Source organism: Kitasatospora sp. NPDC096128 (assembly GCF_040303105.1).
In the GTDB taxonomy this organism is placed as follows: Bacteria; Actinomycetota; Actinomycetes; order Streptomycetales; family Streptomycetaceae; genus Kitasatospora.
In genome coordinates, this window is record NZ_JBEOSP010000010.1 from 1 (window position 1) to 96,808 (window position 96,808).

Consider the following 96,808-nt stretch of genomic DNA (forward strand, 5'->3'; position numbering starts at 1 on the left):
GGAGGACCCGCTCGCACCGGACCACGTCCAACTCGCCGTCCGGCAGCGGCAGGGCGAGGGCATCGCCGTCGAGGAAGCGGGCCGGACTGCCGGCCTCGGCGGCGCGCCGCTCCGCGACGGCGCGCAGGCCGGGGTTCGGTTCGAGGCCGGTAGCGGTGCCGTCCGGGCCGACCGCTGCCGCGAGCACTTGGGTCTCCGAACCGGTGCCGGAGCCGATGTCCAGCGCCCGCTCGCCGGGGCGCGCGGCCAGGTGCGCGTGCGCCCACTCCCGCAGCCGCCGCACGCCGGGGTTCGCCGCCTGGACGTCCAGCACGGTGACCAGCCAGTCGGTGATCGCCGGATCGGCGTTGGGCGCGTGGAAGGCCGAGCTGGGGTGCGGGTCGGTCATGGCCGTCAGTGTAGGAGCGGCCGGGCTCGGTAGAGGGGAAGCCGCCCGGCGGGTCCGACCGGGCGGCGCGGGTTTCAGTGGGGGTCAGGCCACCGGTTGGCGGTCGTGGGTGGGAGGCGGGGCGGGAGTGACGTCGTCCGGGCGGTGGGGCATCCGCAGGACGGCGACCGCGCCGAGGCCGACGACGGCGATGGCGAGGATCAGGAGGGAGAGGAGGGCGAGGCCGATCAGGAGTCGCACGGGGTGTCGTCCTCGGTCGTGTCGTGGTCGTGAGAGCGGAGGAGGGCGAGGAGGTTGAGCACGGTACTGGCCGGGGCGTTGCCGAAGCGGACGAGGACACGGCCGTCCACGACGCTGTCGGCGCCGGCGGAGGGCCAGAGAAGGCCAAACTTGCGGCCGCGCTCGGCGAGTTCGGCGAGCAGATAGGTGACTTCGAGTTCGGTGTACGTGCGCATCAGCGGGTCGGCCGGCTCGATCGGGGCGCTCACGCGGCGGCGTCCAGCTCGAACCAGACGGATTTCCCGGTCTTGCGGGACTCCGTGCCGAAACGGTGGGTGAGCGAGCGCACGAGGTGCAGACCCCGGCCGGAGAGGGCGAACGGGTCGGAGCCGTTGCGCGGGGCGGGCAGGACGGGGCTCCCGTCGCTGACCGAGACGCGGAGGATGTCGTTCAGGAGGACGACCACCACGATGGGCGCCGCACTGCCGCCGTGGCGCCAGGCGTTGACGAAGAGTTCAAGGAGCGCGAGCTCGGCGTCGGCGACCAGGTCGGGCTTCCGCCCGGCGCGCGAGGCGGCCTCGCGCAACTCCTCGCGCGGGGCCGACCAGTCAGGGGGGAGTTCGAGGGAGAACACGAAGATACCTCCGTGGGGCGAAGTGGATCATTCATCGCCGCATACCGGCAGGTACGCCTCAGGCAACGGCGAGATCACAGGCCGCCGCATACACACTGCATGCGGCTGGCTACGCTCAGCATGGGGTCTATGTGACACACGACGCAACTCCTTCGCCAGAACTTGCATATATGCAAATCGAACCTGAATTCGGCGGTCAGCACTACCAGTTGTTGGTAGCGCTGGTGCCCTTCACGCAGGCAGACTGGTCAACTGACAGCTCAGGAGGGGACAACATGGCAGTCTCGACCGTGCGCCGGCGGAGGCTCGGCGGCATGCTGCGGAAGCTCCGTGAGGAACGGAAGCTCACCGCAGAGGTGGTCGCAGAGGCCACCGGCATGAGCCAGCCCAAACTCACTCGGATCGAGACAGCTCACACCGCAGCCAAGATCGAGGACGTCAACAAACTCCTCGACTACTACGGATGCGACGACGAGGACTTCCGGGCCGGACTGATCGCCATCACCAAAGACGGCAGCAAGCGAGGATGGTGGCTGAGCTACCGAGATGTCCTCCACGCAACCGCCACGGATCTGATCCTGCTGGAATCGGATGCTTCGACGCTGCGGACCTACGAGCCAGCCTTCATTCCTGGACTCTTCCAAACTCCCGAGTACGCCAGGGTCGTCATCGACCGGCTTCGAACCGAGTCCGGCGGAACAGTCGAAGACATGGTTCAGGTCCGGATGGCACGGCAGTCGATCCTTACCCGACCAAATCCGGTCCAGGTCTGGGCTGTCATCCATGAGACGGCACTGTGCTCGAACGCCAACCGCCCCGACATCATGTCGGCCCAGCTGGACAAGCTGATCTCGTTGAGCCGCCTACCCAACGTCAACATCCAGGTCATGCCGGCAGGAGCAGCTGTTCACCCCGGAATGGCAGGTGCCTTCGCCCTGCTCGGCTTTCCCCAACGTGCGGACCTGGACGTCGTCCTCGCAGAAGGCTTGATCAGCAGCCTGTGGGTTGAGCACCCAACCGACGTGGAGATCTACCGAGCGAAGTTTCAGGAGATCACGGCTGAGGCCCTGCCAGTCGACTCATCGCTCGATTTCATCACCGCACAGAGAGACAAAGTCAAGTGACCTACTACTACCCCGACGCTTCCGCCACTGGGCTCGCCTTCCGGAAGTCAAGCTACAGCGGGGGTAACGACAACTGCGTTGAGTTCGCGCTTCTTCCCAAGTCGGTAGCGATCCGCGACAGCAAGGACCCTTCCGGCCCTGCCCTGGCCTTCGACCGAGCGGCGCACGAGGCCTTCATCACGGCCGTCTCCGCCGGGGAGTTCGACCTCGGTCTCCTCTGAGCGCCCACGAGAGCGGTGCCTCGCCCCCTACCCGGGCGAGGCACCGCCCCTCACTCCCCCTCCCCGACCTCAACGATCAGCAGGGTTCCCCGACTGCCCGCGCGCACGGCGTGCCGGGTGCCCGCCGGAATCAGGCACAGTTCGCCGGCGCCGACCGTCAGCTCCTCACCGCCCAACTCCAGCTCCAAGGCGCCGTCGGCGACCACCAGCACCTCCGCCGTCGCGTGCACCTCCTCCTCCAGCTCCCGGCCGTCCATCCGCAGCACCTTCACCGCTGCCGTCCCGACCTCGCCCAGCACCACCGACCGCCAGGCATCCGGCAGTTGGGCCGCCCGTTCGCTCACATCCACCAAGCTCATGACCAGGGACGCTACCGGCGCCGGCCCGCAATTTGGTTGACCGTTCGGCAAAACCTGCCAGGATCGCCGGGGTGAACGCTCGCGCGCTGTACGAGGCGCTCCTCGACACCGACGGCCCCTACCCGGACGTCATCGACCCCTGGCTCGACCAGGCCGCCACCGCCGACTACCGCGCCCGCCTCCACCTCACCGCCACCCCTGACACCCGCTGGTGGACCGAGGACAAGGACCTCCTCCAGGAGCTCTACGCCCTCAGCCGGGTCAGCGACCACCTCCTCCTCGACCCCCGACTCCCGCCCTACCTCCGCCTCTTCACCGCCCTCGGCATGACGCCCGTCGCCGAACAGCCCGCCTTCGACCCGTTCCTGCACGAGATCACCGAGGTCGAGCAGGCCGAGGACCCGGACTCCCCCATCGAGATCCTCGACGTCCGCCACCCCGGCCTGATGCTCGGCGAGCTGCTGTTCAGCCGCGCCGGAGTCCGGGTCCGGGCCGGCGCCGCACACGCGGAACGCGGGGTGGCCGACCGCTGGCCGCTCTTCTGGACGCACCGCCGTGCCCACCGCCCCACCCGTGACCTCTCCCAGGGCTGGGGCAACAACTCCCAGTGGCGCACCGACTTCCGCGTCGACTACCGCACCGCCGACGGTGACCTGCTCAACGTCGCCGAGGACGCCCCGATCGACGGCAACCCCGACCTCGACCCGAACGCCTACGGCAACCTCGGGCCGGACGAGCGGCTGCTCACCCCCGCCGAGCGCCGCGAACTCCTCCGCAACCGCACCTTCCTGCGCACCCCCGCGACCCCCGCCGCCTCGCCCGCCTGGGCGGGTGAGCTGTGGCCCTTCGAGTGGCGACTGCCGGACGGGATCGATGAGTCCGGATGAGTGCTGGATCACTGCACATGATCACACCGGTCTGATGGGCTACCGCACATGGAAGAACTCATACGCCTCGCCGACGTCGAGCAAGCCGCAGCCGGCGACGGGCACCTGCTGTGGGCAGCCCAGGGGCGGCACGACGGCCGGCTGGGCCCGGGTGTACGGGCCTGGCGACACGGAACGGCCCTTGCGGTGGCGAGCCCCGACCTCTCCGCCCGGGACCGGCTGGCGGTCAAGGGCAGTGCCGATGACGCCGCACACCTGGTACGGCACGTGCTGGCCGAGGTCGGACCGACCTACCGCCCCGTCGGCCAGGCGTCGTTGATCGAAGCGCTGGCCGGCGCGATCCCCGGCCTGTCACTGTTCCCCGAGTTCTACTGGATGGAGACCTCGGCCGTCCCCGACCCGCCCTCCGTCGGGGTGGAATGGCTGGACGACGTACGGGTGAAGGAGGCGGCCTCGCTGTTCGACCGCTTCTTCCCCGACTCCTTCGCCCAGCCGGACGACGGCGGCACCCACCGCTGGGCCGGCGTCGTCGACTCCCTCACCAGCGGCACCCCGCCGGAGCCCCTGGCCGTCGCGGCCGACGTCTGGTCGGCGGCCGGTTGCGGCTTCCTGGCCGGCGTGTGCACCCACCCCGACGCCCGCGGGCGCGGGCTGGCCGGGGCCGTCTGCGGCTTCGTCCTCGGGGAGCTGGTCCACCGGCACGGACGTGCTGCCCTCATGGTGCACGGTGGGAATCAGTCGGCCATCGCCGTCTACGAGCGCCTGGGCATGAGCAAGCACCCCCTGGCGGGAGCCCAGGTCGTCGTCACCCCGTCGTAGCAGCCCGTCAGGCCTGCCGGCCGTGGTCGGCGAGCAGCTCGCCGACCACGTGCCGGGCGGTGCGCACCATCCTGGGGTTGGTGTCGCGGTAGTAGTCCAGCTCCATCAGCGCCACGGACAGCGCCCAGCCCCTCCCCCGCTCCCAGGCCGCGTCATCGGCGCCGACGGCCGTCCGGAAGAAGTCACGGGCCGAGGTCGGGAGCACGTACCAGGCGGGGAGCAGGTCCACGGCCGGGTCGCCGAGGCCCGCACAGCCGAAGTCGATGACGGCGCCGAGCCGGCCGTGCCCGTCGACCAGCAGGTTGCCGGGCTGGAGGTCGGCGTGGATCCAGACCGGCGGACCGGGGTGCTCCGCTGCCGCAAGTCCCTTCTCCCAGAGGGCGGTTACCGCCGGAGTGTCCACCACATCCGCCAACGCCGCGATCGCCCGCCGGACCGCCCCGTCCCGCGCCGCCAACGTCTCGCTGCGGTAGGAAGCCGGGGCACCCGCCGGGTCGACCCGGCGCATCGCGGCCACGAACACGGCCAAGTCGGCTGCCAGCAGGCCGGGTTGGCCGACCTCCCCGGCCACCGGGTTGGCCCCGTCCAGCCAGCGCAGCACCGACCACCCCCACGGGCAGCCGTCGAGCGGCTCGCCCAGGGCCAACGGAACCGGCACGGCGACGGGGAGTCCGGGGGCCAGGCGGCGCAGCCAGGTGTACTCCTTGCCGATGTCCTCGGCCGCCCCCGGGATGCGTGGGATCCGCACCACCAGCTCGGCACCCAGCCGGTACATCGCGTTGCTGGTCCCGGCCGAGTCCACCAGCTCCACCGGCAGGGCGGCCCATTGCGGGAACTGCGCGGCCACCATCCGGCGGACCAGCGCCTCGTCGAGGTCCAGTTCGTCTGCGTGCATCTTGTCGGGCATGGCGTCCGACCCTGCCAGCGGGCGCCGGGCCCGGCAAGCGAATTACCAGGGCACGACCCGCCCCAGATGGTCCACGAGGTGCAGACCGCCCTTGCCCCGGTGCCGCTCTCCTCCACGCGGCCCTCGCCGTCCGTCACCGCGCTGAGGCGCCCTGGAGCCGGGGTACTGCGCGACCGACCTCAACGGACACAGCGGCCACGCCACCGCCGAGGGGGGCGGCCGCCGGATCGCCCGCCAGCTCGACGAGGCCCGGCCGGGCCGGCCGGCCGGTACTTCCACTGCTTCCACGCCGAGGCCGGCGACTACCCCCGGTAGGCCGCGATCAGGGCCGGCAGCTCACGCATGTCCCTGAACACCACCGTGCCCGGCCCGGCCAGCCGCTCCGCCGCCGTGACGCCGCCCGCGTAGCCGAGCGCCCGCATGCCGGCGGCGCGGGCGGCCTGCACGCCGGGCCCGCTGTCCTCGACCACCACACAGGCGGCCGGATCGACGCCCATGCTCCGCGCGGCGTGCAGGAACAGGTCGGGCGCGGGCTTGCCGCGCCCGACCTCGGTGGCGCTGAAGATCCGACCCTCGAACCGCCCGTAGAGCCCGGTCCGGCCCAGCGTGTGCCGCATCTTCTCGTGAGTGCCGCTGGACGCCACGCACATCGCCGGCCCGAGCGCCCCCAGGGCGTCCAGCGCCTCCGGCAGCCCGTCCACCGGCGTCAGCCCGGCGTCCACGGCCTCGGCGTGCAGCTCGCGGAAGCGCTTGTCGAACAGCGTCGCGGCCTCCTCCCCGAACCGCTCCGCGACCATCGCGTGGTTGGCCGCCTCGGAGCGCCCGACGAACCGCTCGACCACCTCGGCCCCGGTGAGCGGCCAGCCGAGCTCGGCCGTCAGCTGCGCCACCACCCGGACGGCGATCACCTCGCTGTCCACCAGGACGCCGTCGCAGTCGAATATCACCAGGTCTATCGGTCCGATCATCCGCTCAGCATAGAGGCGGGCCGGAACGGTCAGGAGAGGCATGCCCCGACCCGGGAACGCTGTCCGGCAGATGTACAGGATTCAAGCACGGACAGCTCGCCACCGCGGCCTTGGCGGTCTTCAACAGGATGTCGAGGACCGCCCGGTGACTCCTGTCCGGCACCGGGACCGTGAAGCGCGTCCTGGAACACCTTGCGCTCGAAATCCGGATCGCTCACTCGTCCCCACCTCAAACCCTGTGGCCGCGGACCGACTCATGTGAGTCGGCGCGCGGCGGATCGCCACGCCGACGAATCCCCTCCCGTTCGACGTCGGTCGGCAGCCCAACCATCGGCGCGCGTGGCGCAAGGAAGTCGAGTGAAATCTGAGGGACCGCCAGGGCCCGGCGGCCGATGCCGCCGGGCCCTTCCCTCAGCCCGGGGTCAGCTGGTCTGGATGGAGGTGTCGTCGATCACGAAGCTGGTCTGCAGCGAGGAGTCCTCGGTGCCGGTGAACTTCAGGGTGACGCTCTGGCCCGCGTAGGCGGAGAGGTCGAAGGTGCGCTGCTGGTAGCCGGCCGCGGCGTCCACGTTGGAGTAGGTCTTCAGCGTGGTGCCGTTCACCGACACGGTCAGCTTGTCGTACGCCGTGGTGCCGGTCTCGGCGGTGTCGATGTGCAGCCAGAAGCTCAGCGTCGCCTTGCAGCCCGCCGGGATGGAGACCGTCTGGGACAGCGTGTCGGTGTGGGTGCTGCCGTAGCCGTCCAGGTAGGCCTTCCAGCTGCCGCTGTGGGCCGGCTCGGAGGAACCGTTGTCGATCACACCGCTGGTGGCCGTCCACGGCGCCGCCGTGCCGGTCTCGAAGCCCTGGTTGCCCAGCAGCTGGGCCGGGGTGCAGGAGCCGCCGCCACCGCCGGTGACCGTCCAGGCGAAGCTGGTGGTGCCGGACTTGCCGGCCGAGTCCTTCACCGTGACGGTCACGTTGGAGCTGCCGATGGTGGAGACGGTGCCGGAGATCAGGCCGGTGGAGGAGTTGATCGACAGGCCGGCCGGCAGCCCGGTGGCCGAGTAGGACAGCGGGGCCGTCCCGCCCGAGGCGTTGACCTGGAGGCTGACCGCGCCGCCCAGGGTGGTGGACTGGTCACCGGGGCTGCTCACCGAGACGCCGGCGCCGGCCGGCTTGGTGAGCAGGCAGCCGGGCACGGTGAGGTCGATGGCCCGGGCGGAGTTGAGGCAGGTGGTGAACCAGTAGGTCTCCTCGCCGTAGCTCTGGCCCTTGAAGGCCTTGGTGGAGCCGTCGGCGGCGACCTCGCAGGGGTTGTCGAGGGTGCACATGTCGCCGTTGTCGTTGCCGGTGTTGTTGATGCCGACGATCCGCCCGCTCGCGGAGTCGATGATCGGCGAGCCGGAGGTGCCGTGGGTGGTGTTGCAGCCGGAGCTGTAGCGCAGCGAGTCGTGCCAGGTCCACTGGTCCTCGCGCAGGGTGGGCACGAACCCGTTGACGGAGCAGTTCCAGACCTGCTTCCAGTACGAGGACGGGATGTACATCGAGGAGCCGTCGACCGGGTGGGCGTCGTTGACGGTCAGGGCGGTGACGCCGTACCGGGAGCTGATCGAGCCGTAGGTGTCGGTGAGTTCGTAGAGGGCGACGTCGGTGCCGGTCATCGTCGCGTAGATCACCTGGTCGGCCTGGACGGTGCCGAGGCTGTTGCCCGCGCCGTCCAGCAGGGTGCCGCTGCGGCTGGCGCTGACGTTCTGGATGACCTGGCCGTACGGGGGCATGCTCGGCAGGCAGTGGCCGTTGGTGAGCATCATGGCCCGGTCGCCCGCCACCGAGGCGGGGAACCGGACCAGCGAGGCCGAGCAGTCGTCCAGGGCGATGGTCGCCGTCAGGTCGGCGGCCTGGACGGCGTGGGCGGGGGCGGCGGCGAAGACCAGCCCGCCCGCTACGACGGCGCCGGTACCGGCCAGCGCGACAAGTCTCTTGAACATGGCTCTCCTTGTGGGGGATCGCGGGTTGCCCGACTGGTCGCCGAGGCCCACGCCCGCACGAAAGTGCCATGGCCACCTCAAGGGGTCAACCGTTCCTGCACAACTCGCCACCCCAGGGGCCGGGTTGTGCCACCGAATGGCAACAACCCGTCCTGGTATGCCCGTTACAAGCGGAATGGCCGAACGCTACGGCTGCGGGGCGGAGTTCACATTCTGGCCCTCGACCTTGGCGTTGCCCTGGCCGTCCTTCGCGTGGACGGTGACCTTCCAGATCGTCCCGCCGCCGTCCGGCGTGAACTCGTGCTTGTCCTGGAACTTGACGAAGTCGCAGTTCTGCGTGAACTGCCGCGCGTCGGGGTCCCAGTCCACCCCGGTGGTGTAGTAGAAGTCGTAGGAGCCGTCCGCGATGCCGGTGACGGTGGCCTGCTGCCCCTTGGCGGCGTACACCGAGGCCACCGCCTTGCCGTCCGCGGCGAGCGTGAAGACCGCGTCCACCGTGAAGTTGTTGGTGACCTCCAGGGTGCCCGTGCCGCCCTTGCCGCCGTCGCGGACCAGGGTGCCGTTCTCCAGGGTCCGCGGCTGGGCCGGCAGCGCCGGCAGCTGCGGAACGGTGGCGGTGGCCGGGAAGCCCGCTTCCTTCAGCTTGCCGAGGGCCGCCGTGACGCCCGCCATCCCCTGCCCCGCGCCGAGCCGGCCCTGGCCCACGGCGAGCGCGCAGAGCTTCTTGCCCTGGACGTCCACGCGGACCGCCGACGCGTCGGTGGCGAGCGCGGTCAGCGCGTTCACCAGGTCGGTGCGCCCCGCCGTCGCCCCGGCGGGCACGGCGGCGGAGTTCAGGTCGCGGACGGCGCGGCCGGTGCTGGACTCGACGGCGCCCAGCGCCCGGTCGAGCTCGCCCATGTCCTTGGCCGCGGACACCTTGCCCAGCCCCGTGCCGACCGGCCCCAGGGCCTGGTCGAGCGACGTGCCGAACGGCGTCGCCGCGGCGGACGGCGTCGCACTCGGCGCGGCCGCACCGCCCCCGCCGCCACCACCACCCGAGCACGCCGCGAGCAACAGCACCGCGCCGACGACCAGACCGGATCTACCCGCGGACCCCGAGAACGTCACAACCCCACCCCACCACTGCCGGACGCGCACCGTCCGCGCGCACACGGGGCGACATGGTGCCGATCATCAACCGTCCTGGTCAAACCGTTTCGGGCGGCCACCCCAGGGCGCCGTCCGGCGCTACAGCTGCGGGAAGGAGTTCGGGTCCACGTCGTTGGTCTTGGCGTTGCCGTCGGCCACCGGCTGCAGGGTGATCGACCAGGACGTCGAGGTGCTGCCGGTCTCGAACGGGAAGTTGTCCTCGAACTTGGTGAACGCACAGCTCTGGGTGAAGGCCTTGGTCGCGGAGTCCCAGTCCGCCCCCTCGGAGACGTAGACGTCGTACGTCCCGTCCTCCACGCCCTCGATGTCGGCCTTCTGCCCCTTGGCCACGAACACCGCGTGCACCGTCTTGCCGTTCAGCGCCAGCGAGACGACAGCGTCCTTCTTCGTACCGTTGTCGACCTTGAACACGCCGTCGCCGCGCAGCTTGCCCTTGCTGACCATCGTGCCGTTGTCCAGCGAGCGGGACTGCTGCTTGGGCAGCTGGGGTGCGGCGAAGGCGGTCGAGTAGCCGGCCGCCGTCAGCTTGCCGAGGGCCGCGGACACCTCCGCCAGCCCCTGCGAGGCGCCCAGTTCGGCCCCGGCCGAACTCAGGGCGCAGACGCCGTGGGACTTGATGTCACTGCGGACCGTCGTCGCGTCCTTGGCCAGCAGCCTCAGCGCGGCCACCAGCGCGGTCTGGTCCGTGGCGACCGCGGCCGGCTGGTTCGCCCGGCCCAGGGTGGTGGCGGCCGTCTGCGCACTGCTGGAGACGGCGGTGAGCGCGGTGCCGAACTCGTTGAGGTCCTTGGCCCCCGCCGCCTGGGCGAGCGCGGTGCCGACCGGGTCGATGCTCGCGCTGAGCACCGGGCCGTACGGCGTCGGCGTGGGCGTCGGCGTGACCTTGGGCGCGCTCACGCCCCCTCCCGTACCGGTGGACGAGGCGTCGGTCGAACCGCCCCCGCCGCCCGAACAGGCCGCGAGCAGCAGCACCGAACAGACGGCCAGACCGGCCTTGCCGATGGACTTCATGACCCCACCCCCAATGTCACCCGGCGCACACGATGCGCGTACACCGCGCGACATGGTCCCGGGCACGAACCACCCCGGTCAACCCGTTTCGGGCGAGCACCCCGAACGGGCCGTCCCCGCCCGCCCGTCGGGGTCGATGCCGGGGTCAACTACGATCGGCTCGTGCTCAGCCTCACCGGACTCCCCCTCCAGCTCATCACCTCGGTCATCGCGATCCTGGTCTTCGCCGCCACCATGTGGTTCTGGCCGAAGTTCGGCGGCAAGGGCTGGAAGTCCTGGCTGGGCCGGATCGGCGCCTTCCTGGCCACCCAGCTCTCGGTGCTGGCCGCCATGGGCCTGATCGCCAACAGCTACTTCGGCTTCTACAGCTCCTGGACCGACCTGCTCGGCACCAGCGGCGGCCTCGGCACGGTGGTCGACCACCAGCCGAACGCCTCCGGGGTCTCCGTCACCGGCGAGCAGAAGTTCTACTCGTCCCAGGGCTCGGAGCCGGACCGCTCCGGGCTGATCCAGAAGGTCGACGTCAAAGGGGCCGGCACCGGCCTGAGCACCGAGGCGTACGTCTACCTGCCGCCGCAGTACTTCCAGCCGGGCTTCGCCAAGCAGCGCTTCCCGATGGCCGTGGTGCTGACCGGCTACCCGGGCACCCCGGAGAAGCTGATCTCGCTGATGCAGTACCCGGCGTCCACCCTCGACGCCATCGAGCAGAAGAAGCTGCCGCCGACCATCCTGGTGATGACCCGCCCCACCCTCGTCGACAACCGCGACACCGAGTGCGTCGACGTGCCGAACGGCCCCCAGGTCGAGACCTTCTTCACCAGCGACCTGCCCAAGGCCCTCGCCACCACCTACCGGATCGGCACCGACCCCGCCAACCGGGCCGTGATCGGCAACTCCACCGGCGGCTACTGCGCGCTCAAGTTCGCCCTGCGCAAGCCCGACTCCTACCCGGCCGCGGTCGCACTCTCCGGCTACTACAGCGCCGCCCACGACCCGACCACCGGCGACCTGTTCGGCGGCGACGACAAGCTCAAGCAGGAGAACGACCTGCTGTGGCGGCTCAAGAACCAGCCGGCCGCCCCGGTCTCGCTGCTGCTGACCACCGCGAACGACGAGAACAACTACGACGAGACCAAGGCCATGGTCGCCGCCTTCAAGGCCCCTACCAGGATGTCCACGATCACCCTGGACACCGCCGGCCACAACTTCCACACCTGGACCCGGGAGATCCCCCCGGCCCTGGAGTGGCTGGGCAAGCACATCACCATGCCGGCCGCGGCCTGAGCCACCGCCCACCGCTCGATGCCCAGGACCGGATGAGGAGCGCCTGAACCCGTTGCCGCACGGGTGGGACCGGGCAGATCACACCCGTCTCACAGCCGCGTCTCACGGTTCTCTCAGCCACGCCACGCACGGTATGGCGCATGACCACGAGCAGCTACTCCTCTCCGGCCGGCGATCCGTGGCCCGAGGCCGCGAACTACCCGCCACCGGAGGCGCCGCGGCCGGACCCGGCGCCGCTCTTCCCCGAGCAGCCCCTGCCGCCCGTCGGGCCGAAGGGCCCGGCCTCCTGGTCCGGACGGCTGCGCACCCTCCCGGCCCGCGCCTGGCGCGGGCGCGCGGACGACCCGCGCTGGGTGCGCCCGGCCCTGCTGGCGCTGCTGGCCGCGACCGTCGTCCTCTACCTGTGGGGCCTGGGCGCCTCCGGCTGGGCCAACGCCTTCTACTCGGCGGCCGTCCAGGCCGGCAGCCAGAGCTGGAAGGCCTTCTTCTTCGGCTCCTCCGACGCCGGCAACTTCATCACCGTCGACAAGCCCCCGGCGTCCCTGTGGCCGATGGCGCTGTCGGTGCGGCTCTTCGGCCTCTCCTCCTGGTCGATCCTGGCCCCGCAGGCGCTGATGGGCGCGGCCACCGTGGGCGCGCTGTACGCGACGGTGCGCCGCCGCTTCTCCCCGCTCGGCGGTCTGCTGGCCGGCGCCGCGCTGGCGCTCACGCCGGTCGCGGCGCTGATGTTCCGGTTCAACAACCCGGACGCGCTGCTGGTGCTGCTGCTCACCCTGTCCGCGTACGGGATGGTGCGGGCGGTCGAGACCGCGAGCACCAAGTGGCTGCTGTTCACCGGTGCGATGTTCGGCTTCGCCTTCCTCACCAAGACGCTGGCGGCCTTCCTGATCCTGCCCGCGTTCGCGGTGATCTACCTGGTCGTGGCGCCCACCGGGTTCTGGCGGCGGCTGCGGCAGACCCTGCTCGCGGGCGTGGCCCTGGTGGTCGCCGGCGGCTGGTGGGTGGCGGTCGTGGAGCTGCTGCCCGCCTCGGCCCGCCCGTACGTCGGCGGCTCGCAGGACGACAGCTTCCTGTCGCTGACCTTCGGCTACAACGGCCTGGGCCGGGTCGACGGCAACGAGCGCGGCAGCGTGGGCGGCGGCGGCCGGCTCCCGGCCGGGCTCGACCTGCCGGGCGGCGCCGCGGGGCACAACCGGGGCTGGGGCCAGACCGGCATCACCCGGCTGTTCGGCAGCGACATCGGCGGGCAGATCGCCTGGCTGCTGCCGGCGGCGCTGATCCTGCTGGTGGTCGGGCTGTGGGCGACCCGCCGCTACGCCCGTCCGGACACGGCCCGCGCGGCCTTCCTGGTCTGGGGCGGCTGGCTGGTCTCCACCGCGCTGATCTTCAGCTTCATGTCCGGGATCTTCCACCAGTACTACACGGTGGCGCTGGCCCCGGCCGTCGCGGCCTTGGTCGGCATGGGCGTGGACGGGCTCTGGCGGGCGCGGCACCGGCTGCCGTACGCGCTGGCGCTGGCGGGCGTGCTCGCGGTGACGGCCGGGTGGGCGTTCGTCCTGCTCGGGCGCAGCTCCGACTTCCTGCCGTGGCTGCGCTGGGCGGTGCTGGTCGGCGGGCTGGCCGCGGCGGCCGCGCTGGTCGCCGGGCAGTTCGCGGGCAAGGTCTCCGGGCGGCTCGGCGCGCGGATCGCCTCGGTGGCGGGCCTGGTCGGCCTGGCGGCGGCGCTCGGCGGTCCGGCGGCGTACGCGGTGGACACCGTGGACACCGCGCACAACGGCTCGATCATCACGGCCGGGCCGTCGGTGAAGGGCGCGGGCGGCCCCGGCGCCTTCGGGCGCAAGGGCGGAATGGGCGGCAAGGGCGCGGCGGGCAACGGCCGGATGTTCGGCCAGGGCGGCCAGGGGTTCCCCGGCGGCTTCCCGGGCGGCTTCCAGGGCGGCTTCCAGGGCGGTCAGGGCTTCCCCGGTGGTCAGGGCGGCCAGGGCGGCTCCGGCAGGGGCGCCGGCGGCACCGGCGGCCACCATGAGCGCGGCGGGAACGGCACCGGCGGTGCCACCGGCGTGCCCGGCTTCCCCGGTTTCCCCGGCGGCCAGGACCCGGAGGGCGCGGGCGCCGGCGGCCCCGGCGGCTTCGGCGGCATGGGCGGCCTGCTCGGCGGCACCAAGGTGAGCGACGAGGCGAAGGCCCTGCTCTCACAGGACGCCGGCCAGTACACCTGGGCGGCCGCCACCACCGGTTCGCAGAACGCCGCGAGCTACCAACTCGCCACCGGCAAGCCGGTGATGGCCCTCGGCGGCTTCAACGGCACGGACCCCTCGCTCAGCCTGGCGGGCTTCCAGAAGTACGTCCAGGAGGGCAAGGTGCACTGGTTCATCGGCGGCGGCTCGCACCGCGGCTTCGGCGGCGGCGCGGGCGGTGAGGGCGCCGAGGGCGGCCAGCAGACCGAGGCGGCGCAGATCGAGGCCTGGGTGACCAGCCACTTCACCGTCAAGACGGTCGGTGGCGCCACCTTCTACGACCTGACGGCCCCGAAGGCCTGATCCCGGTCGACCGACCGCGCCCGGCCCGATCGGCCTGAGCCGCCGGACGGGCTCCGACCCGGGCTCCGACCCGGGCTCCGACCCGGGCTCCGGGAAACCCTGATCCCGGAGCCCGAATTCCGAAGGGGGCGTGCCGCGTTCGCGCGGCACGCCCCCTTCGCATGTCCCTGCCCGGCCCGCGCCGTCAGTCGGACCCGCAGCGCGCCCCGGCGGCCGGCAGCGCCCCGTTCAGCAGGTAGGCGGCCGCGGCGTCGCGCGCGCAGGAGCTGTGGTACCAGGACATGTGCCCGTCGCCGTCGCGGGTGAGCAGCACGCCGTGCTGCAGCCCGGCCGCCATCCGCTGCGCCCACAGGTAGGGGGTGACCGGGTCCTGGGTGCCGCCGATCACCAGGATCGGGGCGCTGCCCGGCGCCGTCACGGTGTGCGGCCGCTCGGTGGAGCGGTACGGCCAGGCGCGGCAGTCGGGGTCGAGCAGGGCGAGCCGGGTGTCGTGTCGGCTGGTGAGCGGGGCCCGGGCGGCGAGGTCGGCGAGGGCGGCGCGCTGGTCGGCGTCGGTGGGGGCGAGCGGGGCGTCGGCGCAGTGGATGGCCGCGTAGGCGTCCGCGGAGTTCTCGTAGTGGCCCTCGTCGTCGCGGCCGGCGCTGCCGTCGGAGAACCTGAGCAGTTCGTCGCCCTCGCCCCGGGTGAGGGCGGGGTCGAGGGCGGAGCGCAGCCGGGACCAGCTGCCGCGGCCGTCGGAGAGCGTGTCGATGACGGCGCCCCAGCCGAGGGCGGCGGTGACGGTGCGGCCGTCGTGGGTGGGCAACGGGTGGTCCTTGAGGCCGTCGAGGAAGTCGGCGAGCCGTCGCGGGGCGGCGCCCGGGTCGGTGCCGAGCGGGCAGTCGGCGCCCTCGGCGGTGCAGGCGGTGGCGAAGGCCCGGAAGCCGGCTTCGGTGGCGGCGGCCTGTTCGAGGTTGAGGTGCATCAGGTCGGTGCTGCGCTCGACGGCGCCGTCGAGGACGAGCCGGCCGGTGCGGTCGGGGAACTCCTCGGCGTAGAGGGCGCCGAGGTAGGTGCCGTAGGAGAGGCCGAGGAAGTCGAGCTTGCGCTCGCCGAGGGCGCTGCGCAGCACGTCCATGTCGCGGGCGCTGTTGCGGGTGCCGAGGAACGGCAGGATGTCGGCGTACTTGGCCTGGCAGGCGTCGGCGAGGACCCGGCCGTGGTCGTAGGCCGGGTCGTCGGTGCGCATCCACTGCTCGCGGGTGGCGTCGTCCATGCAGTCGATGGGCAGGGTGCCGCCGGCGCCGCGCGGGTCGAAGCCGACCACGTCGAAGCGGTCGCGCAGCGGACCCTGGCTGTCCTTCCAGCCCCGGGCCATGTTGGTGCCGGAGTTGCCCGGCCCGCCGGGGTTGACCAGCAGGGCGCCGATCCGGTGGGCGGGGTCGGCGGCGGGCACCCGGACGACGGCGACGTCGATGCTGCGGCCGGCGGGGTCGGCGTAGTCCAGCGGGGTCTTGAGGGTGGCGCACTGGGCGATCGGTGCGGCCGGCTCGGCCTGGTCGGCGTCCGAGCCGGGGTCCGCGCCGTCGGAGCCCGCGCCGCCGCCGTCGCAGGGTGCCCAGGCGAGCCGCTGGTCGTAGTACGCCTGCAGGGCCGGGGCAGCACTGGCGGGCACGCGTTCGGCGAGCGGCGGGCGGCTGGTCGGCGCGGCCGCGGGGCGCGCGCCGCCGGGACCGGAGCAGCCGGCGGCCAGGGCGAGGAGCAGGGCGGCGAGGGCGGGCAGGGCGCTTCGCCGCAGGCGGGGGGTCATCGGGGGCACCGCCCACGAATACCATCCGGCGCACCGTCGGGGCACCTCGCCCTCCCACCCCGCGGCTTCCTTGTCACTTCCTTGGCGCTTCCTTGGCGCGGCCCGGGTCGCCGCCGGACCGCTGCCGTGCCACCGCTGTGCCACCGCCGGACCGCTGCCGTGCCACTGCCGTGCCACTGCGGGAAGGATCGTTTCCTCAGCCGCCGCACTGCTGCAGCATCGCCTTCTTGTCCGCCTCGGTGACCGGCAGCTGGTACTTCAGCGAGACCTGGGCGAAGCGCACCGCGTACGAGCAGCGGACGGCGGTGTCGGCGGGCAGCCAGTCGGCCGGGCCGGAGTCGCCCTTGGAGGCGTTCTGCGAGCCGTCGGCGGGGATCAGGTTGAGCGGGTCGTTGGCGATCCGGACCCGCTTGGCCTTGTCCCACTTGGCAGCGCCCATCTGCCAGTCGTAGGAGAGCGGCATCACGTGGTCGATCTGGATCTTCGTCGCCTGCTGCTTGGTCCACTGGACGGTCCGGCCGGTGTACGGGTCGCGGATGGTCATCGCGGTGACCACGCAGTCCGAGCCGTCCTTGCGCTCGACGCCGCTGCCGTCGCGGGCGAGCAGGTCGTTGCGGGTGTCGCACTTGTTGCCGCCGAACGGGACGCCCTCGACGCTGTCCGTCCAGGCGGGGCCGAACTCGTTGCGGTCGTAGCCGTCCTTGGGGCCGGTGCGGGCGGTGGCGACCTTGGCGATCAGCTCCCGGCCGGCCTTCTGCTCCTCGGGGGTGACCAGCGGCGCCAGGCCGGGCTTGGTGCCGTCCGGGTTCTGCAGCGGGCTGGTGCCCACCCCGGCGGCGGGCGCGCCGGAGCCGTCGGGCGACTTCCCCTCGCGGCCTCCGATCAGCCAGCCGACCAGGGCGAGCACGCATATCAGGAACACGGTGGCGGCGGACAGCCGGGTACGGCGGGCGGGCACGGAGAACTCCCGAGGTCAGGGGCGGGTTGACGGCGCACCAGCAGACCAGCCACCCCAAGAGGAGGTCAAGCCGACGCCACGGGAAGCCCAAGAGCATGTCGAAGCTCACACTCCGCCGACCCGGGCCGGCCGGGCCACCCCCACCCGTAGGGACCGTCAACAACCCGTCGGCCCGGGAGAGTTCAGCCGCCGATCGCCGACATCGGCCGGTCCGGCCGGACGAACCCGGCGCTGCCGATGGCGTGCCCGGGCCCCTTGCCCGTCACCGAGGCCCGCCAGGCCTCCTCGATCCGCCCGTCGTCCGCGCCACCGCGCAGCAGCGCACGCAGGTCCGACTCCTCGGTCGCGAACAGGCAGTTGCGCAGCTGCCCGTCGGCCGTCAGCCGGACCCGGTCGCAGCCGCCGCAGAACGGCCGGGTGACGGAGGCGATCACCCCGATCACGGTGTCCGTGCCGGCGATCCGCCACTCCTCCGCGGGGGCGTTGCCGCTGCGCCCGACCGGCACCAGCTCGAAGCGCTCGCCGAGCCGGGCCAGCACCTGCTCGGCCGTCACCATCGCGGCGCGGTCCCAACTGCCCTGCGCGTCCAGGGGCATGGACTCGATGAAGCGCATCCGGTAGCCGTGCTCGACGGCGAAGGCGGCCAACTCCGGTATCTCGTCCTCGTTCACGCCGCGCACCGGCACGGCGTTGACCTTCACCGGGTCCAGCCCGGCCGCCTTCGCCGCGGCCAGCCCCGCGAACACGTCGGCGATCCGGTCCCGCCGGGTGAGCACCGCGAAGCGGTCCGCGCGCAGCGTGTCCAGACTGACGTTCACCCGCCCCAGCCCGGCCTCGCGCAGCCCCGCGGCCGTACGCGCCAGCCCGATCCCGTTGGTGGTCAGCGACAGCTCCACGCCGAGCGCGGCCAGCCGCCCGACCAGGCCCACCAGCCCCCGCCGCAGCAGCGGCTCCCCGCCGGTCAGCCGCACCGAGCGCACCCCCAGGCGCTGCGCCGCGATCCGCACCAGCCGCACCACCTCGTCGTCCCCGAGCGTCTCCGCCCGGGGCAGCCAGTCCAGCCCCTCCGCCGGCATGCAGTACGTGCAGCGCAGGTTGCAGCGATCGGTCAGGGAGACCCGCAGATCGGTGTGGACCCGTCCGAAGCGGTCCACCAGCGGGCGCGGTGCGGTGTTCATCGCCCCAGTACAGGGGCAAGCCCGCCGCAGAGCCAGCGGCCGAACCGCCGGGGACCGCCCCCGACCTGCGCCTTCGTCTTGTGGATTCGTACAAGCGCCGAACCGCTGCACGACCGGGCCCGGACCGGGCAGGCTGGGCCCATGCAGACCACACCGCCCGCCGTGCCGGCCCTCGTCCTCGCCGCCGGGGGCGGGCGCCGGCTCGGCGGCCGGCCCAAGGCGCTGCTGCGGTACGCGGGCCGGCCCCTGGTGGAGCACGCGGTGGCCACCGTACGGGCCGGCGGCTGCCCCGACGTGACGGTCGTGCTCGGCGCGGAGCGCGAGCGGGTGCGCTCCACCGCCCACCTGCCGGGCTGCCGACTGGTCGCCAACCCGGACTGGGCCGAGGGCATGGGCTCCTCGCTGCGGGCCGGGCTGGCCGCCCTGCCGCCGCGGGCCCCCGCGGTGCTGGTGATGCTGGTGGACACCCCGGGCGTCACCCCGGCCGCGGTGGCCCGGCTGCTGGCCGCCCACCGGGCCGGCGCCGAACTGGCCGCGGCGGCGTACGGCGGGCGGCGCGGACACCCGGTGCTGATCGGCGCGCGGCACTTCGCCGAGGCCGCCCAGGGCGCCTCCGGCGACGCCGGGGCCCGCGCCCTGCTGGCGGCGCACGCCGGGGAACTCGTCCTGGTCGAGTGCGCGGACATCGCCGTCCCGGACGACCTGGACACCCCCGCCGACCTGGCCCGCTGGTCGACCGGCCGACCGCCCGGCGCACGCCTGCCGCGCATCCTCCGCGCGGAGGGTACGGCCTCGCCCCACCCGGGGGGCGGCCCCTGATCCGTCCCTGAGGATTGCCCCATTCCGCGCCCGGAGCCGGACGTTTCGGGCAGCATGGGAACCAACCACCCACCCCACACCGACGGACGGAGCCCGCGATGGCAGGACTGCCCGACGACTTCACCGGACACGACCCCGCGCTGCCAGGGCCCGGGGCGGGCGGTGGCGCCCGGGCGATCCGCTGCCCCGCCTGCCGCCGCGAGCACCTGTACGAGCCGCCGTCGCTGCCGTGCCCGTGCGGCGCCTCGCTGAAGGTGCCGCTGCTGCGCGGCGGGGTGCCGGTGCAGGTGCGGTTCCGCTCCTGGGAGGACTCCTGGCTGAGCATGCGCTGCCCGCACTGCGGCCGCTCCGACCAGTGGCCGCAACCCGAGTTCACCTGCAACTGCGGCGCCACCGTCCGCCTCCCGGTGGACCGCGCCACCCGGCTGGGCAGCGGCACGGCCGGCCCGCTCGCCTCCCCCGGCCCGCAGTCCACCCGCCCGCACCCGGCCCACCCGGTGAACACCCCGGTGCCCGCACCGCCCGCACCGCCCGCACCGCCCGGCGGCTCCGCCGGGCGCTCCCGCGCGTTCCGCCACCGCGCCCCGTTCCGCCCCCACCCGGTGCGCACCTCGCAGGACGCGGTGTTCACCGCCGCCCGCTACCTGGAGTGGCTCGGCTTCGACGACCTGGAGCTGACCGAGGCCCAGGAGCGCGACGGGGTCACCCTGCTGGGCAGCCGGATGGTCGCCCAGGTCGACACCTGGACCGAGCCCGCCGACGTCAAGTCGGTCGAGTGCCTGTGGCTGCAGACCCTGCACGCCGAGGAGATGGCCGCCGCCATGTTCACCCTGGCCGGCTACTCCCACCAGGCCACCGTGCGCGGCGAACAACTGCTGGTCGCCCTGTTCAGCCTGGACCTGGCCGGCGTGCCCCAGCCCGCCAACGGCGCCGCCGAGGCCCTGATGGAGACCGGCTGGACCTCCTGACCCGGGGCTGGGCCTCCCGACCCCGGGCTGGACCTCCCGGCCCCGGGCTGGACCTCCCGGCCCGGTGCGGCCCGCCACCCGGTCCGCCGGACCGATCCGCCGGACCGTCCCCGGCGCTCTGCTAGATCATCTCCCCGGCAAAAGCAACAACCTCCGCTCGTGATCTGGTGCACAAGCTCACCCCCGTGTTGAATTGCCGCCACAGCGCGGGCCTTTCGCCCTGCCGTCCAACCCCGCCGTCGCCATGCGAACGGGCCGTGGCGGCAGGGCTCCAGGGCAGGTCCGCGCCCTGCTGGATGGCGCACACAAGGAGGTGGCGTTGTCGGAGCACGGATGGAGCCCGAGCGGCCCGGACGAACGGGGGCGGGCGGCAGCGGAGGAGCCGGGCGACACCGTGTGGCGACTGCGCTCCAGGGCGTGCTGGCAGGAGGCCGCCGAACTGCTGCGACCCGCTGCCGAACACGACCCGGCCGTCGCCCTCGCACGGGCCGAACTCCTCATCGAACAGTGCCTGTTCACCGCCGCCCAGTGGACCCAGGCGGAACAGGCGCTACGACTGGCCGAAGCCCTCGCGGAGGGCACCGAACAGCGCGCGGCCGCCGGCTGCGCCCGCGGCTTCCTCGCCTACCTGGCCAGCATCCTCGGCCCGCGCGACCGCCTCGACGAGGCCCAGGCCGCCCTCGGCCGCGCCTCGGCCCTGCTGCCGCCGGACGCACCGGGCCGCCCGTTACTGGACTTCCGGCGCGGACTGGTCGCCGAGAACCTGCTGCGCGACCGCAGCGCCGCCTGGATCGCCTACCGCCGGGCGCACGAGGGCGCCGGGGAACGCGGGGACGAACTGCTCCGCTCCTACACCTGGCGGCACCTGGCCGCGCTCGCGCTCTCCCGCGGCGACCACGGCAACGCCCGGGAGGGCTTCGACGCCTCACTGCGGCTGCGCGAGCAACTCGGCTTCACGGTGGGGGTGGCACCGGCGCTCGCAGCGCTCGCCGAGGTGTCCGAGCCCGCCGAGGCGGTGCGGCTGCGCGCCGAGGCCACCCGCCTGGTGCAGGCCCTCGGCGGGGTGCCGGTCTGGCTCGCGCGCCAGCTGGCGCGCGCGCCGGGGCCTCCCCCGGACGGACGCATCACCCGTGAGGCCCGGGGAACAATCAGCTAAGGTGAGCCTAACCTGTCCGGGGTGAGCAGCACCCCGGACAGGTCTCGCCTTGCTGTTCTCCGGGCACCGCCGCGCCCCGGACCGGCCGGGCCCGGCGCCGCCCAGCGACCGGGCCCGCCGGGCGGTCCACCGGCGGCCCCGGTCGACCCGATGGGGCCCGCCCATGACCGCGAGCAGCACCCGGCCCGGCCCCGCGCCGCGCGCCCCCCGCACCACCCCGGCGCAAGCCCACACCCACGCGCCGGAGCCCCCCACCCCCTGCGCGCCCTCGTACCACCGGCTGACCGCACTCGCGCCGATGCTGGCCGTGCGCTGCGCCCCGCCCCGGCACGGCGACGGCTGGCTGCCGGTCTCCGCGATCACCACCGATCCGGCGGCACTGCACGAGCTGGTCGCCCACGACGCCCGGCAGGGCCTGGTCCGCTACGGGCGGCCGCTGCGCCCGGACGTGGCGGCCGGCTTCGGGCTGCACCGCTTCGTCTGGCCGGTCTCGCTGCTGTTCACCCTGCCGTGGTTCCTGGAACGGCGCGTCCCGCTGCTCGGCCCCGGCGACGTCTCGGTGCACCGCGGCCCCGCCTCGATGGAGCTGACGGTGCGCCCGGAGGCCTTCGTCTGCCTGCCGGACGACCCGGCGGCCGGTGCGCCCGGGGCCCGGACGGTGCCGGACGAGCACGCACTGGCGGCCGAACTGCGGTGCGCGCTGGGCCAGTTCCTCACCCCGGTGCTGGCCGCCTTCGGGCCGGGGGCGCGCCGCGGGCCCCGGGTGCTGTGGGCGATGGCCACCGACGCGGTGGTGGAGGGGCTCTGGTATGCGGGCGGGCTGGTCGGGGAGCAGGAGCGGGCGGGCGCCGAGCTGTCCGCACTGCTGGCGCCCGGGACACCCGGGGAGACCGGGGAGACCGGCAGGACCGGGGAAGCCGGGGTGACCGGGAAAGCCGGGGTGGAGGGGGCCGGAGCGGCGTGCACGCCCGGCGCGGGCCGGGGCCCCGCCCCCGCCCCGGCCCCCTTCACCCCGGGTGCGGGTTTCGCGCTCCCGGCGCCCGGGCGCAACGGTGCTTCGGGTACGGAACGGGCCCGGGCCAGCTGTTGCCTCGTCTACACCGTGGAATCCGCGGAAATGTGCACCGGCTGCCCCCGCGTCACGCGACGTTGACGAAAATCCGTCCGATCGCGGATTCGAAAAGCCCGTGATTCCTGGATTGCCCCACATCAGATTCCTATGACAATGCTATTGATGAGGGCTCAGAAATCCCTCTCCTCAGCGCATTGACCGCGAATCAGCCTTTCCCCCGCCGGGCATCCGTCATGATGGTCCCCGCCGTGCCGCTGGAACACAGTGGGCGGCACAGGAACGCGACGCAGAAAGCGAGGCTGGTTCCGGCGATGAAATTGTCCGACATACCGCTCGGCTGGGCCGTCACCGGGGTGGTGGGGCTGCTGGTCAGCGCCCTCCTGGTGGCCCTGGCCCGGAGCCGGGGATCCGCCGCCGGCGCGGATTCCTGGGAGCGTTCCGAGGAACGGCGCCGCAACAAGGAATCCCTGTACGGCGCCGCCTCCTACACGCTGCTGTTCTGCTGCGCCGGGGTCGCGGCCGCGCTCTCCTTCCACGGCCTGGTCGGCTTCGGTGTGCAGAACCTCGGCCTGTCCGGCGGCTGGGAGTACCTCGTCCCGTTCGGGCTCGACGGCGCCGCGATGTTCTGCTCGGTGCTCGCCGTCCGCGAGGCCAGCCACGGCGACGCGGCGCTCGGCTCCCGGCTGCTGGTCTGGCTCTTCGCCGGCGCCTCGGCCTGGTTCAACTGGGTGCACGCCCCGCGCGGCTTCGGCCACGCCGGCGCCCCGCAGTTCTTCTCCGGCATGTCGCTGTCCGCCGCGGTCCTGTTCGACCGCGCGCTCAAGCAGACCCGCCGGGCGGCGCTGCGCGAACAGGGCCTGGTGCCCCGTCCGCTGCCGCAGATCCGCATCGTCCGCTGGCTGCGCGCCCCGCGCGAGACCTACGCGGCCTGGTCGCTGATGCTCCTGGAGGGCGTGCGCAGCCTGGACGAGGCGGTGGACGAGGTCCGCGACGAGAAGCGGGAGCGCGCCATGGAGAAGGAGCGCCGCAAGCTCGCCGGGCGCCGCGAACGGGCCGAGATCAGGGCGATCAACCGGAGCAGCGGCCACTGGCGCGGACGCGGCGGCGCCGCACGGCAGTTGGAGTCGGCCGGCTCGGAGTCCGCGATAACCGGCGGGCCCGGGCCCGGGCCCGCGGCCGGGGCCGAGCTGCCGGCGGGCACCCGGGAGGCCGGGGCCGCCGAGGCGGGCCCGCGCGAGGTCGGGGCGGCCGGGGGCACGGTCGTCCCACCGGGCCTGCCGGCCCGTCCGGAACGGCGCACCATCGACCTCACCGCCGATGAGGACACCGTCACGCTGCCCCGACTGGACTCGCTGGAGCGCAAACTGAAGGACCTGGAACAGCAGTTCGGCTGAGCCGTCCCCAGGGCCGGGGCATCGGCCCGGGGGCGGTCAGGCCGCGCTCGTCCCGCTGAGCTCGAACCACATCCGCTTGCCGGACCCGCGCGGCTCCACCCCCCAGGCGTCCGCCAGCGCCTCGACCAGCATCAGCCCGCGCCCGGAGGAGGCCTGCTCCCCCGGGGTCCGGCGGGTCGGCCAGAGGTCGGACTCGTCCTCCACCTCGACCCGCAGCCGGGCGCGGCCGCCGTCCGACACCGTCTCCCGGTAGAGCCGGGCGGTGAACATGGCGTCCCGGTCGGTGTGCCGGATCGCGTTCGTCACCAGCTCGGAGGAGAGCAGCTCGGCGGTGTCGATGAACTCGGCGACGCCCCAGCGCCGCAGCGCGTCGCGCAGCTCGGCGCGCACCTCGGCGACCCGGGCCAGGTCGGCCTGGCCGATCCGGCGGCGCAGCTGCTGGGCTGCCAGGCCGCCCTCCGGGCCGTCCCAGCGCAGCAGGAGCAGCGCTATGTCGTCCTCGCGCTCGCTGGAGTCGGCGGCCTGGGAGGCGATCCGGTCGGCCAGCTCCTCCAGCGGGTCGCGGGCCGCCTCGTCGGCGGCCGGGAGCGGACGGGCCAGGGCGCGGGTGAGCCGGTCGATGCCCTCGTCCAGGTCCATGCCGCGCGCCTCGACCAGGCCGTCGGTGCACAGCAGCACCGTCTCGCCCGGGTCCAGGCTGAACCGGGTGACCCGGTAGTCCTGGTCCGGGTCGATGCCCAGCGGCAGCCCGCCGGCCACCGGCAGCACGGCGGCGGTGCCGTCCGCGCGGCGCACCACCGGGTCCAGGTGGCCGGCCCGGACGGCGTAGACCACGCCGTAGTCCACGTTGACCTCGGCGTAGGTGCAGGTCGCGAAGTGGTCGGTGTCCAGGTCGGCCAGGAAGCGGGAGGCCCGGGCCATCACGGCAGCGGGCGGGTGGCCCTCGGCGGCGTAGGCGCGCAGCGCGATCCGCAGCTGGCCCATGATCCCGGCCGCGTGCACGTCGTGGCCCTGGACGTCCCCGATCACCAGGCCGACGTGCCCGCCGGGCAGCGGCACCACGTCGTACCAGTCGCCACCGATCTGCAGGCCGGAACCGGCCGCGAGGTAGCGCACCGCGGTGGTCACCCCGGGGATGGACGGGACGGTGCGCGGCAGCATCACCCGCTGGAGGCCTGCCGCCAGCTCGTGCTCGGCGTCGTGCAGCCGGGCCCGGGCCAGCGACTGGGCGACCAGCCCGCCCAGGGTGGACAGCAGGGTGCGCTCGTCCGCGTCCAGCTCGCGCTCGTCGTCGAAGCTGACCACGCAGACGCCGATCGCCCGGCCGCTGGCCACCAGCGGCAGGTACGCCCAGGAGCCGCGGCCGGTGCGGCTGGTCTGCTCCCACACGTCGGGGTGACGGTCCTGGAAGTCCCCGCGGCTGGAGATGAAGACCGGGGTGCGGTGCTTGAGCGCCTCGGCGGCCGGGTGGCCGGCCGGCAGCACGGTGCGGTCCCAGACGGCGAGCGCCTGCGAGCGGTAGCCGGAGGCACCGAGGATCCGGGCCCGTCCGGCCTCGAAGGAGGCGAGCACCAGACCGTCCGGCGGCAGTCCGGGCAGCGGCAGCTCGGTGAACACCCGGGCCACGTCACGGACGGTGACCGCCTCGGAGAGGGCGCGCGCGGCCTCCTTGATGAACCGGGAGCGCTCCTCGCGCAGCAGGGCCATCCGGTCGGCCCGGTCGCGCTTGTGCAGCTCGACGGTGGCGTCCCAGACGAAGCCCACCATCCTGGAGGCCCGGCCGAAGGCGTCCGCGAGCACCCGGCCGCGGAAGCGCACCGCCCGCATCGTGCCGTTCGGCCCGACGGTGCGGTAGTAGGCGCCGCACTGGCCGAGCTCGGCCACCGCACGCTCGACCCGGCGACGCACCACGGGCGCGTCCTCGGGGTGCAGCAGGGAGAGGAAGGAGGCGGCGGTGCGGTCGAAGCGGCCCCGCTCGACGGCGTCCAGTCCGATGATCGCGCAGGCCCGCTGGTCGCCCTCCAGGACGTCGCGGCGGATGTCCCAGTCGAAGGAGCCGATGCCGTTGGCGGCCATCGCGGGCTCCAGCCAGTCCGGCATGGAGTCGGCGGAGGAGGGCGGCAGCCCGCCGGACAGCACGGGCGCCAGCCGCCCCGAGGCGAGCGCGGGCGAGGTGCGGACGGAGTTGCGGCGGGTGGCCTGGGCGGGCGGGCGAGGAGCGGGCGGGTGCGGCTCCACGGCGGACGTGCCGGGAGGAAGCGCCGGCCCCGGCGACTCGGGCTCAGTGGGCATGCTGCTCCTGCCGCTGCCGTGGCGGACCGCGCCGACCGTCCGGACGGGCCGCGTGGCGGTGTGATGGGTCGTGCTGGATCGGACGGTGCCGACGGACGGGGGTCAGTCGAGGCTCGGTCTCCCCGCTGTTTCCCGCACGTGGACACACATTCCCACCATCCTGTCCAATGTTCGGCCCAGCGGCAATGGCAACGGGCCGGAAATCTTGCGCTCCGCCTTGTGTTCAGGGCTTGCTTCGGGAACAGATCAATCGACGGCGAACAATTCTGCGGGCGTCGCACGGAACGACGACGGTCGGTGCCACGGACTGCCGGTGCCACGGACTACCGGTGCCACGGACTGCCGGCGCTCACGGCAGCGCGAGTTCGAACCAGGTGATCTTGCCGTCGCCGCGCAGCTGCACGCCCCAGGAGTCCGCGAGCGCTTCCACCAGCAGCAGGCCGCGCCCCGAGGTCGCGTACTCGGTTTCCGGCTCGCGCCGCCGGCCGGGCAGTCGGCTCGCGCCGTCCTGCACCTCGACCCGCAGCCGGCTGTCCGAGCCGAGCACCGCGTCGAAGACCGCGCCCTTGGTGGTGTGCTGCAGCGCGTTGGTGACCAGTTCGGAGGAGAGCAGCTCGGCGGTGTCGGACAGCTCCGGCACCCCCCAGTGGCTCAGCGCCGTGCGCAGCCGGTGCCTCACCGCGCCCACCGCGACCAGGTCGGCCGGGTCGAGCGTCAGGTGCAGCCGGCGGTGCAGGGCGCACCCCGGGGCCGAGGCACCCGGCAGGGCCGTTCCGGCGCCGCCGACCGGACCCTGGGCCGGCCCGGACCGGTAGGCGTCGCCCGAACTCGTCCGCTGCCGCGGGAATCGCGACTGACCGTCCATCAACAGATGCCCCCGCCCTCAAATCCGGGCCCCCGCCTCCGGATCCCCCGCCGGCCGGGTGGCCCCCTCGTACTGACCACCATCCTCATGCCCAGTTGACGGCGTTTGCAACAGTGTGCGTCCGATCACGTGGGGTGAAAGGGGCACGGGGAGGTTCACGTGATCCAACTGCTCGCGCCGGACGGGTTTGCGAAGCGCAGAGCCTGTTTTCGAGACCGCCCCCACCCGATCCCGCGCACACCCGGCGCCCGTACGGACCGTGCGCGGGGCCGCGCGCCCCCACCCTCGCTCCTGCCGCGCGCCGCCCGTTTCCCGCCGCCCGATTCCCGCCGCCCGATTCCCGCCGCCGTAGTGGCTCCGCCCGCCCCGGCCGCGGCGGCCCCGCTCACCCCCGCCGCCCGCCCGACAAGCCGAAGCCCCGTCGAGCGGCAACGCTGGACACGAGGCCCCGGTGCGGGTTCAATGGCCCGAGATGTTTGAACGCCGTTCTAACATCGTCCCGGGAAGCCCTCCCCCACCGGCCCCGAGCCCTCCCCCTCCCCGGCGACCGCGAGCGAGGAACCGTGCGACTGACCCCCACCGAGCGGGACCGGCTGCTGATCTTCACAGCAGCCGAACTGGCCCGCGCCCGCCGCGCCCGGGGCGTACGCCTCAACATCCCCGAGGCGACCGCCCTGATCGCGGACACCGTCTGCGAGGCCGCCCGCGACGGCCGCCGCCTCGCCGAGGCCATCGAGGCCGGCCGCTCCGTCCTCACCGCCGACGACGTGCTGCCCGGCGTGCCCGACGTGGTCACCGTCGTCCAGGTCGAGGCCGTCTTCGACGACGGCACCCGCCTCGCCGTCGTCAACGACCCCTTCAAGGGCGCCGGCTCGCTCGGCGACGAAGCCCCCGGCGGCGCGCTGGCCGGCGACGGCGCCGGCTACGACCCGGTCGAGGAGACGCTGCTCATCCCCGTCCACAACACCTCCCAGGTACCGATCTCGGTCACCTCGCACTTCCACTTCTTCGAGGCCAACCCGCGCCTGGCCTTCGACCGCGCCGCCGCCTACGGCACCCACCTGGCCGTCCCGGCCGGCTCCTCGGTCCGCTTCGACCCCGGCGCCACCGTCGAGGTCGGCCTCGTCCCGATCGGCGGCGAGCGCGTCGCGATCGGCTTCGCCGGACTCGTCGACGGCCCCCTGGACGCCCCCGGCGCCAAGGAGGCCGCCCTCGCCAAGGCCCGCGCCACCGGCTACCTGACCGGCTTCGACGACCGGTTCGACGACCAGGAGGTGCCGTCATGAGCTCGATCTCCCCGCACGACTACATCTCCGTACACGGCCCGCGGGCCGGCGACCGGATCCGGCTCGGCGACAGCGGACTGATCGTCCGCGTCGAATCCGACTCCCAGGCCCCCGGCGACGAGTTCCTGGCCGGCTTCGGCAAGACCGCCCGCGACGGGATCCACCTCAAGCCCGCCGCCGTCCGCGACACCTGCGACGTCGTGATCAGCAACGTGCTGGTCATCGACGCGGTCCAGGGCATCCGCAAGACGTCCATCGGCCTGATCGGCGGCCGGATCGCCGCCATCGGACGGGCCGGCAACCCCGACACCCTGGACGGCGTCGACGTGGTCGTCGGCACCGGCACCACGATCGTCTCCGGCGAAGGCCTGATCGCCACCGCCGGCGCCGTCGACACCCACGTCCACCTGCTCTCGCCGCGGATCATGGAGGCCTCGCTCGCCTCCGGCGTCACCACCGTCATCGGCCAGGAGTTCGGCCCGGTCTGGGGCGTCGGCGTCAACTCCCCCTGGGCGCTGCGCCACGCCTTCAACGCCTTCGACGCCTGGCCGGTCAACATCGGCTTCCTGGCGCGCGGTTCGTCCTCCGACGAGGCCCCGCTGACCGAGGCCCTGGCCGAGGGCGGCGCCTCCGGCTTCAAGGTGCACGAGGACATGGGCGCCCACACCCGCGCGCTGGACACCGCGCTGCGCGTCGCCGAGCAGTACGACGTCCAAGTCGCCCTGCACACCGACGGGTTGAACGAGTGCCTGTCGGTCGAGGATACCCTGCGGGTGCTCGAGGGCCGCACCATCCACGCCTTCCACATCGAGGGGTGCGGCGGCGGACACGTCCCCAACGTGCTCAAGATGGCCGGGGTGCCGAACGTCATCGGCTCCTCCACCAACCCCACCCTGCCCTTCGGCCGGGACGCCCTCGGCGAGCACTTCGGCATGATCGTCTCCGCGCACGACCTCAAGGTCGACCTGCCCGGCGACGCCGCCATGGCCCGCGACCGCATCCGGGCCGGCACCATGGGCGCCGAGGACGTGCTGCACGACCTCGGGGTCATCGGCATCACCTCCTCCGACGCCCAGGGCATGGGCCGCGCCGGCGAGACCGTACGCCGCACCTTCGCCATGGCCGGCAAGATGAAGGCCGAACTCGGCCCGCTCGACGGTGGGTTCGGGACCACCGAGGGCGGCGACGACAACGAGCGGGTGCTGCGCTACATCGCCAAACTCACCATCAACCCCGCCATCGCCCACGGACTCTCGCACGAGGTCGGCTCGATCGAGACCGGCAAGCTCGCCGACATCGTGCTCTGGCGCCCCGACCACTTCGGCGCCAAACCGCAGCTCGTCCTCAAGGCCGGCTTCCCCGCGTACGGCGTCGTCGGCGACCCCAACGCCTCCACCGACCGCTGCGAACCCCTCGTCCTCGGGCCCCAGTTCGGCGCCCACGGCGCGACCGCCGCCGACCTCTCGGTCGCCTTCGTCGCCCAGGCCGCCGCCGACGGCGCCTACCTCGACCGGCCCGCCGACGGACTCCCCACCCGCCGACGCCGGGTCGGCGTCCGCGGCACCCGCGGCATCGGGCCGCGCGACATGGTGCGCAACACCCGCACCGGCCACGTCGAGGTCACCGAGACCGGACTGGTCTCGCTCGACGGCGCGCCACTGCGCTCCGAACCGGCGGACAGCGTCTCGCTCAGCCGCCTCTACTTCCTCTGACCCTTGCCCTCCTCAAGTCTTCACGTCTTCAAGGATCTGATGATGACCACCCCCACGTCCGCCACGCCCGCCTCGCTCGGCTACCGGATGCCCGCCGAGTGGCACCCCCACGACCGCACCTGGATGGCCTTCCCCACCACCAACCCCACCTTCGACACCCCGGAGAACCTGCACACCGGGCGCGAGGCCTGGGCCGCCGTGGCCAACACCATCGTCCGGTACGAGCCGGTCACGCTGATCGTCAACACCGGCGAGACCGCGGACGCCCGCAAGTACGTCTCCGAGGCCGTCGAGATCGTCGAACGCCCGCTGGACGACGCCTGGATGCGCGACATCGGCCCGTCCTTCCTGATCGACGGCAAGGGCTCGCTCGCCGCCGCCGACTGGATCTTCAACGGCTGGGGGGCCCAGTCCTGGGCCCGCTGGGACAAGGACCAGCACATCGCCGAGCACATCAGCGAACTGACCGCCGTCCAGCGCTTCGCCTCCCGGCTGATCAACGAGGGCGGCGGCATCCACGTGGACGGCGAGGGCACCGTCCTGGTCACCGAGACCGTCCAACTCGGCGAGGGCCGCAACGCCGACTGGACCAAGGAGCAGGTCGAGGCCGAACTGCACGCCTTCCTCGGCACCACCAAGGCCGTCTGGCTGCCCCGCGGACTCACCCGCGACTACGACGAGTTCGGCACCCGCGGCCACATCGACATCGTCGCCTCCTTCGTCCGCCCCGGCGTCGTCGTCGCCCACGTCCAGCCCGACCCGGCCCACCCCGACCATGCGGTCTGCCAGGAGCTCGTCGCCATCCTGCGCGCCGCCACCGACGCCCGCGGCCGGCAGCTCGACGTCATCGAACTCCCCGCGCCCACCGTCCTGTTCGACGAGGACGGCGAGCCGGTCGACTACTCCTACATCAACCACTACGTGGCCAACGGCGCCGTCGTCCTCTGCGCCTTCGACGACCCGCGCGACCGGGAAGCCGCCGACATCCTCGCCCAGGCCTACCCCGGCCGCACCGTCGAACTCGTCGACGCCCGCGAGATCTTCGCCAACGGGGGCGGCATCCACTGCATCACCCAGCAGCAGCCCAAGGCCTGACCGGGCCCGACCGGGCATGACCGGGCCCGGCTACCGGAGTGGGGGCGCACACCCCCGCTCCGGTAGCGTTCGGTCCTCCGCCACCCGCCCACCAGGAAGCAGCACCGCCATGGCCGACCCCCGCCCGCGCCGCCCGGCGCGCCCCCGCGAGGAGGTCTACGCCACCGCCCGGGCCGCGATCGCCGAACACGGACTCGCCAAACTCACCATGGCCGGGCTCGGCAAGCAGCTCCAGATGAGCGCCGGACACCTGCTCTACTACTTCGGCAGCAAGGACCAGCTCCTGCTGGAAACCCTCCGCTGGAGCGAGGACCAACTCGGCGCCCGCCGGCGCGAAGCCCTCGCCGACCCCGCCCTCGACCCCTGGCAGCGGCTCGACGCGTACCTGCGCCTCTACCTGCCCGACGGCCCCGGAGACCCGCGCTGGATCCTCTGGGTCGAGGTCTGGGGCCGCTCCCCCGCCAGCGCCGAACTCCGCCAGGGCCAGCAGGAGATCGAAGCCCCCTGGCAGGCCGATCTGGTCACCCTCATCGACCAGGGCACCGCCACGGGCCACTTCACCCCCGGCCCCACCGCCGACCGCGCCACCCAGCTACGCGCCCTCCTCGACGGCCTCGCCGTCCCCATCGCCATCGGCCTCCCGGCCACCCCCACCCCCGCGGCCCTCACCCAAGCCACCGCGGTCGCCGCCATCCTGCTCCGCACCTGAGGCCCCGGACGGGGCTGACAGGGCTGACAGGGCTGACAGGGCTGACAGGGCTGACAGGGCTGCGCGAGAAGTCGGCCGGGCCGACTTCTCGCGCAGAACCGCGGGCCCGGCCGCCAACGCTCTGCCGCCGACGCTCTGCCGCCGCCCCGGGCCGCGGCGCAGCCCGGGGGCGACCGACCGGGCGTCCCGCGTGGCGTGCCTTCCTTTCGGACGATTATGCCGACCGGTCTATAGATTTGCTGGCCAGTTAGTGCCTGTTCTCGCGCGGTGCACCCCTGAGGAATGAACCGACCGGTCTACTGATTCCCTCGCTCTCAGCGTCGCCGCCGTCCCGCTGGCACGAGAAGTCGGCGGGGCCGACTTCTCGTGCAGCGCGCTGCCCGGACAAGTAGGCAGACCGGTCTACAGATTCCCTCGGACGCTCGCCACTCCTGCACCAAAAGTCGGCCCCGCCGACTTCTCGTGCAGACCGCCGGTCCACCGAGTTGCGGCCGCCGGCACGGCCCTCGCTCCCGATGAGCGGCGGGCACTCGCACAGGACTGCACCGGAAGTCGGCTGGGCCGACTTCCGGTGCAGCGAGCTCCATGCTCTCGGTCAGGTGCCCGGCCCGGACCTTCGGACAGCGCGCCCAGGTGCGCGACACGTCAGGGGCCTCGGCTCGGGTGCCCGGTCTGCAGGGGGTCCGTCATTCGGTCCAGATGGCGGCGGCGGTGCGGTCGTCGGCGTAGCCCTTGGCGCGGACTTGGACCTGGCGGAGGAAGTCGACGGTGCCCGGGGGGTGGGGGTGCGCCCAGTGGGAGGAGAGGAAGTGGGCGACGGCGGGTTCGTCGGCGATCGGGTGGGAGAGGCCCGGGGTGCAGAGGAGCAGGATGTCGCCCGGGGTAGCGGGGACGAGACGGAAGCGGAACGGGCGCGGGTCCGAGACCGGGGCGTCCGGGACGGGCGGCTGGCCGTCCGGGTGGTGGAGCAGCCGGGCCCCGTAGGCGTCGATCCAGTGGCCGGAGCGCAGCAGGTAGAGCCCGCCGGGCCCGACGCCGAAGGCGGCGCGGTAGCCGGCTGCCGGGTCGAGCGACATCAGCAGGCAGTGCAGCGAGGCCGGGGACGGGGTGTCGTCCCCCTCGGCCCGGGGTGCGAGGGCACGCAGCGGGGCGGCGGCGCCGGTGGCCAGGCGCTGGAGGCCGTAGCGGAGCCGGTCGCGGGCGCCGTCGCGCAGGTCGGCGGCGAGGCCGGTCCGGCTGCGCCCGATCGCGGCAGCGAGCTGGCGGCAGGCCTCGCCCGCCCCAGCGGCGACGGCCTGCGGGGTGAGGGACTCGTCCTCGGCCCCGCCGGTGCGGTCGTAGCCGGCGAGGACGGCGAGCAGCAGTCCGTCGGGGCCGTCGCCGAACCTGGTGACCAGCAGACTGTCCCGGCGCGGTTCGCCGCGGTAGCGGGCGGAGTCGCCTCGTACGGAGACGGCGCGCAGCACGGTCGTCCCGTACTGGGCGCCTTCGAGCGCGGTGTCCGGGACGACCGTGTCGAGGGTGCCCGGGTCCGTCTCCGGTACGGCGGTCGGCTCGGGGCCGTAGGTCGGGGGGCGCTCGCCGACGTGGGGCACGGCGGGAGGGGTGCGGATGGCGAGGCGCGGGTCGGGGACGGGGGCCACGGATTCCGGGTCGGGCTGCGGCGCGTGGTCGGGTTCGGGTTCGGGGGCCGGTTCCTTGGCCGCCGGGGGTTCGGGGGCGGCGGCAGGCTCGGGCTCCGGCTCGGGATCAGGTTCGGGGGCCGGCTCGGGCTCCGGCTCGGGATCAGGCTCGGGTTCCGCTGCCACAGTGGGTTCCGGCTGGGGTTCGGGGGTCGGCTCCGGCTTCTCCAAGGAGACCGGGGTCGCGGGCTCCCCGGGCTCCGACGCGGGTTCCGAAGCCGGCACCTCGGGGATGTCGGGGGCGGGGGCGGGGAGCTGGTGGGTGTCGGGCGAGGTGCGTTGGTGTCCGATGCCGCCGCCGGTGCCCTCGATGACGCCGAGCGCGTCGTCGAACCAGTCGTCGATGCTGTCCCGCTCCGCTGCGGGCACGACGGCCGCCTCCGGCGGCGCCGTGCGCTGCGGCCCGATCAGTCCGGCGGCCGTGTCGAACCAGTCGTCGACGCTGCCGTCGCCGGAGTCGGCGTCCGGGGTGTCGGGGAGGGTGCCCGCCGGGCCGTCGTAGACGGTGTCCCACCAGCCGTCGTCGGGCCGGGGCGGCTGTGCGGGTGCACCCTGCTTGCTCATCTGGCGGCTCCTGGTCGGTCCGTGGTCGCGCCGCCCCCGGCGGGGCCGGACTGGCGTCATTGTCTCCAAGTGCAACGACCGTGTCCGGGTTTCGACGACAACCGGTCACCGACCGGATCTTCCCGGCCACCGCGCTCACCTGCCGGTTCGTGGGTGCCGGGGCGGTGGGGTGGGCGATGGGGTGGGGCGGGTGTCGCGGCCGCGTCCGTATCCGTTCCGTCCGTGCTTGCCGGATGTGCCCCGAGCAGGGCGTTTCCTGGACATTGCGGCGTATTGGGGGTCGAAAATGAGGGCCTGGTAGGGGCATCGCTTCACCCGTTCGGCTGATTAAATGTGCGCATGACCGCGTCGGCCCCGAGCTCACACCGACCGGGGAGGGCCGCACCGGCGGGCCGCCCGGCGGGTGCGCTGTTGGTCCTGTTGCTGGTCGCCCTGCTGACGTCGCTGCCGTGTTCGGGCCTGGCGAGGGCGGACGAACCCGTCCGCCCGGCTCCGGCCCCGGTGAGCGCCGTGTCGCTGGTGAGTGCGGCGGAGGCGGTCGCGCCGGCCCCGCGCGCCGGTGACGCCGCCCGGGCCTCCGACCACCTCCACCGGTTCACGGAGCAGCAGGACCACTGGATCCTGTGCACCGCCGACGGCCAGCCGCCGCGCAACAACGGCTGCTCCAGCCACCCGTTCTGCCCGCAGGACGCCCAGTTGCCGAATCCGCCGCCGCACCCGCATCCCGTCGGGGCGCCGTTGACCGTGCCGGCGCCCCAGGTGCTGCCCCGGGTCGTGCCGGCGGGTCTGCTGGACGGTCCGCGCCCCTCGCCCGATCTGCACGAACTCCAGGTCCACCGGTCCTGAGCGGAACCCACCGCCGACGCCCCTGTCGGCGGGTCCGCCCCTCCCCCCACTTCAGCCGACCGCCGCCACAGCCGTGCGCGGCGGGGACAAGGACAACCATCATGGGTTCCGCCTCCAAGCAGTCCAACAAGCCCGGCGCCAAGGGCAACGTCGACCGCCGCGCCCGGATCGCCGAGCTGCGCGCCGCCGAGCAGCGCCGCGACCGCCGCAACAAGATCATCGCCTCGGTGGCCGCCGGTGTGCTGGTGGTCGGTGCGATCGGCACCGCCACCTGGTTCGTCATGGACCAGAACCAGAAGAAGAAGGACCGCGTGGCCGCCGCCAATGCGGACATCCCGGGCGTGAAGACCTTCGGCGACCTGAGCCGCAACCACGTCAAGGAGAAGGTCAACTACCCCATGACCCCGCCGGTCGGCGGCGACCACAACGCGGTCTGGCTGGACTGCATGGGCCACGTCTACGACCAGCCGGTCGAGAACGAGCGCGCCGTCCACTCGCTGGAGCACGGCGCGGTCTGGGTGACGTACAACGGCAAGGCCACGCCGGACGACATCAAGACCCTCTCCGACAAGGTCAAGACCACCCCGTACTCGCTGATGAGCCCGTACCCGGACGAGCAGGGCACCATCACCCTGAACGCCTGGAGCACCCAGCTGATCGTGGACAGCGCCAGCGACCCGCGGGTCAACCAGTTCTTCACCAAGTACGTCCAGGGCAAGCAGACCCAGGAGCCGGGCGCCTCCTGCACGATGGGGCAGATGTGACCGCCGAGGGGGCCCGCCCCGCGGACGCCGTAGCGGCGGACGCCGACCCGGCGGAGGCAACGGCGACGGAGGCGGAAGCGGCCGCCCGAACGGGCCGCCGTCGGATGTGGTGGCCGGCCGCGCTGGCCGCCGCGGTGGCGCTGGCGCTCGGGGTGCCGGCCCTGGTGGCCGGTTCGAACCCGGCCTCCGGGTCCTCCTCGGTGGCCGTCCCGGCCGACGACTCGCCCGAGGCCGGGTTCGCCCGCGACATGGCGACCCACCACCAGCAGGCGGTGGACCTGTCGTTCATCGTCCGGGACCGCACCACCGACGAGCCGACCCGCACCCTGGCCTTCGACATCATCAACACCCAGGCCAACCAGCGCGGGATGATGATGGGCTGGATCGACCAGTGGGGGCTGTCGCAGCACTCGCCGGCCAAGCCGATGGCGTGGATGAAGATGGGCCACGACTACCCGGCGCACGACGGTTCGCTGATGCCCGGCATGGCCACCAACACCCAGATGGCGAAGCTGCGTTCGCTCAGCGGCCGGGACGCCGAGGTGTACTACCTGCAGCTGATGATCGAGCACCACAAGGGCGGCGTCGAGATGGCCCAGGGCTACGTCGACATGGCGAAGAACGACGCCGAGAAGCGGCTCGCCCAGTCGATGGTGGTCGCCCAGACCTCCGAGATGGAGCTGATGACCGACATGCTCAAGGAGCGCGGGGCCGCCCCCGGCGTGCCCGCGTCCTGACCCTGCTGTTTCCCGGACGGCCGGGGCGCGCGGGCGGTCCCGTACCGGTCCGCACCGCGCCCCGGCCGTCCGCCGTTCCCGTGCACGCCGTTCCCCGCGAGCGCCGTTCGCACGCACGCCTTCCCTACGCGCGCTTTCCCCACGCACATTGTTTCCCTGCACCTGGAGTTCCCGCATGACCACTGACGCGCCCTGGCTGATCGCCGGACTGGGCAACCCCGGCCCCTGGTTCCGGCTGACCCGGCACAACGCGGGCTTCCTGACCGTGGACCGGCTGGCCGAGCGGCACGGCGCCCGGTTCCGCCGGCGCGGGATCGGCAGCGTGGTCGCGGAGATCGAACTGGACGGCCGACGGGTGTTCCTGGCCAAGCCGCAGTGGTTCATCAACCTGTCGGGCCGCCCGGTGGCCGGCCTGATGCGCCGCTACGGGGTGCCGGTGGAGCACCTGGTGGTGGTCCAGGACGACCTGGACTTCGCTTACGGCTCCGGCAAGTTGAAGCGCGGCGGCGGGCCGGGCGGGCACAACGGGGTCCGCTCGGTGGGCGAGGTGCTCGGCACCCGGGACTTCGTCCGGCTGCGCTTCGGCGTCGGCCGCCCGCCGAAGGGCCAGAGTGTCGGCGACTACGTGTTGAAGAAGTTCTCGGACGAGGAACTGGCCGCGATGCCAGGGCTGTTGGACCGCTGCGCGGACGCGCTGGAGACGCTGGTGCGGCTCGGCCTGAACCGGGCCCAGGACGCCCTGAACGTCAGCGCGTCCTGAGGCCCTTCGGGCCGGAGGCCTTCCGGTCGGGGGCACTCCGGTCCCCGACCGGGCGGATGGGGGCCGCTGCCGGACGGGTCAGGGCGACGGCGGCCACCGCGACCACCGCGAGGACGACCAGCACCGTCCGCCCACCGGACGCCGCGCCCGCCAAGTGGACACCGAGGACGGACAGCGCCATGCCGAGCGCGGTGCCGAGGCTGCGCGCCATGTTCACCATGCCCCCGCCGACGGCCGAGCACTCCGCCGGGACCGCCCGCATCACCAGGGCGTTGTTGGCGGGCAGCAGCAGTCCCAGTCCGTACCCGGCGACCAGCAGCGGGGCGGCCACCGTCGCGCCCGAGGCCGGCAGCACGGCGAACAGCAGCAGCCCGGCGGCGGCCAGGCCGGACCCGAAGCGGCACCTGGTGACGTCCGACCAGCCGCGGGGCAGCAGCCCGCCGCCGACCGTCGCCGCGACGGCGAAGGCGGCGGGCAGCAGGGTGACCACCAACCCGGCGGCGGCCGTCGACACGCCCGCGCCGGTGAGCAGCACCGGGCCCAGTACGAGCGGGCAGAACAGCAGCAGGTAGCCGATCAGCGCGACCGCCAGCCCGGACCGCACCCCCGGGGTGTTGACCAGCCCGGGCGCCAGGATCGGCCGGGCCGCCCGCCGCTCCTGGCGCACCAGCGCCAGCGCGAGGACGGCGGCGGCCGCCAGCAGGACGGCGACGGCCCAGCCGGGCAGCGGCAGCCCGGAGGCGGTGGAGAGGGCGAGCAGCAGCGAGGTGGTCGCACCGGTGAGCAGCAGCATGCCGGGCAGGTCGAAGCGTGGCTCGGGCGTGCGGGGCTCGGGCGTGCGGGGCTCCGGGGCGCAGGGCTCCGGCCCACGGAGTTCCGGCCTGCGGGCGGCGGGGACGGTGGCAGCGGCGGGCCGGTCGGCGCAGGTCCCGGTGCGGGGCAGCAGGTACCAGCCGGCCACGATGCCGAACACCGCGATCGGCACGTTGACCCAGAACACCCACCGCCAGGAGGCGTGCTCCACCAGCAGCCCGCCGAGGCTCGGGCCGAGTGCCAGCCCGAGGCCCTGGGCGGCGGCCTGGATGCCGAGCGCGCGCCGCATCGCGTGCCCCGGTACGCCGCGGGCGACCAGCGCGACGCTGTTGGCCTGCATCATCGCGGCGCCGACGGCCTGCACGGCGCGGCAACCGACCAGGATCCACAGGCTGCCGGCGAATCCGGCGCCGAGGGAGGAGAGGCCGAAGACGGCGAAGCCGCCGACGTACATGGTCTTGCGGCCGACCAGGTCGGACAGCCAGCCGATCGGGGCCAGCAGGGCGACCAGGACGAGCAGGTAGGCGAGGGCCACCCATTCGACGGCGGCGAAGCCCGCGTCGAAGTGGCGGCCGAGGGCGGGGAAGACCAGGGCGATGACGCTGGCGTCGAGCTGGCCGAGGAAGGCGCCGAGGCAGACCGTGCCGACGGCCAGCCAGTGGGCGTGGCGCCAGCCGGCTATGCCGCGGGGCCGGGGCCGCTCGGTGAGCAGGCGCGCGGCAAGAGCGGTGGCGTTCATGCCGCAAATATATCGGATGCAGATATGTTCTTTCTACGAGTTGCTCGCCCTGCGATACGAAGCGTCTTGCGGTGCGTCCACACCGCGTCCGAAGGCCGGACGGCGCCCGGGGAACGCCCCGTACCAGGCGATACGCTGTCCGCCATGCCGTCGTCACCACACGTTCCCGACTCCGCCACCGAAAGCCCCGACCCGGTGGTCGAGCACGCCCGGCGGCTCACCGACACCGTCACCCGGCTGCGCCGCGCCCTGCGCAGCAGCATCCGCACCGACTACCCGTGGGAATCCCTGCCGATGGCGCAGGTCGAACTCCTCCAGACGCTCGCCGCCGCCCCGCTCCGGGTCGGCGAACTCGCCGCCCGCCAGCGGCTCGCGCCCAACACCGTCAGCGGACTGGTCGGCAAACTGCTCGAAGCCGGATTCGTCGACCGCCAGGCCGACCCCGGCGACCGGCGCACCGCCCGCATCGCCCTCACCCCCGCCGGACGGCGCCAGCTCGACGACTGGCAGCACGCCCACGAACGCCGGATCGCCACCGCCCTGGGCACCCTCGACCCGGCCGACCGCGAGGCCGTCGTGCATGCCCTGCCCGCGCTGGAACAGCTCGCCCGCGCCCTCGCCCAGCCCGGGGCGACCGGCCCGGAGGGGCCCGTGGGCGGGTGAAAACCGCTGGTGGACGAGTTCCGGCGGGCGCTACCGTCACCGGCATGACCACCGCCGAGGTGCAGATCGAGCCCTGGACGGACGCCGACCTCGCGCTGCTGCGCCGGGTGAACACCCCGGAGACGAAGAAGCACGTCGGCGGGCCGGAGACGGAGGAGCAGCTGCTCGTCCGGCACGCGCGCTACCTGGACTTCGTCCCGTCCGGACTGGGCTGCATGTACCGCATCGTGCTACTGCCCGAGGGCGCGGCGGTCGACACGGCCGTCGGCACAGCCGTCGGCACGGTCGGCTACGGCACCCGCACCTGGGCCGGCGAGACCGTGCACGAGATGGGGTGGAACGTCCTGCCCGAGCACCAGGGGCGCGGCATCGCCGTGGCCGCCACCCGCGCCGCCGTCGCGGCCGCCCGGCGCGAGGCCGCGCACCGGTTCCTGCACGCCTTCCCCTCGGTGGACAACCCCGCCTCCAACGCGGTGTGCGCGAAGGCCGGGTTCACCCTGCTCGGCGGGACCGAGTTCGAGTTCCCGCCCGGGCGGTTCATGCGCAGCAACAACTGGCGGGTGGACCTTCGGGGTTGAGGCCCTGCGGGCGCGGACTTTCAGAACAGGGTGCCGCTCTCCAGCTCCAGCAGCCAGCGCTTGCGGTCCACGCCCGCGGCGAAGCCGGTGAGCGCGCCGTTGGCGCCGAGCACCCGGTGGCAGGGGCGCACGATCAGCAGCGGGTTGGCGCCCACTGCTCCGCCGACCGCCCGGACCATCCGCGGCTCCTGCCCGGCCAGCTCGGCGAGTTGGCCGTAGGTCACGGTCGTGCCGTACGGGACCTCGTCCAATGCGGCCCAGATCCGGCGGCGGAACTCGGTGCCCTCGGGGGCCAGCGGGAAGTCGAAGTCGGTGCGCTCGCCGGCGAAGTAGGCGGTCAGCTGGGCGACCGGCTCGGCCAGGGCCTCGGGGTCGAACTCCCAGTCGTCGGCGGGCTCCGCCAGCGCGTACTTCTGCCCGGGCGCGGTGACCGTGGCCAGGGCCGCGGGGCCGCCGTCCTCGGGCAGCACGCCGCTGAGCAGCAGCGGGCCGAGCGGGCTCTCCATGGTGGTGTAGACGGTGGTGCTCATGCCGGGTCGTTCTCCGTTCCGGTGTTCGTGCTCGTGCTCATGGTCGTGGTCGTGCCGGTGCTGGTGCTCGTGCTGGTGCCGGTGCTTGCGGGGCCGGCCCACAGCCGGTGGACGGCGTACGAGCGCCACGGGGCCCAGGCCTCGGCGGCGCGGGCGGCGGCCTTCGGGTCGCCGGGGGCGCCGAGCCGGACCAGGCCGTGCTTGACGCCCACGTCGCTCGGGAGGAAGACGTCGGGGTCGGCGAGGGCGCGCATCCGCAGGTAGCCGACCGTCCAGGGGCCGATGCCGGGCAGGGCCAGCAGCCGGGCGGCGGCCTCCTCCCGGTCGACCCCGCCGTCCAGGCGCACCACGCCCTCCGCCAGTGCGGCGCACAGGCCGGTGAGCGCCCGGCGGCGGGCCGCGGGCATCGCGAAGTCCTCCGGGTCGGCGGTGGCCAGCACCGCCGCCGAGGGGAAGAGCAGCCGCAGGCCGCCGCTCGGCTCGGGCAGCGCGACGCCGTACTTCTCGGCGAGCCGGCCCGCCAGGGTACGGGCGGCGCCGACGGTGATCTGCTGGCCGAGCACGGCGCGGACGGCGAGCTCGTGCGGCTCCACATGGCCGGGCGAGCGCAGCCCGGGGCGCTGGTGGACCAGCGGGCCGAGCACCGGGTCGGCGCCGAGCTGCTCGTCCACGGTGTCCGGGTCGGCGTCCAGGTCGAAGAGGACGCGCAGGCGCTGGACAGCGGTCGGCAGGTCGCGCAGGTCGGCGAGCAGCAGGCGGCAGTCCAGCCAGCCGCGGGTGCGCGGGTCCCGCGGGGCGAGGCCGTCGACCTCGGCGATGCCGTGCCCGTACGGGAGCGCGAGGGTGCGCCGGTAGGTGCGCACGCCGGGGCGCGCGCCGGGCACCACCTCCTCCACGCCGGGGACGGCGCGCAGTTCGAGGAAGTCGATCAGGTGGTCGCTGTCCAGCGCGCCGCGGTAGGCCAGGCGCAGGGTGAGGCCGCCGGCCGGGGTCGGTGTGCGGCGACCGGCCACGACCTCGGCACGCAGGCCGCTGGGGGTGCGGTCGTAGACCTCGCGCACGGTGTCGTTGAACTGCCGGACGGAGGCGAAGCCGGCCGCGAACGCGATGTCGGTGACGGGCAGTTCGGTGGTCTGGAGGAGCAGTCGGGCGGTCTGGGCGCGGCGGGCCCGGGCCAGCGCGATCGGGCCCGCGCCGAGCTCGGCGGTGAGCTGGCGCTGCAGCTGCCGGGCGCTGTAGCCGAGGCGGTCGGCAAGGCCCGCGACGCCCTCGCGGTCCACCACGCCGTCGCCGATCAGGCGCATCGCGCGGCCGACCAGGTCGGCGCGGTGGTTCCACTCCGGGGAGCCCGGCACGGAGTCCGGGCGGCACCGGCGGCAGGCGCGGAAGCCGGCGCCCTGGGCGGCCGCGGCGCTGGGGTAGAAGCGGCAGTTGGCGCGCTTGGGGGTCACGGCGGGGCAGCTCGGTCGGCAGTAGATGCCGGTGGAGGTGACGGCCGTGAAGAAGACGCCGTCGAAGCGGGAGTCTCGGCTGTCCACGGCTCGGTACCGGATGTCGTCGTCGATCACGTTGTCCAGTCTGCGGGATCGGGCGGGGAGTGACTGGCGGAAATCAGACATCGCCGTCGGGGCTTCCCCCCTCCCCTCCCCCTCCCCCACCCTCCCTCCTCCTCCACCCACCACCGCGCCCGGCCAGCCGGCCCGCCTACCCACCCACCCACCGGCTACGCCCTGTGCCTACCGCACCCATCGCACCTACTGCCGGGCGCCTCGCGCGCATCGCACCTGTGCAGGGCTCGCTCGGCCCGCACAGTCCTGCCCTGCCAGAGCCTGCCCGGCCCCACCGGGCAGGCTCTGGCTCTGCCTGGCTCCGCCCCAGCCCGTCCCGCGCTGACCGACTGCCGGCCAGTCGGTCGGCGCGGGTGGTCTGGCCCGGTCTGCCGGACCGACGCTGGGCTGTTGCTCCCTTGCTCCGTTGCTCCGTTGCGTTCTCGCGCCAAGGACGGATCCGGTCAGCGCTTCACCGGACCTCCTGTCGCGCGCATCGACTTGGTGATCGCCTTCCACTTGTTCAGCCGGGCCTTGGCGACCCGGGCATCGGTGCGCGAGGCGATCCACTCGTTCTCGCGCTGGAGTTTGAGGTAGCTGTCCATCCGGCGCTGCGGCAGGGTGCCGTCCTCCAGCGCCGCGCGGACCGCGCAGCCGGGCTCGGTGTGGTGGTTGCAGTCGTGGAAGCGGCAGCCCTCGGCCAGCTCGGCGATGTCGGCGAAGGCCAGGTCCACCCCCTCGCCACCGTAGAGGCCGACCTCGCGCAGCCCGGGGGTGTCGATCAGCACGCCCCCGCCGGGCAGCGGTATCAGCTCGCGCGTGGTCGTGGTGTGGCGCCCCTTCTGGTCGACCTCGCGGGCCTCCTGGACGGTCATCACCTCGGAGCCGACCAGCGCGTTGGTGAGGGTGGACTTGCCCACGCCGGACTGGCCGATCAGCACGGTGGTGCCCGGAGCGCAGGCGCGGAGCACATCGATGCCCTCGCCCGTCTCCGCGCTGACCACCAGCACGGTGACGCCCGGTGCAACGCCCTCGACGTCGGCCCGGATGAACTCGGCGTCGTCGACGAGGTCGGCCTTGGTGAGGACGACCAGCGGTTCGGCGCCGGACTCCCAGGCCAGGGCGAGGAAGCGCTCGATCCGCCCGAGGTCGGGATCGGCCGCGAGCGAGGCGGTGATCAGCACGGTGTCGACGTTGGCCGCCAGCACCTGGCCGTCGGAGCGCTTGCCGGCCACCTTGCGGATGATCGCGGTGGAGCGCGGGAGCAGCGCGGAGACGGCGGCCATCGGCTGGGCGTGCAGGTCGACGGCGGCCCAGTCGCCCGTGCAGGGGCAGTTGATCATGTCGGCGTCGCCCACCGGCCGGGTGTCGAGCCGGACGGTGCGCAGCTCGCCCGTCTCCGGGTCGGCCAGGACGGCGTCGCACTGGCCGCGGTCGACCCGGGTGATCCGGGCCGGGAGCAGCCCGGCCTCGGCGAGCGGGGCGAAGAACTCGTCGAGCTCGGGCGTCCAGCCGTAGCGGGCCAGCGGGGAGCTCTCGGTGGAGAGGGAGGAGGGGGACAGTGGAACGGAGGCAGCGTTGAACAACGCAGTGGCCCTTCGGGAGGAGATGGTCCCGGCGGGCTACGGCTGGCGCGGAAGGCTCAGCCGGCGGCCGGGAAGAGGAGGTGAACGCGCGCGCTGCCCAGGGCAGCTATCGGGGCGACAACGACCACGGGGGTTCACCTCCTGCTCTCTACTCCTCGGGCGGCCCAATGGCCCCCGAACCTGATGTGTCACACGCTAGCGGGGCGGGGGATGGTGGCCAACCTATTTTTGACCTGCGGAAATGCGCTGGGGAGGGGGCCGAGCCGACGCGGCGCCGGGCGGTTGGCCGACACCCGAGGGGCCACATGTGGCCCGCCCGCCCAGAGGGTCCCGGACGCCCCCGCCCGCCTACCCGCCGTAGCGGTGCTTGAGGTTCGGGTCGTCCAGCCACCACGGCCGCATCCCGTTCTCCTCTTCCTCCGGCAGCCCCGCCGCCCGGGCCTGCGCCGCCTGCGCCTCGAAGCGGGCGTCCAGCTCGGCGTCCACGGCCTTGATCTCCTCGCGCCCCTGCACCACCATCCGCCGCACCAGCGCGGCCAGGAACGGCAGGCCGACGAGGTCGCCCAGCACCCAGAAGGCGTTGCCTCCCCAGGTCTGGTCCTGCGCCAGGCTCGGCCCCCAGGGCCGCCCGAGCGCCACGTAGTGGTGCTCGGCGACGAGGTGGCCGCCGTAGATCAGCACGATCCCCAGCCCGGCGTCGAAGATAACCTCGGCGAAGGTGATGAACAGCCCGACCAGGTGCGGGTACTCGTGCCCGACCGGGTCGAGCTGCAGCCGCGGCCAGAAGTAGGCGAGGCCCAGCAGCACCAGCGACAGGTGCAGCACCGCGTTGCCGACGCCGCTGGAGACCGACCACTCGTACCAGGGCGTGAAGTAGAGGAGCCACGGCGGCGCCATCAGCAGCGCGGTGGAGACCGCCGGGAACATCAGCACCTTGGACGGCCTGCTGCGCAGCGCCCGCAGGATCCGCTCCCGCCGCTGCTCCGGCGAGGACTCGACGAGCAGCGAGACGGGGGCGCCGAGCGCGAGCAGCAGCGGGACGACCATGAGCAGCAGCACGACCTGCACGGCCCGGTCGGTGAAGAGGACGCGCTCGTACACCCCGAGGCCGGAGCAGGTGCACCAGATCCACAGCAGCAGCCCGCCGAGGAAGGCCGCGGTGCGGGTGGGCTGCCAGCGCGCGCCGTCGCCGCGGTTGACGGTGCGCACCGCGGTCAGGTACCAGCCGCCGAGCAGGGCCGACAGGGCGAGCACCACCGGTTCGAAGGTCCAGGAGGCGGCCAGGTCGGACCACTGCCAGGCCGGCGGCCCGCTGTAGGCGAGCGCGTGGGCCGCGCCGCCGGGACCGAGTGCCCGGGCCGCGCCGTCCACCGCGTAGTCGACCGCGCCGTTCATCCGTCCGCCCACCTCATCCGCACCCACCACCCAGCCGTCGCCCGCGGTCGCCGGAACGTCGCCGGAACGTCGCCGGAACGTCGCCGGAACGTCGCCGGAACGTCGCCGGGAGTCGCCGGGCAGGGGCCGCGGCGCCCGGCCATGATGGCCCTCCCGACGCCGCCCGCCGCACCCGGGGCCCACCTCTATACCCGGAGCTGAACAAAGCTTTACCAAGTCCGGACAAAGCTTTGCCAAGGCAAAGTTCTGCCCTTGCCGGGCCCCGGAGCGCAACCGGCGCGGGGCCGCGTTCGTCTGGCAGGATGCACCGTCGGCGGATACCGGCCACGTGGGTGACAGCAAGGGGACGACAAGAGGTGCAAAGCACTGCACGCGGCGAGGGCCGCCGGCTGGCCGCGCGCCACCGCAACATCGAGCTGGGCCTGCTGGCGCTCGCGGTGGCCGTCTGTCTGGCCGGACACATCGACGCCTCGCTGGCGATGACCGACAAGCTGCCGCCCGGGCTCCTCGTCCACGGCCTGTCCCTCGGGGCGCTGGTCGCGGCGGCGCACCTGGCGGTGCGCCGGTTCGCGCCGTACGCGGACCCGCTGATCCTGCCGCTGGGCGTCTTCCTGACCGGGTTCGGCCTGATGCTGCTGGACCGGCTGGACGTCAGCTACAAGGCCGCGCACCCGCTCAAGGGCGACTACCAGAAGCTCCCGGCCGCGCCGGGCCAGCTGATGTGGACGTTCATCGCGGTGGCGGCGGCGCTCGCGCTGATCGTCTTCGTCAAGCACCACCGGTTCTTCCAGCGGTACGTCTACGTGATGATGGCGGGCGCGCTGATCCTGCTGACCGCGCCGATCTTCTCCCCGACCGACAGCTTCGGCGCCAAGCGCTGGATCAAGCTCCCCGGGCTGCCCTCCTTCGAGCCGGACGAGTTCGTGAAGGTCGCGATCACGATCTTCTTCGCGGGCTACCTGATGGCCTCCCGGGACGCCCTGGCGCTGGCCGGGCGGAAGGTCTGGGGGATGACCCTCCCGCGCGGGCGGCACGCCGGACCGGTGCTGGCGATCTGGGCGGTCAGCCTGATGGTGCTGATCTTCGAGCGCGACCTGGGCACCTCGCTGATCTTCTTCGGCGTCTTCGTCGTGATGCTGTACGTGGCGACCGAGCGCACCAGCTGGGTGGTGCTCGGCCTGCTGATGGCGGTCGGCGGCGCGGCCGTGGTCGGCACCGTGGAGCCGCACGTGCACGGGCGCGTCGAGGCCTGGCTGCACCCGCTCGACTACTACCCGCCGGTCAACAACCTGGCGATCTCCTCGCAGCCCGCCGAGGCCCTGTTCAGCCTCGGCACCGGGCACATGACCGGCACCGGCCTGGGCTCCGGCCGGCCGTGGCTGATCGGCTTCGCCGGGCGCAGCGACTTCATCTTCACCACCATCGGCGAGGAACTGGGCCTGGTCGGGGTGACCGCGATCCTGCTGGTGTACGTGCTGCTGATCCAGCGCGGGCTGCGCACCGCGGTCGGCCTGACCGACCCGTTCGGCAAGCTGCTTGCCACCGGCCTGTCGGCGGCTCTGGCGCTGCAGGTGTTCGTGGTGGTCGGCGGCGTGAGCGGGCTGGTCCCGCTGACCGGAAAGGCGCTGCCCTTCCTGGCGGCCGGCGGTTCCTCCCTGCTGGCGAACTGGCTGATGGTCGCCCTGCTGATCAAGCTGAGCGACTCCTCGGGGCGCACCGCCCTGGACCCGGCCCCGACCAGCCCCGAGCCCCTCCCGGCGCAGGCCGGCCCGGCCGAGCGGGCGGCGGCCGCCGCCCCGGCCTCCGGCGGCCCGGGCCGGACCCTGGGGGCGGGCGAGCCGCTGGCGACGGGCCTGGACCCGCTGCCGGGTGCCGGACCCGACCCGGCGGCCCCGCCGTCCGCGCCGTCCGGCCCCGGCCGGACGGACCCGGGCGCCCCCACCGAGCTGCGCCCCTCCTTCGGCCACTCCCCCGCCGCGCCCCAGCAAGGCAACCCGCAGCCCAACGGCCCCCAGCACGGCAACCCGCAGCCCAACGGCCCGCAGCACGGCGGGGCGCAGCCCTCGTACGGCTACCCGCCGGTCAACGAGCAGCCCACCCACGGCTACGGCCGGCCGCCGCAGTCGCCCTACCCGCAGAACCCGACGATCGGCTGACCCCACCGGCGTCCCGGACCCGAGTCCGACACCGGTCGCACACGAGTCGAACACCGGTGGGACGGCAGCCGAGCACCAGTCGGTCGGCCCCCGCCCAGGATCCGGACACCCCCGGACAACGCACAGGGCCTCCCCCGCACCCGCGAGGGAGGCCCTGCCCGTCCATAGCAGACCCCGCCGCTACCGCCGCTACCGCTGCTCCCACGGCGGCTGCGGCGGCCTGGGCGGATAGCCGGGCACCTGCTGCCCCGCCCCGGCCCCCGGGCCCGCCCCTGGCCGCTCCGGCGGCGGGCCGGCCGGCCGGTCGCTGTCGGGCGGCGGCGGGACCGGCCGGTGGTGCGGCCCGGGCCGGGCGGTGAGGCGGCCGCGCACGTTCTCGGCGGCCAGTACGTCGGCCCACCGCTCGGGGTACTCGGCGGGCGCGTCGACGTCGTCGGCGTCCTCCTCGCCCCACTCCTCCTCGGCGCCCTCGGCCAGGCCCAGTTCGCGGGCGCGCCGGGCCCGTTCGACGGCCCGTCGGGCGGCGACCTCGCGGACCACCGCGGCGGCGGCCTCCTCGTGGGCGCGCTCGTTCTCGGCGCGGGCGTCGGCGGTCTCCAGGGTGGGCCAGCGGCGGTCTATGGCGGCGTTCATGGCGGCGCCGATGAGCACCGCGAGGGCCACCACGAAGATCCACAGCAGCACGGCCACCGGGGCGGCCAGCGAGCCGTACACCGAGGGGCCCTCGACCGAGCTGATCAGGTAGAGCCGCAGGCCGACGCTGCAGAAGACCAGCACCACCAGGGCGACCAGGGCCCCGGGGATGTCCTCGCGCCAGGGCGTGGAGACCGGCACGGCGAGGTGGTAGAGGGTGGTCAGCGAGACGATCAGCAGCAGGATCGCCACCGGCCAGTAGGCGGCGCCGACGAGCCCGGCGGCGCCGGGGACGGCGTTCTCGACCAGTCCGGGCCCGGCCATCAGCAGCGGCAGCACCAGCGAGCCGATCACCAGGGCGCCGAGGTAGAGGCCGAGCGACAGCAGCCGGGTCTTGACGATGCCGCGCTTGCCGTCCAGCCCGTACATGACGGTGATGGTGTCGATGAAGATGTAGAGGGCCCTGGAGCCGGACCACAGCGACAGCAGGAAGCCGATCGAGATCAGATCGGGCCGGGTGTGGTCGAAGACCTGGCTGAGCAGCGGTTTGACGACCTCGTTGACGGAGGAGTCGGACAGGACCGTCCCGGAGGCCGAGACGATGTCGTGCTTGAGCCGCTCGATGGCGTCCGCGCCGACGAACTCGTCGAGGTAGCCGAGGGTGGCGGCGAGGCCGAGCAGCAGCGGCGGGATGGACAGCAGGGTGAAGAAGGCCGCCTCGGCGGCGAGGCCGGTGACCCGGTACTCGACGCAGGTGTTGGTGGTGTCCTTGACCAAGTCCCACGCCGTGCGGCGCCAGGTGGCCTGTTTGGCCGCGCGCCGGGAGCCCTTGCCCCGGCGCCGGGACGGCCGTTCGGGGCTCGGTCTGCTCGTATCGCCTGCTGCTTGCACAGGGCTAACGGTATCGGGCCGGGCCGCTCCGGTTGATCTCCCCCGGGGTGCGGGCGCGTGCGCTGCGGCGGTACGGGGTCTGCCCGACCACCTGTCGGGCCGCCCGGCCGGGAGCGGCGGGAACACCCCGGCGTCCCACATGTCGAAACTCCAGCGTCCAACATCCGGATGTTAGTGGACCACGAGTCCCGCGCCGTGCGAATCTCTTGCCATGCCTAGCGCCGGAACCACCCTAGTAGGTCGACTCCACGTCGATCTCCTTCGCGTGTCCAGCGCCATCTGTCCGGTGACCTGAGCTCCCACCCCGCCGCACCACCGCACCCGGCGCCACCCTTACCGCCATCCCCGCACGAGCGGATGCGCAGGCGCCCGCCCGGCCCGGCCCGCTGCTCTCCCGGCCCTGAGAAACCCGCAGGTCACAGCAGCGATCGCCCGGCCGAGCACGCCCCGCGACCCACCCGGCGTCAGCGCCACCTGCCCAGAAGGACTTCACCATGGCCACCTCTCCCGAGACCGCCGAGCCCACGGCCGACCGAGCGGCCGACCATGCGACCACGGCAGCGCCCCGCCCCGCCGCGGCTCGCAAGGTGACCCGCCACCGCGGCGAGGGCCAGTGGGGCATGGGCCACTTCACTCCTCTGAACGCCAACGAGCAGTTCAAGAAGGACGACGACGGTCTCAATGTGCGGACACGTATTGAGACGATCTACGCGCAGCGGGGCTTCGACTCGATCGACCCCGCCGACCTGCGCGGCCGGATGCGCTGGTGGGGCCTCTACACCCAGCGCAAGGAGGGCATCGACGGCGGCAAGACCGCGATCCTGGACCCGCACGAGCTGGACGCCGAGTACTTCATGCTCCGGGTGCGCATCGACGGCGGCCGGCTGACCGTCCCCCAGCTGCGGGCGGTCGCCGAGGTCTCCGAGCAGTACGCGCGGGGCACCGCCGACCTGACCGACCGGCAGAACATCCAGTACCACTGGATCCGGATCGAGGACGTCCCGGCGATCTGGCAGAAGCTGGAGGCCGTCGGCCTGTCCACCACCGAGGCCTGCGGCGACACCCCGCGCGTCATCCTCGGCTCGCCGGTGGCCGGCATCGCCGAGGACGAGATCATCGACGGCACCCCGGCCATCGACGAGATCCAGCGCCGGTTCATCGGCAACAAGGACTTCTCCAACCTGCCGCGCAAGTTCAAGAGCGCCGTCTCCGGCTCCCCCCTGCTGGACGTCGCCCACGAGATCAACGACGTCGCCTTCGTCGGCGTGGTCCACCCCGAGCACGGGCCCGGCTTCGACCTGTGGGTCGGCGGCGGCCTGTCGACCAACCCCAAGCTCGGCGTGCGCCTGGGCGCCTGGGTCCCGCTGGACGAGGTCGCCGACGTCTACGGCGGCGTGATCGGCATCTTCCGCGACTACGGCTACCGGCGCCTGCGCAACCGCGCCCGGCTCAAGTTCCTGGTCGCCGACTGGGGCGTGGAGAAGTTCCGCCAGGTCCTGGAGGACGAGTACCTCAAGTACCGGCTGGTCGACGGCCCCGCGCCCGCCGAGCCCGCCGCCCGCTGGCGCGACCACGTCGGCGTCCACCGGCAGAAGGACGGCAACTTCTACATCGGCTTCGCCCCGCGCGTCGGCCGGGTCGACGGCAAGCTGCTCGGCCGGATCGCCGACCTCGCCGCCGCCCACGGCAGCGACCGGGTCCGCACCACCGCCGAGCAGAAGATGCTGATCCTCGACATCGCCGAGGAGCACGTCGAGTCGGTGGTGGCCGGCCTGGAGGAGCTCGACCTGCGGGTCACCCCCTCGCCGTTCCGCCGCGGCACCATGGCCTGCACCGGCATCGAGTACTGCAAGCTCGCCATCGTCGAGACCAAGGAGCGCGGCCGCACCCTGATCGACGAACTGGAGCAGCGCCTGCCGGAGTTCGCCGAGCCGCTGACCATCAACATCAACGGCTGCCCGAACGCCTGCGCCCGGATCCAGGTCGCCGACATCGGCCTCAAGGGCCAGCTGGTCACCGACGAGAACGGCGAGCAGGTCGAGGGCTACCAGGTGCACCTGGGCGGCGCGCTCGGCCTGGAGGCGGGCTTCGGCCGCAAGATCCGCGGCCTCAAGGTCACCAGCGCCGGCCTGCCCGACTACGTCGAGCGCCTGCTGACCCGCTACCAGGCCGACCGCACCGAGGGCGAGCGCTTCGCCCAGTGGACGGCCCGCGCCACCGAGGAGCAGCTTTCGTGAGCGAGCGAACCAAAAGGGCGGGGCGTGTTCGCGAAGCGAACGCCGAACGGAGCGAGGTGGGCGATGAGCGAGCGAACCAAAAGGGCGGGGCGTGTTCGCGAAGCGAACGCCGAACGGAGCGAGGTGGGCGATGAGTGAGCGAGCCGCACCGTTCTTCTGCCCGTACTGCGGGGACGAGGACCTGCGCCCGTCCGAGGCCGGCCACGGCGCCTGGGAGTGCCACGGCTGCCGCCGCGCCTTCCAGTTGAAGTTCCTCGGCCTGCTGTCACCGACCAACGGGGGAGCGTCGCATGAGCGGCACGACCACTGAGCACGGCGCGGCGGCCGACTACGAGGAGGTCGCCGTCCGGGCCGGCCGCGAGCTGGAGGAGGCCACGGCGCAGGAGGTCCTGCGCTGGGCGGCCGAGACCTTCGGCAAGCGGTTCTGCGTCACCTCCTCGATGGAGGACGCGGTGGTCGCCCACCTCGCGGCCTCGGTGTTCCCCGGCGTGGACGTGGTGTTCCTGGACACCGGCTACCACTTCCCGGAGACCATCGGGACCCGGGACGCGGTGGCCGCGACCATGCCGGTCAACGTCATCACGCTCACCCCGCTGAAGACGGTGGCCGAGCAGGACGCCGAGCACGGGCCGAACCTGCACGACCGCGATCCGGACCTGTGCTGCTCACTGCGCAAGGTCGAGCCGCTGGGCCGCGGCCTCGGCGGCTACGACGCCTGGGCCACCGGGCTGCGCCGCGACGAGTCCCCTACCCGGGCGAACACCCCGGTGGTCTCGTGGGACCCGAAGCGCCGCAAGGTCAAGATCGCCCCGATCGCCCGGTGGACGCAGGAGGACGTGGACGCCTACGTCGCCGCCAACGGCGTGCTGCTCAACCCGCTGCTGTGGGAGGGCTACACGTCCGTCGGCTGCTCGCCGCTGTCCTGCACCCGCAAGCCGGGCGAGGGCGAGGACGCCCGGGCCGGCCGCTGGTCCGGCTCCGGCAAGACCGAATGCGGCATCCATCTCTGACGGATCGTCGATCACCGCCAAGCGTAAGGAAGAACACGTGACAGCTCACACCCTGGCCGCCGACGGAGCCGCAGAGGCGGCCCCCGCGGCCGCCCCCTGCGAGCGCGGCGCCACCGTGTGGCTGACCGGGCTGCCGAGCGCCGGCAAGACCACCCTGGCCTTCGCGCTGGCCGAGCGGCTGCGCGCCGAGGGCCACAAGGTCGAGGTGCTGGACGGCGACGAGATCCGCGAGTTCCTCTCCAAGGGCCTCGGCTTCTCCCGCGAGGACCGGCACACCAACGTCACCCGGATCGGCTTCGTCGCCGAGAAGCTCGCCGCCAACGGCGTCAAGGTGCTCGCCCCGGTGATCGCCCCGTTCGCCGACTCCCGCACCGCGGTGCGCGAGCGGCACGCCGCGGCCGGCACCGAGTTCCTGGAGATCCACGTCGCCACCCCGGTCGAGCTGTGCGCCGAACGGGACGTCAAGGGCCTGTACGCCAAGCAGGCGGCCGGCGAGATCTCCGGCCTGACCGGCGTGGACGACCCGTACGAGGCCCCGGCCGCACCGGAGTTGCGCATCCAGACGCAGGGCCGCACGGTCGCCGATTCCGCCGCCGAGCTGCACGCCTTCCTGACCGAGAGGGGCCTCGCATGACCACCGCGACCGACAGCCCGGGCCGCACCGAGGCCCCGGGGGAGAATTCCGGAAACCCCTTCGCGCTGTCCCACCTGGACGCGCTGGAGGCCGAGTCGGTGCACATCTTCCGCGAGGTCGCGGGGGAGTTCGAGCGCCCGGTGATCCTGTTCTCCGGCGGCAAGGACTCCATCCTGATGCTGCACCTGGCGCTCAAGGCCTTCCGGCCCGCCGCGATCCCCTTCTCGCTGCTGCACGTCGACACCGGGCACAACTTCCCCGAGGTCCTCGCCTACCGCGACCGGACCGTCGCCGAGCACAACCTGCGCCTGCACGTCGCCCACGTCCAGGACTTCATCGACGACGGCCGGCTGCGCGAGCGCCCGGACGGCACCCGCAACCCGCTGCAGACCGTGCCGCTGCTCGACGCGATCGAGAAGGGCCGCTTCGACGCGGTCTTCGGCGGCGGCCGCCGCGACGAGGAGAAGGCCCGCGCCAAGGAGCGCGTCTTCTCCCTGCGCGACGAGTTCGGCGCCTGGGACCCGCGCCGCCAGCGGCCCGAGCTGTGGTCGCTCTACAACGGCCGGCACGCCGTCGGCGAGCACGTGCGCGTCTTCCCGCTGTCCAACTGGACCGAGCTGGACGTCTGGCAGTACATCGAGCGCGAGGGCATCGAACTCCCCGAGATCTACTACGCGCACGAGCGGGACGTCTTCGCCCGCGGCGGCATGTGGCTGACCGCCGGCCAGTGGGGCGGCCCCAAGGACACCGAGCCCGTCGAGCGGCGGCTGGTCCGCTACCGCACCGTCGGCGACATGTCCTGCACCGGCGCCGTCGACTCCGACGCCACCACCATCGAGGCCGTGATCGCCGAGATCGCCGCCAGCCGCCTCACCGAGCGCGGCGCCACCCGCGCCGACGACAAGCTGTCCGAGGCCGCGATGGAAGACCGCAAGCGCGAGGGGTACTTCTAATGAGCACGACCATCGAGACCAGCGCCACCTCCCTGCTGCGCTTCGCCACCGCCGGCTCCGTCGACGACGGCAAGTCCACCCTGGTCGGCCGCCTGCTGCACGACTCCAAGTCGGTGCTCGCGGACCAGCTGGAGGCCGTCGAGCACGCCTCCCGCAAGCGCGGCCAGGACACGCCCGACCTCGCGCTGCTCACCGACGGCCTGCGCGCCGAGCGCGAGCAGGGCATCACCATCGACGTCGCCTACCGCTACTTCGCCACCCCCCGGCGCCGGTTCATCCTCGCCGACACCCCCGGGCACGTGCAGTACACCCGCAACATGGTGACCGGCGCCTCCACCGCCGAACTCGCCGTCGTCCTGGTCGACGCCCGCAACGGCGTGGTCGAGCAGACCCGCCGGCACGCCGCCGTCGCCGCCCTGCTGCGGGTGCCGCACGTGGTGCTGGCCGTCAACAAGATGGACCTGGTCGACTACGCCGAGCCCGTCTTCGCACGGATCGCCGCCGAGTTCACCGCCTACGCGGCCTCCCTCGGGGTCGAGGACGTGCTCGCGATCCCGATCTCCGCCCTCGCCGGGGACAACGTCGTCGAGCCCTCCGCGCACATGGACTGGTACGGCGGCCCGACCCTGCTGGAGCACCTGGAGACCGTCCCGGTCGGCAGCGACCCCGACGCCCAGGCCGCCCGCTTCCCGGTCCAGTACGTGATCCGCCCGCAGACCGAGGAACACCCCGACTACCGCGGCTACGCGGGCCAGCTGGCCTCCGGGGTGCTGCGCGTCGGCGACCCCGTCACCGTGCTGCCCTCCGGCCACACCACCACCGTCGCCGCCATCGACGCCCTCGGCCGCCCGGCCGACCTCGCCTGGGCCCCGCAGTCGGTCACCGTCCGGCTCGCCGACGACCTCGACATCTCCCGCGGCGACCTCATCGCCGCCGGAGCCGCGCCCGTCCCCACCCAGGACATCGAGGCAACCGTCAGCCACCTCAACGAGCGGCCGCTGCGCGCCGGGGACAAGGTGCTGCTCAAGCACACCACCCGCACCGTGCGCGCCCTCGTCAAGGAGATCTCCTACCGCATCGCCCTGCCGACCAAGGCGGGCGACAGCCTCGAACAGCGCTCCGGCGCCGAGGGGTTGAACGTCAACGACATCGGCCACGTGAAGCTGCGCACCGCCGAACCACTGGCCCTCGACGACTACACCGACAACCGCCGCACCGGCTCGTTCCTGCTGATCGACCCGGCCGACGGCGCCACCCTCACCGCCGGCATGGCGGGCGAGGCCTTCGCCACCGTGCGCACCGAGGGCGCGCCCGACGCGCCCGGCGCGCCCGACGAGGAGGACTGGGTCTGATGCCCAGCGAGGCGTTCTCGGGCATGGACAAGGAAGGCGGCCGCATCGGCAGCGGCGTCCTCGGCAGCGGCCAGGGCGGCCTGACCCGATGTGCGGGCCGACGGGACTGAGAACGCCCCGTCACCGGGCCGCTCCCCACGGCCGCCCGGCTTGCCCGGCACCCCCAGCCGCCAGCGCCACCTTCCAACCGTCCGACCGGGACCGCCTCCTGACGGTCCGTCCGCGAACAGGACCCACCACCATGGCACAGCACCAGGCACCCTCGCACAGCATTCCCTCCCATCGGCCCTCCCGCCCGAACGCCGGCCGGGTCAGACGCTCGGCCGCGGCCGCCGCCGCCGGCCTGACCGCCGTCGCCCTGCTGTCGGCCTGCAGCTACGGCTCCAAGGCGGACAACAAGGCCGACACCGCGGCCACCGTGGGGAGCTCCGCGTCCGGACCGAAGCTCTCCGCGGACACCGTGAAGATCGGCTACTTCGCCAACCTGACCCACGGCACCCCGCTGGTCGGCCTCCAGGAGGGCATATTCCAGAAGGAGTTGGGTGCCACCCAGGTCAAGACCCAGGTCTTCAACGCCGGCCCGGCGGAGATCGAGGCGCTCAACGCCGGATCGATCGACATCGGCTGGATCGGCCCCTCCCCGGCGATCAACGGCTACACCAAGTCCGAGGGCAAGTCCCTGAAGATCATCGGCGGTTCGGCCTCCGGCGGGGTCAAGCTGGTGGTCAACCCGGACAAGATCACCTCGCTGGACGACCTCAAGGGCAAGAAGATCGCCACCCCGCAGCTGGGCAACACCCAGGACGTGGCGCTGCTCAACTACCTGGCCGGCAAGGGCTACAAGGTGGACGCGGCGTCCGGCGCCGGCGACGTCTCGGTGGTGCGCACCGACAACAAGGTCACCCCCGACGCCTACAAGCAGGGCTCCATCGACGGCGCCTGGGTGCCCGAGCCCACCGCCTCCAAGCTGGTCACCCTCGGTGCGAAGGTCCTGCTCAACGAGAAGGACGTCTGGCCGGACAAGAAGTTCGTGATCACCAACATCATCGTCTCGCAGAAGTTCCTCAAGGAGCACCCGGACGTGGTGGAGGCCGTGCTGCGCGGCTCGGTGAACACCAACGCCTTCATCAAGGCCAACCCCGACAAGGCCAAGGCCGACGCCAACGAGGCGATCAAGAAGGAAGCCGGCAACGCCCTGGAGCCGGCCATCCTCGACCCGGCCTGGTCCGACATCGACTTCCTGGACGACCCGCTGGCGAACACCCTGCAGGCCGAGGCCGACCACGCCGTCACCGCCGGGCTCCTCAAGAAGCCCAACCTGAACGGCATCTACGACCTCACCCTGCTGAACAAGGTCCTCGCGGCCAAGGGCCAGCCGCCCGTGGCGGACGCCGGACTCGGCGCCAAGTAGCCCGGCGCCACGCAGCTCCGCGGTCCGGCCCCCGCCCGCCCGGTCGATCCCCGATCGATGCCCACCGGCGCAGGCGGGGCCCGGGCCCCGGCCCCCGCTTCGCAGCCCTCGCCAGCCTCGCCAGACCACTCACGCAGGAGGTGCCCGGATGACTCCGGCACTGACCACCTCGGCGGACGCCCCCGGCGCCGACGCCACCGGCGGCGCGCCCGCCGTCCGGATCTCGCACGTGCACAAGTCCTTCGGCCGCCCGGGCGCCCAGACCCACGTGCTGGACGACATCACCCTCGACGTCGCGCCCGGCGAGTTCGTCACCCTGCTCGGCGCCTCGGGCTGCGGCAAGTCCACCCTGCTCAACCTGGTCGCCGGCCTCGACGAGCCCACCCGCGGCAGCATCGAGGTCCCCGGCGGCCGCCCCGCCCTGATGTTCCAGGAACACGCGCTGTTCCCCTGGCTCACCGCCGGGAAGAACATCGAGCTGGCCCTCAAGCTGGCCGGCGTCCCCCGCCCCGAGCGCCGCGCCGAGGCCGAGCGCCTGCTCGAACTCGTCCGCCTGAACGGCGCGTACGGCAAGCGGGTGCACGAGCTGTCCGGCGGCATGCGCCAGCGCGTCGCGATGGCCCGCGCCCTCGCCCAGGGCAGCGAGGTACTGCTGATGGACGAGCCCTTCGCGGCCCTCGACGCGATCACCCGGGACGTCCTGCACGACGAGATCACCCGGATCTGGTCCGAACGCCGGCTGTCCGTCCTGTTCGTCACCCACAACGTGCGCGAGGCGGTGCGGCTGGCCCAGCGCGTCGTGCTGCTCTCCTCCCGCCCCGGCCGGGTCGCCCGCGAGTGGCGGATCGACCTGCCGCAGCCGCGCCGCATCGAGTCCTCGGGCGTCGCCGACCTGTCCATCGAGATCACCGAAGAACTGCGTGGGGAGATCCGTCGCCATGGCCAGCACTGACACCGCTCCCGTCGCCCTGGACAAGGACGCCCCCGGGGACGCCCCCGGCGGCGCCTCCGACAGCGCGTCCGACAGCGCCGACGTCGGCGCCGGCCTGGACGCCCTCGACAGCGTCACCGCGCAGCGCGGTTCGCTCGGCGAGGCGCTGCGCCAGAAGGCGCTGCCGCCGCTGATCGGCGTGCTGGTGGTGCTGGCGCTCTGGCAGGGCGCGTACAGCCTTCACCTCACCTCCTCGTACAAGCTGCCCAGCCCCGCGGCCGTGTGGCACTCCCTCCAGGACCTCTGGTACCAGGGCACGCTGTTCTCGATCATCTGGACCAGCGTGTGGCGCGGCCTGTCCGGCTTCCTGCTCGCCGTCGTCATCGGCACCCCGATCGGCCTGGTCGTCGCCCGGGTCAAGCCGGTGCGCACCGCGATCGGCCCGGTGCTCCAGGGCCTCCAGTCGCTGCCCTCGGTGGCCTGGGTACCGGCCGCCGTCATCTGGCTCGGCATCAACGACCAGATGATGTACGCGGTGATCCTGCTCGGCGCCGTCCCGTCCATCGCCAACGGGCTGGTGGCCGGCATCGACCAGGTGCCGCCGCTGTTCCTGCGGGCCGGACGCACCATCGGCGCCACCGGCCTGACCGGCGCCCGGCACGTGCTCATCCCCGCCGCCCTGCCGGGCTACCTGGCCGGGCTCAAGCAGGGCTGGGCGTTCGCCTGGCGCTCCCTGATGGCCGCCGAGCTGGTCGCCTCCTCCCCCGACCTCGGCCGGGGCCTGGGCCGGTTCCTGGAGGACCAGCGCGAGTTCTCCGACATGTCCGGGGTACTGCTCGGCATCATCCTCATCCTGTTCGTCGGCATCGCCATCGAACTGCTCGTCTTCACCCCGGTCGAGCGCCGGGTGCTGCGCAACCGCGGCCTGCTGGCCTCCGGCAAGTGAGGCAGCCGCCGGTGCCCGCCCTCCTGCTGATCGCCCACGGCAGCCGCGACCCGCGGCACGCCGCGACCGTGGCCGCGCTGGTCCGGGAGGTGCGGGCGCAGCGGCCCGCCCTGGAGGTCGCCACCGCGTACCTGGACCACTGCGCGCCGCGGATCCCCCAGGTGGTCGGCCGGCTGGGGGACGCGGTGGCCGTCCCGCTGCTGCTCAACCGGGCCTTCCACGCCAAGCACGACATCCCCGCCGCGCTGCGCGCGGCCGGCGCCGGGCTGCCCGTCGCCGACGTGCTGGGCCCCTCCCCGCTGCTACTCGCCGCCCTGGACCGCCGACTGGCCGGGGCCGGGCTGGACGTCCGCTCGGCGGCGGTCCGCGCCGGTACGGGCGTGGTGCTGGCGGCGGCGGGGTCCTCCGACCCGGCCGCCGACGCGGCCACCCGCCGGGTGGCCGCCGAGTGGCGGCGCACCCGCGGCTGGGCCGCCGTCGAGGTCGCCTACGCCTCGGCGGCCGGTCCGCGCGTCCCCGACGCCCTCGCCGCCCTGCGCGCGGCCGGCGCCGGGCGCACGGCCGTCGCCCCGTACCTGCTGGCGCCGGGCCTGCTGCCGGACCGCATCGCGGCGGCCTCCGCCGGGGCAGACACCCTGGCCGATGTCCTGGGCCCCGCCCCGGAACTGGCGGCCCTGCTGCTGGAGCGCTACGACCGGGCCCGCAAGGCAGCTCGGACGATGACGGCGCTCACGGCCTGATCCTCAGGACGCTTTGCGGTGCCGGTACTCGGCTACCGCAGCGGTGATCACGCTGAGCGGCACGGGCTCGTTCACGTCCGCGATGGCGGCCTCGATCCACTCCCGCATGATGGCCGTCGGCTTCAGCCCCCGATCCCGCGCACGGCGCCGCGGCTCAGACCCGGCGGAGGGTGAAGGTGTCCCCCGGGTGGCCGGCGTTGGCGTCGGCGAGGCCGCCGGAGAGCTGGTAGAGGGCGCCGCCGGGGCCGGTGGTGACGGCGGTGGGGGTGGCGTCGGCGGAGGGGTGGACGGCGGCGAGGCGGGCGGTGCGCCACTGGTCGTCGGAGCGCAGTTCGACCTCGGCGTCGCGGCCGGCCCCGAAGAAGGCGTTGGTGACGCCCGCGAGGCCGCCGTCGGGACGGGCGGAGATGCCGTCGAGGTGGAGCAGGGCGCCGCCGTCGGCGATCTCGACGCGGCGCAGGGCGGCCGGGTCCCGCAGCGGGAGCTGCCACAGGGTGCCGTCGTCCCACTTGCCGAGCAGGAGCCGGCCGTCGCGGTAGGCGATGCCGTTGAGGCCGTAGGCGCCGGGGGCGGGGGCGAGGCGGTCGTCGCGCAGCAGGACGGAGCCGGTGCCGTCCAGGGCGACCCGGTAGACGACGGGGGCGAAGGAGTCGGTGACGTAGGCGGTGCCGTCGGGGGCGACGGCGATGTCGTTGGCCAGGTGGCTGCCGCCGTCGGCGGCGACGACGGCGAGGTCGGTGTAGTAGAGGCGGCGGCCGGTGTCCAGGTCGTAGGCGGCGATGCCGGCGAGCCGGCCGAGGGTGGCGGGGCCGCTGCGTTCGCCGATGCCGTTGTCGAGGTTGGTGACCAGGACGCGGCGGTGGGCCCGGTCGATCCGCAGGCCGGCGATCTCGGTGAGGGTGCCGGGGTCGTCGATCAGGGTGCGGACACTGCCGTCGAGGGCGACGGCGGAGACGGTGCCGTGGCGCAGCGAGCCGACCAGGAAGCGGTGGTGGGCCTGGTCCCAGACGGCGCTCTCGGGCACCAGGGTGGGGGCGTGGCCGGTGATCACGGCCGGGGCGGGGCAGCGGGCGGCCGCGGCGGCGGGCAGCGTTCCGGCGCCGGCCAGCAGGGCGGCGGCCGCGAGGGTGGTCACGGCGCGGCGGACGGTGCGGTTCTGACGGTTCATCAGGTGAGTTCCTCGGGGTGGCTTCCGGTGTCGTGATCAAGCCTCCCGCGGGCACCGGGGGCGGCAACAGTGCGTGGCGATACTGGTAGTCGAACCACCAGGGGAAGGAAGGACGGGGGACATGGACGAGTCGGAGGAGCGCCGCACGGAGCTGTCGGGCTTCCTGCGCAGCCGCCGGGCCCGGTTGACGCCGCAGCAGGTGGGCTTGGCGCCGGGGGTGCGGCGGCGCACGCCGGGGCTGCGGCGGGAGGAGTTGGCGCTGCTGGCCGGGGTGGGGGTGACCTGGTACACGTGGCTGGAGCAGGGGCGGGACATCCACCCGTCGCCGGAGGTGCTGGCGAGTCTGGCGCGGACGCTGCGGCTGGACCGGGCGGAGACGGCGTACCTGTTCCGACTGGCGGGCAGCCACCCGATGGACGGGGAGGTGAGCGCGCCCACAGAGGTCCCGGCGGCACTGCTGCGGCTGATGCACGCCCAGTGGCCGGCGCCGGCCCTGGTGATGGACGCCAACTGGGACCTGCGGGCCTGGAATCCGGGCGCCGACGCGCTGTTCGGGCTGTCCGGGCGGCCGCCGCAGGAGTGCAACCTGGCCTGGGTGGTGTTCGGCAACGCCGCGCACCGCAACCGGGTGGAGCACTGGGAGGAGCACGCCCGGCGCTTCCTGGCCCAGTTGCGCTCGGCCTACGCGGAGCGCGGCGGCGAGGCCACGGCGGTGGGCCGCCACCTGGGCCGGATGATCCAGCAGGTGCGGGAGGAGCATCCGGAGGCGGACCGCTGGCTGGGCGAGCACCAGGTGGCGGAGCGTTCGGGCGCCGAGAAGGTGGTGCGGCACGAGGAGTTGGGCGAGCTGCGGATCGACCAGCACGTGCTGCTGGCCGCCGAGGGGCTGCAGTTGATCGTGATGTCGCCGCGGGACGCGCAGACCGCGGAGCGGCTGCGCCGACTGGCCCCGACGGCGGCAAGCGTCTAGGGCGGCGGGCGCCTGGGGCGGCGGGCGTCCAGGGCAGCGAGTGTCTGGGGCGGGGCGTCTGAGGCGGCGGGCGTCCAGCCCGGAAAAGGGTCCGCCGCCCGACGGGGGTGCGGGCGGCGGACCGGCTCGGGTGACGGCCCGTCAGGTCGGCAGGTTCCACTTCTGGTTGGCGGCGCCGTTGCAGTCCCAGATGCCCAGCTGGTTGCCGTTGGCGGTGGAGAAGCCGAGGTCGTCCAGGCAGCGGCCGGACTGCGGGTTGTACAGCGAGCCGTCGGCGCGGGCCTGCCACTGCTGGGCGCCGGAGCCGTTGCAGTCGTAGAGCTGGACGGGGGTGCCGTTGACGGTGCCGCCGCCGGAGACGTCCATGCACTTGCCGAGGGCGCGGACGGTGCCGTCGGCGCCTATCCGCCACTTCTGCGCCAGGCTGCCGTTGCAGTCGTAGATCTGGACGGCGGTGCCGTTGCCGAGGTTGGCGCCCCGTACGTCGACGCACTTGCCGACGTAGCCGGTGATCTGGCCGGTCGGGCCGGCCGGCGGGGTGGCGCCGAGGATGACGCGCGGGAAGAGGACGGTGTCGCCGGCGCCGCAGGAGGCGTAGACCCTGCCGTCGCCGATCCCGATGCCGCCGATCGCCGGGCGGGAGAACTGCACGGTGTGGTCGGCGTTCCAGTACAGACAGCTGGCGGTGACCGTCCAGGTCTGGATCGGGTCGAGCCCGCTGCAGTTGCCGACCGCGCTCCAGCCCACGGCGAAGGCGGTGCAGGCGGGTGCGGCCTGGGCGGTGCCGGCCGGTGCGGCCACGGCGGCGGCTCCTGCGAGCAGGGCGGTGGTGAGCAGAGCGGAGGTTCGGCGCATCGGGACGGTGGTCCTTCCGGGTCGGCGAATCACGTCGACTCAACAGCTGTCGCCTCGTGGTGACTGTGCGACAGTTGTGTGGGCCGCGTAAAAGAATCGGGGGTGCGCGGTCGGCCGTCAAGCGCTGGTTCAACGCACGCTACGGCGGATTCACGCCAGCTGCCGACATCCGCCCCGATCAGGCCGCGCGGGGGCGGCACGGAAACCGGGCCCGATCCGGTCCGGAGGAACGCCGCGGGCCCCGCGAACTCCCCCGGTGACAGGGGGGTTCGCGGGGCCCGCGGGAAGTCCGGTCGGGGCGCGGGGCCCCGGCGGCGGTCAGTCGAACTTGCGGCGCTGGCGCCCGGTCCCGTAGTTGGCGCCGGACTGGGAGCCGCTGCCCGGCCGGGCCCGGCCGGAGGAGCGTCCGATGAAGCCGGCGGCCTGCGGACGCTCGCCCTGGGCGGCACCGCCGAGGCGCTGCTTGGGGCGCGGGCGGCGCGGGTTGCCGTTCATGTCGACGTCGGCGGGCAGCCCGGAGCGCTTGGCGGGGCGGCGGCGCGGGTTGCCCGACTTGCCGCCGGCGGCCTTGCCGTCGGCGGAGGCGGCCTGGGCCGCGGGCTGGGCGGTGACCGGGACGGCCAGGGCGACCGCGACGCCGCTGGGGGTGCGGGCGCCGGTGATCCGGGCCAGGTCGGCGTCGCCGGGGCGGATCTTGGTGACGGTCGGGCGGATCCCGGCGACCGTCATCAGCCGGTTGACCTCGCGGCGCTGCTCGGGCAGCACCAGGGTGACGACCGTGCCGGACTCGCCGGCCCGGGCGGTGCGGCCGCCGCGGTGCAGGTAGTCCTTGTGGTCGATCGGCGGGTCGACGTTGACGACCAGGTCCAGGCCGTCGATGTGGATGCCGCGGGCGGCCACGTTGGTGGCGATCAGCGCGGTGACCTCGCCCTCGCGGAACTGGTCCAGGACCCGGTTGCGCTGCGGCTGGGACTTGCCGCCGTGCAGGGCGGCGGCCATCACGCCGGTGGCACGCAGCTGCTTGGCGAGCCGGTCGGCGCCGTGCTTGGTGTGCACGAACATGATCACCCGGCCGTCGCGGGAGGCGATGTGCGCGGTGGCGGAGGCCTTGTCGGTGGGCTCCAGCTGCAGGACGTGGTGGTCCATGGTGGTGACCGCGCCGGCCGAGGGGTCGACCGAGTGGGTGACCGGGTCGGTCAGGAAGCGCTTGACCAGCCGGTCCACGTTGCGGTCCAGGGTGGCGGAGAACAGCATCCGCTGCCCGCCCTCGGCGACCTGCTCCAGCAGCCGGCTGACCTGCGGGAGGAAGCCCATGTCGGCCATCTGGTCGGCCTCGTCGAGGACCGTGATGGCGACGTCCGACAGGTTGACGTCACCGCGCCCGATCAGGTCGTCCAACCGGCCGGGGGTGGCGACCAGGACCTCGGTGCCGCGGCGCACCGCGTTGGCCTGCCGGCTGATGCCCATGCCGCCGACGACGGTGGTGATCCGCAGGTTGACGGCGGTGGCGTACGGGGTGAGCGCCTCGGTGACCTGCTGGGCGAGCTCGCGGGTGGGCACCAGGACGAGCGCCAGCGGGTGCCGGGAGTCGGCGCGGCGGCCGGCCGTGCGGGCGAGCAGCGGCAGGCCGAAGGCCAGGGTCTTGCCGGAGCCGGTGCGGCCGCGGCCGAGGACGTCGCGCCCGGCGATCGAGTCGGGCAGGGTGGCGGCCTGGATCGGGAAGGGCTCGGTGACGCCCTCGCGGGTGAGCGCGGAGAGGATCGCCTTGGGCATGTCGAGCTCGGCGAAGCCGGCCGCCGGGGGCCGGGCCGGGGTGCCCTCGACGACGGTGAAGTCGGCGGCCTCCGGGACGGCGGTGCGGCCGGTCTTCGGGGCGCCGGTGCGGCCCCGCGGCTTGCGGGCGCGGTCGGCGCCCTCCCCGGTGCGGCGGGCGCGCTCGGGGTTGTCGCCGTTGCGGCGGGGGCGGCCGGTGCCGCCTTCGGCCGTGCGGTCGGCCGAGCGCGCGGCGGAACGGTCGGTGGTGCGGTCGCCACGGTCGCGGGGCGTGCGGGCAGGGGTGGTCACGGGTTCTCCGTCAGTCGGTCGGCAGCCCGCGCTCGCGGGCTGGTCGGCCGTCTGGGTTGAGTGCGCCGCCCCGGCCGTACGGCGGCATGAACAGGGGCCCGCACCGTTGCCGGTGCGGGCCCCTGCCTCACGAGATCAGAGGATCACGTGTCAGCGTAGAGGCTGAACGTCAGGCGATGACCTGGATGTTCTCGCCCTGCGGGCCCTTCTGGCCCTGGGTGACGTCGAACTCCACACGCTGGCCCTCGACGAGCTCGCGGAAGCCGTTGGCCTGGATGTTCGAGTAGTGGGCGAAGACGTCCGGGCCGCCGCCGTCCTGCTCGATGAAGCCGAAGCCCTTTTCGCTGTTGAACCACTTCACGGTGCCGGTAGCCATAACCGTCTCCTCATACTTGGGGCATCAGGGATTCACACCTCGTGAATCCCCAAGTAGCCGCGATCCCCATCCGGAGACTGAAACACCGGACAAAACAAATGCGCCTGTTGGTTGGAACCAGCAGGCGCACACAAGCGTTCATGGGAACCAAAACTGCAACTGACTCGACTGTAGCACGGCGACACCCCGATTGACCGGGCACTTTTCTGCTGAACAGATCACGTTTGGCCGCCCTGGAAACAGGGGACGGCGCCCCGCCGGAGCGGGGCGCCGTCTGCTGTCGGGCCCGTGGCCGGGCCCCCGGGTCAGTGCCGCCCGGCCGGCTCCGGCAGGCCGTGGGCACCGGCCACCGGGGCGTGGCCCCCACCCGGGCGGGCGTCGCCGCCGTGGCCGGGCCACCAGGCCTTCTGGCCGAGCAGGGCCGTGATGGACGGGGTGAAGAACATCGCCATCACGAAGGCCGCCAGCACGATGCCGAAGGCCAGCGAGAAGCCGAGCTCCATGAAGAGCACGTTGCCCGCGAGCATGAAGGTCCCGAACGAGGCCGCCAGGATGAAGCCGGCCGCCGCGACCGTCGGGCCGCCGTGCTTGATGGCCTCGCGGGCCGCCTCGCGCGGGCTGCGGCCCTCGCGGGCCTCCTCCCGCAGACGGGCGATGATCAGGATGTTGTAGTCGGTGCCGATCGCCACCACGAAGAGGTAGATGAAGATCGGCAGCATGAACATCAGCCCCGCCTCACCCTTGATGTTCTGGAACAGCAGGGTGGTGGCGCCGAGGGTGGCGCCGAAGCCGAGGCCGACCGAGGCCATCAGGTACCACGGCGCGACGATGCTGCGCAGCTGCAGCCCCAGGATGATCATGATCAGCAGCGCCGCGATCGGGAAGACCAGCGAGTAGTCGTGGATCATCGCGGCGTTGATGTCCTTGAAGATGGACGTCATGCCGCCGACCAGGGCCTTGCTGTCGGCCGGGGCCGCGGCGTGCGCGGCGTCGCGCAGCTTGACCACGGTGTCGATCGCCTCGTTGGTGGCCGGGGCGTCCTTCAGCTCCACCGAGAAGTCGGCGGTGGTGCCGTCCTTGCTGATGCCGCGCTCCGCGGTGGGCATGTTCACCTTGGCCACCCCGGCGACCCCGCCGAGCCGGTCGCCGAAGGCCTTGAGTTCGCCCTCGTTCAGCTTGGCGCCGTTGGTGCTGGTGAGGAAGACGTGGCTCGGGTCGGTGGCACCGGCCGAGAACGCGTTCATCAGCTTGTCCTGGACGACCATCGACTCCTTGTCCTTGGGCATGGAGCTGCCCGCGAGGTCGTAGGTGCCGGTGTAGTTGACGCCGGCCAGGGCCAGGACGACCAGCAGGCCGCCGGAGACCAGGGCGACCAGGCCGGGCCTCTTGCCGGTCATCCGGCCGAGCGCGGCGAAGCGGGCGTTCTGGGGCTCCTGCATCCACTTGCGGCCGGGCCAGAACACGGCCCGGGAGGGGATCACGGCGAGCACGGCCGGGGCCAGGGTGAGCATGACGGCCGCGGTGGCGAGGACGGCGATGGCCAGGGCCGGGCCGAGCGCGGTGAACATGCCGAGGCTGGAGAGGATCAGCACCGCGAAGGCGACGGCGACGGCCCCGGCGGCCGAGGCGATCGCCTCGCCGACCCGGCCGACCGCGTTGGCCACGGCCTGCTTGCGGTCGTCACCGGCCCGCAGCCGCTCCCGGTACCGGAACGCCAGGAAGAGGAAGTAGTCGGTGCCGACGCCGAGCACCACGATGATCAGGATCGCCGAGGTCATCGGCGTGGTCTGCAGGTCGAACGCCTTGACCGCGTCGTTGATCAGGCCCTTGGCGACCGGCATCGCGACCACCAGCGAGAGCAGCACCGGCAGCAGACCGGCCAGGATGCTGCGGAAGATGATGCCGACGATCAGGATGACCAGCAGCAGGCCGCCGACCAGCACGATGGAGTCGGTCGAGCCCGAGGACTCCTTCTGGTCCAGCTGGCTCGCCGCGTCACCGCCGACCTGGAACTTCAGCCCGGTGCCCTCGGCGAGCTTGGTGCCGTCCTCGCGCAGCTTCTTGGCCGCCTCGGCGAACTGCGGGTCCTGCTGCTTGCTCTGGTCGATGGCGACCTGGGACAGCGCGTACTTGCCGTCCTTGGACTTCGACTGCTCCAGGACCGGCAGGACCTGCTGGACCAGCGGGATCTGCGCGTCCGTCAGGCCCTTGACGACCTTGTCCATCGAGGCCTGGTCGTCCTTGGTCAGCTGGCCGCCGTCGGTGCGCTCGAAGAGCAGCAGGGCGGACGGCGTGAAGCTGGACGGGAAGGCCCGCCCCTGGAGCTCCGCGGCCTGGATCGACTCGTAGTGAGTGGGCAGGAACTTCGACTGGTCGGTCTGGTCGACGACCTTCGCGGCGCTGATGGACACGATGACCGCCCCGACGAGCCATGCGGCGATCACCCACCAAGCGCGGCGAACGACGAATTGTCCTAGTCGGTGGAACATGCTCGATGCCTCCTGGGCATGGTTCACCGCAGCCCTTGGGGGACGGGACGCTGGGCGACGGCAGGACCGGGCCGGGGACGCACGCTGGCGCCCCCTAGCCGGTCGGCAGGTAAGTAGGTCTGGGCGTCATCCTACGAGTACGTGCTCGCCGTGCGGCAAGGAGCCCCGTGTTCCAACCCCCGTACGGGGCCGCCCCGAACGGCCCCGACCCAGTGTCTCCCGGCCGCACCGCCCGCTGCCTCGTGCTCCGGGTGGAGACTTCTCCCCCTCAGGGTGGAGTCCACCCCCTACCTCCGAGGAGGAGGACTAAGGGTCCGGGGGTGGGGATAGCCCCACCCCCGGACCCGGAGCGGAACCGGGGGCGCGCCCGCCGGCAACCCGGAGCTGCGCCCAACTATCGCCCCCGTCGGGTCAGTTGAGCTACTGTCGGGAAACCCGCCGACGGCCCCGCCGCCCACGCGCCGCCCGGTGCGCCATGATGACCACCGTCCGGGGTTCCCCGGACGGACGACGGCGGAACGGAGCCCAGCCATGATCCCCTTCGACGAGGCCCGCGCCCGGTTGCTGCTCGCCGACGCCTGCGCGAGCGCCGGACTGCCCGCCCCGGACGGGGCCCGGCTGCTCGCCCTCGGCGAGAACGCCGTCTTCGACCTCGGGGACCCGGCCGTGGTCGCCAAGGTCGGCCGCGGCCCCGAACTGTACGACCGGGCGCGGCGCGAGCTGACCGTCGCGCACTGGCTGGCCGGGCAGGGCGTCCCGGTGGTCCGCCCGTACGAGGCGGTGGCGGCCGGGCCGCACAGGGCGCACGGGCACCCGGTCACCTTCTGGCACCGGCTCGCCCCCGCCGTCCGCCCGGCCCGCCCGGCCGACCTCGCCCCGCTGCTGCGCGCCCTGCACGCACTGCCGCTGCCGCCGTTCCCGCTCGGCGGGCGCGACCTGCTGGCACCGGTGGAGCGCTGGCTGGCCTCCGCCGAGGGGCAGGTCGACCCGGCGGACGTCGCCTTCCTGCGCGGGCGCCGGGACGACTTCGCGTCCGCCCTGCCCGGTCTCGTGCCGGAACCGGCCCCCGGGGTGATCCACGGCGACGCGCTGCCGCGCAACGTCCACGTCGGCCCGGACGGGCCGGTGCTGCTGGACCTGGAGACCTTCTCCCAGGACCTGCGGGAGCACGACCTGGTGGTCCTCGCGCTCGCCCACGACCGCTACGGCGTGCCCGAGGACGACTACCGGGCGTTCACCGAGGCGTACGGCCGGGACGTGCGCGACTGGTCCGGTTTCGCGGTGCTGCGCGGGGCCCGGGAGACCGCCAGCGCCTCCTGGGTCGCCCAGCAGGCGGCCGGGAACCCGGCGGCGCTGGCGGAGTTCCGGCGCCGGGTGGACTCGCTCCGGGAGGGGGCCACCGGGGTGCGGTGGTACCCGTTCTGACGGCACCCGGTACCCCCTCCGACCGGCGGACGCCAAACCCCTCGGATGTGAGAAGACTCTTAAGGCGCAACGGTCCGGCGCGCAACCGGGACACGTACGATCGGCGTCCTATCGCACAGTCATCCTGACCGAGGGATCGGCCCCCTTCTTGCCCCTCAGGAGCCGCCGCCATGCACCGGACCCCCACCCGTCGCAGCCCCCTCCCCCCGACCCGTGAGGCCGTCGGCCGCCGACGGCTGATCGCGGGCTGCATCGCGGTGGCCGCCCTCCTGGGCCTGACCGCGTGCGGCACCGCCAGCGGGGCCCTGCAGCCCACCGCGGCCGCCACCGCCTCCCCGCAGCAGCAGCCGACCGGCACCGGGGCCGCCACCATCGCCCCCGCCCCCGACTCGGACGCCGCCGGCTCCGCCCCGGCCGCCCGGCCGGCCGCCACCACGCCGCGCACCCCCGCCGGGTCGGCCACCGCCGGGTCGGCCACCACCGGCGGGGCCCAGAGCCAGACCCAGGCCCCGGCCACCGGCACGCCCGCCGCGCCGCCCGCGCACCCCGGCCCCGCCACCAAGGTGATCGGCTCCACCGCCTCCGGCGGCCGCACCGTCGCCCTCACCTTCGACGACGGCCCCGGCCCGGCCACCGGCCAGATCCTCGACCTGCTCGCCCAGTACCACGTCAAGGCCACCTTCTGCGAGATCGGCCAGAACGCCGCCGCCAACCCGGCCCTGGTCAAGCGGGTGCTGGCCGAGGGCCACCGGCTGTGCGACCACAGCGTCCACCACCCGCAGCCCTTCGAGAAGCTCCCGCACGACAAGGCGGTGTACGAGATCTCCGCCGCCCACGACATGATCGTCAAGGCCGGCGGGCCCGGCACCCGGATCGGCTGGTTCCGCGCCCCGGGCGGCGGCTTCAACGCCGACAACGAGCACATCGCCGCCGGCCTCGGGATGTCCTCGCTCGGCTGGTCCGTCGACCCCCGCGACTGGTCCCGCCCGGGCGTGCCCGCGATCGTCTCCACCGTGCAGAGCCAGCTCAAGCCCGGCGGAGTGATCCTGATGCACGACGGCGGCGGCGACCGCAGCCAGACCGTGGCCGCCCTCAAGCAGCTGCTGCCCTGGCTCGTCGCCCAGGGGTACACCTTCGACTTCCCGGCCGCGTAAGGGTGTTGGGCCGCCGCCGACGGGCCTGGCCGTAGGCTGGGGCGCCGTGACCGACCCCGCGCCCGACCCCGCCGACCTCGTCGCCGCCGTGCCCGGCCTGGCCCGCTACCTGCGGCCCGCCACCCTGCTGCACCCGTACGCCGCCCCGCCCGACGCCGACCTGCCCGACACCGACCTGCCCGACGCCACCGCGCCCGGCAGCCGGATCGGCGGCCCGGCGCGGTGGCCGGCCGGCCGACCCTGGCCGCACTGCACCGCACGGCACCCCGAGGAGGAGGACGGCTTCCCCCGCGGGGAGCCCGGACTCCCCGCTCCCGCGACGGCGTTGGTCCCGCTCGCCCGGATCCGCGCCCAGGACGCCCCGCACCTGCCCTGGCCGGCGGCCGCCGACCTGCTCCAGGTGCTCTGGTGCCCCAACGACCACGACGACATCCAGGGCGAGCGCTACTACTACGGCCCCGCCGTCGAACTCCACTGGCAGCGCGCCGCCGAGCTCGCCCCCGCCACTCCCCCGGCGCCCCGGCACAGCGCCGAGCCGTACCTGCCGCAGCCCTGTGCGCTGCGCCCCGAACAGGTCCTCGACCTGCCCGACCGGGACGAGCTGCCCGGCGAAATCGCCCGGGCCGTCGCAGAGTTCGCCGAGCGGCAGGGCCTGGAGTACGAACGGGACCACGGCCGCGCGGACGGCTGGAAGCTCGGCGGCTGGCCGTCCTGGCACTGCACCGACCTGATCCCGGTCGACTGCCGCTGCGGGGCCCGGATGACGCTGCTGCTCACGGTGGAGAGCGGCGACGACCCCGGCCTGTCGATCGGTCGGCACGGCGAACTGCACGTGTTCGTCTGCCCGGTGGACCTGGCGCACCCGGTGGGGCTGGACATCCAGGGCTGAGCCCTCAGGGGCCGAGGCCTCAGGCGGCGCCCCGGTCGAGGCGCAGCCGGTAGACCTGGCGGGAGCCGCCCTCCGGGCCGGGCCCGGTCATCCCGTCCGGCCCGGCCGGTCGGCCGCCCCGTCGCCCTCCTCACCGTCCACGCCGTCCACGCCGGACGGTCTGGACGGCCAGCGCGGGTCGACCACGGCCTGCGGGTCCTTGCCGCGGCGCAGCCAGGCCTGGAGGCCCTCGGCCCACTCCCGGTACCAGCCGATCTGGCGCCGGTGCAGTTCGGCCGGTGCCACCTCCCCCACCTCGGCCGGGTAGCGCCCGGCCAGTGCGACGGCGACCCGTACGGCGGCCAGCGCGTCGCTGCCCGCCTCGTGGGCGTCCGTCAGCTCCACCCCGTACACCTCGCACACCCGCTGCAGGGTGCGCGAGCCCTTGCGGTACTTGTCGACGGCCCGGTCGATCACCAGCGCGTCCAGCACCGGGCCGACCGGGGCACCGAGGCGCTCGGCGAGCGTGGGCAGGCCGTAGCGGCGCAGCTCGGCGTCGAGCAGCGAGAGGTCGAAGGGCGCGTTGAAGGCGACCACCGGCCGTCCGTCCGCGATCCGCGCGCAGAGCGCTGCGGCTATCTCCTCGACCGCCTCCTTGGCCTGTCGCCCCCTGCTGCGTGCCAGGGCGTCCCCGATCCCGTGGATCGCCTCCGCCTCGGCGGGGATCGGCACGCCGGGATCGAGCAGCCAGTTGGCGGCCTCCACCCGGACGGCGCCGACCGTGTCCACGAGCGCGGCCGTGACGATGCGGTCCACGGCCGGGTCGGTGCCCGTGGTCTCCAGGTCGAAGCCGACCAGTGGCTGCTGCCACCAGCTCATCAGGTGTGTCCTTCCGTTCTCCGGCGAAACAGCCCCCATCATCACCCGCCCCACCGACAACCCGACCGGCAGGGGAGCCGGTGCGGGCGGTCACGGGTGGGCGGTCGGGGTCGGGGCGCCGGGCCGGGCGGCCGGCTGCGGGCGCCGACGGAAGCTCTGACTCCGCTTCCCTGCTTGGCCGTTGGGCGGCCGGCCGGTCAGGGTGCGAGGAGGGTGCGGCCGAGCTGGTCGGTGCTGTCGCGGACGCCGGGGAGGACGTAGAAGTAGCCGCCGCCGGTGGGGCGGAGGTGGCGGGCGAGGGGTTCGGTGTCGAGGCTGGCCTGGACGGCCTCGAACTGGCGCCGGACGTCCTGCTGGTAGCAGCAGAAGGCGAGGCCGAGGTCGGGTTCGCCGTCGGGGTCGAGGCCGCGGTCGAAGTTGAAGCCGCGGCGCAGGATGCGGCTGGGGCCGGCGGCGTCGGTGCGGGGGTTGGCGAGGCGGATGTGGGAGTCGAGGGGGATGACGGCGCCGTCGGGGTCGTGGGTGTAGTCGGGGGTGTCGGTCTCGACGGCGGCGCCGAGCGGGGCGCCGTCGCCCTTGCGGCGGCCGATCGTCCGCTCCTGCTGGTGCAGCGGCACGTCGTCCCAGCCCGCGGCCAGGATGCGGATGGCGCGGACGACCTGGTAGCTGCCGCCGGCGGCCCAGGCGGGTTCGTCGCCGCCGTCGCCGACCCAGACGAGTTCGTCCATCTGCCGGGCGGATCCGGTGTCGGGGTTCTGGATGCCGTCCTTGAAGCCGAGCAGATTGCGGGCCGAGCCGGTGGGGCGGGGGCGGTTCTGGAAGCCGTCGAGCTGCCAGCGGGGCCCGGCCAGGCCCTTGGTGGCGCGCAGCAGGTCGCGGACGGCGTGCTGGACGGTGTCGCGGCTCTCGGCGCAGACCTGGAGGCAGAGGTCGCCGTGGCATTCGGCGGGGCGCAGGGCGTCGACGGGGAAGGCGGGCATGGCGGTGAGGCGGCGGGGGCGCCGGTCGGTGAGGCCGTAGCGGGTGTCGAAGAGCGAGGCGCCGACGGAGACGGTGACGGTGAGGTCGTCGGTGGGCAGGACGGGGCCGAGGGTGCCGCTGTCGGCGGGGGCGCTGTCCGGGCCGGGGTCGGGCGGGGTGCCGCCGGTGGTGAGGAAGCGGATCCGGTCGGTGAGGGTGCGCAGCAGGGTTTCCAGGGCGGCCCGGTCGCGGGCGGTGACGTCGAGGGCGAGGAAGGTGGCGTAGCCGGGGGGCGGGTTGAGGATGCCGGCTTGGTGGACGCCGTGGAACTCGATCCGTCCGCCCGGTGTGCGGGCGGCCGCGGCGGCGGGCGGGGCGGGCAGGGCGAGGGGGGCCGCGAGGGCGGTGGAGGCACCGAGGGCGGTGCGCAGCAGGCTGCGGCGGGTGGCGCGGGGGTGTTCGGAGCCGGTCGGGTGCGGGCTGTCGATCATGGGATCGGACGCTACGACGGCTCGGCCCCGGCGCGCTGACGAGCACGCCGGGGCCGAATAGTCCTATCGAATGACTACTGGTGGGTCATCAGCCGTACGGGCTACCACCGGGCCGCCGCCGGCCCGGGCGCCACCGGCCGCAGGCCTACCGGGCCGCCGCCCGTCCGCTCAGCGCGAGCCGGCTGGACAGCACGCTGGACGCCACCGCGAGCGCCAGGCAGAGCGCCGCGCCGACGCCCAGCGGCAGCCAGGGCAGCCGCAGCGCGACGCTCGCCTGCCCGGCCAGGATGCGATGGTTGAGCAGGGCCGTGGTGCCGTACTGGGTGAGCGCGGTGACGGCGAGGGCGAGCGCGGCGGCGGTGGCCACCACCAGGACGGCCTCCAGCGCGACCATCTGGAGCACCTGGCGGCGCACCGTCCCGGCCAGCCGCAGCACGGTGAAGTCGCGGCGCCGGTCGGCGACGCTCATCACCATGGTGTTGACGATGGCGATCAGCGCGTAGAGCAGGGCCGGGCCGAGGATGGTGGTGGTGGCGATCCAGGCGTAGTGGGCGTTCGGGTCCGGCCCGGGGTCATGGGCGTCGGTGAGGACGCCGCCGAGCCGGTCGGCGGGTTCGGCGCTGAGGTGGACGGCGCCGGGGCGGGCGCCGGCCAGGTGGCCGGCGACGGCGTCGCCGCTGAGCAGGACCTCGTCCAGGCCGAGCTGGGTGCGGTAGACCAGGGCGAGCCGCAGGCCGGTGACGGTGCCGTCGGCGAGGCGCAGGTTGACCTGGTCGCCGAGCTTCCAGCCGTGGCCGCGGACCTGGTCGGTGGAGGCGGCGAGGGTGGCGCCGCGCAGGTCGGCGGCGGCGCCCTCGACGGCGGGCAGGGTCCAGGCGGTGGCGAGGTCGCCGTCCACCACGGTGGCGGCGGACGGCGCGCTGGCGGGCGAGTCCTCGCTGTGGTCGTCGAAGGCGGGCCGCTCGGCGCCGAGGCCCATGACCACGGTGGAGGTGGTGGCGGTGGCGTGCAGGCCGGCCTGTCCGGCGGTGAGCCGCCGGGCGGCGTCGGCGGGCAGCGGGCCGGCGCCGGGGCGCAGCACGTACCGGGCCGCCGCGGTGGCCCTGGCCTGGGCGGTCATGGCGTCGGCGAAGGCGGCGGTGGAGCCGACCGCGGTACCGGCGAGCGCGATGGTGAGGAAGGCCGGGGTGGCGGTGGAGACGGTGCGGCGCACCGCGGTGAGCGCGTTCTGCCGGGCGAGCAGCGGGGCGGCGGCGGTGAGCCGGGCCAGCGGGGCGCTGAGCAGCCGGACCAGCAGCGGGACGACGACCGGCGCGAACAGGGCGATGGTGGTGATGGCGGCCAGGTCGGCGCCCATCACCCACTGGGAGGCCAGCTGGGGGTCGTCCGGCTGGTCGCCGGGGGCGGGCGGCATGCTGGACGCCGTCAGGTAGTAGCCGACGGTGCCGACGAAGCCGAGCAGCCCGAGCACGGCGAAGGCCCAGCGCGGCCCGGTCATGACCGCGCGGTCGACGGCGGCGTCGCCGAGCGCCTCGACGGCCCGCACCCGCCCGGCCCGGACGGCGGCGGCGACGGCGCCGAGCAGGGCGACCACCAGGCCGACGGCGGCGGCCAGCAGCATCGGCCCGGCGGCGGGCCGCGCGGTGAACCCCTCGGGGGCGGCGCCGCGGGCCACCAGCCAGGCGGCGAGCGCGGGCGCGCCGGGCAGCGAGAGCAGGCAGCCGCTGACCGCGGAGACGAGGGCGACGACGACGGCCTCGCCGGTGATCAGCTGGACGATCTGGCGGGGCGTGGCGCCGACGGCGCGCAGCATCGCGATCTCCTGGCGGCGCTGGGCGACCGCGAACGCGAAGGTGCCGGCGACCACGAAGACCGCGACGAAGGCGGCCATCGCCGAGGTGAACTGGAGCACCTTGTGCAGCGAGGGGGCGCCGAGCGGGGAGTCGTCCCCGGCGGTGTCGTTGAGCAGGCTGCCGGTGGTGGCGACCAGGGTGACGCCCAGGGTGAGGGCGACGTAGGAGCCGGCGAAGGCGGCCTTGCGGCGGCGCAGGCTCGCGGCGGCCACCGGCAGCAGGGTGCCGAGCGAAGTCATGCCGCCGTCCCCGTCGTCTCCAGGGCGGTCATCCGCTCGGCGACCTGCTGGGCGCTCGGGTGGGGCAGGTCGTCGACGATCCGGCCGTCGGCGAGGAAGAGCACGCGGTCGGCGTAGGAGGCGGCGACCGGGTCGTGGGTGACCATGACGGTGCTCTGGCCCTCGCGGTCGACCAGGTCGCGCAGCAGGGCGAGCACGTCGCGGCTGCTGGAGCTGTCGAGGGCGCCGGTGGGCTCGTCGGCGAACAGCATCCGGGGCTTGGTGATCAGGGCGCGGGCGATGGCGACGCGCTGCTGCTGCCCGCCGGACAGCTGGGAGGGCAGGTGGCCGGCCCGCTCGGCGAGGCCGACCTGGGCGAGCGCGGCCCGGACCGCTGCCCGGTCGGGGCGGCGCCCGGCCAGGCGCAGCGGCAGGCCGACGTTCTGCTCGGCGGTGAGCGAGCCGACCAGGTTGAACGCCTGGAAGACGAAGCCCAGTTGCTGCCGGCGCAGGACGGTCAGCTGGGTCTCGCTCAGGCGGGCGAGGTCGGTGCCGTCCAGCACGACCCGGCCGCCGTCGGGGCGGTCCAGGCCGGCGCTGCACTGCAGCAGGGTGCTCTTGCCGGAGCCGGAGGGGCCCATGACGGCGGTGAACGTGCCGCGGTCGAAGGTGACGTCCACCCCCCTGAGCGCTCGCACGGCCTCCGGGCCGGTGCCGTAGGTGCGGTGTACGTCTTCGAGGCGCAGTACGGCCCCGTCATCCCCCGTGATCTTCACGAGGGCTACACCTACCACGGGCACACCCGCCCTGACCAGGGGTGATGGGGGAATCGTTACGACGCGGGAAGGAGCCCGCCCGGCCGCCGGGCCTCGGCGCGGACCTCCTCCTCCGACCGCTCCGGGGTGGCCCCGGGGGCCGGGCGGTGCATGGTGACGTCGATCGGGTCCTCCTCGACGACCGTGAAGCCGTGCCGTTCGTACAGCCGTTGGGCGGCGCTGCCCCGGAGGACGACCAGGCGGACGGGCTCGCCCGCGGCGTCGGCCTCGGCGAGGAGGTGGCGCAGGACGGCGGTGCCCAGGCCGCGGCCCTGGAGGCGGGGGGCCAGGTAGAACAGCTCCAGGTGGCGGCCGCCGTGCTCGTCGGGGCGGATCGTGACGCAGCCCGCGAAGGCGCCTTCGACCAGCAGCACCGACGTGTACCGGGTGGAGAAGGACTTCCGCACCCGCTCCCGGGAGCGGTCCGGGTCCCAGCGGCCGAGGCGTTCCAGGTCGGCGCGCATGACCTGGGCCTTGAGCTCGACGATGGGTTCGAGGTCCTTGGACCCGGCGGGTTCCAGGGTCCAGGCGGGGAGGCTGTTCACGGCGCGCAGTGTTCCACCGGGGAAGCGCCGCTGACCAGCGAATATCTCAGGACACGTTCCGGGAGTCGGCCCAGACCCCCTCGAACTCCTCGCGGTAGACATCCAGCAGCCCCGGCTCGGTGCCGCCCGGCTGCTGCCCGGCGCCGCCGCGCAGGATCAGCGCCGGGGACTCCATGCCGCGCGAGCGGCGCAGGTAGGGCTGGATGACGCCGAGGTCGCGGCCGGCCCGGCGGCCGGCCACCGGGCCGGTGGGGCGGGGGCCCTCGACCAGGTAGGCGGTGAAGCGCGGAGTCTCGTCGAAGACCCGGATCTCGAAGCCGCCCTGGTCCCGCAGCCGGGCCCGGACCCGGCGCACGTGCATGATGTTCATCTCGATCGAGCGGGACAACTCGCCCCGGGAGAGCCCGAGTTCGCGTTCCCGGCGGCGGGTGGCGCTGCTCGCCGGGTTGAGGAACAGCAGCCGGACCCGGCAGCCCTCGCCGGCCAGGCGGACCAGGCGCTTGCCGGTGTAGTTCTGGCAGAGCATGCCGAGGCCGATGCCGAGCGCGTCGAGGCGCCGGGCACCGTCGAGCAGGTCCTCGACCGGCAGGTCGCGCTGCAGCCGGACCCGGTCGGCGTGCACGGCGACCACGTCGGCGTAGCGTCCGGCGACCAGCGACTCCACCACGTCGGCGGGCACCCCGCCCGCGCCGCCGTCGAGGACGGCGAGCAGCCGGGCGGCGGCGCGCTCGGTCTGGGCCAGCACGGTCTGGGTGAGCACCCGGTTGCGGGAGACCACGTGCCGGGCCACTTCCAGTTCGTCCAGGGCGAGTTCGATCTCGCGCCGGTCGGCGAGGTAGGGCTCGAAGCAGGGCCAGTGCTGGACCATCAGCTCGCGCAGCTGGGGCAGGGTGAGGAAGACCAGCGGGTCGTCGTCGGCGGGGTCGAGGAGGTAGCCCTTGCGGCGGCTGACCTCGCGCACGGCGCCGGCCCGGTGGGCCCACTCCTCGCCGGCCGGGCCGGCTGCGGCGGTGACCCAGTCCTCGCCGTGGGCGGGGGCGTAGATGGGGTGCAGCACCTCGTCGACCAGGGAGCGCAGCCGCTGTTCGACCAGGTTGAGCCAGACGTAGGCACGGCCGGACAGCCGGACCCGCTGGTAGGACTCCTCCCACTCGCCGGCCGACCAGGCGAGCGCGGGGACCTCCACCGGTCCGCCCTGGGCCGGGACGAGGGCGCGGCCGGTCATGGTGGGGCGCATGACGACCGTGGGCGCCTCGCTGCGGGCGCCGCTCCGGTCGGGGCCGTCGGGCCCGGAGCCACGGCCGCCAGCGGGGAACACCATGCGCCACCTCATCTGCGGCTGACCCCCGCGGGCGCGGGGACCGTTGACGGGCCGTTGACTAGCACCGGTCGGCCGGGGCGGCCGGACGATCAAGGGTACTGCCCGCCGCGCGCCGCCCGCAGCCGGTTGGACGACGGGGCCCGCGCGCACCACCGGCCCCACTCTTCACACGAACGCGGCCCCACTCTTCACACGAACGCGGCCCCACTCTTCACACGAATGCCCGCCGGACACCCGTTCGGACCAAACCCGGCGGTACCTCCCGGCTGTCGGGGAAGGCCTCGGGGAGTATCTCGGGGAGTGCGCGGGCTGTGCCGTGCGTCACGGACCCTCGGGCCGCACATGCCCGGCCGCCCGGCCGGGAAGAGAGCGTCCGGGTCCGGACAGCCGGTCGGCCGAGTGCCGGACTACACGTCAGTTTCCGTATGTCACAAGGAAGTTGAGGACTCATGCAGGTCTGGCCCGGAAAGCCCTACCCGCTCGGCGCCACCTACGACGGAGCCGGCACCAACTTCGCGGTGTTCTCGGAGAGTGCCGACCGGATCGAACTGTGCCTGATCGCCGAGGACGGCTCGGAGACCGCCGTCGAACTGCGCGAGACGGACGCCTTCGTCCGGCACGCCTACCTCCCGGGCGTCCAGCCCGGCCAGCGCTACGGGTTCCGGGTGCACGGCCCGTACAACCCGGGCCTGGGCCAGCGGCACAACAGCGCCAAACTGCTGCTGGACCCGTACGCCAAGGCGATGAGCGGCCACATCGACTGGGACGAGTCCGTCTACGGCTACCACTTCGGCGCGCCCGAGCGCCGCAACGACCTGGACTCCGCCCCGCACACCATGCACTCGGTGGTCATCAACCCGTACTTCGACTGGGGCACCGACCACCCGCCGCGCACCGACTACCACCGCACCGTCATCTACGAGGCCCACGTCAAGGGCCTCACCCGGCTGCACCCGGGCATCCCCGAGGAGATCCGCGGCAGCTACGCCGGCCTGGCCCACCCGGCGGTGATCGAGCACCTGGCCAAGCTCGGCGTCACCGCGATCGAGCTGATGCCGGTGCACCAGTTCGTCCGCGACCACCGGCTGCGCGACCTCGGCCTGGCCAACTACTGGGGCTACAACACCATCGGCTTCTTCGCCCCGCACTCCTCCTACTCCTCCACCGGCGACCGCGGCCAGCAGGTGCAGGAGTTCAAGTCGATGGTCAAGGCGCTGCACGCGGCCGGGATCGAGGTGATCCTGGACGTCGTCTACAACCACACCGCCGAGGGCAACCACCTCGGGCCGACGCTGTCGCTGCGCGGCCTGGACAACGTCTCCTACTACCGCCTCGCCCAGGACCAGCGCTTCTACGAGGACACCACCGGCACCGGCAACAGCCTGCTGATGCGCAGCCCCCACGTACTCCAGCTGATCATGGACTCGCTGCGCTACTGGGTCACCGAGATGCACGTGGACGGCTTCCGCTTCGACCTCGCCGCCACCCTGGCCCGGCAGTTCCACGAGGTCGACCGGCTGTCCTCGTTCTTCGACCTGGTCCAGCAGGACCCGGTGGTCTCCCAGGCCAAGCTGATCGCCGAGCCCTGGGACCTCGGCGAGGGCGGCTACCAGGTCGGCAACTTCCCGCCGCTGTGGACGGAGTGGAACGGCATGTACCGGGACACCGTGCGCGACCTGTGGCGCGGCGAGAACGCCACCCTCGCCGAGTTCGGCTCCCGGCTCACCGGCTCCTCCGACCTCTACCAGGACGACGGCCGCCGCCCGATCGCCTCCATCAACTTCGTCACCTGCCACGACGGCTTCACCCTGCGCGACCTCGTCTCCTACAACGAGAAGCACAACGAGGCCAACGGCGAGGACAACCGGGACGGCGAGTCCTTCAACCGCTCCTGGAACTGCGGCACCGAGGGCCCCGGCGCCGACCCGGCCGTCGAGGAGCTGCGCGCGCGCCAGCAGCGCAACTTCATCGCCACCCTGATGCTCTCCCAGGGCGTGCCGATGCTCTCCCACGGCGACGAGCTCGGCCGCACCCAGCAGGGCAACAACAACGCCTACTGCCAGGACAACGAACTCGCCTGGGTGCACTGGCCGCAGGGCGACGGCCCGGCCGCCCGGCTGCTGGAGTTCACCCAGGGCATGATCTGGCTGCGCCGCGACCACCCGGTGTTCCGCCGGCGCCGGTTCTTCCACGGGCGGCCGGTCTCCGGGCGGCACGGCTCGGCCGCCCCCGCCCCGAACGGCTACGACGACCTCACCGACATCGCCTGGTTCACCCCCGCCGGGGAGGAGATGACCAAGCGCAACTGGGGCGCCAGCTACGCCAAGTCGCTGACCGTCTTCCTCAACGGCTACGCCATCTCCGAACCGGACCGGCGCGGCGGGCGGATCGTCGACGACTCCTTCCTGCTGATGTTCAACGCCCACTTCGAGCCGCTGGAGTTCACCGTCCCCGCCGGCCACGGGCAGGAGTGGCAGGTCGTGGTCGACACCGCGCAGCCCCGGCTGCCCGCCCCCGGCACCGGGGCGCGGGTCAAGGCCGGGGACGCGCTGTGGCTCACCGACCGCTCGCTGATGGTGCTGCAGCGGCCGGCCTGATCGCCCCCCGCACCCCGGAGCGATCACCTGTTCGGATCAGCTGCGGGTCTTGGCGGCGGGCCCGGCCGGGTACCTATGGAGCTATGACCTCCGCCGCCGAGCCCGCGCAGCCCCGCCCGGCCGCTACCCCTCCCGCCCCCGCCCCCACCGCCTCGTACCGCCTCCAGCTCCAGCCCGGCTTCACCCTGCGCGACGCCACCGCCGCCGTCCCCTACCTGGCCGCCCTCGGCGTCTCCCACCTGCACCTGTCCCCGCTGCTGGAGGCCGCCCCCGGCTCCACCCACGGCTACGACACCGTCGACCACACCCGGATCAGCGAACAGCTCGGCGGCGAGCACGCGCTGCGCGCCCTGGCCGCCGAGGCCCGCCGGCACGGCCTGCGGCTGATCGCCGACGTGGTGCCCAACCACATGGCCGTGCCCGTCCCCGAACGGCTCAACGAGCCGCTGCGGCAGGTGCTGCGGGACGGGCCCGACTCGCCGTACGCCCGCTGGTTCGACATCGACTGGACGGCCCAGCCCGGCCCCGCCGACGCCCCGGGGCGCGGCCGGGTGCTGCTGCCGCTGCTGGGCGACCGGCTCGGCGCCGTCCTCGACCAGCTGGTGGTGGACGGCGAGGTGCTGCGCTACCACCGGCACGAGCTGCCGCTGCGCCCGGGCACCTCGCGGCTGCCGCTCACCGAACTGCTGGCCCGCCAGTGGTACCGGCTCGCCTGGTGGCGGCTGGCCCGCACCGAGCTCAACTACCGGCGCTTCTTCACCGTCAACGAGCTGATCGCCGTCCGGGTCGAGGACCCGGAGGTCTTCGCCGCCACCCACGCCGTGCTGCTGCGGCTGCACGCCGAGGGCATCCTGGACGGCTTCCGGATCGACCACCCCGACGGGCTCGCCGACCCGCGCGGCTACCTGCGCCGGCTGGCCGACGCCACCGGCGGCGCGTACACCGTGGTCGAGAAGATCCTCACCGGCGAGGAGCGGCTGCCCGAGGACTGGCCGGTGGCCGGCACCACCGGCTACGACGGGCTGCGCCGCATCGACGGCGTGCTCATGGACCACGCGGGCGCCGGCCGGCTCGCCGGGGCGTACGAGTCCTTCCTGCGCGGCGGACCGGCCCACGCTCCCGGCCCGGACCCGCACCCGGCGGTCGCCGCCGCCCGGCGCGGCCGGGCCGAGATGACCGGCCCCGGCGGCGAGCTGACCGCCGAGGTCGACCGGCTGGTCCGGATCGCGCTGCGGATCGGCGCCGCCGAACCCGCGCACGCCGACCACGCGCCCTGGCAGCTGCGCGCGGCGCTGCGCCGACTGCTCACCGACTACCCGGTGTACCGGCCGTACGCCCGGCCCGGGGAGCCGGCCGACGACCCCCACCTGCGGACGGACGGCTCCGCGGACCCGACCGAGCGCCTCGTCGCCGCCCTCGCCCTCGGCGGGCTCGGCCGCAGCGAGGACAAGGACGAGTTCTGCGTACGCTTCGCCCAGACCGCCGCCGCGGTGGCCGCCAAGGGCGTCGAGGACACCGCCTTCTACCGCTGGAACGCGCTGCCCGGCCTCAACGAGGTCGGCGGCGAGCCCGCCCGGCCCGGGCTGCCCCCGGCCGACTTCCACGACTGGTGCCGCTACCTGGAACGCGCCTGGCCGCACAGCATGACGGTGCTCTCCACCCACGACACCAAGCGCAGCGCCGACGCCCGGGCCCGGCTGGCCGTCCTCGCCGAGCAGCCGGAGGCCTGGGCCGCCGAGGCCGCCGCCTGGTCCACCGCCGCCGGGCCCGCCGCCCCCGGGCTGGACCGCGACGCCGACTGGCTGCTCTGGCACACCCTGGTCGCCGCCTGGCCGATCACCCCGGACCGGCTGGTCGCCGCCCTGCTCAAGGCCGTCCGCGAGGCCAAGCTGCACACCTCCTGGACCGCCCCCGACGCCGGGTACGAGCAGGCCCTGGAGCAGCGCGCCCGCGCCGTGCTCGGCAACGCCGGGCTGCTCCGCCGGGTCGAGGGCCTGGTGCGGGCGCTCGCCCCGTACGCCCGCGCCAACACCCTCGCCGCGGCCCTCCTGCACCTGACCGTCCCGGGCGTGCCGGACCTCTACCAGGGCAGCGAGGAGCCGCTCTACACGCTGGTCGACCCGGACAACCGGGGCGTGGTGGACCTCGGCGCGCTCGCCGTCCGGCTCACCGACGCGGCCGCCCCGCGCCCCGGCGACCTCGCCCGGGAGAAGCTGCACCTGACCGCCACCGCCCTGCACCTGCGCCGCGCCGCCCCGCTCGGCGCCTACCGGCCGCTGGCCGCCCCCGAGCACCTGCTCGCCTTCGCCCGGGGCGCGGACGTGGTCACCGCCGTCACCCGGCTGCCGTACGGGCTGGCGAAGGCGGGCGGCTGGCGCGACGCCGCGCTGGAGCTGCCGGCCGGCGGCCGCTGGACCGACCAGCTGTCGCTGCGCGAGTTCCCCGCCGGGGCGGTGCCGGTGGCCGACCTGCTGGCGACGTACCCGGTGGCACTGCTGACGAGGAGGGGCCGATGATGCCGCGCTACGAGGTGTGGGCGCCGTACGCGAACCACCGGGTCGACGTCGAAGTGGACGGCAGCTCCTACGAGTTGGCGCGCCTGCCGGAGCGGGACGGCTGGTGGGGCGGCCAGGCCCCGGCGGGCGACTACGCCTTCCGGCTGGACGGCGGCCCGCCGCTGCCCGACCCGCGCTCACCCCACCAGCCGTACGGCCCCGACGGCCCCAGCCGGGCCGTGGACCACGCCGGCTTCCGCTGGTCGCGGACCGGCTGGCGCGGCCGCGCGCTGCCCGGCGCGGTGCTCTACGAGCTGCACGTCGGCACCTTCACCGCTCGCGGCACCTTCGACGCCGCCGCCGAACAGCTCGACCACCTGGTCGAGCTGGGCGTGGACTTCGTCGAGCTGATGCCGGTCTGCCCGTTCCCCGGCCAACACGGCTGGGGCTACGACGGGGTGTCGCTGTGGGCCGTGCACGAGCCCTACGGCGGCCCGGAGGGGCTCAAGCGCTTCGTGGACACCGCGCACCGCAAGGGCCTCGGGGTGGTGCTCGACGTGGTGCACAACCACCTCGGTCCGTCCGGCAACCACCTCCCCGCGTACGGCCCGTACTTCACCGACCGGCACCACACCCCGTGGGGCTCGGCGGTCAACCTGGACGCGCCCGGCTCGGACGAGGTGCGGGCCTACCTGATCGGCAGCGCGCTCGGCTGGCTGCGCGACTACCGGATCGACGGCCTGCGGCTGGACGCGGTGCACGCCCTCGTCGACCACCGGGCCGTCCACTTCCTGGAGGAACTCTCCGGTGAGGTCGAGAAGTTGGCGACCTCCTCGAACCGCCCGCTGTTCCTGATCGCCGAGTCCGACCTCAACACCCCGCGCACCACCGCCGCCCGCGAGGCCGGCGGCCAGGGCCTCACCGCCCAGTGGAGCGACGACTTCCACCACGCCCTGCACTGTGCGCTCACCGGCGAATCCCAGGGCTACTACGGGGACTTCGCCCGCGCACCGCTCGCCGCCCTGGCCAAGGCGCTGCGCCGCGGCTTCTTCCACGACGGCACCTGGTCCTCCTTCCGGGGGCGCAGTCACGGGCGGCCGTTCGGGGCGGGATCGGCGGGCCACCGGCTGCTCGGCTACCTCCAGACCCACGACCAGGTCGGCAACCGGGCGCTCGGGGACCGGATCTCCACCTCGCTGGCCCCCGGCCGACTGGCCTGCGGCGCCGCGCTGGTGCTCACCTCGCCGTTCACCCCGATGCTGTTCATGGGCGAGGAGTGGGGCGCCGCCACCCCCTGGCAGTACTTCACCGACCACACCGACCCGGCACTGGCGGAGGCCGTCCGGCAGGGCCGGCGGCGGGAGTTCACCGGACACGGCTGGGCCGCCGAGGCCGTCCCGGACCCCCAGGAGCCGGCCACCGTTCTGCGGTCGGTGCTCGACTGGACCGAGCCCCGGCGCTCCCCGCACAGCGGACTCCTCGACTGGTACCGGACGTTGATCCGGCTGCGGCGCTCGCGGCCGGAGCTCGCCGAGCCGGACCTCGGCGCGGTGCGGGTCGCCTTCGACGAGGCGGCGGGCTGGCTGGTGGTCCGCCGGGGACCGTACCGGGTCGCGGTCAACCTGGGCCCGGCCGAGGCGGTGCTCCCACTGGGGGGCGTCGCCGGGCAGGAGGTGGTGGCGGCCTTCGGGGCGGCCCGGCTGGAGGACTCGGGGGTGCGACTGGCGGCGGACGCGGTGGCGGTGGTCCGGGTCTGAGCAGCCGATCACCAGAGGAAGGTGCCGATCCGGGTCCGGAGCGAGGCGGCGTCCAGGCCGTAGGCGGCCAGGTGCTCCGGGATCGACCCGTACTGCCGGTGCTCCTCGCGCGGCACGCCCAGGGCCAGCACCCGGTGCGCGCGGTCGGCCAGCGCCGCGTGTGCCTCGTTCGCCGAGGTGCCCGCCAGGTACGGCTCCACCAGCACCACGTCCGCCTTGTCGCCCAGCGCGGCGCGCAGTCCGGCGGTGTCGAAGGGCCGCACCGTCGCCGCGTACAGCACGGTGACGTCCAGGCCGTCGGTGGCCGCGAGCACCGCGTCCAGCATCGGGCCGACGGCCAGCACCACACCGCGACCACCGGTGCGGACGGCGGTGAAGCGGCCGGGCTCGACGGCGACCGGCTCGGCGTTCTGGTGCGCCGAGAGCCGCACATACACGTTGCGGTCACCGTCCGCGTAGGCGTCCCGCAGCAGCCGCTCGGCCTCGTCCGGGTGGCCGGGGACGTGCACCGTCCAGTCCGGCAGGGTGTCCAGCAGGGCGACGTCGCCCGGGGACATGTGGGTGCGGCCGCCGGCCGGCCAGTCGTAGGAGCCGGCCGCGCTCACCAGCACCGCGCCGACGCCCTGGTGGACCAGGTCCAACTTGACCTGCTCCCACGGTCGTTCGATCAGGAAGCTGGCGAAGGTGTGGGCGATCGGGCGCATCCCGGTCAGCGCCAGTCCGCCGGCCGCGCCGATCAGCAGCTGCTCGCGGATGCCGACGTTGACCACCCGGTCGGGGTGGCGCCGCTGGGCCGGTTCGAAGGCGGCGGCGGTGATGTCGGCGAGCACCACGGCCAGTCGGGGGTCCTCGTCCAGCAGCCGGGTGGTGACGTCGACGAAGCGGTCGCGCATGGTGTCCATCGGTGAAGTGCCTTTCGCTGCGCTCGGGTCGGTGTGCTCGGGTTGGTGTGCTCGGGAGTTCTACGGCGCGGTCAGGGGTGCTGCGGCGCGGTCAGGAGTCCGGCGGCCCGGTCAGGGGTCCGGCGGCGCGGTCAGGAGTCCTTCGGCTCGACGCGGGCGACCACCGCGTGCGGGCGGCCCGGGTGCTCGGCGGTGTACGCCCGGTACAGCGCCTCGTGGTCGCGGCCGTCGACGGTCGCGGTGGACCACCCCTCGGCGGCGAAGCGCTGGGCGATGCCGCCCTGCCAGCCGTGGGTGGCCGAGGAGTTGTCGATCACCACCACATGGAGCCGGTCCAGGCCGTACGCGCCGGCGAAGGCCACCGCCTCGTGGTTGGAGCCCTCGTCGAACTCGGCGTCGCCGACCAGCACCCACACCGCCGGGTCGACCAGCCCCTGGGCCCGCAGGCCGAGCGCGGTGCCCACGCCCAGCGGCAGGCCGTGGCCGAGCGAGCCGGAGGCGATCTCCACCCCGCGCAGCAGGGTGCGGTCCGGGTGGTGGCCGAGCGGCGAGTCGTAGCCGCCGAAGCTCGGCAGCACGGCGGGGTCGATGAAGCCCCTGGCGGCCAGTACGGCGTAGTAGGCCATCGGGCCGTGGCCCTTGGAGAGCAGGAAGCGGTCACGGTCCTGGGCGTCGGCGGTCTGCGGGGCGACCCGCAGCACCCGGTCGTACAGCACCCACAGGGCGTCCAGGGTGGAGGTGGCGGCGGGGCCGTGCTTCTCGTCGCCGGTCATCAGGGCCATCAGGCCCGGCAGGTCCGCGAAACGGGCCCGGCCCACGGTTTCCGTACTGGTCTTCGTCGTCATGCGTCGATCGTGCAACTTAAAGCGAACTTGAGGTCAAGCGACTACATTGACATCCTCCTAGCCCTAACGGGCGGGGATTCCTCCCGCACCTGCGGCACGGATACCCGTGGTCCGCTGGTCGCCGAGGTGGGTTCCCCGTTCAACGGGCCGTGCCCGGCGTGGGATCGCCACACCAGGTCTCACCGGCCCTCCAGGGGCGTTTAACCTGTCCGCCTGCCCGGCGGCCAGGATGTTACGAGCAGTGTCGAGGTCACGATCATGCAGAACACCGCACGCACCACAGGCCCACTCGCGTACCGCGAGCGGTTTGGGTCCGTCGCGGCGTCCGCACGCCGAGCAGAGCTGGGAGGACGGGAACGCGCGGTGGACGGTGCCGACATGGCGTCCGTACCGGGCCGCTTTGTCTTCGAGGAGGCGCCGGAAGGTGGACCACCCGGCGTCGTGCACGGACTTGGCGAGTCGGCCCCGGGCGAGACCGCGCACGTTCAGGTCCTCCAGGTACACCGCTTGGGTCTCGCGGATGATCCCGGTGGTCTGCTTGTGCAGCCAGTCCATGCGACTGTCGGCCACCTTGGCGTGCGCCCTGGCGACCTTGCGCCGGGCCTTGGCCCGGTTCTTCGACCCCTTGGCCTTACGGGACAGCTCCCGTTGCGCGGCCTTGAGCTTCTTCTCCGCCTTGCGGAGGAAGCGGGGGTTGTCGATCACGCTGCCGTCGGAAAGGACGGCGTAGGTGGTCAGCCCGAGGTCGATGCCGACCTCGGCGTCGACCTCGGGCAGGTGCTCGGGGTCGATGTCCACGACGAAACTGGCGTGGTACCGGCCGGCCGCATCCAGCACGATCGTCACCGACGACGGGTCGGCCGGAAGTACGCGCGACCACTTCACCCGTACATCGCCGATCTTCGCCAGGTTCAGCTTCCCGTTGGACCGGATGCGGAACCCGTTGCGCGTGAAGCGCAGCGACTGCCGGGCATCACGCTTCGACTTGAACCGGGGCAACCCGACCGGCGGCCCTGCCGCTTGCCGGACACCGAGTCGAAGAAGTTCCGGTAGGCCGTGTCCAGATCCCGAAGGGACTGGATCAGCGGATCCACCCCCACCGAGGCCAGCCAGGCGCGTTCGGCGGTCTTCTTCGCCGCCGTGATGACCTGCTTCTGCAAGTCGGTGCTCCTGGGGTAGGGCAGGCCGCCCTTGCGGGCCGCCTTCCGTGCCGCCAAGGCGTCGTTGTACACCACCCGAGCACACCCGAACGTCCGGGCCAGCAAAGCACGCTGACCTGCCGTCGGGCAGACGCGATAGGAGTACCGAAGATGCACCGGACCAAGCTACCGATAGGCACTGACAACGGCCCACGCCAGAACGCCCGAAGATCACTGCGCCGCTTCGTGGCTCCGCGCGCCAAGCCCCCATTCCTCCCCGGCCTGAAGGCCGGAGCATCCCGAGAAATCAAAGGTGAGTGCCCATGACCGCGATACCCAGCAGCGGACGCACCGCCGGCCCGCGCCCCGGCGACCTGCTCACCATCGGCCAGCTGGCCGCCCGCAGCGGGCTGGCCCACTCCGCACTGCGCTACTACGAGAGCCTCGGCCTGATCAACGCCACCCGCACCGCCGGCGGCCAGCGCCGCTACCCGCGCGGCACACTGCGCCGGATCGCCTTCGTCCGGGCCGCCCAGCGGGTCGGACTGTCCCTGGACGAGGCCCGGGTCGCCCTCGACCGGCTGCCCGAGCGCCCCGCCCCCAGCGGCACCGAGTGGGACGTCGTCGCCGAGTCCTGGCAGAGCCGGATCGACGAGCAGATCGCCGAACTCGAACGGCTCAAGGCCAAGCTCACCGGCTGCATCGGCTGCGGCTGCCTCTCGCTCACCCGCTGCGCCCTGTACAACGCCGACGACCGCGCCGCCAAGAGCGGGCCCGGCGCCCGCTACCTGCTCACCCGCGACCCGGACAGCGGGCCGGAGCCGGTCCCGGCGGACCTCCCGAGCGGCTGCGGCACCCGGCGGGAGGTACGCTGAAAAGCCTTTGCCACCGGGCCGTTGGTGTGCCTACCGTGCAGGCATGCTGCCCCTGGTGGAGACGGACGAGCAGGGGGACGCGGTCGTCCCCGACGAGTCGGTGATGCGCCCGGGCGCCGAGGCGCTGTGCGCGCGGCTCGGCGTCGGCGGGCTGCCGCTGGAGCGCTTCGCGGAGGGGTCCGTCCCGGTCTACGCGGTGGGCCCCGAGCACGTGCTCAAGCTGTTCCCGGCGGCCTCCGCCCGGGACGGCCTGGCCGAGCAGCGCGTGCTGGCCTTCCTGGACGGCGCGCTGCCGATCCCCACCCCCGCGGTCCGGGCGGCCGGCGAGTACGTCAACGGCTGGCGCTACGTGCTGATGTCCCGCCTGCACGGCGAGGGCCTGGCCCCCGCCTGGCCGCGCATCCCGCAGGCCGAGCGCGAGCGGATCGCCCACGACTGCGGCGAGGCGCTCGCCGCCCTGCACGCCCTGGACGCGGAGCCGCTCGCCGCCACCCTCGCGCCCGGCGACTGGCCGGCCTTCCTGGCCCGGCAGCGCGCGGGCGCCGTGGCCCGCCAGCGCGGACACGGCCTGCCGGAGGCCTGGTCGGAGCAGATCCCGGACTTCCTCGCCGCCGCCCCGCTCCCGTCCACCCGGCAACGCGCCCTGCTGCACACCGAGTTCATGCGCGAGCACCTGATCACCGACCCGGCCCGCGACTGGCGGCTCACCGGCCTGATCGACTTCGAGCCCGCGATGGTCGGCGATCCGGCCTACGACCTGGTCGCCGTCGGCCTGTTCACCACCCGCGCCGACCCGCACCTGCTCGGGCGGCTGCTCGGCGCCTACGGCCGCCCCTTCGAGCCGCGCCTGCTGATGGCGTACACGCTGCTGCACGTGTACAGCAATCTGCCGTGGTACCTGAGAGAGTTGAAGCCATCGGCGCGGACGCTGGACGACCTCGCCGAGGAGTGGTTCGGGGTCGGCTGAGGAACCCCGCGTCAGAGCCTCGGGTCGGTGCGCAGCAGGCCGTAGAGCACCGCGTCCCGCCATCGCCCGGCCCGGAAGGTCACCGCGCGGTGAACACCCTCACGGATGAAGCCGGCCTTCTCCAGGGCGCGCTGCTCCGCGATGTTGTCGACGTCGGTGTCCGCCTCCAGCCGCATCACCGGCGTGTGCGCGAACAGGTAGTCCACCAGCAGGCGCTGAGCCTGGGTGCCGATGCCCCGTCCGCGCGCCTGCGGCATCAGCTGGATGCCGATGCTCCAATACGGCGCCGTCGGCACGGCCGCCTTGCGCCTGGCGGCGACGAAGCCGCAGAACTCGCCGCCCGCGACGACCGCGAAGATCCACTGGTCGTCCCCGAGCAGCCCGTTCTCCGCCCAGCTGCGCCGGAACCGCTCCGGGTCCCGCCAGCCGAACCACTGGAACTCGCCCATCTCCTCGGGGTCGTTGACCAGTCGGCCGAACGCGGGGAGGTCGGCTTCGGCTATCGGACGCAGGGATACCTCTTCATCACTCATGCAGGCGCCAACGCGCGGCCCGTCGCGGGGGTTCCACCAGTGTTCGCCCCGGTGTTCTCCCCGATGTCCGCCCCGGTGTCCGCCCCGGTGTCCGCCCGAATCAGGGGCCGATCGAGCGGGCGAGCCGGAAGCCGACGTCGTCGATCCGCAGGGTCGGGTGGCTGCGGCGGCGGACGGAGGCGCGGCAGCTCCAGTGCTCGTCGAACCAGCCGCCGCCGCGCAGGACGCGGTAACTGCCGTACACCTCCGGGTCGTAGAAGTCCCAGCACCACTCCCACACGTTGCCGAGCAGGTCGTACAGCCCGTAGGCGTTGGGCCGCAGCCCGCCGACCGGGTGCGGGTGCTCGCCGGAGTTGCCGCGGTGCCAGGCGATCTCGTCCAGCGGGCCGTAGCGCGGGCCGTCGGTTCCGGCACGGCAGGCGTGCTCCCATTCGGCCTCGGTGGGCAGCCGGTGGCCGTCGGCGGTGCGGTCCCAGCCGACGTCCTCGCCGTCCACCCGGTAGGCGGGCGCGAGGCCCTCGCGCCGGGAGAGCTCGTTGCAGTAGCGGACGGCGTCGAGCCAGGAGACGCTGTGCGCGGGGCGGCGGTCGCCGGTGAGGCCCTCGTACTGCTCACGGGTGACCGGACAGGGCGCCAGCTCGAAGGGGGCCACCTCGACACTCCAACTCCGCTGGGTGCGGCGGTCGGAGAGCGTGACGCGGCCGGGCGGAACGACGATCGGTCCGGTACGGGGTTCCATGATCGGCGATCCTACGGCCTGCCGCCTCCGCACCGCCCGACTCAGCCCTCCGACCCGATCCCGCCCAGCAGGTCGATCGCCCCACGCTCGGCCGACTCCTCCGCATGCGCGGGCAGCGGGGCGCCTGCGCGCAGATGGGGCGCCCCCGTACGACTGCTGCGCCGACTGGCCCACCGCCGACCACGGCACGCCCCCTGGCGTCCACACCTGACGCACCGCCAGGATGGCTCCCTACCAACGGGATCAGCGGACGAGAGGCGGCGACGGCCATGGCGGTCATGACGGTCAGCACAGTGGTGGAGGCCCCGGCCGAGCGGGTCTGGGAGCTGGTCGGGGACTTCCACGCCCTCGGCGAGTGGCACCCCCACCTGCCGGCGAGCCGGCTCGGCAACGAGCTGACGGGCAACGCGATCGGCGCGGTCCGGGTGTTCGAGCTGCCCGACGGCGTCGTCCTGCACGAGACGCTGCTCGCCTACGACGACGAGGCCCGTGCCTACACCTACAGCTTCCCCGACGGCACCTTCCACTTCGACCGCTACCGCGCCACCCTGCGGGTCACCCCGGTGACCGAGCTGGGCGCCGGCTTCGTGGAGTGGAGCGTCACGTACGACATCGAGGGGGAGCACCGCAAGGAGTCCACCGAGCGCGTGCACGGCGTCTTCACCACCGGCCTGGCCGCCCTGCGGGAGCGCTTCGCGGACTGAGCCGGGCGGACGGACGGACGGACCCGCGGCGGACGGACCGGCGGACAGCGGGGCTGCACGAGAAGTCGACCGGGTCGACTTCTCGTGCGCAAGCCCCCGCCCTACGCCGGCGGTGCGTCCTCACCCGTCGCGGTCAGACGGTGCCGGGCCGCGGCGAGGAGCTCGGCGGACAGGCCCGGATCGTCGCTCGCCCGGGCGAGCATCAGCGCGCCGACCATCGTCGACAGGTCGGCGAGCGCCGCCTCGCGCCCGGCCGGGTCGGGCAGCTGCTGGAAGCCGTCGACCAGGTCGCGCAGTCCGGCCGTGAAGGCGGTGCGCAGCGGGGCGCCGGGTTCGGCGCGGGCCGCGTCGGCGGCCAGCGCGGCGGCGGCGCAGCCCTGGCCGGGGTGGTCGCGGTGGAGGGCGGAGAGGTAGCGGGCGAGGAACTCGGCGCGGGGGGTGCGCTGTTCGCCGGCGGAGTCGCCTGCGGAGTCGCCCGCGGGGCTGCCCGCACGCTGGTCCGCGAGGGCGTCCATGGCCTCGCGGCGTTCGGCGAAGGCGGCGGTGAGGGCCTGGGCGACGAGGTCGTCCTTGGACGAGAAGTGCCGGTAGAAGCCGCCGTGGGTGAGCCCGGCCGCGGCCATCGCCTGGGGGACGCTGACCTGCTCTGAGCCCTTCTCCCGGATCAGCCTGGCGGTGTGGTCGATGACGTCCTGACGGTGGCGTTCGGCCTCGGCGCGTGAGACGCGGGGCATGTCCGCGCTCCCTTCGTCGTCCTGTGGTGGTGTCCTGGCGGTCCCCTGGTGGTGCTCCCACTCTCCCATCCGGACCTCCTTGCCCATTTTAGATGATGGCCATAATCTAAAAGCGCGATGGCCCGGCAAGGCACCGGGGCACCGCCCTTCCCGAGAGCGAGGAACACGCACATGACCGTGATCGAAGGCTCCACCGCCCTGGTCACCGGAGGCCTCCGCGGCCTCGGCCGGGCATTCGTCGGGGAACTGCTGGCCCGCGGCGCGACGAAGGTCTACGCCACCGCCCGCACCCCCGTCCCCAGCGAGGACGCCCGGGTGGAGGTCCTCGCCCTGGACGTCACCGACGACGCCTCGGTGGCCGCCCTCGCCGAGCGGGCCCAGGACGTCGACCTCGTCTTCAACAACGCCGGCGTCCTGCACCCGGGCGCCCTGCTGACCGCCGACCTGCGGGACGTCCAGGACACCTTCGACACCAACGTCCTCGGCCCGCTGCGGATCGCCCGCGCCTTCGCGCCCGTCCTGGCCGCCCGCGGCGGCGGGGCACTCGTCGACATCCACTCCGCGCTGTCCTGGGGCGCGGGCGCGGGCGCGTACGGCGCCTCCAAGGCGGCCCTGTGGTCGCTGACCAACTCCCTGCGCCTGGAACTCGCCGCCCAGCACACCCAGGTCGTCGGCGTGCACCTGGGCTTCGCCGACACCGAGATGGTGGCCGCTCTGCCCGTCGACAAGCTCCCGGCCGACGAGGTGGCGCGCATCGTGCTGGACGGCATCGAGCGCGGCGACCGCGAGGTGCTCGTCGACGACGTCTCCCGGTCGTTCAAGGCCGCGCTCTCCGGGCCGGTGGAGGGCCTGACCGTCCCCTTCCACCGCTGAGTCCGGGCCCCACCACCTCCACCGAGGAGCACACCCATGCCCCTGTGGCACGTCTACCACCCGACCGGCGCCTACAGCCCCGAGCAGAAGCAGCGGATGGCCGCCGACATCACCGGCATCTACACCCGCTTCGGGCTGCCGAAGTTCTACGTGATGACGCTGTTCCACGGGATCGGCGCCGACGACTTCCACGTCGGCGACCAGCCCACCCAGGACGCGGTACGGATCGTGGTCGAGCACATCGCCCGCCACACCGAGGACCCCGACCTGCGCAAGCGCACCCGGGAGGCGCTCGCCGCCGTCCTCGCACCCCACACCACCGACCGCGGCCTGTACTGCGAGTTCCACATCGACGAGACGCCCCGCGACCTGTGGATGATGGACGGGATCTCCCCGCCGCCGACCGACAGCGCGGCCGAGAAGCTGTGGGCACGGGAGAACCGCCCGATCCCGTACTGAGCGCCCCTAGGAATCGCCCGGCACCCGACCGGTGCCGGGCGGCCAGGCATGGCCCGCCTCGCGCAGCTTCGCCAGGGCCAGGTAGTCGTTGCCCAGCATCACCTGGGCCAGCCGGGCGGCCGCCGAGACGACGTCGGGCCAGCCCGGGGCGTCCAGGAACACCTCGTCGGGGGCCTGTGCGCCGACCGTGTCCTGCACCGCGCCGTACGCGGCACCGAGCCGGGCCATCAACTCGACCTCCTCGTCGGTACGCAGGCTCAGGCCGAGATGGCGCTCGGGTTCGTCCGCGTCACAGAAGTCGTCGAAGAGCACGTGCACGACGTGGTCGAGGTCCTCGAACTGCTCGCGGTCGAGCCACACTTCCCGCTGCCAGGTCGGGCTGGCCAGGGCGACGACGGCGGGCACGACATGGAGCCGGAAGTACGGGAGGGCGATTCCGTGATCGATCACGGACCGACGGTACCCAGGTAGAACCCGACCGGGCAGTCATCAAGGGGCACCCTTCCGCGTCCGCACTCCGCAGGCTCAGACCACCAACGGGAACCAGCCGGCCACCGAGACCGCTGCGGCAACCCAACCGAGGGCAACCGCCGCCCGGCCGTGCTCCGGCCCCCGTGCCCGCTGGAAGGCGGCGATCAGCGTGCTGATCGCCGTTACGGGCATGAACAGGAACGCCAGGAACCAGGCCCATCCGCCCAGGGAGAGCACGGCCAGCAGGCCGAGGATCAGCAGCGGCACCCACACACCGGCCACCGTGAACCCGGCTGCGGCACAGGCGACCCGGAACCGGTCCTGGCGCCGGTAGAGAACGGGCACTGCGCAGACAGCACCGGTCAGCAGTCCGACGGCGGCCAGGAAGAGCCGCAGGCTGACCCCGTACGTCGGCGCGATGAGCACCTGTGGCACCAGGAAGACGGCACTCGCCGCCCCAGCCAGCCATCGCGCGCTCGCGGGCACCACGGCCATGCCACCCTCCTAGGTTTGAACGCGTTCAAACCTAGCACGCGGAGGGCTGGGACGGTCAGGCGGATTCGGCGTCGCCGATCGCGGCGAGCAGCCGCCGACGGGCAGCAGCGGAGGCGCCGGGCAACCGACGGGCCAACTCGACGTCGAGTCGCCGACGTTCAGCCCGGAGGAATCGGGCGACGGGAGCACGGGAGCAGTGCTGGAACCAGAAGTCACGGAGGGCGTCGATCACGCGGCCACCTCACCCCACACGATCTTGCCGATGGGCCGACGCGGGCAGCAGCCCCAGCGCTTGGTGAGGGAGTCAACGAGTTGGAGGCCGCGCCCGCTCTCGCCGTCGAGACCGGGCGCGGCGAGGGCGGGGAGGCGGTCACCCCGGGCGTCGTGCACCTCGATGCGGAGCCGGGAGGGGTCGACATCGAGGGCGAAGTAGATGAGGTGGCCGATGGGAGTGCCGTGCAGGACGGCGTTGGTCACGAACTCGGTGGTCACGACGAGCCCGGAGTCGAGGAAGCGGTCCCCGTGCGAAGTGGAGGAGAGGAGGACCGCGAGCCGCTGGCGCGCGATCGCGGGCGAGCGGCGGCTGCGCGGGAGCCAGATGGTGGAGGAGGTTCGAGTCATGGCGAAGTCACCTTCCAGGGAGAGGGGTTGAAGCCATGAAGCCATGCGACGACCGGGCGGAGGCAAAGGAATGCCCGGCGGTAGATCCCCATCGGTCACTCAAGAGACTCGGGGGACTACTCGCTGTAGCATGCTCCGCGATAGCTCCATTTCGCAAGCGCATCTCTGCGCAATTGCGCGCTGCCGCAAGACTCTTGTGATCACCTGGGGAGGTGGCAGACTGTGACCCACCGTCAACCAAGAGGGAGCGACGAGCGTGGACAGTCCAACCGTGCTGCGCCGTAGGCTCGGCTCCGAGCTGCGACGATTGCGCGAACGGACCGGGCGTCAGGCAAAGTCCGTTGCGGACGAACTCGGCTTCAGCGCGACCAAGATTTCGCGGATCGAGTCGGGCCAGACAACGCTCAAGGAATCAGACGTCCGCGCGATGCTCGAACTGTACGGCGTCAGCGACCCAGCCGAGCTGCACCAGTTCATCTCCCTGACCCGGCGCAGCACGCAACGCGGTTGGTGGCACGACTACGGCGACACCTTGCCGGACTGGTTCCAGACCTACGTCGGCCTGGAAGCCGACGCCTCGCGAATTCGGTCATACGAGTCCGAGCTGGTACCCGGGCTGTTCCAAACCGCCGACTATGCGCGCGAAGTGTTTCGAACCTTCTGGCCGGAGCAGGACAGCGAGCGCATCATCGAGCGTCGAGTGAAGCTCAGAATGCAACGCCAAGAACTCGTCCGAGGCCCGGAGCCCCTCGCCGTACACGCCGTTCTGTCCGAGGCGGTTCTCCGCCGCGTCGTTGGCGGCGCCGATGTGATGACAGAGCAGGTCAACCGCCTAATTAAGGCCGCTCAGCAGCCGAATGTCACCGTCCAGGTACTCCCGTTCAACGCCGGCGCACATCCGGCCATGGGCACGAACTTCCGCATTCTGTCGTTCTCGGAGGTTCCTGGCGAGATCGTCTTCTGCGAGTCGGTCACCAGCAGCCTTTACATCGAGAAGGAGTCCGACATCGCTCGACACTCGCATGTCTTCGACCAGATAACCTCGTTGGCGATGACACCGACGGACTCCGCGTCTTGGATGCAGCAGTTGGCAACAGAAGGGTACGGAGTATGAACTGGCGCAAGAGCAGCTACAGCAACCCATCGGGCGGCGACTGCGTCGAAGTCGCCTCGACACTCCCCATCGCCTGGCGTAAGTCGAGTGCCAGCAACCCGAATGACAACTGCGTCGAGTTCGGCCAACTGGTCAGCGCTGTCGCTGTCCGTGACAGCAAGGACCCCCACGGCCCCGCGCTCACCTTCTCCACCGACGGCTGGCAATCCTTCATCGCCGGGATCCGCTCCGACGAACTCCCCGCCACCCCCTGAAGCACCACGGGCGGCCCCGCATATCACGCGGGGCCGCCCGTTCCAGACCGGCTCCCGCCCGCGCGGTGCCGACGCTGACGGGAGGCTTGTGATGTCGCAGAGTGTTCCGAAGATCGATGAACTACTGCGGCACACCCGGCACTCGGCGCTTCACCTTGAGATGCGCGACGGCTACATGCAGGACGACCCGGCCCTCCCCGCGTGGCGGGCCGGCCACCGTCTGGACCCGGCGGGGTTCGAGGACGCCGTTTGGCGCCGGCTCGGCCGTCGGCGGGCGTGGGCTCATCATCAGGGGCAGGCCGGTCGGCGGACGATCAGCAGACGCGGTGAGGGCAGCAGGAAGGCGGCGCAGCCGATCTGGAACAAAATGCCGATCAGCGCCCACCCGCCGACGAACGGCACCCAGAACATCGGCGGTCCGCACCACAGGACAGTGACGACGGGCCGATGGAGTTCGCTCTCCCTCTTCGGCGCGGAGAGGAGGAGCAGCAGCAGCGACGGCGCGCCGAACCACCCGAGCAGGAACTGCCCCAGCTCGACGAAGCCGGTCAGGAACCCCGATCCGGAGAGCTCACCGGTATGTGCCAGCCAGAGCGCGCAACCACCGGCCGCGGCACTCCATCCACAGCCGAGGGCGAACAGGTAGCGGACGGCCGCCCGAATGAACCACGCCATGGCGCTCTCGGTTCTCAGCACGGCACCCATGGCCACTCCGCCCCTTCGGCAGCTCCGACAGGAGCATCATCCTCGCAGGATATTTGAACGCGTTCAATAGCAAATCCTTCATCGCCGGGATCCGCTCCGACGACTTCCCCGCCACCCCCTGAAGCACCACGGGCGGCCCGGTGGTCCAGGACGGCGCCCAGGCCCGCGGCGGTAGCCGGGTCCAGGCCGGGCACGCCGCCGGCC

The 96,808-nt window shown here is 73.5% G+C and carries 90 protein-coding genes and 5 pseudogenes; 49 read left to right on the plus strand and 46 right to left on the minus strand.

Going from position 1 to position 96,808, the window contains the following annotated elements; translation table 11 throughout:
- From ABTY61_RS13585 to ABTY61_RS13600, 4 genes are all read right to left on the minus strand, one after another.
- Positions 1-388 (minus strand): methyltransferase domain-containing protein (locus tag ABTY61_RS13585; RefSeq protein WP_350505141.1); only part of this gene is annotated, 388 nt, incomplete at its 3' end.
- Between the two features lie 84 nt (positions 389-472).
- A complete protein-coding gene (locus tag ABTY61_RS13590; RefSeq protein WP_350505142.1) occupies positions 473-628 on the minus strand; it encodes a hypothetical protein in 156 nt (51 codons plus the stop codon).
- Positions 616-876 carry a hypothetical protein gene (locus ABTY61_RS13595; protein WP_350505143.1) on the minus strand — a complete coding sequence of 87 codons (261 nt, stop codon included), beginning with the start codon at positions 874-876 and terminating at the stop codon, positions 616-618. Before ABTY61_RS13595 ends, ABTY61_RS13590 begins: the two co-directional genes overlap by 13 nt.
- Entirely contained in the window at positions 873-1,241 is a 369-nt protein-coding gene (locus ABTY61_RS13600; RefSeq protein WP_350505144.1) for an ATP-binding protein, read from the minus strand. Before ABTY61_RS13600 ends, ABTY61_RS13595 begins: the two co-directional genes overlap by 4 nt.
- 170 nt (positions 1,242-1,411) lie before the next feature.
- On the opposite strand from ABTY61_RS13600, the gene ABTY61_RS13605 reads away from it, so the two are divergent.
- Both ABTY61_RS13605 and ABTY61_RS13610 read left to right on the plus strand, forming a co-directional pair.
- A complete protein-coding gene (locus tag ABTY61_RS13605; RefSeq protein WP_350505145.1) occupies positions 1,412-2,365 on the plus strand; it encodes a helix-turn-helix domain-containing protein in 954 nt (317 codons plus the stop codon).
- Positions 2,362-2,586, plus strand: coding sequence for a DUF397 domain-containing protein (locus ABTY61_RS13610; protein ID WP_350505146.1), 225 nt, complete (start codon positions 2,362-2,364; stop codon positions 2,584-2,586). The genes ABTY61_RS13605 and ABTY61_RS13610 overlap by 4 nt, the downstream gene beginning before the upstream one ends.
- Before the next feature lie 50 nt (positions 2,587-2,636).
- Here the strand turns inward: ABTY61_RS13610 and ABTY61_RS13615 are convergent, their stop codons facing one another.
- The gene (locus ABTY61_RS13615; protein WP_350505147.1) at positions 2,637-2,945 is read right to left on the minus strand and encodes a cupin domain-containing protein; all 309 of its coding nucleotides are present in this window, start codon (positions 2,943-2,945) and stop codon (positions 2,637-2,639) included.
- Between the two features lie 71 nt (positions 2,946-3,016).
- On the opposite strand from ABTY61_RS13615, the gene ABTY61_RS13620 reads away from it, so the two are divergent.
- Both ABTY61_RS13620 and ABTY61_RS13625 read left to right on the plus strand, forming a co-directional pair.
- Positions 3,017-3,832 (plus strand): hypothetical protein, encoded by an 816-nt coding sequence (locus tag ABTY61_RS13620; RefSeq protein WP_350505148.1) that lies wholly within the window; start codon positions 3,017-3,019, stop codon positions 3,830-3,832.
- A 48-nt stretch (positions 3,833-3,880) separates the two neighbouring features.
- On the plus strand, positions 3,881-4,651 hold the full coding sequence (locus ABTY61_RS13625) for a GNAT family N-acetyltransferase (protein WP_350505149.1): 771 nt from the start codon (positions 3,881-3,883) through the stop codon (positions 4,649-4,651).
- A 7-nt stretch (positions 4,652-4,658) separates the two neighbouring features.
- Here ABTY61_RS13625 and ABTY61_RS13630 read toward each other — a convergent pair whose 3' ends face one another.
- The 6 genes and pseudogenes from ABTY61_RS13630 to ABTY61_RS13655 all read right to left on the minus strand — a co-directional run bounded on the left by ABTY61_RS13630 (position 4,659) and on the right by ABTY61_RS13655 (position 10,659).
- Positions 4,659-5,558 carry an aminoglycoside phosphotransferase family protein gene (locus tag ABTY61_RS13630; RefSeq protein WP_350505150.1) on the minus strand — a complete coding sequence of 300 codons (900 nt, stop codon included), beginning with the start codon at positions 5,556-5,558 and terminating at the stop codon, positions 4,659-4,661.
- Positions 5,559-5,860: 302 nt separating this feature from the next.
- A complete protein-coding gene (locus tag ABTY61_RS13635; protein ID WP_350505151.1) occupies positions 5,861-6,526 on the minus strand; it encodes an HAD family hydrolase in 666 nt (221 codons plus the stop codon).
- A 422-nt stretch (positions 6,527-6,948) separates the two neighbouring features.
- Positions 6,949-7,677 (minus strand): annotated as a pseudogene (locus ABTY61_RS13640) (Ig domain-containing protein); the annotation flags it as partial.
- A 201-nt stretch (positions 7,678-7,878) separates the two neighbouring features.
- Positions 7,879-8,496 (minus strand): annotated as a pseudogene (locus ABTY61_RS13645) (trypsin-like peptidase domain-containing protein); the annotation flags it as partial.
- Positions 8,497-8,682: 186 nt separating this feature from the next.
- Complete coding sequence (locus tag ABTY61_RS13650; RefSeq protein ID WP_350505152.1) at positions 8,683-9,606, minus strand: hypothetical protein; 924 nt, start codon at positions 9,604-9,606, stop codon at positions 8,683-8,685.
- A gap of 120 nt (positions 9,607-9,726) precedes the next feature.
- Positions 9,727-10,659 carry a hypothetical protein gene (locus ABTY61_RS13655; protein ID WP_350505153.1) on the minus strand — a complete coding sequence of 311 codons (933 nt, stop codon included), beginning with the start codon at positions 10,657-10,659 and terminating at the stop codon, positions 9,727-9,729.
- Positions 10,660-10,821: 162 nt separating this feature from the next.
- Here ABTY61_RS13655 and ABTY61_RS13660 point away from each other — a divergent pair, with 162 nt between their 5' ends.
- Together ABTY61_RS13660 and ABTY61_RS13665 are read left to right on the plus strand one after the other, a co-directional pair.
- A complete protein-coding gene (locus ABTY61_RS13660) occupies positions 10,822-11,943 on the plus strand; it encodes an alpha/beta hydrolase (protein ID WP_350505154.1) in 1,122 nt (373 codons plus the stop codon).
- A 140-nt stretch (positions 11,944-12,083) separates the two neighbouring features.
- Positions 12,084-14,483, plus strand: coding sequence for a glycosyltransferase family 39 protein (locus tag ABTY61_RS13665; RefSeq protein WP_350505155.1), 2,400 nt, complete (start codon positions 12,084-12,086; stop codon positions 14,481-14,483).
- Positions 14,484-14,667: 184 nt separating this feature from the next.
- Here ABTY61_RS13665 and ABTY61_RS13670 read toward each other — a convergent pair whose 3' ends face one another.
- The 3 genes from ABTY61_RS13670 to moaA form a co-directional block, all read right to left on the minus strand.
- The gene (locus ABTY61_RS13670) at positions 14,668-16,272 is read right to left on the minus strand and encodes an alpha/beta hydrolase (RefSeq protein WP_350505156.1); all 1,605 of its coding nucleotides are present in this window, start codon (positions 16,270-16,272) and stop codon (positions 14,668-14,670) included.
- 196 nt (positions 16,273-16,468) lie between these two features.
- Positions 16,469-17,194 (minus strand): HNH endonuclease family protein, encoded by a 726-nt coding sequence (locus ABTY61_RS13675; RefSeq protein ID WP_502895309.1) that lies wholly within the window; start codon positions 17,192-17,194, stop codon positions 16,469-16,471.
- A 218-nt stretch (positions 17,195-17,412) separates the two neighbouring features.
- Positions 17,413-18,408: a GTP 3',8-cyclase MoaA gene (moaA, locus tag ABTY61_RS13680; protein ID WP_350505157.1), complete on the minus strand. Its 996-nt coding sequence runs from the start codon at positions 18,406-18,408 to the stop codon at positions 17,413-17,415.
- Positions 18,409-18,549: 141 nt separating this feature from the next.
- Between moaA and ABTY61_RS13685 the strand changes: the two genes are divergently transcribed.
- The 5 genes from ABTY61_RS13685 to ABTY61_RS13705 all read left to right on the plus strand — a co-directional run bounded on the left by ABTY61_RS13685 (position 18,550) and on the right by ABTY61_RS13705 (position 23,817).
- Entirely contained in the window at positions 18,550-19,227 is a 678-nt protein-coding gene (locus tag ABTY61_RS13685; protein ID WP_350505158.1) for a nucleotidyltransferase family protein, read from the plus strand.
- 98 nt (positions 19,228-19,325) lie between these two features.
- The gene (locus ABTY61_RS13690) at positions 19,326-20,195 is read left to right on the plus strand and encodes a hypothetical protein (protein WP_350505159.1); all 870 of its coding nucleotides are present in this window, start codon (positions 19,326-19,328) and stop codon (positions 20,193-20,195) included.
- Between the two features lie 319 nt (positions 20,196-20,514).
- Positions 20,515-21,351 carry a tetratricopeptide repeat protein gene (locus tag ABTY61_RS13695; RefSeq protein WP_350505160.1) on the plus strand — a complete coding sequence of 279 codons (837 nt, stop codon included), beginning with the start codon at positions 20,515-20,517 and terminating at the stop codon, positions 21,349-21,351.
- Between the two features lie 163 nt (positions 21,352-21,514).
- The gene (locus tag ABTY61_RS13700) at positions 21,515-22,504 is read left to right on the plus strand and encodes a (2Fe-2S)-binding protein (protein ID WP_350505161.1); all 990 of its coding nucleotides are present in this window, start codon (positions 21,515-21,517) and stop codon (positions 22,502-22,504) included.
- A 230-nt stretch (positions 22,505-22,734) separates the two neighbouring features.
- A complete protein-coding gene (locus ABTY61_RS13705) occupies positions 22,735-23,817 on the plus strand; it encodes a DUF2637 domain-containing protein (protein ID WP_350505162.1) in 1,083 nt (360 codons plus the stop codon).
- Between the two features lie 36 nt (positions 23,818-23,853).
- On the opposite strand, the gene ABTY61_RS13710 is transcribed toward ABTY61_RS13705, so the two are convergent.
- Together ABTY61_RS13710 and ABTY61_RS13715 are read right to left on the minus strand one after the other, a co-directional pair.
- Positions 23,854-26,109 carry a SpoIIE family protein phosphatase gene (locus ABTY61_RS13710; RefSeq protein ID WP_350505163.1) on the minus strand — a complete coding sequence of 752 codons (2,256 nt, stop codon included), beginning with the start codon at positions 26,107-26,109 and terminating at the stop codon, positions 23,854-23,856.
- 349 nt (positions 26,110-26,458) lie between these two features.
- Positions 26,459-26,974, minus strand: a complete 516-nt coding sequence (locus ABTY61_RS13715; RefSeq protein ID WP_350505164.1) for an ATP-binding protein — start codon at positions 26,972-26,974, stop codon at positions 26,459-26,461.
- Between the two features lie 563 nt (positions 26,975-27,537).
- On the opposite strand from ABTY61_RS13715, the gene ABTY61_RS13720 reads away from it, so the two are divergent.
- From ABTY61_RS13720 to ABTY61_RS13735, 4 genes are all read left to right on the plus strand, one after another.
- A complete protein-coding gene (locus ABTY61_RS13720; protein ID WP_350505165.1) occupies positions 27,538-28,260 on the plus strand; it encodes an urease subunit gamma in 723 nt (240 codons plus the stop codon).
- On the plus strand, positions 28,257-29,972 hold the full coding sequence (locus tag ABTY61_RS13725; RefSeq protein WP_350505166.1) for an urease subunit alpha: 1,716 nt from the start codon (positions 28,257-28,259) through the stop codon (positions 29,970-29,972). The genes ABTY61_RS13720 and ABTY61_RS13725 overlap by 4 nt, the downstream gene beginning before the upstream one ends.
- A 39-nt stretch (positions 29,973-30,011) precedes the next feature.
- Positions 30,012-31,067, plus strand: a complete 1,056-nt coding sequence (locus tag ABTY61_RS13730; RefSeq protein ID WP_350505167.1) for an agmatine deiminase family protein — start codon at positions 30,012-30,014, stop codon at positions 31,065-31,067.
- A gap of 109 nt (positions 31,068-31,176) precedes the next feature.
- Entirely contained in the window at positions 31,177-31,776 is a 600-nt protein-coding gene (locus tag ABTY61_RS13735) for a TetR/AcrR family transcriptional regulator (RefSeq protein ID WP_350505168.1), read from the plus strand.
- A gap of 686 nt (positions 31,777-32,462) precedes the next feature.
- On the opposite strand, the gene ABTY61_RS13740 is transcribed toward ABTY61_RS13735, so the two are convergent.
- The gene (locus ABTY61_RS13740; RefSeq protein WP_350505169.1) at positions 32,463-34,022 is read right to left on the minus strand and encodes a hypothetical protein; all 1,560 of its coding nucleotides are present in this window, start codon (positions 34,020-34,022) and stop codon (positions 32,463-32,465) included.
- 411 nt (positions 34,023-34,433) lie between these two features.
- On the opposite strand from ABTY61_RS13740, the gene ABTY61_RS13745 reads away from it, so the two are divergent.
- The 4 genes from ABTY61_RS13745 (at position 34,434) to pth (ending at position 37,129) form a co-directional block, all read left to right on the plus strand.
- Positions 34,434-34,868 carry a hypothetical protein gene (locus tag ABTY61_RS13745; protein WP_350505170.1) on the plus strand — a complete coding sequence of 145 codons (435 nt, stop codon included), beginning with the start codon at positions 34,434-34,436 and terminating at the stop codon, positions 34,866-34,868.
- 101 nt (positions 34,869-34,969) lie between these two features.
- Positions 34,970-35,632 carry a DUF3105 domain-containing protein gene (locus tag ABTY61_RS13750; RefSeq protein WP_350505171.1) on the plus strand — a complete coding sequence of 221 codons (663 nt, stop codon included), beginning with the start codon at positions 34,970-34,972 and terminating at the stop codon, positions 35,630-35,632.
- 104 nt (positions 35,633-35,736) lie between these two features.
- The gene (locus tag ABTY61_RS13755; RefSeq protein ID WP_387931685.1) at positions 35,737-36,369 is read left to right on the plus strand and encodes a DUF305 domain-containing protein; all 633 of its coding nucleotides are present in this window, start codon (positions 35,737-35,739) and stop codon (positions 36,367-36,369) included.
- A gap of 175 nt (positions 36,370-36,544) precedes the next feature.
- Positions 36,545-37,129 carry an aminoacyl-tRNA hydrolase gene (gene pth, locus ABTY61_RS13760; protein WP_350505173.1) on the plus strand — a complete coding sequence of 195 codons (585 nt, stop codon included), beginning with the start codon at positions 36,545-36,547 and terminating at the stop codon, positions 37,127-37,129.
- Here the strand turns inward: pth and ABTY61_RS13765 are convergent.
- On the minus strand, positions 37,116-38,681 hold the full coding sequence (locus tag ABTY61_RS13765; protein WP_350505174.1) for an MFS transporter: 1,566 nt from the start codon (positions 38,679-38,681) through the stop codon (positions 37,116-37,118). The genes pth and ABTY61_RS13765 overlap by 14 nt on opposite strands.
- A gap of 144 nt (positions 38,682-38,825) precedes the next feature.
- Between ABTY61_RS13765 and ABTY61_RS13770 the strand changes: the two genes are divergently transcribed.
- Together ABTY61_RS13770 and ABTY61_RS13775 are read left to right on the plus strand one after the other, a co-directional pair.
- Positions 38,826-39,344, plus strand: coding sequence for a MarR family winged helix-turn-helix transcriptional regulator (locus ABTY61_RS13770; protein WP_350505175.1), 519 nt, complete (start codon positions 38,826-38,828; stop codon positions 39,342-39,344).
- Positions 39,345-39,388: 44 nt separating this feature from the next.
- The gene (locus ABTY61_RS13775) at positions 39,389-39,922 is read left to right on the plus strand and encodes a GNAT family N-acetyltransferase (RefSeq protein WP_350505176.1); all 534 of its coding nucleotides are present in this window, start codon (positions 39,389-39,391) and stop codon (positions 39,920-39,922) included.
- Between the two features lie 20 nt (positions 39,923-39,942).
- On the opposite strand, the gene ABTY61_RS13780 is transcribed toward ABTY61_RS13775, so the two are convergent.
- From ABTY61_RS13780 to ABTY61_RS13795, 4 genes are all read right to left on the minus strand, one after another.
- Positions 39,943-40,452: a methylated-DNA--[protein]-cysteine S-methyltransferase gene (locus ABTY61_RS13780; RefSeq protein WP_350505177.1), complete on the minus strand. Its 510-nt coding sequence runs from the start codon at positions 40,450-40,452 to the stop codon at positions 39,943-39,945.
- A complete protein-coding gene (locus tag ABTY61_RS13785; protein WP_350505178.1) occupies positions 40,449-42,071 on the minus strand; it encodes a DNA-3-methyladenine glycosylase 2 family protein in 1,623 nt (540 codons plus the stop codon). The genes ABTY61_RS13780 and ABTY61_RS13785 overlap by 4 nt, the downstream gene beginning before the upstream one ends.
- Before the next feature lie 392 nt (positions 42,072-42,463).
- On the minus strand, positions 42,464-43,585 hold the full coding sequence (gene rsgA, locus ABTY61_RS13790; RefSeq protein ID WP_350505179.1) for a ribosome small subunit-dependent GTPase A: 1,122 nt from the start codon (positions 43,583-43,585) through the stop codon (positions 42,464-42,466).
- 348 nt (positions 43,586-43,933) lie between these two features.
- Positions 43,934-44,980 (minus strand): cytochrome c oxidase assembly protein, encoded by a 1,047-nt coding sequence (locus tag ABTY61_RS13795; protein WP_350505180.1) that lies wholly within the window; start codon positions 44,978-44,980, stop codon positions 43,934-43,936.
- A 356-nt stretch (positions 44,981-45,336) separates the two neighbouring features.
- Between ABTY61_RS13795 and ABTY61_RS13800 the strand changes: the two genes are divergently transcribed.
- Positions 45,337-47,136 (plus strand): FtsW/RodA/SpoVE family cell cycle protein, encoded by a 1,800-nt coding sequence (locus ABTY61_RS13800; RefSeq protein WP_350505181.1) that lies wholly within the window; start codon positions 45,337-45,339, stop codon positions 47,134-47,136.
- A gap of 189 nt (positions 47,137-47,325) precedes the next feature.
- On the opposite strand, the gene ABTY61_RS13805 is transcribed toward ABTY61_RS13800, so the two are convergent.
- Positions 47,326-48,660, minus strand: a complete 1,335-nt coding sequence (locus tag ABTY61_RS13805) for a YihY/virulence factor BrkB family protein (protein WP_350505182.1) — start codon at positions 48,658-48,660, stop codon at positions 47,326-47,328.
- 211 nt (positions 48,661-48,871) lie between these two features.
- Here ABTY61_RS13805 and ABTY61_RS13810 point away from each other — a divergent pair, with 211 nt between their 5' ends.
- The 11 genes from ABTY61_RS13810 to ABTY61_RS13860 all read left to right on the plus strand — a co-directional run bounded on the left by ABTY61_RS13810 (position 48,872) and on the right by ABTY61_RS13860 (position 58,874).
- Positions 48,872-48,955, plus strand: a complete 84-nt coding sequence (locus ABTY61_RS13810; protein WP_310593185.1) for a putative leader peptide — start codon at positions 48,872-48,874, stop codon at positions 48,953-48,955.
- A gap of 199 nt (positions 48,956-49,154) precedes the next feature.
- Positions 49,155-50,897, plus strand: coding sequence for a nitrite/sulfite reductase (locus tag ABTY61_RS13815; RefSeq protein ID WP_350505183.1), 1,743 nt, complete (start codon positions 49,155-49,157; stop codon positions 50,895-50,897).
- Positions 50,898-51,027: 130 nt separating this feature from the next.
- The gene (locus ABTY61_RS13820; protein WP_350505184.1) at positions 51,028-51,207 is read left to right on the plus strand and encodes a hypothetical protein; all 180 of its coding nucleotides are present in this window, start codon (positions 51,028-51,030) and stop codon (positions 51,205-51,207) included.
- Entirely contained in the window at positions 51,188-51,907 is a 720-nt protein-coding gene (locus ABTY61_RS13825) for a phosphoadenylyl-sulfate reductase (protein WP_350505185.1), read from the plus strand. Before ABTY61_RS13820 ends, ABTY61_RS13825 begins: the two co-directional genes overlap by 20 nt.
- 52 nt (positions 51,908-51,959) lie before the next feature.
- Positions 51,960-52,541 (plus strand): adenylyl-sulfate kinase, encoded by a 582-nt coding sequence (gene cysC, locus ABTY61_RS13830; RefSeq protein WP_350505321.1) that lies wholly within the window; start codon positions 51,960-51,962, stop codon positions 52,539-52,541.
- Positions 52,538-53,494, plus strand: coding sequence for a sulfate adenylyltransferase subunit CysD (gene cysD, locus ABTY61_RS13835; RefSeq protein ID WP_350505186.1), 957 nt, complete (start codon positions 52,538-52,540; stop codon positions 53,492-53,494). The genes cysC and cysD overlap by 4 nt, the downstream gene beginning before the upstream one ends.
- The gene (locus ABTY61_RS13840; RefSeq protein ID WP_350505187.1) at positions 53,494-54,846 is read left to right on the plus strand and encodes a sulfate adenylyltransferase subunit 1; all 1,353 of its coding nucleotides are present in this window, start codon (positions 53,494-53,496) and stop codon (positions 54,844-54,846) included. The genes cysD and ABTY61_RS13840 overlap by 1 nt, the downstream gene beginning before the upstream one ends.
- Before the next feature lie 241 nt (positions 54,847-55,087).
- Positions 55,088-56,257, plus strand: a complete 1,170-nt coding sequence (locus tag ABTY61_RS13845; protein WP_350505188.1) for an aliphatic sulfonate ABC transporter substrate-binding protein — start codon at positions 55,088-55,090, stop codon at positions 56,255-56,257.
- Between the two features lie 148 nt (positions 56,258-56,405).
- Complete coding sequence (locus tag ABTY61_RS13850; protein ID WP_350505189.1) at positions 56,406-57,209, plus strand: ABC transporter ATP-binding protein; 804 nt, start codon at positions 56,406-56,408, stop codon at positions 57,207-57,209.
- The gene (locus tag ABTY61_RS13855; protein WP_350505190.1) at positions 57,196-58,134 is read left to right on the plus strand and encodes an ABC transporter permease; all 939 of its coding nucleotides are present in this window, start codon (positions 57,196-57,198) and stop codon (positions 58,132-58,134) included. Before ABTY61_RS13850 ends, ABTY61_RS13855 begins: the two co-directional genes overlap by 14 nt.
- Positions 58,131-58,874 (plus strand): sirohydrochlorin chelatase, encoded by a 744-nt coding sequence (locus tag ABTY61_RS13860; RefSeq protein WP_350505191.1) that lies wholly within the window; start codon positions 58,131-58,133, stop codon positions 58,872-58,874. The genes ABTY61_RS13855 and ABTY61_RS13860 overlap by 4 nt, the downstream gene beginning before the upstream one ends.
- Before the next feature lie 154 nt (positions 58,875-59,028).
- Here the strand turns inward: ABTY61_RS13860 and ABTY61_RS13865 are convergent, their stop codons facing one another.
- Positions 59,029-60,042, minus strand: a complete 1,014-nt coding sequence (locus tag ABTY61_RS13865; protein WP_350505192.1) for a hypothetical protein — start codon at positions 60,040-60,042, stop codon at positions 59,029-59,031.
- Between the two features lie 121 nt (positions 60,043-60,163).
- On the opposite strand from ABTY61_RS13865, the gene ABTY61_RS13870 reads away from it, so the two are divergent.
- On the plus strand, positions 60,164-61,012 hold the full coding sequence (locus ABTY61_RS13870; RefSeq protein ID WP_350505193.1) for a helix-turn-helix transcriptional regulator: 849 nt from the start codon (positions 60,164-60,166) through the stop codon (positions 61,010-61,012).
- A gap of 141 nt (positions 61,013-61,153) precedes the next feature.
- Here ABTY61_RS13870 and ABTY61_RS13875 read toward each other — a convergent pair.
- From ABTY61_RS13875 to ABTY61_RS13890, 4 genes and pseudogenes are all read right to left on the minus strand, one after another.
- Positions 61,154-61,549: pseudogene (locus ABTY61_RS13875) on the minus strand (ricin-type beta-trefoil lectin domain protein); the annotation flags it as partial.
- 636 nt (positions 61,550-62,185) lie between these two features.
- Positions 62,186-63,931, minus strand: a complete 1,746-nt coding sequence (locus ABTY61_RS13880; RefSeq protein ID WP_502895300.1) for a DEAD/DEAH box helicase — start codon at positions 63,929-63,931, stop codon at positions 62,186-62,188.
- A gap of 169 nt (positions 63,932-64,100) precedes the next feature.
- Positions 64,101-64,307 (minus strand): cold-shock protein, encoded by a 207-nt coding sequence (locus tag ABTY61_RS13885; RefSeq protein WP_196949043.1) that lies wholly within the window; start codon positions 64,305-64,307, stop codon positions 64,101-64,103.
- A gap of 305 nt (positions 64,308-64,612) precedes the next feature.
- Entirely contained in the window at positions 64,613-66,718 is a 2,106-nt protein-coding gene (locus ABTY61_RS13890; protein WP_350505194.1) for an MMPL family transporter, read from the minus strand.
- Positions 66,719-67,327: 609 nt separating this feature from the next.
- Here ABTY61_RS13890 and ABTY61_RS13895 point away from each other — a divergent pair.
- From ABTY61_RS13895 to ABTY61_RS13905, 3 genes are all read left to right on the plus strand, one after another.
- Positions 67,328-68,221 (plus strand): phosphotransferase enzyme family protein, encoded by an 894-nt coding sequence (locus ABTY61_RS13895; protein WP_350505195.1) that lies wholly within the window; start codon positions 67,328-67,330, stop codon positions 68,219-68,221.
- Positions 68,222-68,391: 170 nt separating this feature from the next.
- Complete coding sequence (locus tag ABTY61_RS13900) at positions 68,392-69,375, plus strand: polysaccharide deacetylase family protein (protein ID WP_350505196.1); 984 nt, start codon at positions 68,392-68,394, stop codon at positions 69,373-69,375.
- A gap of 46 nt (positions 69,376-69,421) precedes the next feature.
- Complete coding sequence (locus ABTY61_RS13905) at positions 69,422-70,264, plus strand: DUF1963 domain-containing protein (RefSeq protein ID WP_350505197.1); 843 nt, start codon at positions 69,422-69,424, stop codon at positions 70,262-70,264.
- 87 nt (positions 70,265-70,351) lie between these two features.
- Here the strand turns inward: ABTY61_RS13905 and ABTY61_RS13910 are convergent, their stop codons facing one another.
- From ABTY61_RS13910 to ABTY61_RS13935, 6 genes are all read right to left on the minus strand, one after another.
- On the minus strand, positions 70,352-71,122 hold the full coding sequence (locus ABTY61_RS13910; RefSeq protein WP_350505198.1) for an exonuclease domain-containing protein: 771 nt from the start codon (positions 71,120-71,122) through the stop codon (positions 70,352-70,354).
- Positions 71,123-71,319: 197 nt separating this feature from the next.
- Positions 71,320-72,573, minus strand: a complete 1,254-nt coding sequence (locus ABTY61_RS13915; protein WP_350505199.1) for a Dyp-type peroxidase — start codon at positions 72,571-72,573, stop codon at positions 71,320-71,322.
- A gap of 145 nt (positions 72,574-72,718) precedes the next feature.
- A complete protein-coding gene (locus ABTY61_RS13920) occupies positions 72,719-74,665 on the minus strand; it encodes an FtsX-like permease family protein (protein WP_350505200.1) in 1,947 nt (648 codons plus the stop codon).
- Positions 74,662-75,420 (minus strand): ABC transporter ATP-binding protein, encoded by a 759-nt coding sequence (locus ABTY61_RS13925; protein ID WP_350505201.1) that lies wholly within the window; start codon positions 75,418-75,420, stop codon positions 74,662-74,664. Before ABTY61_RS13925 ends, ABTY61_RS13920 begins: the two co-directional genes overlap by 4 nt.
- Before the next feature lie 56 nt (positions 75,421-75,476).
- The gene (locus ABTY61_RS13930) at positions 75,477-76,004 is read right to left on the minus strand and encodes a GNAT family N-acetyltransferase (RefSeq protein WP_350505202.1); all 528 of its coding nucleotides are present in this window, start codon (positions 76,002-76,004) and stop codon (positions 75,477-75,479) included.
- A gap of 46 nt (positions 76,005-76,050) precedes the next feature.
- Positions 76,051-77,325, minus strand: a complete 1,275-nt coding sequence (locus ABTY61_RS13935; RefSeq protein WP_502895302.1) for a DUF5919 domain-containing protein — start codon at positions 77,323-77,325, stop codon at positions 76,051-76,053.
- A gap of 449 nt (positions 77,326-77,774) precedes the next feature.
- Between ABTY61_RS13935 and glgX the strand changes: the two genes are divergently transcribed.
- The 3 genes from glgX to treZ all read left to right on the plus strand — a co-directional run bounded on the left by glgX (position 77,775) and on the right by treZ (position 84,174).
- Positions 77,775-79,922, plus strand: a complete 2,148-nt coding sequence (gene glgX, locus ABTY61_RS13940) for a glycogen debranching protein GlgX (protein WP_350505203.1) — start codon at positions 77,775-77,777, stop codon at positions 79,920-79,922.
- 83 nt (positions 79,923-80,005) lie between these two features.
- Positions 80,006-82,438, plus strand: coding sequence for a malto-oligosyltrehalose synthase (treY, locus tag ABTY61_RS13945; protein ID WP_350505204.1), 2,433 nt, complete (start codon positions 80,006-80,008; stop codon positions 82,436-82,438).
- On the plus strand, positions 82,438-84,174 hold the full coding sequence (gene treZ / locus ABTY61_RS13950) for a malto-oligosyltrehalose trehalohydrolase (protein WP_350505324.1): 1,737 nt from the start codon (positions 82,438-82,440) through the stop codon (positions 84,172-84,174). The genes treY and treZ overlap by 1 nt, the downstream gene beginning before the upstream one ends.
- Positions 84,175-84,182: 8 nt before the next feature.
- On the opposite strand, the gene ABTY61_RS13955 is transcribed toward treZ, so the two are convergent.
- From ABTY61_RS13955 to ABTY61_RS13965, 3 genes are all read right to left on the minus strand, one after another.
- A complete protein-coding gene (locus ABTY61_RS13955; RefSeq protein WP_350505205.1) occupies positions 84,183-85,076 on the minus strand; it encodes a transketolase family protein in 894 nt (297 codons plus the stop codon).
- A gap of 131 nt (positions 85,077-85,207) precedes the next feature.
- On the minus strand, positions 85,208-85,921 hold the full coding sequence (locus tag ABTY61_RS13960) for a thiamine pyrophosphate-binding protein (RefSeq protein ID WP_350505206.1): 714 nt from the start codon (positions 85,919-85,921) through the stop codon (positions 85,208-85,210).
- A gap of 63 nt (positions 85,922-85,984) precedes the next feature.
- Positions 85,985-86,920: an RNA-guided endonuclease InsQ/TnpB family protein gene (locus ABTY61_RS13965; protein ID WP_502895303.1), complete on the minus strand. Its 936-nt coding sequence runs from the start codon at positions 86,918-86,920 to the stop codon at positions 85,985-85,987.
- 57 nt (positions 86,921-86,977) lie between these two features.
- On the opposite strand from ABTY61_RS13965, the gene ABTY61_RS41985 reads away from it, so the two are divergent.
- Entirely contained in the window at positions 86,978-87,100 is a 123-nt protein-coding gene (locus tag ABTY61_RS41985; RefSeq protein ID WP_502895314.1) for a hypothetical protein, read from the plus strand.
- Between the two features lie 68 nt (positions 87,101-87,168).
- Here the strand turns inward: ABTY61_RS41985 and ABTY61_RS41990 are convergent.
- Positions 87,169-87,237, minus strand: a pseudogene (locus ABTY61_RS41990) (helix-turn-helix domain-containing protein); the annotation flags it as partial.
- 146 nt (positions 87,238-87,383) lie between these two features.
- Here ABTY61_RS41990 and soxR point away from each other — a divergent pair.
- The gene (gene soxR, locus ABTY61_RS13970) at positions 87,384-87,935 is read left to right on the plus strand and encodes a redox-sensitive transcriptional activator SoxR (RefSeq protein WP_350505207.1); all 552 of its coding nucleotides are present in this window, start codon (positions 87,384-87,386) and stop codon (positions 87,933-87,935) included.
- A 43-nt stretch (positions 87,936-87,978) separates the two neighbouring features.
- A complete protein-coding gene (locus tag ABTY61_RS13975) occupies positions 87,979-88,902 on the plus strand; it encodes a phosphotransferase family protein (protein ID WP_350505208.1) in 924 nt (307 codons plus the stop codon).
- 11 nt (positions 88,903-88,913) lie between these two features.
- Here the strand turns inward: ABTY61_RS13975 and ABTY61_RS13980 are convergent, their stop codons facing one another.
- Complete coding sequence (locus tag ABTY61_RS13980; protein ID WP_350505209.1) at positions 88,914-89,435, minus strand: GNAT family N-acetyltransferase; 522 nt, start codon at positions 89,433-89,435, stop codon at positions 88,914-88,916.
- 100 nt (positions 89,436-89,535) lie between these two features.
- Positions 89,536-90,174 (minus strand): formylglycine-generating enzyme family protein, encoded by a 639-nt coding sequence (locus ABTY61_RS13985; RefSeq protein ID WP_350505210.1) that lies wholly within the window; start codon positions 90,172-90,174, stop codon positions 89,536-89,538.
- A 278-nt stretch (positions 90,175-90,452) separates the two neighbouring features.
- On the opposite strand from ABTY61_RS13985, the gene ABTY61_RS13990 reads away from it, so the two are divergent.
- On the plus strand, positions 90,453-90,878 hold the full coding sequence (locus ABTY61_RS13990) for an SRPBCC family protein (protein ID WP_350505211.1): 426 nt from the start codon (positions 90,453-90,455) through the stop codon (positions 90,876-90,878).
- A 101-nt stretch (positions 90,879-90,979) separates the two neighbouring features.
- Here the strand turns inward: ABTY61_RS13990 and ABTY61_RS13995 are convergent, their stop codons facing one another.
- Entirely contained in the window at positions 90,980-91,612 is a 633-nt protein-coding gene (locus tag ABTY61_RS13995) for a TetR/AcrR family transcriptional regulator (protein WP_350505212.1), read from the minus strand.
- A gap of 171 nt (positions 91,613-91,783) precedes the next feature.
- Here ABTY61_RS13995 and ABTY61_RS14000 point away from each other — a divergent pair, with 171 nt between their 5' ends.
- Entirely contained in the window at positions 91,784-92,485 is a 702-nt protein-coding gene (locus ABTY61_RS14000; RefSeq protein ID WP_350505213.1) for an SDR family oxidoreductase, read from the plus strand.
- A 36-nt stretch (positions 92,486-92,521) separates the two neighbouring features.
- Positions 92,522-92,944 carry a tautomerase family protein gene (locus ABTY61_RS14005; protein WP_350505214.1) on the plus strand — a complete coding sequence of 141 codons (423 nt, stop codon included), beginning with the start codon at positions 92,522-92,524 and terminating at the stop codon, positions 92,942-92,944.
- Positions 92,945-92,950: 6 nt separating this feature from the next.
- Here ABTY61_RS14005 and ABTY61_RS14010 read toward each other — a convergent pair whose 3' ends face one another.
- The 4 genes from ABTY61_RS14010 to ABTY61_RS14025 form a co-directional block, all read right to left on the minus strand.
- The gene (locus tag ABTY61_RS14010; RefSeq protein ID WP_350505215.1) at positions 92,951-93,394 is read right to left on the minus strand and encodes an SCO4402 family protein; all 444 of its coding nucleotides are present in this window, start codon (positions 93,392-93,394) and stop codon (positions 92,951-92,953) included.
- A 75-nt stretch (positions 93,395-93,469) separates the two neighbouring features.
- Complete coding sequence (locus tag ABTY61_RS14015) at positions 93,470-93,910, minus strand: hypothetical protein (protein WP_350505216.1); 441 nt, start codon at positions 93,908-93,910, stop codon at positions 93,470-93,472.
- Between the two features lie 55 nt (positions 93,911-93,965).
- Complete coding sequence (locus ABTY61_RS14020) at positions 93,966-94,142, minus strand: hypothetical protein (protein ID WP_350505217.1); 177 nt, start codon at positions 94,140-94,142, stop codon at positions 93,966-93,968.
- A complete protein-coding gene (locus tag ABTY61_RS14025) occupies positions 94,139-94,531 on the minus strand; it encodes an ATP-binding protein (protein ID WP_350505218.1) in 393 nt (130 codons plus the stop codon). Before ABTY61_RS14025 ends, ABTY61_RS14020 begins: the two co-directional genes overlap by 4 nt.
- Before the next feature lie 256 nt (positions 94,532-94,787).
- Here ABTY61_RS14025 and ABTY61_RS14030 point away from each other — a divergent pair, with 256 nt between their 5' ends.
- The 3 genes and pseudogenes from ABTY61_RS14030 to ABTY61_RS14040 all read left to right on the plus strand — a co-directional run.
- A complete protein-coding gene (locus ABTY61_RS14030; RefSeq protein ID WP_350505219.1) occupies positions 94,788-95,645 on the plus strand; it encodes a helix-turn-helix domain-containing protein in 858 nt (285 codons plus the stop codon).
- Positions 95,642-95,899, plus strand: a complete 258-nt coding sequence (locus ABTY61_RS14035) for a DUF397 domain-containing protein (RefSeq protein WP_350505220.1) — start codon at positions 95,642-95,644, stop codon at positions 95,897-95,899. Before ABTY61_RS14030 ends, ABTY61_RS14035 begins: the two co-directional genes overlap by 4 nt.
- 91 nt (positions 95,900-95,990) lie before the next feature.
- Positions 95,991-96,158, plus strand: a pseudogene (locus tag ABTY61_RS14040) (DUF6879 family protein); the annotation flags it as partial.
- Between the two features lie 29 nt (positions 96,159-96,187).
- On the opposite strand, the gene ABTY61_RS14045 reads toward ABTY61_RS14040, so the two are convergent.
- A complete protein-coding gene (locus tag ABTY61_RS14045) occupies positions 96,188-96,574 on the minus strand; it encodes a hypothetical protein (RefSeq protein WP_350505336.1) in 387 nt (128 codons plus the stop codon).
- Positions 96,575-96,808 lie beyond the last annotated feature (234 nt).

Coding starts and splice junctions, on each gene's coding strand:
- ABTY61_RS13605 (WP_350505145.1), top strand. CDS start 1,412: ATGCAAATCGAACCTGAATTCGGCGGTCAGCACTACCAGTTGTTGGTA.
- ABTY61_RS13615 (WP_350505147.1), bottom strand. CDS start 2,945: ATGAGCTTGGTGGATGTGAGCGAACGGGCGGCCCAACTGCCGGATGCC.
- ABTY61_RS13625 (WP_350505149.1), top strand. CDS start 3,881: ATGGAAGAACTCATACGCCTCGCCGACGTCGAGCAAGCCGCAGCCGGC.
- ABTY61_RS13630 (WP_350505150.1), bottom strand. CDS start 5,558: ATGCCCGACAAGATGCACGCAGACGAACTGGACCTCGACGAGGCGCTG.
- ABTY61_RS13635 (WP_350505151.1), bottom strand. CDS start 6,526: ATGATCGGACCGATAGACCTGGTGATATTCGACTGCGACGGCGTCCTG.
- ABTY61_RS13655 (WP_350505153.1), bottom strand. CDS start 10,659: ATGAAGTCCATCGGCAAGGCCGGTCTGGCCGTCTGTTCGGTGCTGCTG.
- ABTY61_RS13665 (WP_350505155.1), top strand. CDS start 12,084: ATGACCACGAGCAGCTACTCCTCTCCGGCCGGCGATCCGTGGCCCGAG.
- ABTY61_RS13670 (WP_350505156.1), bottom strand. CDS start 16,272: ATGACCCCCCGCCTGCGGCGAAGCGCCCTGCCCGCCCTCGCCGCCCTG.
- moaA (WP_350505157.1), bottom strand. CDS start 18,408: ATGAACACCGCACCGCGCCCGCTGGTGGACCGCTTCGGACGGGTCCAC.
- ABTY61_RS13685 (WP_350505158.1), top strand. CDS start 18,550: ATGCAGACCACACCGCCCGCCGTGCCGGCCCTCGTCCTCGCCGCCGGG.
- ABTY61_RS13690 (WP_350505159.1), top strand. CDS start 19,326: ATGGCAGGACTGCCCGACGACTTCACCGGACACGACCCCGCGCTGCCA.
- ABTY61_RS13700 (WP_350505161.1), top strand. CDS start 21,515: ATGACCGCGAGCAGCACCCGGCCCGGCCCCGCGCCGCGCGCCCCCCGC.
- ABTY61_RS13705 (WP_350505162.1), top strand. CDS start 22,735: ATGAAATTGTCCGACATACCGCTCGGCTGGGCCGTCACCGGGGTGGTG.
- ABTY61_RS13710 (WP_350505163.1), bottom strand. CDS start 26,109: ATGCCCACTGAGCCCGAGTCGCCGGGGCCGGCGCTTCCTCCCGGCACG.
- ABTY61_RS13715 (WP_350505164.1), bottom strand. CDS start 26,974: ATGGACGGTCAGTCGCGATTCCCGCGGCAGCGGACGAGTTCGGGCGAC.
- ABTY61_RS13725 (WP_350505166.1), top strand. CDS start 28,257: ATGAGCTCGATCTCCCCGCACGACTACATCTCCGTACACGGCCCGCGG.
- ABTY61_RS13730 (WP_350505167.1), top strand. CDS start 30,012: ATGATGACCACCCCCACGTCCGCCACGCCCGCCTCGCTCGGCTACCGG.
- ABTY61_RS13735 (WP_350505168.1), top strand. CDS start 31,177: ATGGCCGACCCCCGCCCGCGCCGCCCGGCGCGCCCCCGCGAGGAGGTC.
- ABTY61_RS13740 (WP_350505169.1), bottom strand. CDS start 34,022: ATGAGCAAGCAGGGTGCACCCGCACAGCCGCCCCGGCCCGACGACGGC.
- ABTY61_RS13750 (WP_350505171.1), top strand. CDS start 34,970: ATGGGTTCCGCCTCCAAGCAGTCCAACAAGCCCGGCGCCAAGGGCAAC.
- ABTY61_RS13755 (WP_387931685.1), top strand. CDS start 35,737: ATGTGGTGGCCGGCCGCGCTGGCCGCCGCGGTGGCGCTGGCGCTCGGG.
- pth (WP_350505173.1), top strand. CDS start 36,545: ATGACCACTGACGCGCCCTGGCTGATCGCCGGACTGGGCAACCCCGGC.
- ABTY61_RS13765 (WP_350505174.1), bottom strand. CDS start 38,681: ATGAACGCCACCGCTCTTGCCGCGCGCCTGCTCACCGAGCGGCCCCGG.
- ABTY61_RS13770 (WP_350505175.1), top strand. CDS start 38,826: ATGCCGTCGTCACCACACGTTCCCGACTCCGCCACCGAAAGCCCCGAC.
- ABTY61_RS13775 (WP_350505176.1), top strand. CDS start 39,389: ATGACCACCGCCGAGGTGCAGATCGAGCCCTGGACGGACGCCGACCTC.
- ABTY61_RS13780 (WP_350505177.1), bottom strand. CDS start 40,452: ATGAGCACCACCGTCTACACCACCATGGAGAGCCCGCTCGGCCCGCTG.
- ABTY61_RS13785 (WP_350505178.1), bottom strand. CDS start 42,071: ATGTCTGATTTCCGCCAGTCACTCCCCGCCCGATCCCGCAGACTGGAC.
- ABTY61_RS13795 (WP_350505180.1), bottom strand. CDS start 44,980: ATGAACGGCGCGGTCGACTACGCGGTGGACGGCGCGGCCCGGGCACTC.
- ABTY61_RS13810 (WP_310593185.1), top strand. CDS start 48,872: ATGCCTAGCGCCGGAACCACCCTAGTAGGTCGACTCCACGTCGATCTC.
- ABTY61_RS13815 (WP_350505183.1), top strand. CDS start 49,155: ATGGCCACCTCTCCCGAGACCGCCGAGCCCACGGCCGACCGAGCGGCC.
- ABTY61_RS13820 (WP_350505184.1), top strand. CDS start 51,028: ATGAGTGAGCGAGCCGCACCGTTCTTCTGCCCGTACTGCGGGGACGAG.
- ABTY61_RS13825 (WP_350505185.1), top strand. CDS start 51,188: ATGAGCGGCACGACCACTGAGCACGGCGCGGCGGCCGACTACGAGGAG.
- cysD (WP_350505186.1), top strand. CDS start 52,538: ATGACCACCGCGACCGACAGCCCGGGCCGCACCGAGGCCCCGGGGGAG.
- ABTY61_RS13840 (WP_350505187.1), top strand. CDS start 53,494: ATGAGCACGACCATCGAGACCAGCGCCACCTCCCTGCTGCGCTTCGCC.
- ABTY61_RS13845 (WP_350505188.1), top strand. CDS start 55,088: ATGGCACAGCACCAGGCACCCTCGCACAGCATTCCCTCCCATCGGCCC.
- ABTY61_RS13850 (WP_350505189.1), top strand. CDS start 56,406: ATGACTCCGGCACTGACCACCTCGGCGGACGCCCCCGGCGCCGACGCC.
- ABTY61_RS13855 (WP_350505190.1), top strand. CDS start 57,196: ATGGCCAGCACTGACACCGCTCCCGTCGCCCTGGACAAGGACGCCCCC.
- ABTY61_RS13865 (WP_350505192.1), bottom strand. CDS start 60,042: ATGAACCGTCAGAACCGCACCGTCCGCCGCGCCGTGACCACCCTCGCG.
- ABTY61_RS13870 (WP_350505193.1), top strand. CDS start 60,164: ATGGACGAGTCGGAGGAGCGCCGCACGGAGCTGTCGGGCTTCCTGCGC.
- ABTY61_RS13885 (WP_196949043.1), bottom strand. CDS start 64,307: ATGGCTACCGGCACCGTGAAGTGGTTCAACAGCGAAAAGGGCTTCGGC.
- ABTY61_RS13895 (WP_350505195.1), top strand. CDS start 67,328: ATGATCCCCTTCGACGAGGCCCGCGCCCGGTTGCTGCTCGCCGACGCC.
- ABTY61_RS13900 (WP_350505196.1), top strand. CDS start 68,392: ATGCACCGGACCCCCACCCGTCGCAGCCCCCTCCCCCCGACCCGTGAG.
- ABTY61_RS13910 (WP_350505198.1), bottom strand. CDS start 71,122: ATGAGCTGGTGGCAGCAGCCACTGGTCGGCTTCGACCTGGAGACCACG.
- ABTY61_RS13915 (WP_350505199.1), bottom strand. CDS start 72,573: ATGATCGACAGCCCGCACCCGACCGGCTCCGAACACCCCCGCGCCACC.
- ABTY61_RS13920 (WP_350505200.1), bottom strand. CDS start 74,665: ATGACTTCGCTCGGCACCCTGCTGCCGGTGGCCGCCGCGAGCCTGCGC.
- ABTY61_RS13935 (WP_502895302.1), bottom strand. CDS start 77,325: ATGGTGTTCCCCGCTGGCGGCCGTGGCTCCGGGCCCGACGGCCCCGAC.
- glgX (WP_350505203.1), top strand. CDS start 77,775: ATGCAGGTCTGGCCCGGAAAGCCCTACCCGCTCGGCGCCACCTACGAC.
- treY (WP_350505204.1), top strand. CDS start 80,006: ATGACCTCCGCCGCCGAGCCCGCGCAGCCCCGCCCGGCCGCTACCCCT.
- treZ (WP_350505324.1), top strand. CDS start 82,438: ATGCCGCGCTACGAGGTGTGGGCGCCGTACGCGAACCACCGGGTCGAC.
- ABTY61_RS13955 (WP_350505205.1), bottom strand. CDS start 85,076: ATGGACACCATGCGCGACCGCTTCGTCGACGTCACCACCCGGCTGCTG.
- ABTY61_RS13960 (WP_350505206.1), bottom strand. CDS start 85,921: ATGACGACGAAGACCAGTACGGAAACCGTGGGCCGGGCCCGTTTCGCG.
- soxR (WP_350505207.1), top strand. CDS start 87,384: ATGACCGCGATACCCAGCAGCGGACGCACCGCCGGCCCGCGCCCCGGC.
- ABTY61_RS13975 (WP_350505208.1), top strand. CDS start 87,979: ATGCTGCCCCTGGTGGAGACGGACGAGCAGGGGGACGCGGTCGTCCCC.
- ABTY61_RS13980 (WP_350505209.1), bottom strand. CDS start 89,435: ATGAGTGATGAAGAGGTATCCCTGCGTCCGATAGCCGAAGCCGACCTC.
- ABTY61_RS13985 (WP_350505210.1), bottom strand. CDS start 90,174: ATGGAACCCCGTACCGGACCGATCGTCGTTCCGCCCGGCCGCGTCACG.
- ABTY61_RS13990 (WP_350505211.1), top strand. CDS start 90,453: ATGACGGTCAGCACAGTGGTGGAGGCCCCGGCCGAGCGGGTCTGGGAG.
- ABTY61_RS13995 (WP_350505212.1), bottom strand. CDS start 91,612: ATGCCCCGCGTCTCACGCGCCGAGGCCGAACGCCACCGTCAGGACGTC.
- ABTY61_RS14000 (WP_350505213.1), top strand. CDS start 91,784: ATGACCGTGATCGAAGGCTCCACCGCCCTGGTCACCGGAGGCCTCCGC.
- ABTY61_RS14005 (WP_350505214.1), top strand. CDS start 92,522: ATGCCCCTGTGGCACGTCTACCACCCGACCGGCGCCTACAGCCCCGAG.
- ABTY61_RS14015 (WP_350505216.1), bottom strand. CDS start 93,910: ATGGCCGTGGTGCCCGCGAGCGCGCGATGGCTGGCTGGGGCGGCGAGT.
- ABTY61_RS14025 (WP_350505218.1), bottom strand. CDS start 94,531: ATGACTCGAACCTCCTCCACCATCTGGCTCCCGCGCAGCCGCCGCTCG.
- ABTY61_RS14035 (WP_350505220.1), top strand. CDS start 95,642: ATGAACTGGCGCAAGAGCAGCTACAGCAACCCATCGGGCGGCGACTGC.
- ABTY61_RS14045 (WP_350505336.1), bottom strand. CDS start 96,574: ATGGCGTGGTTCATTCGGGCGGCCGTCCGCTACCTGTTCGCCCTCGGC.